Genomic DNA, 113024 nt, shown 5'->3' with positions numbered 1-113024 from the left:
TCGGATCTCAGCGACGCATTTCTTGAGATGCGCGACAAACGCATCGCCGTTACAATTCAGGGCACGAGAGGTGCCCTGCTTCACGCTGAGCTCGATTGGCAGCCAAGCGATGCGACGATAGTCAAGAAGCGCTACAGCGCGTTCTTCAAGACGGGACTTGACGAGCTACTGGCTGAATTTGGCGCCGGTGAACTGGTTTTATGCGGCGTCAATACACACGCCTGTATCCGTGTGACTGCGGTGGACGCCTATCAACGAGATTTCCGAGTGGTCTTGGCCGAGGAATGCATCGGCTCCTACGACGCAGAGCACGCGCGCGTCTCCCTGGATTACATGAACGGCAAGATCGCCAAAATAGCGACTGTTTCAGAGATCGTTGAAGCTCTCAGTGCGACCTAGTGAACGTCTGAAAGGCACCGCAACTTGCCACCAGACGGTCATGTCTCGAGTCACGGACGGTAGCTTCCCTGTTTCGGATGTAACCGAATTCCCCTCCCCGTGAAATTGTCCGGTAGTCCGCTGCTCCGATCATCGCGCTCCGGAAGTCAGGAGGATCGGATGGACAGTTACTTCGCTACCGAGCGCCACGATCAGATTCGGGATCGGGCACGGGCCTTTGCGGAGGCCGAGATCCGGCCCCGTATACCTGCCATGGAAGCCTCGCGGTCTGTAGACCATGACCTATCTAGGCTGATCGCCCGCCAGGGCTGGATCGGCATCACCATCGGCAAAGAATTTGGCGGCTTGGGTCTCGGGCATCTGGCCAAGACCATCGTCGTCGAGGAGATCTCGCGCGTCAGCGGTGCCATGGGAGCGATGGTGCGGGCCTCGCAGCTAGGCGTCGCGAAAATTCTCCATTTCGGCAACGAAGCCCAGAAGCGGAAATGGCTTCCGGCCATAGCCAAGGGGGAATGTCTGCCGACCATTGCCGTAACCGAACACGAGTCCGGCAGCCACGTGCTCGGCATGGCATCGAACGCCGAGCGCGACGGGGACGCCTATATCCTCAACGGCCACAAGACGTATGTCGGCAATAGCCATGTCGGCGATCTGCATGGGGTGATCGTCCGAACCGGAGGCGGCTCGAAGGGTCTGTCCGCGTTCCTCGTAGAGGCGGATCGCCCCGGCTTCTCACGCGCTGCACTGAAGCCAGCGATGGGCCTGCACGGCTTCGGTTTTGGGGAACTTGTCTTCGACAACTGCCGGGTCCCCGCTGAAAACCTGCTCGGCAAGGAGGGCGACGGCCTGGCTGTGGCCTATTCTTCTAGCATCCTCTACGGAAGGCCCAACCTGACCGCCGTCGCGCTCGGAATCCACCACGCGCTTGTCGAGGAGACCGTGGCATTTGCCGCGCAGCAGCACCGTTACGGCAGCCCTCTTTGCGAACTTCCCACCATCAAGCAGAAACTCGGCCAGATGCAGTCGCGGCTGATGACCGCCCGGCTCGCCGCCTATCACGCCGTGCATATGCTGGACCGTGCCCTGCCTTGTGACGCTGAACTGATAAATGCCAAGCTGATCAACGTGGAGCACGCCTTGGATTCGGCCCGCAACGCCATGGAGGTGCATGCCGCTTGTGGATTGTTCGCCGACCGGCCCATCGAAAGGTTGTTGCGGGATGCGCACCACATCTTCGCGCCGGCGGGCACTTCTGACGTGCAGCTCCTCAGGTTGGCAGAGTTCGCCCTGGGCACATCGAAGACACAGTGATCACAGCGGCTTGCTTCGTCGGCTGGATCGCAGGCCCACCATGAATGCCCAGTGTCCTACCAGCACTCTCCACCTTCGCGCGATGCAGCCACGAGCGATAGGCTCGTATCAGCCTGACCTTTTCTCGATTGCGATGCCTTCTACCCTCCCCGGCGCTTCCAACTGAGGTCGATGCGCGATCAGGTGATTGTCCCGCGTGAAAGAACCCGAACTCGTGCGATCGACCAAGCCGAGCAGCGTCATAGTTTCCCACAGAGCCGTCCATGAGACCGCCAGCAGGCGGCTGCCAACGGCCGACGAGCCATTGGCATATATCGTGTGGTCCGAGGCCGGACCCACCCGCACCGCGCATGGTCAGAATTCAATATCGCCGAAATCACCACCGCCATCGGAGCCGGCATCGTCTGCTTGGTCGGCTTGCTCTGGCTGTGGTGCCGGCGGTTCGGCTGCCTGCGCTTCGCCGCTTTCGCCAAACATGCCTGCGATCGCGTTGCCGAGAAGCACGCCGCCCGCCACACCCATCGCAGTCTGTGCGGCTCCGGCGAGGAAACCGCCGCCTGCCCCCTGCCGATCATTGCCAGAAAGCGGCTGCTCCGGTGCAGCGGCAGCGGTGCGCCCGACCCGCGGCACCGAACCCGAGCGCCTGGCGCCGCTGCCTCCGAAGAGGCCGCCAAGCAATCCGCCGCCGGCAGATTGCTGTGCCTGTTGTTCCAGTTCCTCGATGCGCGACTGTGCCGCGTTCAGGGCCTGCTCTTGCACGACGATTGTTTGCGCCATGTAGTATGGCGCGCCAGGCTGTCGGGCAATCTGATCGTTGATGAAGCGTTCCGCTTCGGCATCGCGCGGCGGCGTCTGTCGCTCGACATTCGCAAGTTTCTCAAAAAGATTGCCAATCGCCTGCTGGTCGTTCCTGTTCATGGGAAGCAACTCCGGTCATTTGCGCGCGCCGCGTCCAGGACATTCTCGCGGCGCGCTCTACGTCCCTATTTATGCATGTCGCTGCTTCAAAACCGCTGCCGCGACATGCATTTGATTTGACGCAGCTATTCGCGCTCGCCGGTGAAGTTCAGCAGCAACTGGAAGATGTTGATGAAGTTCAGATAGAGCGAGAATGCACCGAAGACGGCTAGCTTCTGCTGCGATTCCGCACCAAAATTCTCCGCAAACTGCTCCTTGATCGTCTGCGTATCCCAGGCGGTGAGACCGATGAAGACGGCGATGCCGATCACCGAAATGGCGAACTGGAGCGCAGTCGAGCCGAGAAAGACGTTGACGATGCTGGCAATCACCACGCCGATCAGGCCCATGATCAGGAAGGACGAGAACTGGGTCAGGTCACGTTTGGTCGTGTAGCCGTAAAGGCTGGTGGCGCCGAACATGGTGGCGGCGATGAAGAAGGTGCGCGCGATGCTCGTGCCGGTGAAGACTAGGAACACGGAGGCCAGAGACAGGCCCATGACCGCACAGAATGCCCAAAACATCGCCTGGGCGCCGGCCGCCGACATCGTCTGCATCTTGAACGAGAACAGCAGCACGAAGGCGAGCGGCGCCAACATCACCACCCACTTCAGCGGAGTGGAAAATATCGGGACGTAGAGGGCTGGCGTAGACGCCACCATGAAGGCGATCACGCCCGTAACGACGAGGCCGACTCCCATGTAGTTGTAGACGCGCAGCATGTGCTTGCGCAGGCCTTCGTCGAAGACGGCCCCGGTTTGGGCTCCGACGCCCGTGCGGTATCCTAGATTGGGGGTATTCATGCGAGTTCTCCTTGGTGAGGGTCAGTAAAGCGTTTTGGCGAGCGTCTCGGCGGTGCGATCGAGATCGCGGATACCGCTTCGGGCGACGACCGCGTAGGCGACTTCGCCGATCTGGAAATAGGCCGAGGAAATTTCGCCAGAGGGGGCGGCGGTCGGCTTGACCACGTCGAACGTTCCGGGCCTGATCGCGAAGAGCGAGACCAGTCCCAGGTCCCTTGTTTCGACAGCCATCTCGACGCTCGGGCCGAACCGCGACGGATAAATCTGGACGTCACGAACCTTCCAGTCCTTTGGCAGCGACGGCATGACGATCGCCGTGGCGGCGCGGATTTCGTCCGCATCGTAGTCAGGCGCTTCAGGCTGGGATGACATGGCCTCGCGCATGATTGTCGTCCCATGTGCCCGGATCGCCTCCTCCAGATAGGCGGGCGGCTGTGTCGAGGCGACGACCTTCGTCACCGATATCGGCCCGACGATGCCGTTCGCCAACCAGCCCGCGGTCAGCAGGACTGCGACTGCCGCAGCCCGGCGCAACGTGCCTAACACGCGACCCCGGGCCAGCCCGCGTTCCAGCCGCCGCGCCGCGTCGGCCGTTACCGGCCGCGCCATGCCCTTGGATCCGGCAAGTGCCACGCGCAGTTCGTCGCGCGTCCTGAGGTCGGACATCACGCGAGCGGCGGCCTCCGGACGGGCGGAAAGAAATGCCTCGACCTCGATGCGGCGGGCAACGTCCAGCTGGTCGTCGACATAGGCGTCGAGATCGGCATCGGTCACCGGGTCGCGCAGTTCGTTCATCGCAGACATCACGGGCCTCCCACGATCCTGAGGTGGCTTTTCACACGCGCCGGCAATTTGTCCTCCATCTCACGGAGCGCCGCCCGCGCCCGGCCGATGCGCGACATCAGCGTTCCCAACGGCACGCCGCTGGCCTCGGCCGCCTGGCTGTAGGTAAGTCCCTCGATGGCGACGAGATGCAGCGCCGAGCGCTGCTCTTCCGGCAATTTGAAAAAGGCTTCGCGCACCTGCGCCAAGCGGACGGAATGCTCCTGGGGAGCCTGCATACTGGCGTCGGCAAGATACCCGGCCTGCTCGACGCGCGCCGCTTCAGACTTGCGGGACCGCAAGCCGTCAATGAAAGCGTTGTGGACGATCGACAGCAGCCATGCGCGCAGGTTTCCGCCGGATCGGAAGGTGCCGCGCCGCTCATAGGCCCGCACCAGCGCGTCATGCACCAGGTCCTCTGCTTCGGCGCTGTCGCGCGTCAGCGAACGCGCGTAGCGCCGCAGCGAACCAAGCTGTCCTATGATATCGAAGCGTGGCATCGACCCTCTCATGTCCCGTTTACGGAGCATGGCAGGTTTTTAATCCCGCTCTTTGAATTTTTTGCGATCCGGGAAGGTCAGACATCACCGGTGCAACGCCTCACCATCACGCGTGCGGCTTCTTTGTCCGCGACCGAGCGGCCCGCCCCTCAGCCGCCACAATTCGCTGTGCGGTTAGCGCCGCCGGGGATTTCGATGTTTACGCGTGAATTAATTTGTGACGCGGAAAATCGCGAAGGTGTCATCTTTTTCGGGGCACTTGCGAGTTATAGGCAGGAAACATTCACCGCCGAATCTTCCCTTCGCCGACGGTCCTTTGGGCCGCTTTGTTCCACGAATTATCGACCCGATATGACAAGCCCCGACACGACAGGCAATGCGCCAACCCAGCGGGATACCCGCATCGATGTCTTCCGCGCGCTAGCGCTACTGACGATCTTCATCAACCATGTGCCCGGGACAGTCTTCGAGTATTTCACGCACAAGAATTTCGGCTTTTCCGATTCGGCCGAAGCCTTCGTGCTGATTTCTGGTATCGCTGTCGGGCTCGCCTACGGACTGAAGTTCCAGCCGGGAAACCGGTTGCTCATCACCCTGAAGGCCTTGCGGCGCGCGGGTGTCCTCTATGTCACCCACGTCATGACCACCGTGGCGACGCTGGCGATCTTCTCGGCAGCTGCACTGCATTTCTCGCGGCCCGATCTTTTGAAGCTGATCAACATCCAGATGATCATCGAGGACACGCCGGAAGCGCTGCTCGGCATCGCGGCGCTCGGGCATCAGATCGGCTACAACAACATTCTTTCCATGTATGCCGTGGTGCTTCTGATGATGCCGCTTTTCCTGTGGATCGGCACGTTCAGCCTGCGGCTGATGCTTGCTGCGTCCGCTGTCCTCTGGCTCATCGCCGGCATTTTCCAGATCGCGCCCTCGAATTTTCCCGGCGACGGCTTCTGGTTCCTGAACCCGCTCTCCTGGCAATTTCTGTTTGTCATCGGGATCGCCGGCATGCTGCATGTCAAGCGCGGCGGCGAAATCCGCTTCAACTGGATGATGACGAGCGCGGCCGTCGGGTATCTGGTCGGCGCGCTGATTTGGGTGCGGCTGCCGCTGTGGGGCATCGAGACGGCCTCCGGCCTGCCTACCGTGCTGACCGGTTTCGATAAGACATTCCTGTCGCTGTCGCGGCTCATGCACATTCTGGCGATCGCCTATCTGATCGTGACGCTCCCGGCGCTTTCCAACCTGGCGAGGACCAGGCCCGGACACCCGCTCGCGGTTCTCGGCAAGCATTCGCTGCCGGTCTTCATCGCCGGAACGATCCTCGCCATGATTGCGCAGGTCATGAAGGTCGTCAGCCCGGGCGGGCTGCTCTACGACACGATCCTGATCACGACAGGCATCGCGCTGCAGTTCGGCTTCGCCTACTACCTCGAATGGTTGCCGCGGATCGGTTGGGGTGCCAAGAAGCAGCAACCTGCCGCCGCCTTGCCGTCTGCTGCCCTCAAGCCAGCGTGATAGAACGGCGCGACGCGCCGTGCCATCAAGGCCTTTCGCCGGGTGCGAGCCTCTCCTCGAGGCACGCTATGGATTTCTATGTCCAGTCCCGGTTGGCGGTTTTCAACTTGGCGCAAATGAAAACCGCTGGCGCAGCACGGCCGATTTGCGTATCACTCCGCCGCCAACGGAACCGCGCCGATGTTTGAAGATCTTCAGCCTGCCCCAGCCGACAAGATCCTTGCTTTGATTGGCCTCTATCGCGCCGATCCCCGCCCCGACAAGGTCGACCTCGGCGTCGGCGTCTACAAGGATCGCGATGGCAAGACGCCGGTGATGCGCGCCGTGCGCGAAGCCGAGAAGCGATTGCTGCAGAGCCAGGATACCAAGACCTATCTCGGCCTTGCCGGCGATACCGGCTTCAACACGGCGATGGCGAGGCTGGTCTTTGGCCCTGCGGCCGAGCTTACACGCATCCGTGCGGCGCAGGCGCCCGGCGGCTCAGGCGCGCTGCGGCTGGTGGCTGAGCTGCTCAAGAGGACGCGATCGGACGCGACGATCTGGCTGTCGGACCCGACATGGCCGAACCACATGCCGGTGATGCGCGCCGCCGGCTTGCAGATACGCGAGTATCCCTATTTCGACGCTGCCTCAGGTGCTGTTCGCTTCGCCGACATGATGAGCGCGCTGGCGACCGCCAAGAGCGGCGACGTAGTGCTGCTGCATGGTTGCTGCCACAATCCGACAGGCGCCAATCTGGACATCGCGCAGTGGGCTGAAATAGCCGACCTTGTCGTCGAGCGCGGCCTGCTGCCGTTTGTCGACATTGCTTATCAGGGCTTTGGCGAAGGCCTGGACGCAGACGCCGCCGGCTTGCGCCTGCTGGCTGAAAAAGTTCCGGAGATGGTCGTTGCCTCGAGCTGCTCGAAAAACTTTGCCGTGTATCGCGACCGTGTCGGCGCGGCGATGATCCTGGCTAAAGACGGCGCGCAGGCGGATGTGGCAATGAGCCAGATGCTGTCGGCGGCGCGCGCCATGTACTCGATGCCGCCGGACCATGGCGCGGCCGCGGTGTGCACTGTGCTTGAAGACGCCACGCTGCGCGCCGACTGGGAAGCGGAGCTAGAGGAGATGCGCCTGCGCATGCTGCGGCTTCGGGTGCAGTTCGCCGAAGCGCTGCGGCGGCAGTCCAATTCCGATCGCTTCGATTTCGTCGCCAGCCATCGCGGCATGTTTTCCCGGCTTGGCCTGTCCGAAGCGCAGGTCGAGCGGCTGCGCGCCGAGCACGGCGTCTATATGGTCGGTGACAGCCGCATCAATGTCGCCGGTCTGCCGGAAGACGGTATGGACGCGCTCGCCAAGGCGATCGTCTCCGTGCTCGACTGAGGCGTTGAGCAGCGCTGTGGACAATCGCCCCTCGCCGTCCGACGGCGTTGGCTACGCGGTCGGACGCAGGCTAGCATCCGGCCGATGAAACCTTCGAAGGACATTTCCCGGCTGATTGAGATCATGGCGGCGCTGCGGGCCCCGGAAACCGGCTGTCCGTGGGACATCGAGCAGGATTTCTCGACCATCGCGCCTTACACGATCGAGGAAGCCTACGAGGTGGCGGACGCCATCGCGCGCGGCGACCTGGACGATCTGCGCGACGAGCTCGGCGACCTTCTGCTGCAGGTCGTCTACCACGCGCAGATGGCCGAGGAGGCTGGTGAATTCGCTTTTGGCGACGTGGTCCAGGCCATCACCACGAAAATGATCCGCCGCCACCCGCATGTCTTCGGCGATGAGAAGGCGCGCAGCGCCGGCATGGCCAAGGGTATGTGGGAAAAGATCAAGGCCGAGGAGAAGGCTGAGAAACGCAGCGCCCGCCTCGCCCGCGGGCACGATCCGGAGGATCACGGCAAGGGTTTTCTGGACAGCGTACCGGTCGCCCTGCCCGCTTTGACCCGGGCGCTCAAGCTGCAGGAGAAAGCTGCCCGCGTCGGCTTCGACTGGAGCGAGGCCACGCCGATCCTCGACAAGATAGAGGAAGAGATCGGCGAGTTGCGCGAGGCCTTGGCCAAGGGCGATACGGCTTCGATCAAGGACGAGTTCGGCGACATGCTGTTTGCCGTCGTCAATCTCGGGCGTCATCTCAAGGTCGATTCCGAAGCGGCGCTCAGCGGCACCAACGAGAAATTCCGGTCGCGGTTCCACTACGTCGAGCAAGCGCTGGAAGCGTCCGGAAACACGCTGGAAAAGGCCTCGCTCGACGAGATGGAGGCGTTTTGGCAGCAAGCCAAGAGCGCGAAGTAACAGCGACTATCCGTTGTTTTTACGGTGCAATCGGCTTTCTATCTCTTCATGCGCGCTTTGCGTCGCCTTGAGCGCGACGGTCACGCCGCCATCTTCATTGTCGGTGCGCGAGACGACGTCGCCATTGCGGTAGAGCCAGTCGACGAGCCCGAGCTGCTCAGGCTTGAGCGTGATGGTCAGCGTTTCCAGCTCGCCTGAAACTCTTGTCTCAATGATCGCCTTCAGCACATCGATGCCCTCGCCGGTGGCGGCCGATATGGCAATCGGCGGCGTCTTGTTGCCATCGGCGCCATCGGCAAGAAGCCGAGCCCTGTTGCCTTCGTCGAGCAGGTCAATCTTGTTCCACACTTCGATGACGCGCTTGCTGTCGCCGGCATCGACGCCGAGATCGGCAAGGATCCGCTCGACATCCTCGGCCTGGGCGGCCGTGTCGGGGTCCGAGATATCGCGCAGATGGATGACGAGATCGGCCTCGACCACCTCTTCCAGCGTGGCCCGGAAGGCCGCGATCAGATGCGTCGGCAGGTCCGAAATGAAACCGACCGTGTCCGAAAGGATGACCGGCGTGCCGTGCGGCAGCCGCACCCGACGCAGTGTCGGGTCGAGCGTGGCAAACAACATGTCCTCGGCCAGCACCCCTGCTCCGGTCAGTTTGTTGAACAGCGTCGACTTGCCGGCATTGGTGTAGCCGACGATCGCCACCACCGGGAAAGGCACCTTCTTGCGCTTGGCGCGGTGCAGGTCACGGGTGCGCCGCACTGTTTCCAGCTCGAGCTTCAGCTTCTTGATCTTGTCCTGCAGGGCGCGGCGATCCGATTCGATCTGCGTTTCGCCAGGGCCGCCGAGAAAGCCAGCGCCGCCGCGCTGGCGCTCGAGGTGAGTCCAGCTTCGCACGAGCCGGCCCTTCTGATAGTTGAGGTGCGCAAGATCAACCTGCAGCGTGCCTTCCTTGGTCCGCGCGCGCTCGCCGAAAATCTCCAGGATCAGCCCGGTGCGATCCAGCACTTTGGCGTTCAACTCTTTTTCCAGATTGCGCTGCTGCACCGGCGTCAGCGGATGGTCGACAATGACCAGTTCGGCATGGCCCTGTTTGACGATCTCGGCGAACTCCGCGACCTTGCCGCTGCCGAGCAAGGTCGCCGGGCGCGGATCGTTGACGGTCACCACCGCGGTATGGATCGGGTCGAGGTCAATGGCTTGGGCAAGGCCAACCGCCTCGTTGTGGCGGGCCTCGGCGGAACGCGTCAAGCGCGGACGATTCGTGTCTTCGTCGCTGCGCGGCTGGCGGGTAAGCACAGGCACGATAACCACAGCCCGGGTCGGGCCTTCGGCTTCCGTCCCCGGCTGATATGCTGATTTTTCGCGAACGCTGCGGTCCGCGTCTTTCCTACGTGCCAATCAGGCGCCCTGGCTTTCCTCACCATCGAACATCTGAACCGGCTGGCTCGGCATGATCGTGGAAATGGCGTGCTTGTAGACGAGCTGGGAATGGCCGTCTCGACGCAGCAGAACACAGAAATTGTCGAACGAAGTGACCACACCGGTCAGCTTCACGCCGTTGATGAGAAAGATGGTGAGTGGGTTCTTGCTTTTGCGAACTGAATTCAGGAACAGGTCCTGAAGATTTTGCGATCGTTCCGCCATTGTTCTTGTCTTTCGCCGATCCCCTTCGGTTTGCAACTCAATGCGCCAAATTACCCGGCACGTGTCAAGCACGCAAACACCATCTTGCCGTCAATAACGACAAGCAGAACGAGATATATTGATGTTCATTCCACCTGTGCGGTTATCAGGCTGGACTTTTTTCCGCAACGTCAAAAAAGGCTTGCCGCAAGGAAAGTGTTATCGAGCCCGGATGGCCGTTGGCGACGGGAGCGCCGTCGATCGCCACGATCGGCATGGCGATCGTGGTCGCGGAGCTGATGAAAACCTCGCGCGCGGCCTTGGCTTCGGCGACCGAAAAGCCCCGCTCCTCGATCTTCAGGCCGAGCTTGGCGGCCACATCGAACAGCGTGGTGCGGGTGATGCCGCGCAGGATGCCGTGCTCGGCCGGACGCGTCACCAGCACGCCATCCCTGGTGATGATCCAGGCATTCGACGATCCACCTTCCTTGACGGTGCCGTCGGCATCGACGAACCAGGCCTCCTGGGCGCCGGCTTCCTTGGCCTTCTGCTTGGCGAGCACATTTGGCAACAGGCCGACCGACTTGATATCGACCCGGTCCCAACGATTCTCCGGCACGGTGATAACCTTGATTCCGCTTTCGGCCCTCTTCGCGGCAGCAGCGGGGTCGGCTTTCCTGGCGGTCACCACCAGCGACGGCTTCGTGCCCGCCGCCGGGAAAATAAAGTCGCGGCTGGCGACGCCACGCGTCACCTGAAGATAGACCAAGCCATCGGTGACATGGTTGCGGCGGACCACCTCGCGCAAAATAATCGGCAACACGCCCCGCGTGACCGGCCAGTCGATCGACAATTCGGTCAGCGAGCGGTTCAGCCGTCCGAGATGGCGAGGCACATCGACGATGAAGCCGCGCGCCACCTCGCAAACCTCGTAGACTCCATCGGCGAACTGATAGCCGCGGTCCTCGATATGGACGAAAGCGTCGCCGTGAGCGACATAGCGCCCGTTCACATAGGCAATGCGCGGCATGAGGTCACCCCTGGAGAAGTCAGCGCATGACCCCGAAAATCGGAATCGATTTTCCGGGTCATGCGCAAAAATCAAAATGCTACAGCGTCCTTTGCGCGTGCCAAAAGACGCGCGGCGCTTTCTTATGCGATTCCGCCGGCGCCGTAACCGATAATTGCGTAGGCCACCATTGGATGGGCTATCAGACGCCCAGCGACTTCAGCTTGCGGTGAAGCGCCGAGCGCTCCATGCCGATGAACTCGGCCGTTTTCGAGATGTTGCCGCCAAAACGGTTGATCTGGGCGATCAGATAATCCTTTTCGAACTGCTCGCGCGCCTCACGCAACGGCAGCGCCATGATGTGCTGATCGGATTGGTTTGGCGTGCGCGGCATGACGTCGCCGATCTCGGCAGGCAAGAGGTCTGCGGTGATCGGCGCATCGACATCGTCGCCGCGCGCCAGGATCATCAGCCGCTCGACATTGTTGCGCAGCTGGCGGACGTTGCCCGGCCAGTTGTGCGCCTGCAGCACGGCCAGCGCGTCGTCGCCGATGCGCCGCGGCCGGATGCCGGCCTGGCGGGCGATCTGCTTCATGAAATTGTCGACAAGATAGGGGATGTCCTCGCGCCGCTCGGCCAGCCCCGGCACCATCACCGGAACCACCGCCAGGCGGTGATAGAGATCCTCCCGGAAACGGCCGTCGGCGATCATCGCCTCCAGGTTCTGCGAGGTCGACGATATGATTCGGACATCGACCTTGACCCGCTTGGTGCCCCCTACCCGCTCGAACTGCTGTTCGACCAGCACGCGCAGGATCTTGTTTTGCGTTTCGCGCGGCATGTCGGCCACTTCGTCAATGTAGAGAATGCCGCGATGGGCTTCCTCAAGCGCGCCGACCTTGCGTTCGACACCGTTTGATTCGGTGCCGAACAGCTCGACTTCCATGCGTTCGGGCGTGATGTTGGCAGCGCTCAGCGTGACGAACGGTGCCCCCTTGCGCGCCGACAGTGTGTGGATGGCGCGTGCCGCGAGTTCCTTGCCCGACCCGGACGGGCCGATGATCATGACGCGGCTGTTGGTCGGCGCGACGCGTTCGATGGTCTGACGCAACTGGCTCATCGCCGACGACATGCCGATCAGGTCGAAGGTTTCGCCGCTGCGCAGCTTGAGATCCGAAACCTCGCGTCTCAGCTTAGAGGTTTCAATCGCACGTTCGGCGATAAGGATCAGCCTGTCGGCCTTGAACGGCTTCTCGATGAAGTCATAGGCGCCGCGACGTATGGCCGAGACCGCCGTTTCGATGTTGCCGTGGCCCGAGATCATCACCACGGGCAGGCTCGGATGCATTGTCTTGATCCCGTCCAGCAGCGCCAGTCCGTCCAGACGTGAGCCTTGCAGCCAGATGTCGAGGAAAATCAGCCTCGGCGCCCGGTCGGCGATCGCAGCCAGGGCGCTGTCGGCATCGAATGCCGTGCGGGTTTCGTGACCTTCGTCGCTCAGGATACCGGCGACAAGTTCGCGGATGTCTTCCTCGTCATCGACGATGAGAATGTCAGACGCCATTACCGACCTTTTCAGTTTCTCTTTCGTGTTCCGTCCTGCCTTCGCCGCTCGACGGCACGGTGGCGGCAAGCGGCAGGATGATGCTGATCATCGCGCCTCGCCCGCCGTGGAAATCCACCGGCGCGTCATGCAGTTCGAGCCAGCCGCCATGGTCTTCCACTATCTTCTTGACGATAGCGAGGCCAAGCCCCGTGCCCTTCTCGCGTGTCGTCATGTAAGGCTCGAGCAATCGCTGACGATTCTCGCGCGGCAAGCCCTTGCCATTGTCGATGACGTCAATGCGAATCGCGCCATTCTGGCGCCCGGCTTGAATCCGGATTATGCCGTGCGAGCGGTCCTTTTGATCAAGTCCGTCGATCGCCTCGGCTGCGTTCTTGATAATATTGCCAAAAGCCTGCGCCATCAGGCGGCTGTCGAAAGTGCCCTTGAGCGGTTCGTTGCCGAATACGCGCTCGAAGGTGATATCGGCGCGGCTCACTTCGACGAGGAACGAGGCTTCGCGCAACGACTCGCGCAAGTCGAGGGCCTTCATTTCGGGCTTGGGCATGCGTGCGAAAGCGGAGAACTCGTCGACCATGCGGCCGATATCCTCCACCTGCCTGATGATCGTGTCGGTGCACTGATCGAAAACCTCGCGGTCTTCGGTGATGACTTTGCCGTAACGGCGCTTGATGCGCTCGGCGGAAAGCTGGATCGGTGTCAGCGGGTTCTTGATCTCGTGGGCGATGCGCCGCGCCACATCCGCCCATGCCGAGGAACGCTGCGCCTGGACCAGATCGGTGATGTCGTCGACCGTCACGACATAGGATTTCTCCTCCGAACCGTCGTCGCCGGCCTCGACCGTGATCTGCACGTTGAAGGTCCGCTCCGTGCCGGCGCGATAGAAGGTCACCTGCTCGCGGTGGACGGGCTTGCCCGACTTGCGGCCGATCTCGAAGACTCGGCCGACATGCGGCAGCACGGCGGAGAGGTTTTGCCCGAGTGCGGCGGTGGCGGATATGGCCAGCATCGTTTCGGCCGACCGGTTGACGATGGTGACGATGCCATACGGATCGACACCGATGACGCCGGCGGTGACGCCGGCAAGCACAGCTTCCGAAAAACGCCGCCGCTCGTCGATCAAGTCCTTGGCGGACAGAATCTCGTTACGCTGCGATTTCAGTTCCAGCAGCATCTTGTTGAAGGTGTCGCCGAGCGAGGCGACGTCGCCGTCGGAGGGCCGAACGGGCACGGCAACGTCGAGATTGCCGGTCGCGACCTCGTCGGCCGCGCCGATGAGCTGGCGGATGGGCCGCACCAGGCGATCAGCCACGGCAATGCCGGTCCAGATGGCGGACAGAATGATGATAAGCGTCAGCGACAGGTAGGGAAGTGCGAAGGCCACCTGCGACGTGCGGCGATTGGCTTCCAGACCGCGATATTCGTCGGTGTTGGACCTGACAATCTGCCGCGCCTTGATCACCTCGGGATCGACCAAGCGGATGGTGTAGAGATAGAGCCCTTCGATCTCGCGCAGCTTGACGATGGCGCCCATGATGTTGCGCGTCTTCGGTTCGATCAGCACCGGCCTGCCGTCGGCGGCACTGCTCATGGCGCCTTCCGGCGGCTCCGGCATGGCGAAATCGGCGTCGGTCTTGGCGCTCATGACGAATGAGCCGTCAGGCTTGACCAGCGCTGCATGGGCCAGCGAGCGTCCGACGGCTTCCTTGTTCATGAGATCGAGGAAACCGGTTCGATCGAGGCCGTAGAGCGTGCGGGAGGCGTCGAGATCGTAGGCCATCGACAGGGTCGTTCCCTGGAGATTGCGCGCGTTCTCCTGCACATAGGCATCGGCGATCGACAGCGACGAATTGACGATCGTCTTGGTGCGGATCTCGAACCAGCGATCAAGGCCGATGTCGAGTGTGATCGAGGCGATGATCGCCACCATGATGGCGGGAATCGCGGCGACCAGCGCGAACATTGCGACGATCCGCACATGCAGCCGCGACGCCGCCTTGCCACGCCGGCGCGCCATCACGATGCGATGCACTTCGCGGCCGACCAGCGCGATCAGGAACAGGATGAACGCCGCATTGAGGGCGATGAGCGCCAGCGTCGTCCTCTCGTCCGGCGTGATCGGCGTGGCGCCGACGAGAATGGCGAAGGAGATCGCCGCCGTAGCCAGCGCACCGGCAACTGCCACCACACCGGGCAGCGCAAGCAGCCGGCGCCCATCCCTTGTGCCGGGTTCGCTGAAAAGCGGTTCGCTCAGTGTCGGTGCCTGTGAAGCCATGTCGCCGTCTAGAGCCAGTGATTGCGTCGGATGTATGCAACGCATTGTGGCGATTATGCAACAAGTGTGACCTGGACGGAAATGTTTCGGCGATCGATCCCCCGGAAAAAGGCGTCGCTCTATTCGCATCCGCCCGAAAATCGGGATCGATTTTCGGAAGGCACGACGCGAAACTCAAAGCGTTATAGCGAACGTTTGTACGCCCGCGTGGAATGTACGTCGCTCTAAGCCTGCCTGGTCGATTTGTAGACGTTGACGCCGAGTTCGCGAATTTTCTTGCGCAGCGTGTTGCGGTTGAGGCCCAGGAGTTCCGCAGCCTTGATCTGATTGCCGCGGGTTGCCGTCATCGAGGCCAGCACCAGCGGATATTCGACCTCGGAGAGAATGCGCTGATAGAGGCCGGCAGGCGGCAAATCGCCGGCGAATGACGCAAAATACCGCTGCAGGAAATGTTCCACCGCCTGGCCGATGGACAGGTCGTCGGGAATGAGGTTGCCGCCACCGGGAACGACCGGCCTCTCGCCGGTCTTCAGTTCCGCCTCGATGATCTCGGCGGAAATCTCATCCTGCGAATAGAGCGCGGCCAGCCTGCGGACAAGGTTTTCGAGCTCGCGCACGTTGCCGGGCCACGGATAGCGCTTCATCAGCTCGATGCCGCCGGTGGAAATGCGCTTGGTCTGCAGGCCCTCGCTGGCGCCGAGCTTGAAGAAGTGCCGCACGAGATCCGGAACGTCCTCGGACCGCTCGCGCAGCGCCGGCAGCCTTAGCGGCACGACGTTCAGGCGATAGAAGAGATCCTCGCGGAAAAGCCCCTGATTGATCAGCGTGCGCAGATCCTTGTTGGTAGCGGCGACGATGCGCACGTCGGTCTTGATCGGCGTGCGGCCGCCGACCGTGGTGTATTCGCCCTGCTGCAGGACACGCAGCAGGCGCGTCTGCGCTTCCATCGGCATGTCGCCGATCTCGTCGAGGAAGAGCGTGCCGCCTTCGGCCTGCTCGAAACGGCCGGTGGAGCGGTTCTGCGCGCCGGTGAAGGCGCCCTTCTCGTGCCCGAACAGTTCCGATTCGATCAGGTCGCGCGGGATCGCCGCCATGTTGATCGCAACGAAGGGCCCGCCGCGGCGGCGGCCGTATTCGTGCAGCGCGCGTGCCACCAGTTCCTTGCCGGTGCCCGATTCGCCTGAAATCATCACCGTCAGGTCGGTCTGCATCATGCGCGCCAGCATGCGGTAGATATCCTGCATGGCGGCCGAACGGCCGACCAGCGGCATCGTTTCCGGCGGCTCGTCCGCCCGCGCATCTATCTTTGGCCGTCGGGGTTCGGAAAGCGCCCGGTTGACGATGTTGAGAAGCTCGGTCAGGTCGAACGGTTTCGGCAGATATTCGTAGGCGCCGGTCTCGGAGGCGCGAATCGCGGTCATGAACGTATTTTGGGCGCTCATGACGATGACGGGCAGTTCCGGTCGCGCCTTCTTGATGCGCGGCAGCATGTCGAAGGCGTTCTCGTCCGGCATGACCACGTCGGTGATGACGAGATCGCCCTCGCCCGCCGCCACCCAGCGCCACAGCGTCGAGGCGTTGGACGTCACGCGCACCTCATGGCCGACGCGCGAAAGCGCCTGGTTGAGGACGGTGCGGATGGCCGCATCGTCGTCGGCGACGAGAATATTGCCGCGAACCGTCATTTGCGGTCTCCTTCGCCATCATCGTCTGTGCCGAACGGCGTTTCTTTCCAGGCTGGCATCAGAATGCGGAAAGTGGTTCCGCGCGGCGTCGAATCGCATTCGATGATGCCGCCATGCTCGCCGACTATTTTCGCGACCAGCGCAAGACCAAGCCCCGACCCGTTCGGCTTGGTGGTGATGAAGGGATCGAACAGGATCGGCAGGATATCTTCGGAAACGCCGGAGCCGTTGTCGCGCACGCAGAATTCGAGCGGCAGCGACACGCGGCCTTGCGATCCCGGAACGGAGACACGTATGCCCGGCCGGAACGCGGTCGACAGGGTGATCTCGCCTTGCGGATCGCCGCCAATGGCCTCGGCAGCATTCTTGACCAGGTTGAGGAACACCTGGATGAGCTGATCACGATTGGCAAAAACCGGAGGCAATGATGGATCATAATCCTCCAATATCTTGATCCGCTTGGAAAAACCGTTCTTGGCAATCGCCTTCACATGGTCGAGCACGACATGAATATTGACCGGATAGCGGTCGATCGGCCGCTCGTCGGAAAACACCTCCATGCGATCGACCAGCGAGACGATGCGGTCGGTCTCGTCGGTGATCAGCCGGGTCAGCGCGCGATCTTCATCGGAAGCAGACAGTTCGAGCAGCTGGGCAGCACCCCGTATGCCGGATAGCGGGTTCTTGATCTCGTGGGCAAGCATCGCGGCCAAGCCGGTCACCGAGCGTGCCGCGCCGCGATGCGTCATCTGCCGATCGATCTTGTCGGCCATCGATCGCTCCTGGAACATCACCACGACGGAACCCGGAAATTCCGACACCGGGGCGACATAGAGATCGACAACTTTCTCAATGCCAAGGCGCGGCGACGACACATCGACCCGATATTCGTTGACGGGTGCCCGGCGCTCGCGCACCTGGTCGACAAGCGTCAGCAACGGGCTGCCGAAGGGAATGAGCTTGGGTAGTGTGTTACGGGCGAGCATGGTCGCGCTCGAGCGGAAGAAATCCTCGGCATCGGCGTTGGCGAAGGTGATGAACCCTTCCGCATCGACCATGATCACCGGGCGGCGGATGGTGTTGAGCACGATGTGGGCGGCGTCCGCCATATCCGTGCTCTGTGTAACGGTGGCATTCATGCCGCGCCCCGCAGGTTCATCGCCTCGGGAGCGTGTGAAAGCACCTCGCGCAACGCGGCAATGACGCGGACGGGCTCGAAGGAGGTGAGGATGGCCTTTCGCTGCTCATCAGCGACGCCAGCGGCGTGGCGGTCGAGATACCAGCCAAGATGCTTGCGCGCCTGGCGCACGCCGCTTTCGGTGCCGTAGAGCGTCAGCATGTCCTCGTAGTGGGCAACGACATAGTCGGCCAACACTTCAGGGCTTTCAGGCACGCCGGGCGTTGCCTTCTTTGCCGCGGCTGTCGCGATGCTGCCTGCCGTCCACGGCGCGCCATAATGCGCGCGGCCGATCATCACCGCGTCGGCGCCCGACTGGTCGAGGATCATTGCTGCCTCGGCCAGCGAGCCGACATCGCCATTGGCAACGACCGGTATCGACACAGCCTGCTTTACGCGTGCGATGGCGCGCCAGTCGGCCTTGCCCTGGTAGAACTGGCAGCGCGTGCGGCCATGCACTGTCACCATCTTGACGCCCGCCTGCTCAGCGCGGCGCGCTAGCATCGGCGCGTTGAGCGCGCTTTCGTCCCAGCCGAGCCGCATCTTGACCGTGACCGGCACCTCGACCGCGCCGACCACCGCCTCGATCAGCGACAAAGCGTGATCGAGATCGCGCATCAGCGCCGAACCGGCATAGCCGCCCGTCACCTTCTTGGCCGGGCAGCCCATGTTGATGTCGATGATGTCGGCGCCCTCGCCCGCGGCTATACGGGCGCCCTCGGCCATGTGCGCCGCCTCACGGCCGGCAAGCTGCACCATGTGAACAGGCAGCCCGGAATGACGGATGCGCAAGCCGCAACCGGCCCTGCCTTTGGCAAGCTCGCCGCTCGCCACCATCTCCGACACGACCAACCCGGCGCCGTGCGCATAGGCACGCTGCCGGAACGGCTCATCTGATATACCCGACATGGGCGCGAGGAAGGCGCGATTGCGGATTCTCACACTTCCCACGTCCAGCGGCGAAGCCAATTTGGTCAGGTCAAGCATGCACAAAAACCAAGCATTTTTAATTGCTGCACATTCTCTAGCCAGAATGATAGCGAAGTGCAACGCGCAATGACGTCGCATTAAGGCGCATTTAGGAAAAATGCCGGCCTTCAGCCCCTACCGCGCCCAAGCGCCGTGCTTCTTTGGGAAGGACGCCTTGGGCACTTTGCATCTGCGCATGATCTCTTCCGAAAAGCGATTCCACTTTTCGGGATCATGCGCTAAGCGTCTCGGCATGACAGATGCAAGCGAAAAGCAAGCCTCGGCGGCGGACAACAAAGTTGCAGTCGTTATTGTCGCTGCCGGCCGCGGCGCGCGCGCGGGTCAGGCCGACGGGCCAAAGCAATACCAAAGGATCGGTGGCCGTGCCGTCATCGCGCGCACACTGGACGTGTTTTTGGCGCATCCGAGAATCGGTCCCATCGTCGTCGCCATCCATGCCGACGACAGCGCGCTTTTTCGCAGCGCCGCCGGAGCCAACGCCGATCGGGTCGTCACGGTAACGGGTGGCGAGTCCAGGCAAGACTCCGTTCGGCTCGGGCTGCTTGCGCTGAGAGGCCATGCGCCGGGCCAGGTTCTGGTCCATGATGCCGTTCGCCCTTTCGTCGACGCGGAATTGATAGATCGTACGATCGCCGCCATCGGCGAGCGCCAGGCAGCGCTGCCTGCCCTACCAGTCGCCGACACGCTGAAACGTGAATCGGCCGCCGGCATGATCGGCGAGACGGTTTCCAGGAACGGGCTTCATGCAGCCCAGACGCCGCAAGGCTTTCCGTTCTGGCCAATCCTGGCCGCCCACGAAAAGGCCCATCATCTCGGCAAGGCGGACTTCACCGACGATGCCGCGATCGCCGAGTGGGCACATATTCCGGTGAAAATCGTTCCGGGCTCGCCGGATAATGTCAAACTCACCTGGGCAAGAGATATTTCGATGGCGGATCAGCGGCTTTCCGGCGAACGGCCGCGCTTTCCAGACATCCGCACCGGCAATGGCTACGACGTTCATGCGTTCGAGCCCGGTGACCATGTCATGCTGTGCGGCGTCTCCATCCCGCACGACAAGAAACTGTCCGGCCATTCGGACGCCGACGTCGGCCTGCACGCCTTGACCGACGCGCTGCTCGCCACCTGCGGCGCCGGCGACATCGGCACGCATTTCCCGCCATCGGATCCGCAGTGGAAGGGCGCGGCCTCGCGGATCTTCGTCGAACATGCGGCGAGACTGGTGCGCGCGCGCGGCGGGCGCATCGCAAATGCCGACATAACGCTGATCTGCGAGTCGCCACGGGTCGGCCCGCATCGCGAAGCAATGACAGAAACCCTTTCGGCAATGCTGGGAATTTCCCGGAACCGTGTCTCGATCAAGGCGACAACCAACGAAAAGCTCGGCTTTGTCGGCCGCGAGGAAGGGATAGCCGCCATCGCGACCGCCAGTGTCGTGTTTCCAGGGGATGTCCCCGAATGAGCAACAACGATCTCGCAGATGCCCTGCTTCAAGCCTGCCAGCAGCGCGACATCATGCTGGCGACGGCCGAGAGCTGCACCGGCGGCATGATCATCGCCGCTCTGACCGACATCGCCGGCTCCTCCACGGTGGTCGACCGGGGTTTCATCACCTATTCCAACGAGGCCAAGACGGAGATGCTCGGCGTTTCCGCCGCCACGCTTGAGGCGCATGGCGCGGTCTCGCGGGAAACGGCGATCGAGATGGCGCAGGGCGCCCTGACCCGTTCGCGCGCCGGACTGACCCTCGCCGTCACCGGCATTGCCGGTCCAGGCGGCGGCTCGACGGAAAAGCCCGTCGGCCTGGTCTGGTTCGGTGTCGCCTTGACTGGTCGGCCGGTCGTCAGCGAATGTCAGTTGTTCACCGACAAAGGCCGCAATTTCATCCGCCAGGCGACGGTCAAGCATGCGCTTGAACTGGGCTTGCGCGCACTCGCTGCGGATCAGGCTGCTGGCGCTGGCCCATAGATGACGTCGGCGCGCTTCTCGAACGCCTCGGAGAACATGCGGAAGGCGCGATCGAACATCGTTCCCATCACAGCGCCCAGAATACGGCTCTTGAATTCGTAGTCGATGAAGAAGCAGACGTTGCAACCGCCGTCGGCCGGCTCGAAACGCCAGGCATTGCTCAAATATTTGAACGGACCGTCGATGTATTTTACGTCGATGGCGTTCTCGTCAGGCTTTAGCAGCACCTGCGTGGTGAAAGTCTCGCGGATCGCCTTGTAGCCGATGCTCATGTCGGCGATGAGCAGTGTGCGGCCGTTGCGTTCCTTGCGCGAGCGAACCGTCAGCGCCTCGCAAAGCGGCAGGAATTGTGGATAGGATTCGACATCGGCAACCAGAGCAAACATCTGCTCCGGCGTATGGGAAACGCGACGATGGGCTTCGAATTGCGGCATGAAACCAGTGTGTTAGGCGGACTTTCTGAGAAACGCTTCGCGCGCCGCGCGCAGCGTGGCGAAATCGTCGCCGGCATGGTGCGACGAGCGCGTCAGCGGGCTTGACGCCACCAGCAGGAAGCCCTTGGTCTTGCCGATGGTCTCGAAGGACTTGAATTCCTCCGGCGTGACGAAGCGGATAACCGGATGGTGCTTCTTCGACGGCTGCAGGTACTGGCCGATGGTCATGAAGTCGACATTGGCCGAACGCAGATCGTCCATCAGCTGCAGGATCTCGTTCCGCTCCTCGCCAAGGCCAACCATGATGCCGGATTTGGTGAAGATCGACGGATCGAGCTCCTTGACCCGCTGCAACAGCCTGATCGAATGGAAATAGCGGGCGCCCGGCCGGACCGTCAGATAGTTCGACGGCACGGTCTCCAGATTATGGTTGAAAACGTCGGGCTTCGCCGCCACCACGATCTCCAGCGCGCCTTCCTTGCGCAGGAAGTCGGGCGTCAGGATTTCGATCGTCGTCGACGGCGTTGCCGCCCTGATGGCGCGGATGACCTCGGCAAAGTGCTGAGCTCCGCCATCGGCGAGATCGTCGCGGTCGACGGAGGTGATGACGACATGGGTCAGACCCATCTGCTTGACAGCGTGGGCGACGCGGGCCGGCTCATCGGGATCGAGCGCGATCGGTATACCGGTAGCCACGTTGCAGAAGGCGCAGGCGCGCGTGCAGATCTCGCCCATGATCATGAAGGTGGCGTGCTTCTTTTCCCAGCACTCGCCGATATTGGGGCAACCGGCCTCTTCGCACACCGTCACGAGCTTGTGCGACTTCACGATCTCGCGCGTCTCGGCATAGCCTTTCGACATCGGCGCCTTGACGCGGATCCAGTCGGGCTTGCGCAGCACGTCCTGGTCGGGCTTGTGCGCCTTTTCAGGATGCCGCAGGCGCGGCGCATTGGCGATCGTGTCGAGGACGGTGACCATCTGAAATCCGGTTCGTTGGCGATCGCCTGTCCGACGTTCGCTTTTCACAAATCATCTAGGACTTTTCGCTGCAAAGAAAAAGGCCGCGGCGGCGCATGCCGCCACAGCCGTTTTCGCATGGCAAGAGTTCAGCAACTAACGGCGCACCATGCGCCCTACCCAGATCAGCAGGCAGGCACCAATGAAGCCGGTGATCAGATAGGCGATCCAGCCGGCGCCGAAGGCGCCGATGTTGAGCGCCTGCAGGATGGCATTCAGCACGATCGCGCCGACGATTCCAAGAATGACGTTCATCAATATGCCGGTGTTGCTCTTCATGAACATCTCGGCAAGCCAGCCTGCCAAACCGCCGATGATGATGGCTGCTACCCAGCCCACGCCGTTCACGTCCATATGCCATCTCCTCTGGTGATGAATGCATCCGGAAACGAATTACCTTGCCGTCGAGTTCCTTGGCTCTCGCGTATTGCGTCTCAAGCGGCCGATTTATCACGCGTTCAGCGCGCGGCCATAGGCGTCCAGCACGCTTTCTTTCATCATTTCCGACAGGGTCGGATGCGGGAAGATCGTGTGCATCAGTTCTTCCTCGGTGGTCTCCAGGTTCATCGCCACGACAAAACCCTGGATCAGCTCGGTCACTTCGGCGCCGACCATATGCGCGCCAAGCAACTGCCCCGTCTTCTTGTCGAAGATGGTCTTCACGAAACCCTGGTCCTCGCCGAGCGCAATCGCCTTGCCGTTGGCGGCGAACTGGAAGCGGCCGACGCGGATGTCCTTGCCCTCGGTCTTCGCTTTCGCTTCGGTCAAGCCGACGGAGGCTACCTGCGGGTTGCAATAGGTGCAGCCCGGAATCTTCAGCTTGTCAGTGGCGTGAACGCCTGGAAAGTTGGCGATCTTTTCCACGCAGACCACGCCTTCATGTTCGGCCTTGTGGGCGAGCATGGGCGGGCCAGCGACATCGCCGATCGCATAGATGCCGGGCACATTGGTCTTGCCGTAGCCGTCGACGACAACGCAGCCGCGGTCGGTCTTCACACCGAGCGCTTCGAGGCCGAGATTCTCGATGTTGCCCTGCACCCCGACGGCCGAGATCATCCGGTCGGCGGTAATCTTCTCGACCTTGCCGTCCTTCATTTCGACATGCGCGGTAACCGAGTTCGCGCCCTTCTCGACCTTGGTCACCTTGGCTTCGAGAATGATCTTCATGCCTTGCTTCTCGAACTGCTTCTGCGCGAATTTCGAGACCTCGGCGTCCTCGACCGGCATTACCGCCGGCAGCAGCTCGACCACCGTCACCTCGGCGCCCATGGTGCGGTAGAACGAAGCGAATTCGATGCCGATCGCGCCCGAACCCATCACCAGCAGCGACTTCGGCATCTCCTTCGGCACCATCGCCTCGAAATAGGTCCAGATCAGTTTGCCGTCAGGCTCGATGCCGGGCAGCGCACGCGGCCTGGCGCCGGTGGCAAGAATGATGTGCTTTGCGGTGTAGGTGCCCTCGCCCTTGACGCCCTTGGGCGCCGGCGGCTGCGGCTCCATCGGCTTCTTGGAGGATTTCGAAACAACAACCTCACCGGGCCTGGAGAGCTTGGCTTCGCCCCAGATGACGTCGACCTTGTTCTTCTTCATCAGGAAGGCGACGCCACCGTTCAGCCGCAGCGAGACCTTCCGCGAGCGGTCGACAACGGCAGCGGTGTCGACGCTGACCTTGCCGTCGATCTTCAATCCATAGTCCTTCAGATGATCGGAATAATGCATGATCTCGGCCGAGCGCAGCAGCGCCTTGGTCGGGATGCAGCCCCAGTTAAGGCAGATGCCGCCGAGATGCTCGCGCTCGACGATCGCCGTCTTGAAGCCGAGCTGGGCTGAACGCACCGCCGTGACGTAGCCGCCGGGGCCGGAGCCGATGATGATGACGTCGTAATTCTCAGCCATTTTGTGGTCCTTATTGAAGCGAGGCTTCACCGAAAAAAAGGCTTCGGTATCGAAATTGGCTCGTACCTCAGTATTAAAGGCGCGAAAGCTGGCTCATGCATCAGTATCAAAAGGGCGTCGGAAACCCAGAGCCCCAGAAATGCGTAACCTGCGAGAAGCCGACTTCGGCGGCCCTGCCAATGCACAGCCAACCAAATGCCAATGATCAGAAATGCATTGACTATCATGTCGCTAACATCACGCGCACCAGCGGTGCCAGCGCCTTGCCGATGTTTCGCGTGTTTTCGGCATCGAGATGCACGCCGTCGAGCGGCGTAGTCGTCGCCACCGTGCCCGCATCGAAGAAGCCGCAGCCGGCCTCGTCGGCAAGGGCGGAATATTGTGGTGCCAGCCGCTTCGACGCTTCATCGCCGCCGGCGAACATTTCCTTGAATTCGGCGTTTTCCGTACGGCTGACCGCGGGCGGCGCGACGATCAGGATCTGCGGCGCCGGCCAGTCGAACGGGTAGTCGTGCCCGCGCACGATATCGATCAGGCGCTCGATGCCTTGCTTGGCGGCGACCGGATTGCCGTGGATCCACGGCTTCATGTCGTTGGCGCCGAGCATGATGATGATCAGGTCGATCGGCGCATGCGTCATCAGGATCGTCGGCAGCACTCTAGCGCCGTTACGGTCGGCGCCGGCCAGATGATCGTCGAAGGCCGTTGTGCGGCCGTTCAAGCCTTCGGCAATGACTTCGATACCGCCTCCCAACGCCGCCTGCAGCACGCTCGGCCAGCGGTCCTCGAGCGGGTGGCGATCCAGGCTTGCCGCATCATAGCCCCAGGTCAGCGAGTCGCCGTAGCAAAGGACTGTTTTCATGCGTTTGCCCCGCTCCTGCCAAATCCTGCTTGTGCGCGCTTTACCCGCCAGCCCACGAACAGCCACTGGACCAACACCGTGGCGAGGCCCGGCAGGACGAGGCCGGCGACAATGGGAAGATCGCTCGACCACTGGCTCTTTCCGGGTGGCTGGGAAAAAGTCCAGGTAATCAGGCCAACCCCGACGAGCACAAAAAACGCAACCGCGATAAGCGACGTCAGGTTTATCGCGTTTTGCGGGTTCGACATAAACTGCGCGATGAAGAGGGCGACCGTCACGAGGATGGTGACGAGAGCCGAGATCATGAACACAAGGATGTACTCTACGTCGGCATCAGTGGCGACGGCGAGCCCCTGCGCCACCAATCCGCCGGCCAAACCGGAAAGGATGAAGGCAAAAAGGCTGGTGAAGAATTTCCGCACCGCCTTCTTCCTTTCTAGACCAGCATGCCCATCGGGTTTTCGATCATGCGCTTGAAGGCGACGAGCAGTTCGGCGCCGAGCGCACCGTCGACGGCGCGGTGATCTGTCGACAGCGTCACCGACATGATGGTGGCGATCTTGATCTCGCCGCTCCTGACCACCGCGCGCTCCTCGCCGGCGCCGACCGCCAGGATCGTCGCATGCGGCGGGTTGATGACAGCGGCAAAGTCCTTGATGCCGAACATGCCGAGATTAGACACTGCCGTGGTGCCGCCCTGATATTCTTCCGGCTTCAGCTTGCGGCTGCGGGCACGGCTGGCAAGGTCCTTCATCTCATTGGAAATGACCGACAGGGTCTTTTCGTCGGCACGCCGGATGATCGGCGTGATCAGGCCGCCGGGGATCGAGACCGCGACACCGACATCGGCATGCTTGTGCTTGACCATGGCGCTCTCGGTCCATGAGGCATTGGCATCCGGCACCGCCATCAGCGCCATCGCCATCGCTTTGATGACCATGTCGTTGACCGACAGCTTGTAGGCCGGCGCCTCCCCCTTGTCGGTCTTCCTCACCGGGGCGGCCGCATTGATCTGCGTGCGCAGCGCCAGAAGCGCGTCAAGCTCGCAGTCGAGCGTCAGGTAGAAATGCGGGATGGTGGTCGTGGCCTCGACCAGCCGGCGCGCGATGGTCTTGCGCATGGTGTCGTGCGGGACAAGCTCGTAAGAGCCTTCGGCGAACAGTTTCAGCACCTGGTCGTCCGACATTGGCTTGGCTGTGGCAACTGGAGCCGGAGCGCCGGTGGGCGCCGCTTTTGCAGCGGGCGCCTTGGTGCTGCCGCTGGAAATAGCTGCATCGACATCGGCCTTGACCACGCGGCCATGCGGGCCGGAACCGGTCACCGCTGAGACGTCGACGCCGGCTTCCCGGGCGATGCGACGGGCCAGTGGCGAGGCGAAGGTGCGCTCACCGCTTGCATGGCCATTGGCGACCGGAGCCGCTTCCGCCTTGGGCGCAGGTGCAGCGGCAGGTTCCGGCTTCGGCGCTTCGGGCTTTGGTGTTTCAGCTTTAGGGGCATCCGCTTTCGGAGCCTCGGCCTTTGTCGGCGCAGCGCCATCACCGCTCTTCGCGGCGGCCGCCGCATCCTCGCCTTCGGCGGCGAGCACGGCGATCAGCGCGTTGACCTTGACGCCTTCGGTGCCGGCCGGAACGACCAGCTTGGCGACCGTGCCTTCATCGACGGCCTCGACTTCCATCGTCGCCTTGTCGGTCTCGATCTCGGCGATCACGTCGCCCGGCGAAACCTTGTCGCCCTCCTTGACGAGCCATTTGGACAGATTGCCCTCTTCCATCGTGGGCGAGAGGGCAGGCATGGTGATGTTGATCGGCATTTTGTCCTCCCGCCCTGCTCAGCGATATGTGACGGCTTTGACCGCCTCGACGACCTCGCCGACATTGGGCAGCGCCAGCTTTTCGAGGTTGGCCGCATAAGGCATTGGCACGTCCTTGCCGGCAATGGTGATGACAGGCGCGTCGAGGAAATCGAAGGCGCGCTGCGACACCTGGTTGGCGATGTGGTCGCCGACCGAGTTCTGCGGAAATCCTTCCTCCACCACCACCAGACGGTTGGTCTTCTTGACCGAAGCGATAATGGTGTCGAAATCTAGCGGACGGATGGTCCTGAGGTCGATGATCTCGGCATCGATGCCCATGCCGCGCAATTCGGCCTCGGCCTTGATCGCATAGGTCATGCCAATGCCGAAGGAGACGATGGTGACGTCCTTGCCTGATTTATGGATGCGCGCCTTGCCGATCGGCAACACGAAATCGTCCATCTTCGGCACGTCGAAGGAGTGGCCATAGAGGATTTCGTTTTCGAGGAAGATGATCGGGTTCGGGTCGCGGATCGCGGCCTTCAGCAACCCCTTGGCGTCGGCGGCGGTGTAGGGCATCACCACCTTCAGACCGGGAATGTGGCTGTACCAGGCGGCATAGCACTGCGAATGCTGGGCGGCGACGCGGGCAGCCGCGCCGTTCGGCCCGCGGAAGACGATGGGCGCGCCCATCTGGCCGCCGGACATATAGAGCGTCTTGGCGGCGGAGTTGATGATCTGGTCGATCGCCTGCATGGCGAAGTTGAAGGTCATGAACTCGACGATCGGTTTCAGGCCAGCCATCGCGGCCCCAACGCCAACGCCGGCGAAACCATGCTCGGTGATCGGCGTGTCGACGACGCGACGCGGCCCGAATTCCTGCAGCAACCCTTGCGTGATCTTGTACGCGCCCTGGTACTCGGCGACCTCCTCGCCCATGACGAAGACGTCGCCATCGCGGCGCATCTCCTCGGCCATCGCGTCACGCAACGCCTCGCGCACAGTGGTCGAGACCATTTCCGTGCCGGCCGGGATGTCCGGATCGGCGGCAATTTCGGTTCTCGGCGCGGCGGCGACAGGTGCTGCCGCCTCGCTCTTGGCCGCAGCAGGTGGTGGCGCTGCTGTTTCAGCCTTGGCAGGTTCTTCTTCGCCGACGCCTTCGCCGGCCTTGTCGATGTCTTCGCCATCAATGGCGAGCACAGCGATCAGCGCGTTGACCTTGACACCTTCGGTGCCGGCAGGAACCACGATCTTGGCAAGCGTGCCTTCGTCGACGGCCTCGATTTCCATCGTCGCCTTGTCGGTCTCGATCTCGGCGATGACGTCACCGGCGACGACCTTGTCGCCCTCGTTCTTCAACCATTTGGAAACATTGCCCTCTTCCATGGTCGGCGAGAGAGCGGGCATGAGAATTTCGATCGGCATGTCCTTGCCCTCTCGTTACAGTACGATGTCGGTCCAGAGCTCGGACGGATCCGGCTCTGCGTCATTCTGGGCAAATTCAGCGGCGTCGGCGACGATATCGCGAACCTCCTTGTCGACGGCCTTGAGCTCGTCCTCATCGGCCCACTTCTTTTCGATCAGGCGCGCCTTGACCTGCTCGATCGGGTCACGCTCGGAGCGCATCTTCTGCACTTCTTCCTTGGAGCGGTACTTTGCCGGATCGGACATCGAGTGACCGCGGTAGCGGTAGGTCTGCATTTCGAGGATCAGCGGCCCCTTGCCGGCGCGGCACCATTCGGTGGCGAGATCGCCGGCTGCCTTGACCGCGCGGACGTCCATGCCATCGACCTGGATGCCGGGGATCTTGAAGGAGGCGCCGCGGTGCGAAAAATCCGTCTCGGCCGATGAACGCGATACCGAGGTGCCCATTGCGTAGCGGTTGTTCTCGATGATGTAGATCACCGGCAGCTTCCACAGCGAGGCCATGTTGAAGCTTTCATAGACCTGGCCCTGATTGGCGGCGCCGTCGCCGAAATAGGTCAGCGTCACATTGTTGTTGCCGCGATAGCGGTTGGCGAAGGCGAGGCCGGTGCCGAGCGAAACCTGCGCGCCGACAATGCCGTGGCCGCCGTAAAAATGCTTCTCCTTGGAGAACATGTGCATGGAGCCGCCCTTGCCCCGGGACAAGCCGCCGCGGCGCCCTGTCAATTCGGCCATGACGCCGCGCGGCGACAGTTCCATCGCCAGCATGTGGCCGTGATCGCGGTAGGCGGTGATCATCTGGTCGCCATCGACCAGCGCCATCTTCATGCCGGTAACGACTGCTTCCTGGCCGATATAGAGATGGCAGAAGCCGCCGATGAAACCCATGCCGTAGAGCTGGCCGGCCTTTTCCTCGAAACGGCGGATAAGCAGCATGCGCCGGTAGGCGTCAAGCTCCTCTTGCTTGGTGAAGTCGACAGGCTTGGGGGCTGAAAGCCCCGCCGATTTGCCGTCGGATCTGGATTTGGATTTGGCAGGCGCTTTTCTGGCGGCGGTGGCCATGCATCACTCCCTGTTGGCGTCTCTTGCGGACACTGAGGGAGATCAGCTCTCCCCACCGATTTTGGGGAGGCTAACACGCGAGAAGGCGTTTCGCCATGCCGAAAATGCATGGCTGACATGCGTCTAAGCGATTAAAATCATTGAAAATATTGCCGATTAACTGAAATATGGTTATCTTGCCGTAGCCGGTAACATGATGGTGATTTCGTCGGCGTGGGACATATTGAGCGCCTTGCGCGCCTGCTCGTCAAGCATGTCCTTCTCCAGCGTGCCCTGATGCATGAGCTGAACGCGACGCTGCAGGTCGAGCCGGCGCGCCTTGACGGCATCGAGCTTGCCTTGCAGGTCGACGGTTTCGGCTTCCAACCGGTACTTGGAATAGATGCCGAATTCGCCGTGATAGGCGTGGAATCCGAAATAGGCCAGGAACACCACGCAGAGCGAGGGAATGATCAGCCGCCCGGTATTTCTCTGCTTGTGCTGACGTGTCCACATGATCCAAATCCCATAAAGCGCCGCGCGTCCTCTTGGACGAGCAAAGGACGCTCTAACACTCTGCGACCTAGCCTCCTTTCTCGCCCAATTGTGCTTAATGGACGGTTACGGACGGCCGGATTGGCGGTGTAAAGCAAAAAGGGCGGAGAATGCCCCGCCCTTTCATTCCGGATATTTTCGGCTGGCTCAGCCTTTGACGATCGACTTGCCGGCATAGAGCGCCTGCTTGCCGAGTTCTTCCTCGATGCGGATGAGCTGGTTGTACTTGGCCATGCGATCAGAGCGCGACAGCGAACCTGTCTTGATCTGCCCGCAATTGGTGGCAACCGCGAGATCGGCGATGGTCGAATCTTCGGTTTCGCCCGAGCGATGCGACATGACAGCGGTGTAGCCGGCCTTGTGCGCGGTCTCGACGGCGTCAAGCGTCTCGGTCAGTGAGCCGATCTGGTTGACCTTGACCAGGATCGAATTGGCGACGCCCATGCGAATGCCGTCGCGTAGCCGCGCCGTGTTGGTGACGAACAGATCGTCGCCGACCAGCTGGGTCTTCTTGCCGATGAGGTCGGTCAGCGTTTTCCAGCCGTCCCAGTCGTCCTCGGCCAGCCCGTCCTCGATGGTGATGATCGGATAGTCGGCGGCGAGCTTGGCCAGATATTTGGCCTGGGTCTTCGGATCGCGGGTCTTCTTCTCGCCTTCATAGACGTAGTTGCCGTCCTTGAAGAATTCGGTGGCGGCGCAATCGAGACCGAGCGCAACCTCTTCGCCCGGCTTGAAGCCAGCCTGCTCGATCGATTCCATGATGAAATCGAGCGCAGCGGGCGCGCTCTTCAGGTTAGGAGCGAAGCCGCCCTCGTCGCCGACATTGGTATTATGGCCGGCGTCCTTCAGCCGCTTCCTCAGCGTGTGGAAGATTTCCGAGCCCCAGCGCACGCCGTCACGCAGTGTCGGCGCACCGATCGGCAGGATCATGAATTCCTGGAAGTCGATCGGGTTGTCGGCGTGGGCGCCGCCGTTGATGATGTTCATCATCGGCACCGGAAGCACATGCGCCTTGGTGCCGCCGACATAGCGATAGAGCGGCAGGCCAGCCGCTTCCGCCGCAGCCTTCGCCACTGCCAGCGACACGCCGAGGATGGCGTTGGCGCCGAGCCGGCTCTTGTTGGGCGTGCCGTCGAGCTCGATCATGGTCTGGTCGATGTGGATCTGGTTCTCGGCTTCCATGCCGCCAATCGCCTCGAACAGCTCGCCATTGACGGCCTCTACCGCCCGCAGGACGCCCTTGCCGAGGTAGCGGGCGCCGCCGTCGCGCAGCTCGACCGCCTCATGCGCGCCGGTCGAAGCGCCGGAGGGCACCGCTGCGCGGCCCATCGAGCCGTCTTCGAGCACGACGTCGACCTCGACGGTCGGGTTTCCGCGGCTGTCCAGGATTTCACGCCCGACAATGTCGATGATGGCGGTCATACGATGTCCCCGATTTGATCTGACAAAGCGTCGCGCACGTCTTAGCCAAAGTGCTGCAAAACGCAATCGGGGTGTCCGCAAATATTGCCGCCACCTCCGCCATGCCGGTTCACGAAGCAAAAATTGCTGTCATCATAAGTCTTGGCGGCATGCGACTTTCTGGTTATGCTCGCACTTGCGCGGGGCGAAACAGGAGGAGTTTCGCCATGTCTCAGTTGAGCGGCATTGTGAGTTTGTTCCTGATCGCGGCGGCGTTTCTGACGTCGTGTGACACTCAGCAGCCTCAACAAGGCGCGGTAGAGTTGTCGACCCTTCAAGCGGCGGAGTAGATATCCTGCAGAAGAGGCCCTCGGTTCAACCGAGGGCCTTTTGATTCCGGCAGATCAAGGTCAGTGCCAATAAGGCTCGACCTTGTAGTAGCTGTATGAAGCATCACGCGCGGCCTCGCCGTCGGCGCCCGTCAGTTCGTTGATCGAATAGGCGGGAGCAGCCTTCAGTTGCTCCTTGGTGAACGGCACGACGTAGCCGCCCTTGTTCTCGTCATAGTCGAGGGTCGCCCACGGAATGGCGTGATACTTCTCGCCGATGCCGAGAAATCCGCCAAAGCCGATCACGGCAAACATGATTCCATTCGACAACTTGTCGAGCATGACATCCTCGATGTCGCCGATATGCGTGCCTTCCGTGTTGTAGACTGATGTGCCGATGACCCGCGAGGCAGCGATGGCTTCTGTGTGTCCTGTCTGGGTTGTCATTTATGTACTCCTCGTTGTCGTTGACGCTATGCTTGACAATGAGGGGCGCGAATGAAGGTTCCAGACTTTTCGACGCCAGTCGGTCACTCAGCCAAGATGAAGGTGACCTTCATGTTGACGCGGTAGGCGGAGATCTTACCGTCCTCGACGACGACCTTCTGGTCCTGGATCCAGGCGCCTTCGACGTTCTTTAAAGTCTTTGCAGCGCGCGCAATTCCCAGTTCGATAGCGTCCTGAAAGCTCTTCTTCGACGATGACGTGATTTCGGTGACACGGGCGACGGGCATGGCTTCCTCCTCCAAGGTACTCGGTTGCCTGGACAGCGTACAACCGGCACCTGTTGACCACAAGTTTAGAGGGAGGCGGGACTTAGGACCCTGGGCATGCTCAGCCCTTGGCGACGCGGTCGAATGCCATCAGCCTTTCAAGCAGGGCCGGGAGATCCTTCAGCGGCACCATATTGGGGCCATCGGAGGGGGCGTTGTCGGGATCCTGGTGCGTCTCGATGAACACGCCGGCGACGCCGACAGCAACCGCGGCGCGCGCCAGCGTCTCGACGAAGCGCCGATCGCCACCCGTGGAGCCGCCCTGCCCGCCCGGCTGCTGCACGGAATGCGTGGCGTCGAAAATCACCGGCGCGCCGATCTCGGCCATGATCGGCAGGGCGCGCATATCGGACACCAGCGTGTTGTAGCCGAAGGATGCGCCGCGCTCGGTAACCAGCACGTTGGCGTTGCCGGAACCGGTGATCTTGGCGACGACGTTCTTCATGTCCCAGGGCGCGAGGAACTGGCCCTTCTTCACATTGACGACCTTGCCGGTTCTTGCAGCCGCGATCAGCAGGTCGGTCTGGCGGCTGAGGAAAGCCGGAATCTGCAGGATGTCGACATGCGGCGCCACGACCGCGCACTGTTCCTCGGTGTGGATATCGGTCAGGATCGGCAGCGAAAACGCCTTGCGCAAATCGTCGAAGACCGGCAGCGCCGCATCGAGCCCGGCGCCGCGCGTGCCGCCAAGCGAGGTGCGGTTGGCCTTGTCGTAGCTGGTCTTGTAGACGAGGCCCAGTCCCAGCTTCTCAGTCAGTTCCTTCAGCGCGCCAGCCATGTCGAAGGCGTGCTGGCGTGATTCAAGCTGGCACGGGCCGGCAATCAGCGACAGCGGCGCGGTGTTGCCGAAGACGACATTGCCGACGGTTACGGACGAATTGGGCTTGCTCATGCGATCTCCCGGAAGATGAAGGCCGCACCCTGCCCGGGTGCCGGCCGCACGACAATATCATTGCCGCGCATGTCGTGTTCGACGGAACTGGCTGCAAGCAGCTTTGCGACCGTGTCTGCGCGGCGAACTGAAAAGACTACCCCCGCGAAGCGGAGTTCCGATGGCGCGCCGGCAGGTATGCCGAAGCGCGCTTCGAAAGCGGCGGGGTCAAGCAGGGTCAAGGTCGCGTTCGGCAGGCCAAACGCGGTGCTCCCCTGTCCGGCCGCGGGACTGCGCGCCGCGATCGAGATCAATCGGTGCTGTTCGGATGGCTGGTCGCTGACCGCCACGACTTCGATGATGCCGGTTGCGCCATTGGGGTGGATCTGCAACGCGGTGCGATCCACTTTCGGCGCATTGATCCGCTCGCAGGCGAACAGGAATGCGTCCTTCGCCCCGGCACCGGAGGCGAAGGCCAGTTTGAACGATGCCATGTCGCTCTTTCCAGCTGTGTCAGCGAAGGCGCGCGAAAAGCTCAGCATGTCTCCGGCCGACAGGCCGGCTTCGACATAGCGCATATGATCTGCGTTCGCATTTTCGGTGCCCAGGACAAGGGCGGAAAATCCCTCATTGCCGCGCTCGTCGCGATAGGCACGATCGCGCGCGACGAAGACGTTGCCGTCCGCGATCGCTTTCGCCGCAGCTTGCGCGTTCCCCACCGCCAGCGGCTCGAGATAGGTGCTGTCTTCAAGGAAGACGCAGCAGTTTTCCGTTCCGAAAGGATGGATGCCGGTCGGCGCCACGACAAATCCAAGCGAAACCAGCCGCGCCCGCGCCACGTCGAGGCTCGCGGTCGGCAGCACAAGATGGTCGAGCGAATGAGGGCCTGCTGGCATCGTTTCGGTCATGCCGGCGCGGTGTGCATCATTCCGGAAGTTGGTTCAAGAGCCTCGTCTCCGCAAGGAGCCAGGTGGCCGATCGCGCGGCGTCAGTACGCGAGCCCCTGGAACACTTGCCGCTGCCGGAAATCAACCTAGGTGATCCAAATGAGAAAGATGCTGTTCATAGCGGCAGCGGTCGTCGCGATGGCTGTTATTGCCATACTGGTCTGGAGTGCGCCGAAGCAGCCCGGCGCAGATCTGACCGAACCGACCGCCGCTCAGACGGAGTAAGCGAAGCACGTTGCTCTCGGTCGATTTCTTTTCAGGACGCCGCCACAACATCCGCCGAATATCGCAGTTCACGCAGCGGTTTGACCTGGCTGGTCGTCTCGCCATAGAGCGGATGCGCCTTGTAGGCGGCCAGAGCGGCCTCATCCTCGAATTCAGCATAAACGACCACGTCGATTTCGTCCGAAAGCGGGTCGACCTTGGTGTTGAGCGCCACCTCGAAAAGGCGGGAATGTGGGATATTGCCCAGCGCCAGCAAGCCCGTGCGTACGGCCTCGACATCCTCTTTGTGCCGCGCGCTGAAGAAAACGATATGCCGGATCAACCCAGCCTCCTCGATCGATGTGCAAGCGTGTTTTGTGTGGGCAAAACGGTCGCGTCAACCGGCAACGATGTCGCGGCGACAACGCGTTGAGCGGGAAAGAAACCTACACCAGGCTGGTGATGTAGCGCACGATGCGCGTTATCTCCCTGACCGTGGTGTCGAGATAGCGGCCCTGATTGTAGATTCCGTCCCAGATCAGGAAGAACGTGGCGGAGCAGATGACGATAACGTAACGCATGGCTACAACTACTGCATCTGGGTGGTTGCAACCATAGTGATTCCGGCGTTGATCAACGCCCTCCCCCAAAATCTGTCCATTGATCCGTGTTCGCTTGCCCCTTGCCTCTTGAAGTTCCCTTTGATGAGATGAAAGATTGCTGCGGGGATTCATCAGGAAGCGGCGTTCGCGCCCTGGCGAATGAACTGCGAGTGTGGAAACTGGCCATTGTTGCGCCGGCTCCGCAGAAGTTCGGGGGGCGTGATATGGCTCACAAGGAAGACACCGACGTTGCGTGGGGCGACGCGGTCAGGCTGGACGAATTCAATTTCGCCGATACCGTCAAGGGCCTGCCGGCCAAGGCGCGCATGGTATTGTCGGCGGCGATGAACCTGCCGCGTGGCTCGCTCAAGGTGAGGATGCCGGACGGCCGCGCCGTCCTCGTCGGCGGCAAGGCGCCGGGTCCGGACGCCGAACTGGTGCTCAAGAACTGGCGTTTGCCCGGCCGCGCCTTCACCGGTGGCACCATCGGCATCGCCGAATCCTACATCGACGGCGATTGGGACAGTCCCGATGTAACCAGTTTCCTGGAACTGTTCGTGGTCAATTCGGAAATCGGAGAGCGCATCGCCGGCGGCGCCAACTGGCTCATCAACGCCGTTCAGCGTGTCCGCCACTGGTTCAACCAAAACACCCGCACCGGCTCGAAGCGCAACATTTCGGCGCACTACGATCTCGGCAACGCCTTCTACAAGGAATGGCTGGATCCAAGCATGACCTATTCGTCGGCGCTCTATGCGGCTGGCGCCAACGATCTGGAAAGCGCGCAAGCCGCCAAGTATCGCGCGCTGGCCAAGGACACGGGCATCGGCGCGAAAGACAACGTGCTGGAAATCGGTTGCGGCTGGGGCGGCTTTGCCGAATTCGCCGCTCGCGAGATCGGCTGCCGCGTCACCGGGTTGACCATCAGCCGCGAGCAGCATGATTTCGCCAAAGCGCGCGTCCAGAAAGCTGGACTTGCCGACAAGGTCGACATCAAGCTGCAAGACTACCGCGACGAAACCGGATCCTACGACCGCATAGCCTCGATCGAGATGTTCGAGGCGGTCGGCGAAAAATACTGGCCCGTGTTTTTCGGCAAGATGAAGGATTGCCTGCGGCCTGGCGGTACCGCCGGCCTGCAGATCATCACCATCAACGAGAAGGCCTACGACACCTATCGCGCGCGGCCGGATTTCATCCAGCGTTACGTCTTCCCGGGCGGCATGCTGCCGACACCGTCGATCCTGAAAACGCTCGGCAACGACCATGGCCTTGCTCATCTGCGCGAGCGCATTTTCCCGGACGACTATGCCCGCACGCTCGCCGAATGGCGCCATCGCTTCTGGGCGTCATGGGAAAAGATCGTGCCGCTTGGTTTCGACGATCGCTTCAAGAAGCTCTGGGAGTTTTACCTGCACTATTGCGAAGCCGGCTTCCGCGCCAGCTACATCGATGTCCGCCAGGTGGTTTACAAGGCTTAGGTCAGTTCGGGACATCATCATCGCTGATTTTGCAGCCATGCAATAATCTGGCTGCCGTGAAAAAGTCCGATCCCGACGCATGATGCGGCTGCAAGAATCGGAATCACATCATGCGCAAACGGACGATCTTCCTCGTCGCTCTTCTTGTCGCTGCGGGCGGCATCTGGCTCAACAACAGCTCGCTGCTGTCGAACCGTCCGGCCGGCACCCCGACCGTGCTTGCCCATCGCGGCCTTGCCCAGGATTTCGACCGCAAGGACCTTGGTCCCGACACCTGCACGGCCGAACGCATGCTGCCGCCACGCCATCCTTTCCTTGAAAACACGATCCCCTCGATGGAAGCCGCCTTCGCGTTTGGCGCGGACGCGCTCGAACTCGACGTTCACCCGACCACGGACGGCAAGTTCGCCGTCTTCCACGACTGGACGCTGGATTGCCGCACTGAAGGCAAGGGAGAAACGCGCGCCCATGCCATGTCCGAGTTGAAGGCGCTCGATGTCGGCTATGGCTATACGGCTGATGGCGGCAAGACCTTTCCGTTTCGCGGCAAGGGGATCGGCATGATGCCGTCGCTGGACGAGGTGCTGCAGCACTTCCCGAACCGCCGTTTCAACATCAACATCAAAAGCAACGACCCCAAGGAAGGCGAGACGTTGGCCTCCTGGCTCGCCACGCTGAAGCCAACCGAGCGCGCCGGCTTGACTGTGTATGGCGGCGACAGGCCGATCGCGGCGGTCAAGACGGCACTGCCAGACATGCATACGCTGAGCCGTGCATCGCTGACCCGATGCATCCTGCGCTATGCGGCGCTCGGCTGGAGCGGCTACGTTCCGGAGGCGTGCCGGCAGGGGACCCTGCTCATCCCGATCAATGTCGCCCAATGGCTGTGGGGCTGGCCCGACCGTTTTCTGGATCGCATGGACAGCGTCGACACCCGCGTCTACCTGCTCGGCCCCTATGCCGGCGGCGGCTTTTCGCAAGGGCTCGACGAGCCCGAACTGATCGACCAGTTGCCGGACGGCTATTCCGGCGGCATTTCCACGGACGCGCTGGATCTGGTCATGCCCGTGATCAAGCGGCGTTTCGCACCGCCAGCTTGAAGCGCCAAACCCTACGCCGCTGTAGGCGTGGGTTTGAGTTAGCGCGCAAAAGCTTTGTCTTCAGAGAGTGATGCGGTACTTGGCAAACCCTGCTTCGCCTTCGCCTGCCGGTTCGATCTTCAGCGACTTCACCTGCGCAATAAAATCCTTCGCCTTGGCGCCGGTCTCGAACACCACGCTGGTTCCAGGCATTGGCGCAAACGACCAGTTGGCGTCCGCCGACGGGTTGATCGTGCCTTGGCTGATGAGGTAGCGCACGATCACGTCGCGGTTGGTATCCGGCGCCTCGTAGATGATCTTCGAGGCGTCGATCTCCGGGAAATTGCCGCCACCGCCGGCGCGGTAGTTGTTGGTGGCGACGACGAATTTTCGTTGGGGATCAATTGGTTTTCCGTCGAACATCAAGTTGACGATGCGGCTCGATCCGGCGTTCACCAGCCCGCCCTTGGAATCATATTTCGGCGGCCGCGACAGATCGATCCGGTAGGTGACGCCGTCGATCACGTCGAAATTGTAGGATGGGAAATCGGTGTTGATGAGCGGCTGGTCGGGCTTACCGGGCTCGATCTGGTTGAAGATGCCGGCCGACATTTCCAGCCAATCCTTCACTTCAGCCCCGGTGATTTCGACGGCGCGGACAGTGTTCGGATAGAGATAGAGATCAGCGACGTTCTTGATGGCGATGTCGCCCACGGGAACGTCGGTATAGTAGTCGGCGCCGTTGCGCCCGCCGGCCTTGAAGGGCGCCGCCGCCGACAGCAGCGGCACGTCCTTCCACTGCGTATTTTTGAGGATATCCCTGAGATACCAGGCCTGCGCCTGGCTGACGATCTGCACCGACGGATCGTCGGCGACCAGCGCGAAATAGGAATAGAGCGGCGCCGAGGTTTTCCCGACCGGCCGGCGCACATAGGCAAGCGTCGCCTCGTGATCTTCTTTCAGCGCATCGACGATGCGCTGGTCGTCAGCGACCGTCGGCTTGTTCGCCTTCTCGACCCGCTCGTAGATCGGCCGTGCCTCGGAGGTCGCCGAGACGACCCGCCATTTCGACCCGTCGCGCTCCAGCAACAAGTCGATCAGACCCATATGCGAGCCCCAGAAGCCGCCCATGACGGCAGGCTTGCCCTGCAGCGTGCCCTTTTCAGTATCGACGGCCTCGAGCGCCTGAAAGTCCTTCTTGCCGGGAAAGACGAGATGCTGGTGGCCGGTGAACACTGCGTCGATGCCCTCGACGCCAGCGACGAAGAACGAGGCGTTTTCCATCATGTCGCCCTGCTTCACGTCGATGCCGGAATGTGAGAGCGCAATAATGATGTCGGCGCCCTCCTCGTTCATCTGCGGCACCCACGCCTTGGCCGCCTCGACAATGTCGCGCGTCTTGACGTTGCCCTCGAGATTCTTCAGGTCCCAGACCATGATCTGCGGCGGCACGAAGCCGATGACGCCGATCCTGAGAGGCTGCTCGGCGCCGGACCCGTCCCTGATCTTCTTGTCGAGGATGACGTAAGGCTTGAGATAGAGCTTGTCGTCCCGCGGGTTCGCAGCGAGTTCGGTGCCGCGGATCAGGTTGGCGCAGACGAACGGAAAATTGGCGCCCGCCAGCACCTTGTCCATGAACGGCAGGCCGTAATTGAATTCGTGGTTGCCGAGCGTCGAGCATTCATAGCCGAGCAGGTTCATGCCCTTCATGACCGGATGCAGGTCGCCATCCTTCATCCCCCGCTCGTAGGCAATATAGTCGCCCATCGGGTTGCCCTGCAGAAGGTCGCCATTGTCGATCAGCATCGCATTGGTGGCTTCCTTGCGCACCGCATCGATCAGCGAAGCGGTGCGTGATAGTCCCATCGTGTCGTTCTCTTTGTCGGCGTAGTAATCGTAAGGCAGGACATTCACATGGATGTCGGTCGTCTCCATGATCCTGAGATGCGCCTGATTCCCCTGAGCGCGAGCGGAGAACGGGTGAAGCATGATCAGCGCTCCGGTGGCGGCGGCGCTGGCAAGGAACCCGCGACGGGAGACGGGTTGAAGCAGTTCGAGCATTGCTTTGTTTTCTCCTGTTCGACGGCATGTCAGGCTTCGGCAACATGCCTGCCTTCAACGGCGTGCCAAGCCCTGCCCGAAGCAAAGCTTCGCGCCGAAATCCGGTCGAGTCCATCAGGAACAGATGACGTGCCGATGAATGCGCGCGGGCGGAGACGTCAGTTCCTGTCGTCGTCGCCTTGGGTGATTAGCCGCGCGCTGCGCTGACCTGTCACGTAGATCCATAGCCAGCTCAGTGAAACCGCAAGCCGGTTACGGAAGCCGATCAGGAAGTAGATGTGCGCGAGGCCCCACAGCCACCAGGCCGGCCGGCCGGTGAGCTTGATCCAGCCGAAATCGATCGCGGCGGCGCGCTTGCCGATCGTGGCCAGATCGCCGTCATGCTTGTAGTGGAACGGCCGCGGGGTTGCGTCGCCGGCAAGCCGGGCCTTGATCGTCGCGGCGACATGCCGGCCTTGCTGTTTGGCGGCAGGTGCGACGCCGGGCACCATGCGGCCATCCGGCCGCAGGACATGTGCAGCGTCACCGACGATGAAAATCTCCGGGCTGCCCGGCACGGTCAGGTCGGGCTCAACGAGCACCCTGCCAGCCCGGTCCGCCGCCGCCCCCAGCCATTCGGCGGCCGGCGAAGCGGCGACCCCGGCTGCCCACAGGATCGTCCTGGCCGGCAGGTGCGTATCACCGAAAACCACGCCCTCGGCATCGCAGCGCGTGACGGGCCGGCCGAGTTCGACCGTCACGCCGAGCCGCTCGAGCGCCTTGCTGGCGTAATCGGAGAGTTCCGGGGCGAAATTGGGAAGGACGCGGTCGCCGGCCTCGATCAGCACCACGCGCGTCTGCCGCGTGTCGATGTTGCGGAACTCGCCGCGCAGCGTGTCGTGCGCCAGTTCGACAATAGTGCCGGCCAGTTCCACGCCGGTCGGCCCGCCACCGACGATCGCCAGCGTAAGCAGCGCCTGGCGCTTGGCGAGATCGGTTTCCCGCTCGGCCTGCTCGAAGGCGAGCAGAATGCGCCGTCGAATGGTGGTGGCGTCCTCCAGCGTCTTCAGCCCCGGTGCGAAAGGCTCCCATTCGTCATGGCCGAAATAGGCGTGGCGGGCGCCGGTGGCCAGCAGCAACGTGTCGTAGGCGACCGCATTGCCATCATCGAGCAGCACGCGTTTGCCGGCGCGGTCGACACCGCTGACGGTGGCGAGCAGCGTCGTCACGTCCTTGCGCTTGCGCAGGAGATGGCGGATCGGCCAGGCGACTTCCGAGGTCGCCAGCGCCGTGGTCGCCACCTGGTAGAGCAGCGGCTGGAAGAGATGGTGGTTGCGCTTGTCGATCATGGTGATGCGCACCGGCGCACCGTCAAGCGCGCGGGTGAATTCGAGCCCGCCAAAGCCTGCCCCGACGACAACGACGTGATGGCTGGATTCATTCATCTCATTCACTCCGGAGAGCAATTTCGCCAAGGCTGATGTAGATAGTTTTGTGCACTGCAACAACATCCAACTTTGCCGACTGCCCGCCCTAAGATGTCGCGAACGTACCTGCCCCCATCCTGCCGGCGGGTATAATTTCATCGAAACAGACGACGGGAGTGGAACTTGGATAGCGATCATGACGACGGTCCGGCGCACTATTCCTCGCCGCCTTGCTTCATGCACGAGCTCGACCCGGAATTCCGGGCGCCCCTATCCGACTGGACCGACGTGAAACGATGGCGCAAGGCCGAGCGCGAGCGGCTGATTGCAGCCCGCCTCTCTGTCTCGGCTGACGTGCGGACGGCAATGTCGCAGCGCATCGGCGAAAGCCTCGACGCGGTGATCGGTGCCATCGACGGCCGCATGGTCAGCCTCTATTGGCCGTTCCGCGGCGAGCCGGATCTGCGGCCATGGATGGCGTCCATCAATGAGCGCGGCGGCCGTACCGCACTGCCTGTTGTCATTGAGAAAGCCCGCCCGCTTATCTTTCGTGCCTACGTTCCGGGCGATCGGCTGGAAAAAGGTGTCTGGAATATCCCGATCCCGGCTGAAGGCGATCCGGTGCTGCCCGACATCGTCATTTCGCCGATCGTCGGCATCGATCCGGCCTGCTATCGCCTGGGCTATGGCGGCGGCTTCTTCGACCGCACCTTGGCGGCGATGCCATTCAAGCCGCTGGTCATCGGTGTCGGCTACGAGCTGCAGCGCATCCCCACCATCTACCCGCAGCCGCATGACGTACCGATGGACCGGGTGGTGACAGAGGCCTTCGAGGCCTAAGCCATCTCCGGCTTCATCCCCACGGCCGTCCGGTCGACGATCTCGCGCAAGGCGAAGGATGAATTGATCTTCGTCACATGCGGCATCGCCGACAGCCATTCCTTATGGATGCGCTCATAGTCGACGAGGTCCTTCGCCGCGATGCGCAGGATATAATCGTATTCGCCTGACATGAGGTGGCAGGACAGAACATTCGGGCAGCGCTTTATCGCCGCCTCGAAATCCGACAGTGTTTTCTCGAATTGCCCCGATAGCGATATATGCACAATCGCCGTCATCTGGTGGCCAAGAGCGGCATTGGAAAGCCGTGCGTGGTAGCCGCGGATGGTTCCGGATTTCTCCAGATTGTCCAGCCGCCGCGAGCAGGCCGACTGCGACAGGCCGACCTTCTCGGCAAGCGCCGCATTGGGTATCCGCCCATCCTTCTGCAACGTCTCGAGAATGGCGATATCGATCCTGTCGAGCGGCATTTTTCGGGATTCCTGCGACAATCCATCTATTTTGCGCAACGATTATCGAACCAAGCCCTGTTGCGCAAGCGCATTCGCAAACACTTACGGGACGATTCATGGTTCACTATCTCGAGACAGGGAACATGCCCCAAAGGGCTGGATCAGGAGAAGAAGAAGATGCGTGTCGGCTGCCCCCGGGAAATCAAGAACCACGAATACCGCGTCGGCCTGACGCCGGGCTCGGTCCGCGAGTATGTCGCGCATGGCCACGAGGTGCTGGTCGAGACCGGTGCCGGCGCCGGCATCGGCGCCGACGACAACGCCTATCGCGCCGCCGGCGCCACCATCGCCAAGACGGCCGCCGACGTGTTCGCCAAGTCCGACATGATCGTCAAGGTCAAAGAACCTCAGCCCAATGAATGGGCTCAGCTCCGTGACGGCCAGATCCTCTACACCTATCTCCATCTCGCTCCGGATCCGGAGCAGACTAAGGGCCTGCTGGCCTCGGGCGTGACGGCCATCGCCTACGAGACCGTCACCGACGACCGCGGCGGCCTGCCGCTGCTGGCGCCGATGTCGGAAGTTGCCGGCCGCCTGTCGATCCAGGCCGGCGCTACCGCGCTGCAGAAGGCCAATGGCGGCCGCGGCGTGCTGCTCGGCGGCGTGCCCGGGGTGCTGCCCGGCAAGGTCACTGTGCTCGGCGGCGGCGTCGTCGGCCTGCATGCCGCCCGGATGGCGGCAGGGCTTGGCGCCGACGTCACCATCATCGACCGCTCGATCCCGCGCCTGCGCCAGCTCGACGATATCTTCGGCGGCCGCGTCCACACCCGCTACTCGACCGTCGAGGCGCTGGAAGAGGAATGTTTTTCGGCCGACATCGTCGTCGGCGCCGTGCTGATTCCAGGTGCCGCCGCGCCGAAACTCGTTTCGCGCGAAATGCTGTCGGGCATGAAGAAAGGCTCGGTGCTTGTCGACGTCGCCATCGACCAGGGCGGCTGCTTCGAGAGCTCGCACGCCACCACCCATGCCGAGCCGACCTATGAGGTCGACGGCGTCATTCACTATTGCGTCGCCAACATGCCGGGCGCGGTGCCGGTCACCTCGGCCCATGCGCTCAACAACGCGACTCTGCATTACGGCCTGCAGCTCGCCGACAAGGGCCTGAAGGCGCTGGTCGACGATCATCATTTGCGCAACGGCCTGAATGTCCACAAGGGCAAGATCACCAACCGCGCGGTGGCCGAAGCACTCGGCTACGAGTTGGTCGAGCCGAAGGCCGTTCTCGCCGCCTGAACCCGCCCCTGATTCCTTCCCCACAGAGCCGCCGACGCCCGTCGGCGGCTCTGTTTTTCCACAAGCAGATTTCACGGTTTGCGATTAGCTGACCGGTTTTGCTCGGCTTGCTTGCAATCTGCTCCTCCTGTGACTTTTTTGCTACAGCGGCCAGTATGGGCTGCTGCTAGAGACGTGCTGGGTTTCAAAGGGGTTAGGGGCAATGATCAGCAAAAGATTCGCAAAATCTGTTCTTCTTGGCGCGGTTTCGGTGCTGGCGCTCGGATCGGTTTCTCATGCCGCCGACGCGGTTGTGCCGGTCGTCGAGACGTCCGGCTTCAACTGGAGTGGCATCTATGTCGGCTTTGGGGTTGGCGCAGGCGCCAATGTCCACGAGCTCAGCAGCGATTTCCTTCCTGGCTTCTCGTTGAACGGCATTGGCGGTGAAGGCGTGTACGGTGAACTGACCGTCGGCTACGACTACATGGTGTCGCCGCGCTTCCTGATCGGCGGGCTTTTGGACGCCCATGTCGGCAACATTGAAACCACGCTCGATGTTGCTGGATTGGACGCTTCGATCCGCGAGACCTATGGTTTCGACGCTGGTTTGCGGGTTGGCTACCTCTTCACGCCAAACACTTTGGGCTATGTGCTCGGCGGCTATTCCTGGCAGAAGTACAAGCTCGACACGAACGCAGGTTTTGAATTCGATTGGGACCAGAGCGGCTACTTTGTCGGAGCTGGCGTTGAAACGGCCATCAACAGCAACTGGACCATCAAGTCAGAATATCGCTATACCCGCTTCGGTACTCAGAACATTCTTTCCGAGTTCGATATACCGGACGGCGTTCTCGACACGGACACGTCGCGGCATACGTTCCAGGTTGCGGCCAACTATCGCTTTGGCGCCCAGAATGGCGGTGTCGCCTCTTTTGAGGCCCCTGCCTACAACTGGACTGGCTTCTACGTCGGCGGTGCCGCCGGCGCGGGTGCGTCGGTGCATCAGATCGAAGTTCCGCCGCTTGGTGGCCTGGAGTTCAACGGGCTCGGTGGCGAAGGTGTGTTCGGCGAATTGAACGTCGGCTACGACCATGACTTCGGCAGCTGGGTCGCAGGCGTCATGGTTGATGCCCGCTACTCCGGCATGACTTCAGAGCTGAAGCTCCCGGGCGGATCCATTAATCTGGATACTGATTACGGTTTCGATGTGCTTGGCCGCGTCGGTATGAAAGTCAACGAATCAACCCTGGCCTATGTGCTCGGCGGCTACAGCTGGCAGCACTTCGATCTGAATGCGTCCTCACCCATCGGTGATATCCTCGATTGGGACTCCAGCGGCTTCTCAGTTGGTGGCGGTCTGGAAACGGCTATGTCCAGCAACGTGACCGTCGGCCTCGAATACCGCTATTCGCAGTTCTCCAAGAAGGATTTTTCGTCGGATATTGGGGCGCCGGATGACAGCCTCACCTCCACGCCTTCGTTCCACACCGTCCGTATCGGTGCGAAGTACAAGTTCAACTAAAACCGTCCAGACAACAGTCAAAGCCCGTCGGTCGTTCCGGCGGGCTTTTTCTTTGGGCGAGAGAATGCGGGCAACAAAAAAGCGGAGCCAAAGCCCCGCTTCCTCGGATGTCGAGACTTCCCGCCGGTTCATCCGCGGTCGGCAAATCGATCGACAATGCTTTTCTAACGCGACATTGCGACAGGCGTACGACAGATGAATACCGCCCGGATCGTCACGCGCGCTCGATCCGGCACTGGTAGCAATTGTTGCGCGCCGAGCGGACATGCACATAGGCGATGTCGTCGCGCTCGAACAAAGTCTCTGCCCGCGCCGCGATAGCGCCCGTCGGGATGACGCCGCCACTGCCATAGACGATGCGGTCGTCCTTGCCGTAGCCGCGGACGATGTAGTCGGTGCTTTCGAGCATTTCGGGAAGCGCCTCGGCTTCGGCAGCGCGCTCGCATTCCTCGGCGTGTAGAAAGATCGGCCCTGTCTCGGCATAGGGCTGCAATTCCGGGAATGGCCGGTAGGCCAGAATGAGATAGGCGTCGCCGGCGGCCACGTTGTTCAGGCAGTGGCGGCAAGGCACGCCATCACCGTCGGACATTTTCCGCTCTGGTGTGAGGCCGTAGGCGTCCGGCCCGCCGCGCTGCAAGGCTCTGACATCTTCCGTGGGCAAGGCTTTGAACTGGATGGTCATGGCGAAATCTCCGGTGTCGTCGACCAGAAATTACGCCGCTTCGCCAGCGCTTCCCACCCGATTCCTGCCGAGTCTATCAGTCCATCAGGGCGTCGAGACCACGCACCAGCCCGGTGATCTCCTGTACACGCCGGATGGCGAGCAGCGTGCCGGCCACGTAAGGAGCGGCGGACGAGCCGGCGTCGTGACGAATAGTCAGCCGCTCGTCGGGCAGGCCGAACAACGCCTCGCAGGACAGGATGTAGGAAGGCAGGCGAAGCGCATGCACCTGCACCCCCTCGCCCGCACCGACCGCCGCGCCGCGCGTTCCAGGCACACCGGAGACCTCCGAGACCGGCCGCGCGGTCGAAGCCTTGCGGACATCGGCCAGCGCCTCCGCAAGCTCGCGCGCGGTGCCGGACGGCGCGTCGGGCTTCTTGGCGCTGGCATAGTCGATGACCTCGACATCCGGCACATATTTCGCCGCCATTAGAGCAAACCGCTTCATCAGCGTGGCGGTGATCGAAAAATTGCCGGCTGCAATAACGCCGACACGATTGGCGCGTGCTGCAGCATCGATCTCGGCAAAATCGGCCGCACCCAACCCCGACGTGCCGATCACAACGTGCCGTCCTTTCTCGATGGCCAGCAGCGCATGGTCCTTCACTACATGCGGCTTGGTGTAGTCGACCAGCACGTCGGACGGCACCTCCAGCGCCTCGGCCAGCGAGGCGGAAACGGTGATGCCGTTGGCCGGGATGCCAACCAGCAGGCCGGAATCCTGCCCCGCGCCGCTGCGTGACACGGCCCCGGCCAGCGCCATGTCGCCTTGCGCCCCGATCGCCGGAACCAGCGCCTTGCCGACCCAGCCGGTCGCACCGGCCATCACCACACGTATCGCCATCGTTTTGGTCCTTTCGCGCCATCACATTGGGCTTGAACGACCAGCGATATGGAAAGAACCCGGCTCATTCAAGCCGGGCTCTCTTTTGACTGTTTTGACTGTTGATCCAGACGGAGAATAGGTTCGGCAGGCGTCGAGTATCTGACTTACTACCTTATGAAGTCGTCGAAGCGGCGGAGCGTCACCCGGCGATTGCGCCAATTCTCGTTCTGCGTTTGCACGAGCAGGAATTCCTCGCCGTAACCGACGGTTTCGAGCGCATAACCCGGCACGTCGAATTCGCGCACCAGGGTGCGCTTCAGCGAGGCGGCGCGCTGTTCGGACAGGATTTGGTTCGACTGGAAGGAGCCGACCGCGTCGGTATGGCCCTCGATCAAAACACGGGCACCAGGGTCGCGCCGCAAGATGCGCTGAAGCGCATCGGCGATGTTTTCGATCTTGCCGTATTGCGAGCTGGAAATGGCCGCTGAGCCAAAGGCGAAATTGATCGACTGGATATCGATCGAGCGGGCCATGCGCCGCAGGTCCGGCCGCCTCTTGAATTCGCGGATGGTGACGCGCTGGTTCGGGCGCAGCTTAACTCGGGGCGCCGCCTCAAGCTGGCGCTCGATCGTCGCCGCCGAGGGCGTGGTCGCCTGGGCGGCGGCTACGGTCGGCACGGCGAGCGCGGCAATCAGCGCGGCGGCAAATGTGCGTCGGGTCAGCATGTCTTTTCTCCTTCGGCCTCGGCCGCATTGATGGTGCCGGCAAGATGGCAAAGACAAGCTGAAGCTTTGATGAACAATAAGTTCAGGTTGCGGAGAAAATCATGGTCGCATGACGCTGGCCGAGCGCTCGGCTAAGGACATTGGATGCACGATCTCCTTCTTTTGCGCCACCGGCGCAAAGCCGAGTTTCTGGTAGAGCGGCAGTGCCGCAGGATGATCGAGCGTGCAGGTCTGCACCGTCACCCGCTTCGGCCCATGCGACCAGGCGGCGGCGATCGCCGCACCCAGGAACCAGCGGCCTATGCCTTGGCCTGTCGCATGCTCCATCATGCCGAAATAGGCGAGTTCCACTTCCTCCGGCAAATGCGGCTTGAGGTCGAAAAAGCCGGCCGGTGCGCCGTCGAGATAGAGCACCCTGATGTCGCGGTCTTCGCGGTGGATGCCTGCAGACAGCTCCTCGTCGCTTAGCCTCAGCACGTTGACCCAGTGCCATTTGCGGCCCACCCGGTCCATCAGATAGCGGTAGAAATGCAGTGGAATGTCCTTGGTCTTCAGCAATGCGATCTGACGGTTGTACGGCACTGGCGGCGAATAGGCCGGCGGCACATGCATTTCGAGAAACGTCACCGTGACCTCGATGTCTTCCAGCGCTCCGTTCTTCATCACCGTCAGTCCTTGCCCGTCACCACGGGCGTATCGGAAAGCCCACCCCATTCCGTCCATGAACCGTCGTAGAGCCTGTTGTCGGTATGGCCAAGCGTCTCGAGCGCCAGCGTGATCGCCGCCGCCGTAATGCCAGAACCGCAAGAGGTGACGACCGGCTTCGACAGGTCGATGCCGGCGTCCTCGATCACCTTGCGCAAGCGGTCTTTCGGCAGCAGTTCGCCGTTTTCAGCAAGCGCCGAAAACGGCACATTGTGCGCGCCGGGCATATGGCCTGAGCGGATGCCGGCGCGAGGTTCAGGCTCGGTACCGGCAAACCGGCCGGCAGATCGGGCGTCGGCGATCTGGTTTTCCCCCGTCCCAACGATCCGGCGCATGTCGGCAAGGCTGGCGACGCGAGCGGCATCGAAATCGGCGTGAAAAACGCAAGGCGCGATCTTCGTCGGCTCCGCCGTGACCGGCCGTCCCGCCGCTTTCCAGCGGTCGAAGCCGCCGTCCAATATATAGACCTGGAACACACCCATGACGCGGAACATCCACCACGCGCGCGGCGCCGAGAAGAAGCCCGGACCATCATAGACGACGATGGTGTCGTCGGCCGAGATACCCATCGCACCGACATATTGGGCGAAATGCTGCGGCGACGGCAGCGTGTGCGGCAGTGGGGAATCGGGATCCGAGATCGCATCCTGATCGAGGAAACGGGCGCCCGGAATGTGCGCTGCATCATATTCGGCGCGCGCGTCGCGCTTTTGCGCCGGCAGATACCAGGACGCGTCGACGATGGTCAGGCCGGGCTCGCCGAGGCGCTTCTGCAACCAATCCGCGTCGACGGTGAAAGGGCTGTCTTCGGCCATTCTTCTTCTCCTGTCCCGCCTCTGGCAAACTATATATCAAGCCGCGGGCATCGGGCCAAAGCGTATGCGGAAGCGCCGGTTTTCGCGACCCTTCTTCTCGATTTTACCGATATGGACCTCGCCGACTTCTCCAGTGCTCCTCACATGGGTGCCGCCGCAAGGCTGGCTGTCGATCGAGGCGTTGTCGCCGATGCAGACCAGGCGGATCTTGCCGGTGCCGACGGGTGGCCGAACATTCTTGGATTTCACCAGTCCGGGATTAGCCGCCAGTTCCTCGTCGGTGATCAGCCTGACAAAGACCGGGTGGTCGGCCCGCACCAGTTCCATCAGCCTGGCCGTCACGTCCTCCTTGGTGAAGCCGGCATCGGGAATATCGAAGTCGACACGGCTGTCGTCCTCGGAAACCGAGGCACCGGTGATCGGGAACGGGCAGACGACGGTGAGCAAATGGCAGGCTGTGTGCATGCGCATCAGCAGATGCCGCCTCTCCCAATCGAGGGCGAGCTTTATCGACTCGCCGATCTCAAGCGCCACCCGCTCAGGCGGCGGCACGTGGATGATCTCGTCCTTGGTCTCGCCGGTGATGGTGGCGGCAACAGTTATCAGGCTGCCGTCGGCGCGTTCGAGAGTGCCCGTATCGCCCGGCTGCCCGCCCGACGTGGCATAGAAGATCGTCCGGTCCAGAATGATGCCGCCACGGTCGTTGACGGCGACAACCACGGCATCAGCCGTCCTGAGATAGGCGTCGCCACGAAACAGGGCATCCGTCCTGTAAGCCATCACGCAACCTTTTCGAACGGCACCGAAATTGTGCTTCGCTGTTCCATCCAGCCCGGCACCGGCAGTTTCTTTTGGCGCAGGAATTCCGGGTTGAACAATTTCGACTGATAGCGCGTGCCGTAGTCGCAAAGCACGGTCACGATGGTGTGGCCGGGACCCATTTCGCGCGCCAGCCGGATCGCGCCGGCAATGTTGATGCCTGTCGAGCCGCCGACGCACAGGCCCTCCTCCTGGATCAGGTCGAAGACGATCGGCAGCGCGTCCTCATCTGGAATCTGGAAGGAGAAATCCGGCGTGAACCCCTCCAGATTGGCGGTGATCCGCCCCTGCCCGATGCCTTCGGTGATCGAGCTGCCTTCGGATTTCAACTCACCGCTGGTGTAGAAACTGTAGAGCGCCGCACCCAGCGGATCGGCGAGCGCGATCTTGACGTCCTTGCTCCTGGCCTTCAACCCAAAGGCGACGCCGGCCAGCGTTCCGCCGGAGCCGACCGCCGAGACGAAACCGTCGACCTTGCCGCCGGTCTGGGCCCAGATTTCTTCCGCCGTGGTGCGGGTATGGCCGTCACGGTTGGCAACGTTGTCGAACTGATTGGCCCAGATCGCGCCGTTCGGCTCGGACCTGGCCATCTGCTCGGCCAGACGGCCCGACAGTTTCACGTAATTGTTGGGATTCTTGTAGGGAACGGCAGGCACCTCGATCAGCTCGGCGCCGAGCAATTTGATCGTGTCCTTCTTCTCCTGGCTTTGCGTCTCGGGGATGACGATCACGGTGCGGTAGCCAAGCGCCTTGGCGACCAGCGTCAATCCGATGCCGGTGTTGCCGGCCGTCCCCTCGACGATGACCCCGCCCGGCCTCAAGAGCCCGCGCTGCTCGGCGTCGCGGATGATGAACAGCGCGGCGCGGTCCTTGACCGACTGGCCCGGATTCATGAATTCGGCCTTGCCCAGGATCTCGCAGCCGGTTTCTTCCGAAGCTTTGTTGAGGCGGATCAGAGGCGTGTTACCGATCGCTTCGATCACAGAACGGGGCATGGAGATTCCTTTATGCTTGCGGCGGAACCCTAGAAACCCGAAGCTTCGGTTTCAAGGCAAGAATTTGCCTGGTCCAGCGGCATTTCTGGGCTGCAATTCCTAAAACAGATGTCGCGTTCCAGCATTCGTTCGAAGCTTTCGCTGAAAAGCGCTCTTTTCATTCGATTTCTTCATCGCTAGAGCACAGGCTAAGAAAAAGTCGCAGGGCATAGCATGACTCTCTATCGGGCCAACCCGAAGCACGGCGTCGCCTGGATCACGGGCGGCAGCAGCGGCATCGGCCGTTCACTGGCCAAGGACCTTGCGGCTCAGGGCTATACCGTCGCGGTGACGGCGCTCGACGACGAACCGATCGACACGCTTGTCGTCGAGACGGCGCAGATGCCGGGCCGTGTCACGGCCTATCCCTGCGACGTCACCGACGAGAAGCGCATGGCAAAGACAGTCGCGGCGATCGAGAAGGATCTCGGCCCGATCGTCTTGGCCGTCTTCAATGCCGGGAACTATATTGCGACCGCCGGCGAAGATCTCACCGTCCGCGGGTTTCGCCAATCCTTCGATGTCAATTACTTCGGCATCATCAATGGCCTGGTGCCGGTCATCGAACGCATGCGCGTCCGTGCGCGCGGCCATATCGTCCTGGTTGGTTCGGTCACCGCCTATTTCGGCTGGCCGACCACGGCCGCCTATGGCGGCACCAAGGCGGCGATCAATATCCTAGCGGAGTCGCTGAAATACGACTTTGATAAGATGAACGTGCGCATCCAGGTGATGAATCCGGGCTTTGTCGACACGCCGCTGACCGAGAAGAATTTGCTGCCGATGCCCGGGCTGATGCCCGTCAACCGCGCCTCGCGCCGCATGGCGCGCGGCATCAAATCCGGCGGCTTCGAAGTCACCTTCCCGCGCCGCTTGAGCTGGGGCCTGAAGCTGCTCAGCATCCTGCCGAGACCATTCTGCCGGTGGGTCATCAGCACCGCGACCCGCTGGAAGGCACGTCCGCTGAATTTCGACCGCAAGCCGCCGAGCGAATAAGCCGGCCATCAAAGTTGGCGGTCCAGCCGCCGGCAGGATGCCCGTTGCGTGTTTGCATTTTGCGGCCATAGGTTGAAAATTGTTACGTGGAGTCTGCAATGGGGCGACGGATCATGCTTGCGGTACTGGGTCTCGCCGTCATTCTTGTCCTGGCCTTCGTGCTTGGCCCACGCGTGCAAGCCGATACCACGATCCGCTTCGATCCTTCCGTGATCGGCGATGACCCGCAAGCCTATCTGGCACGCAACGAGGCTGCCGTACCGGGCATCTACGACGGGCTGGAGAAGGAAATCATCTGGGCCAACCCGATGGTTCATGCCAGGACGCCGCTCGCGATCGTGTACATCCACGGCTTTTCGGCATCGAAGGGCGAGGTTCGTCCACTGCCCGACGAGGTGGCCGACGAGTTGGACGCCAATCTTTACTACACCCGCCTCACCGGCCACGGACAGGGCGGTGCTGCGATGGCCGAAGGCAGCGTCAACGCCTGGATCAACGACTATGAGGAAGCGCTCGCCATCGGCCGGGCGATCGGCGACAAGGTGATCGTCATCGCTACCTCGACCGGCGGCTCGCTGGCGGCCTGGGCTGCGACCCAGCCGGGCGCATCGGGCGGGGTGGCGGCCATCGCGTTCATCTCGCCGAATTTCGGCGTCAAGGCTTCCGGCGCCGAACTCCTGACCATGCCGTGGGGCCGAGCGATCGCCGAGCTAGTCGCCGGCAAGGAACACAGCTTCGTGCCACGCAATGCGCTGCACGAAAAATTCTGGACCTACCGCTATCCGATCGCCGCGACCCTGCCGATGGTGGCGCTGACCGAGCTTGCCTATGGCGCGCCGGTGGAGAAGGCGACGATCCCTGCCCTGTTCATCTTTTCGGATTCGGACAGGATAGTGCGGCCCGACCGCACCCGCGAAATTGCCGGGCGCTGGGGCGCCGCGCACGAATTGGTGCCGGTCGACGATACCGGCGATCGGGACAACCACGTCATTGCAGGTGACGCGCTGTCGCCAGCAACGACGGCTTTCCTCGCGCAGCGCATTGTCGTGTGGGTAGAGGCGGTGGTGAAGTAGGTCTCAGGCGAAAAAGGCGACCGAAGCATCGCTCCGATCGCCTTTTTCAATTGTGAGCAGCCGAGCCCCGATAGGCTCGGCCGGATGCAACTATCTGATTACGCAGCCCGCGCCGCTGGCCGCTTGCCGCCGAAGCGGCGCTTGTTGTTGCCCTTGAAGGGCTTGGCGCCTTCCGGCTTGCGCTCGCCGGCAAAGGCCGGCTTGTCGCCGAAGCGCTTCTTGCCGTTGTTCTGGCCGCCTGGCCGCCTGCCGTCGCGACGACCATTGCGGTCGTTGGCCGGCTCGAAATGGCGCTCGTTCTTTTCGGCGGGATTGCGCTGCGGATCGGGGCTGCCGAGATGGTCGGCAACGATCGGCAGCTTGGTGCGGATGATGCGCTCGACCTGGCGCAGCTTGCTGTTCTCGGAGGGATCGCAAAGCGTGATGGCGATGCCGTCCATGCCGTTACGGCCGGTACGGCCGATGCGGTGGACATAGCTCTCCGCCTCGTCCGGCAGGTCGAAATTCACCACGTGGCTGATACCAGGCACGTCGATGCCGCGCGCCGCGATATCGGTCGCCACAAGAATGCGCACCGAACCCTCGCGGAAATCGTTCAGCGCCTTCTGGCGGGCGTTCTGCGACTTGTTGCCGTGGATGACGGCGGCCTTGAAGCCGTCGCGCTCAAGGTCCTTGGTCACCCTGTCGGCGCCATGCTTGGTGCGCGAAAAGATGATGACGGACTTCATTGCCTCGTCGGCGAGCATCGTCGACAGCACCTGGCGCTTCTGCTTGGTGCGGGCGAAGACAACACCCTGCACGATCTCGGCTGCTGCGGTGCTGTGAGGCGCCACCTCGACGCGGATCGGGTTCTTCAGCAGGCCTTTCGCCAGTTCGGCGATTTCGGCCGGCATGGTCGCCGAGAACAGCACCGTCTGACGGTCCGGCGCGGTCGCCCTGGCGATGCGCTTGACGTCGTTGATGAAGCCCATGTCGAGCATGCGGTCGCCTTCGTCCAGCACCAGCCATTTGGTGTCGGCAAGCACAAGATCGCCCTCACGCACCAGGTCGGTCAGCCGGCCGGGCGTGGCAATCAAAATGTCGACGCCGGGAGCAATCTTCTTCACCTGGCTGAAGCGCGAGACGCCGCCAAGCACGAGTGCTGTCGAGACATGCGCGCCCTTGGCGAGCAGCTTGATCATCTCTTCGATCTGCACGGCAAGCTCACGCGTCGGCGCCAGGATCAGCGCGCGAGCGGTCTTCGGCCGGCGCTTGGTGCCGAGCGCGATGATCTTCGACAGGATCGGCAGCGCGAACGCCGCGGTCTTGCCCGAACCGGTCTGGGCGATGCCAAAAATGTCACGGCCTTCCAGCTGCGGCGGGATCGCCTGGGCCTGGATCGGCTTCGGCTCGGTGAAGCCGGCGCCATGGGTGGCCTTGAGCAGCGCGCCGGTGATTCCAAGTGCTGCGAAACCCGAAAGTTCCCCAGTGTTCGTACCGGTCAAATTGTTTTCACCGGTCAAAGTGTTTTCGTTGGTCAAAATATTCTTCTTTCACGCGGCTCGTGGCCGCAAACATCGATGGCGGCAGGGCGCAACCTGCCGTCGAAAAAACTGTCATGAAACGACAAGGCGGCGGACACTATCGTCCGCACGGCTGCGCTGTCGTGCCCGCAGGCATCATGCCACGGGGCTTTTTCGCCGCCTTGCCGATATGTCGGAAAGAGGGAAAACAGACGCAACCAGTCTCATTCGTCGAGAAGGCCGGATACTCCCGGCCCAAGCGCCTATGTCGCCGCATATGGCCCAGTTCGCCGCGGAATGCAAGGGGTGCCATGTTGCGGCGCAGCAAATCGACGGCAAAAGCCGCGCTTGCGCTCCCCTGCCTGCATGATTACCACAAATCAGCTTCCGTATTGGGGATCGACCGATGAAGGACGTGCTGAAGGAACTCGAGCGCCGCCGCGACATGGCACGCATGGGCGGAGGTCAGGCCCGGATCGACGCACAGCACAAGAAGGGCAAGCTCACCGCGCGAGAACGCATCGACGTCTTTCTCGACGAGGGCTCGTTCGAGGAGTTCGACATGTATGTCGAGCATCGCTCGACCGATTTCGGCATGGAGAAGACCAAGATCGCCGGCGACGGCGTCGTCACCGGCTGGGGTACCGTCAACGGCCGCCCGGTCTATGTCTTCGCCAAGGATTTTACCGTGTTCGGCGGCTCGCTGTCCGAGGCGCACGCCGAAAAGGTGGTCAAGGTGCAGGAGATGGCGCTGCGCAACCGCGCACCGATCATCGGCCTCTACGACGCCGGCGGCGCCCGCATCCAGGAAGGCGTGGCAGCACTTGGCGGCTATGCCGAGATCTTCCAGCGCAATGTGCTCGCCTCCGGCGTCATCCCGCAGATTTCACTAATCATGGGCCCTTGCGCCGGCGGCGACGTTTATTCGCCGGCCATGACCGACTTCATCTTCATGGTGCGCGACACCTCTTACATGTTCGTCACCGGGCCGGACGTGGTGAAGACCGTCACCAACGAAACAGTGACCGCCGAGAGCCTCGGCGGCGCCTTCGTCCACACGACCAAGTCCTCGATCGCCGATGGCGCATATGACAATGACGTCGAGGCGTTGCTGCAGATGCGCCGGCTGGTCGATCTGCTGCCTGCCTCCAATACGGCTGATATCCCCGAGATCGAATGCTACCAGTCGGTCACCGATCACGATCTGTCGCTCGACCGGCTGATCCCCGACAACGCCAACAAACCCTACGACATCAAGGAGTTGATCCTTAAAGTTGCCGACGAGGGTGACTTCTTCGAGATCCAGCAGAATTTTGCGAAAAACATCGTCACCGGTTTTGGGCGCGTTGAAGGCCGCACGGTCGGCTTCGTCGCCAACCAGCCGATGGTGCTGGCGGGCGTGCTCGATTCGGACGCCAGCCGCAAGGCGGCGCGGTTCGTGCGCTTCTGCGACTGTTTCTCGATTCCGATCGTCACCTTAGTCGACGTTCCGGGCTTTCTGCCCGGCACCGCGCAGGAATATGGCGGGCTGATCAAGCATGGCGCCAAGCTTTTGTTCGCCTATGCCGAGGCGACCGTTCCGAAGATCACCGTCATCACCCGAAAGGCCTATGGCGGTGCGTATGACGTGATGGCGTCAAAGCATCTGCGCGGCGACATGAACTATGCCTGGCCGACGGCGCAGATCGCAGTGATGGGCGCCAGAGGCGCCGTTGAGATCATCTATCGCAAGGACATCGGCGATGCGGAGAAGATCGCAGCGCATACAAAGGCTTACGAGGATCGCTTCCTGTCGCCCTTCGTCGCCGCCGAGCGCGGCTACGTCGATGAGGTGATCATGCCACATTCGACCCGTCGTCGCATCGCGCGCGCGCTCCGCATGCTGCGCAACAAGGATATGCAGAACCCTTGGAAGAAGCACGACAACATTCCGCTGTGACGGCGCTGACAGCGCGAAAGCGACCACAGCAAAAGCTCACTCCGCTTCCGCCGCGCCAAATCCTGCTCCCATGGTGGCACGGACAGCGCCCGCCCAAGGTGTCGCGTGGTTGTCGATGCGCATCTGAAAAATGAAATAGGTCGGCGAGCAGAAGCCGATACCTTTCACCTTACCGATACCAGGCGTGTCTGGTGGCAGCGACTGGCACATATAGTCCTCGCGGCAGAAATGATCGGCCGAGCAAGCCGGCCGGTTGCCGCGATTGACCGCGCCGCCGAGGCACTGGTCGAAATTGTTGGTTGCCACGCAAGTGTCGAATTTCTTGCCGCCGACCAGCCCGCAGATCTCGTTCGGCATCGGCTTGCCCGGCTTGAAGCCAGCAAAGGCACGATCCTTGTTGTCGCAGCCGCGATAGGCGATGCCGGCCGGCACGCCGATCTTCGGCGGCCGGCACGTGTAGGCGGTGCGCGAAATGTCGGGCGCGAAGGCCGCAAACTGGCCTGATATGCTGTAGCGGTCGTTGAAAGGCTGCGTGCCGTTGCTGGCGATCGAGCCGGTCAGGCACGGGTGGCCAGCAAACATCTTGTCGCTGTCCTTAGGCAACAGGCATTGCGCCAAATTGGTCCGCACCCCCGACGCACTCGCCAGCGGCGTGCAGACAGTGCCGCCACCGCATTGCCAAGTCGCGCCGAAGCGGGCCGCATCCCCCGGCATCAGGCACGGCATCGCCATTGCGGCTGGCGCATAGGCGACCTCGCCGGCGTCCTTCCATGTGGCCGGCGGCGCGAAGGACAATGGGCGGAAGCGGTTCGGCTCCTTGCCCTCTGCCGTCGCGCGCAGCCAGGCCTCGCGCCGCGGCATCTCGGCATGAAGATGCGGTGAGATGCCGACCTCGATGCGGTTCAGCGGCGAGGTCGTCTTGTCGTCGAGACCGATGAAATGGAAACCGGCGGTCGAACCCGCCTGATGGCATCCCTGGCAGGCGCCATTATCCAGCCGTTCGACCAGCGCTTCCGGCGTGCGCACCAGTTTCAGCGCGGAATAGTCGTGCCCGACAAAATCCGCGGGCTGGAACAGCGGCGTGAACGGGTGGTTGGCCTGCCTCGCGCTGCCGAAAGTCGACCACGAGAGGATTTTCTTCGCCAGGAATTCATCCGGGATTTCATAGACGCCGAGATCGACCGCCGCGAGATTGGCGCTGATATAGTCGGCGAGTTTTGCTTTCAGCGCGGCGTCTTCCGAGAGCAGCGCCACATCCGGCGTGTTTTCCAGCGGCCTCTCGCTGACCGCCGCGCCGTCGATGCCGAAAATCCGCATGAGATAGGCGGCCTGCCCGCCGAATTCGGTCTCCTGGCCGGAGGGAAAGCGCACCACCTGGGCGTTGAGCTCGAGCTGCTTGAAACTCAGCCCGCCCTTCTCCAGCGGCCCGCCGATGAGCCAACCGGCATCGACGGTCTCATCGAGCTGTGGCGTCCAGCGCCCGGCAACGCCAACGCAGCCGCCATCGGCGTCCGGCGCGGCGCTGTAGATGGCATTGAAGTTGAACGGCAGGCGCGAAGCCAGAATCTTGCCGTTTTTCTTGAAGCTGTAGGCAAGGCGATAGATGAACCGCACCTCGCCGCAGCTGCCCTCGCCGCGCGCTTCAATGAAATCGCGCCGGTCGAGCCGGTTGACGACGCCGACCAGCCGGAAGCGCGCGGCGCCGGTCTTCAACCAGCGCATGTCCATGATGCGGCCGACATTGCCGTCGGTGACTTCGTAGAGCGGCCGCCCGCCAGCCTTCATCTCGGCCCGCAGCGCGGCGACATCGCTGGCAACCGTTTCGACGATCTGATGATAGGCAGCCGCCTTGTCATAGAGCGTCTTCAGGTCGCCCTTGCCATCGACGCCGAAAATGCCGGTGAACCCAAAACCCTTGGCGTCGAGGGCGGCGAGCACGGCCGGATCGTCGATGATTGTCACCGGACTTTCGGCACGCGCGGTGTGCGCCATGAAAACGGCGATGAAGATTGCGGCAAGCAGCGCGACCCAGCGGTTCATCGAGCAATCACCTCGTTGCGACGTTCGGCAAGCTCGCGCAGCACCGGCAGCAGCGCCAGCGGCAAGTCTTCGGCGATCAGCCCCGGTCCGAAACGGCTGCCGGCCTCGGCATGGATCCAGACCGCTGCGCAGGCGGCTTCGAAAGCCGGCATGCCTTGCGCCAGAAAGCCGGCGATGATGCCCGACAGCACGTCGCCCGAACCGGCGGTGGCCAGCCATGGCGCGCCATTGCCGTTGATCGCTGCTCTGCCATCGGGCGCCGCGATCACGGTGTCCGCGCCCTTGTAGACGACGATGGCGCCGGCGCGCTCGGCGGCAGTGCGCGCCTTGGCCAGCTTGGACAGGTTCGTGTCTCCGGCGATGTCCGGAAACAGCCTGGCGAATTCGCCCTCATGCGGCGTCAGCACCAGCGCCGGCGCGTTCGGACGACGGGCGGCTTCGAACAAAACGTTCGGCGCATCGCGAAACGAAGTGATGCCATCGGCATCGAGCACCAGCCCGTCGACCCTGCCGTCTGGCCGCTGCTCGGTAGCCAGCACGCCGAGGGCAAAATCACGTGTTTTTTCGCCGACGCCAAATCCGGGCCCGAGGACGAAAGCCGACGGCCGGCGGCGGCCGATGAATTCCTGTACGTCCGCAACGCTGTCACTCTTGTGCAGCATGATCGAGGTCAGATGCGCGGCATTTACCTGCAGCGCGTTCGCCGGCGACAGCACGGTCACCGCCCCTGCCCCGCTTCTGGCCGCGGCAAGCGCCGACAGCCGTGCGGCACCCGTCGCCGATGGCCCGCCGGAAAAAACGCCGACATGGCCGCGCCTGTATTTATGGGTGTCGACGGCTGGAACCGGGAAATCCCCGATCCAAAGCGGCGGGGTGTTCTCGAAGGTCCGCGGTTCAAGCTGCGCAATGATCCCGTCGCCGATGCCGATGTCGGCAAGCACCAGCTCGCCGCACATCTCGCGCCCAGGCAACAGCAGATGGCCGGGCTTTTTCCGCGCGAACGTCACCGTGATCCGGGCGCGGAATGCGTGGCCGAGACTCTGGCCGCTCTCGCCTGATACACCTGAAGGCAGATCGACCGCGACGACTGGCAGGTTCAGTTCTGTCGCAACCTCGACCGCCCTGGCGGCATCGCCGGACAACGGCTTGGACAGCCCTGCCCCATAGAGCGCGTCGACCACGATCGAACCTGCCTCGGCAACAAACTCCGATAGCGGCCGAAGCCTGACCGGGCACTCCGAAGCAGCGAGCGCCGCGTCGCTGCCGGCTTTCGGCGAGCCGGACGCCCACACGGTTACGTCGACGGCGCTGTCCCTCAGAATGCGGGCGACGACATATCCGTCGCCACCGTTGTTGCCGGGACCGCACAGGACGTGGGCCCGTCTGGCAACTGGAAAATGGGCGAGCACCACGGCAGAGACCGCGGCACCTGCGTTGCGCATAAGGTCGATGCCGGCCAATGGGCCGGTGGCGATCGCCAGCCGGTCGGCCTCGGTCATCTCGGCCGGAGACAAAAGTTCGCTACTCATGGAGTGCCGATACGCATTGGCTCAAGCCCGATCCTTGTGTTCAAAACCCCGGTCCTGTGTTCAAAGATCGTCCAGTTTTCGGTTCGAAGCAAACGGGTGCCGAGATGGCGCAATCTGTAAGCACATCGTTGGGGACAATGGCGTCGCCGAAACACAAATGCCTGCAAAGTGCGCTATATGCTCAATTATTGTGCGGACGGGAGCGCTGACAATGTGTAGGTTCCCAGTATCCATGACGCATCCAACGCAGCGAATGACGCGAAATCACATCCTGACGCGGCATGGCATCGAAATCGCGTGATACCGCTTCGAATCCCCTCAAATTGGCACAGTTCGTGCTTGAAGGAGGCGCAAGCGGGGCTCACAACCCGTCTTTTTGGCAGTGGAGGCCACTTTTTACATGAAAAAGATCGAAGCGATCATCAAGCCGTTCAAGCTAGACGAAGTGAAGGAAGCGCTTCAGGAGGCCGGGCTGCAAGGCATCACCGTTACGGAGGCCAAGGGTTTTGGCCGCCAGAAGGGCCATACCGAACTCTATCGCGGCGCCGAATATGTTGTCGATTTTCTGCCCAAGGTGAAAATCGAGGTCGTGCTCGGTGACGACGCAGTCGAAGGCGCGATCGAAGCCATCCGAAAGGCCGCCCAGACCGGCCGCATCGGCGACGGCAAGATCTTCGTCTCCAACATCGAGGAAGTCGTGCGCATCCGCACCGGCGAAACAGGGATGGACGCGGTCTGAGGTTTCTGATTTCAGATCATCTCCTCGAAACGTCATCAGACAGGGAAACATGACATGACGACAGCCAAAGACATCATGAAGCAGATCAAGGACAACGACGTGAAATTCGTTGACCTGCGCTTCACAGATCCGAAGGGCAAGCTGCAGCACGTGACGATGGATGTCGTTGAGGTCGAGGAAGACATGTTTGCCGACGGCGTCATGTTCGACGGATCCTCCATCGCCGGCTGGAAGGCGATCAACGAGTCCGACATGGTGCTGATGCCCGACACCGAGACGGTGCATATGGACCCGTTCTTCGCACAGTCGACCATGGTCATCCTGTGCGACATCCTCGATCCGATTTCCGGAGAGTCCTACAACCGCGACCCGCGCGGCACCGCCAAGAAGGCCGAAGCCTACATGAAGGCCGAAGGCATCGGCGATCAGATCTTCGTCGGCCCGGAAGCCGAGTTCTTCGTCTTTGACGATGTCAAGTACAAGGCCGACCCGTACAACACCGGCTTCAAGCTCGACTCGACCGAATTGCCGTCCAACGACGACACCGACTATGAGACCGGCAACCTCGGTCACCGTCCGCGTATCAAGGGCGGCTATTTCCCGGTGCCGCCGATCGATTCGGCACAGGACATGCGCTCGGAGATGCTGACCGTGCTCGCCGAAATGGGCGTGCGCGTCGAAAAGCATCACCACGAAGTCGCAGCTGCCCAGCACGAGCTCGGCATCAAGTTCGACACGCTGGTCCGCAACGCCGACAAGATGCTGATCTACAAGTATGTCGTGCACCAGGTCGCCAACGCCTACGGCAAGACGGCCACCTTCATGCCGAAGCCGGTCTTCGGCGACAACGGCTCGGGCATGCACGTCCACCAGTCGATCTGGAAGGGCGGCAAGCCGACCTTCGCGGGCAATGAATATGCCGGCCTCTCGGAGAGCTGCCTGTTTTACATCGGCGGCATCATCAAGCACGCCAAGGCCATCAATGCCTTCACCAACCCGCTTACCAACTCCTACAAGCGCTTGGTGCCCGGCTATGAAGCGCCGGTGCTGCTCGCCTATTCGGCCCGCAACCGCTCTGCCTCCTGCCGCATTCCATTCGGCTCATCGCCGAAGGCCAAGCGCGTCGAGGTCCGCTTCCCCGATCCGGGAGCGAACCCCTACCTCGCCTTTGCCGCCATGCTGATGGCCGGCCTCGACGGCATCAAGAACAAGATCCATCCCGGCCAGCCGATGGACAAGGATCTCTATGACCTGCCGCCGAAGGAACTGAAGAAGATCCCAACCGTCTGCGGCTCTCTGCGCGAAGCGCTGCAGAACCTCGACAAGGACCGCGGCTTCCTGAAGGCCGGCGGCGTGTTCGACGACGACCAGATCGACAGCTATATCGAGCTCAAGATGGCCGAAGTGATGCGCTTCGAAATGACCCCGCATCCGGTCGAGTATGACATGTATTATTCGGTCTGACCGACCGTTAAGAGACAAGAAAAAACCCCGGCGGAGACGCCGGGGTTTTTTCTTGTCATCTGTCGTAGGAGCCAATCGAGATATGGCCGTGCGGATAGAAGTCGGTAAGTCGGATAGGCAGAAAACAATGCGAGGTTTTCATAGTACGGCAACAGGAACGTTATATTAGTGCTCTTTAACGCGACCTATTTATTGTCGATCGCTAATGCATCATACTAAGGCGGTGGCTTATCAAGCGGAGGGGGCGATGCAAATCCATTTTCTCGATGTAGGTCAAAGCCAGTATGGCGACTGCATATTGATTCAGGCGAACAGCAGAACCATCCTTATCGACGGTGCTCACAAGGGCGACTTCACAGGATCCTCTGGGCACCTTTCCATCCCCGCGCAGCTCCGTGAATTGATGGACCAGCCGGAAGGACCGCTCGAACTTTCTCTGCTCATCCTGACGCACTGTCATTCCGATCACATCGGGTGCCTGCCGGAAATGGTTGAGCGGGAGGTCATCGCGCCCAAGGTCGCTCTGGTTGCCGATGAGTTTGCTGGATATGGACTCGCGCTCGGCAGCGATGCATCCGATCGCCTGCGGTTTCGTGTCCTGGCCAGCCTTCAGGAAGAGCCTCTGGCTCCCGGATTGAGCGATGCAACCGTACAGGCGTTCATATCCGACGCCGCTTCCCAGCGTGATCTGTACATCGAGATGATTGAAACATTGGAGCAGCGCGGCACGAGAGTCGTTCGCTACCGCGGTCTCGACGATCCGGAGATTTCTGATCTTGAAGAGCAGTTCCGCAATATCGGTCTGAAGGTTCTCGGACCGTCAGCGGAACAAATTGTCCTGTGCGCGGAAACCATCGCGCAATTCGATCGTGACGCTGTCGACGCGATTGCCAGCCTGCAGGCCGGCGATCTCGACGACGTGGCCATCTACCGGACACTTACCGACGGCAATCCGACACCGGACGTCATTCTTCCCGATGCCGTCCTCGACTTTCTCGACAGACCTGGCGCAGGCGCCGCCAAGAATAACCAGAGCATTGTCATCTCCGTGGGAAAAGGAGCCAATCGTTGCTTGCTCACCGGCGACATGCAGTTCGCCGAGGCCGAGGTCGAAGGCCTTGAAAATGAAATGGCGGCTCTTTTGGACCATGTGGTCGAAGCGGGACCGTATGCGTTCATCAAGCTGCCGCACCATGCCTCCTACAACGCTTTCGAGGAGCATGTGCTGTCGCGATTCCCCGACACCCGATTCTTTGGTATGTCGACCGGCCGCAACGGAGCGGCGCATCCAAATCCAAAGGTGCTGCGGCTGCTTCGCAATTCAAGCAATCCGCTCATCTGGGCCAGAACGGACAAGAACGGCCAGTTCACGGTCGACGTTTCCCGGGGACAGGTAAGGATCAGCATAACAGAGGGCGAATTGAGCGATCCACAGCCCAAACCGCGTGACGAATTGGTCCTCGAGCCCGCAACGGCCATCTCAACGGTGACAATGCCGGCTGGGCCGCCACCGGCCTCGCTTGGCGGAAATCCAATTTCCGGGATGGCCGCGTCTCAGCTTCCGGCCGATGCAATTTTGGAGATCACCGCGAAGATCCCGGCACTGCTGAAGCGGGTAACCATCACGGTAGACATCGAGCAAAACACAGTTGGTGCGGTTTCTGCCTCCGACGATATGACGAAGCGCTATCTGGGAAATCGCCGTGTCCTGCCCAGGCTGTTGTTCTTGACTGATCCTCAACGGCTGCGGCGCAAGATCGGCGATGCAGGTTATGACACGGCGAGGACCATGATCGAGGAAGGCGGCAGTACGCTTGTCGAAGCCACGGGCGAGGAAGCTACCTTCACCAAGATCAGGAATAGCGCGACGGGAGTGAAGGGTGTTGTAATCCTCGGCGACTACAATGTCGTGCCCGCGCTGATATACGACGTTCTGCCTCCAGACCTGAGGGACAGAGTCTCGGCGAATTCGGATCCTGACCGCTTTGTCGTCTGGAGCGACCAACGATATGGCGATGTCGACGGAGACGGTCTCGGGGAATTGCCAGTGTCGCGAATTCCCGACTGTTCGAGCGCGGCGTTCCTGCTGGGTTGCCTCACGGCCGAAGACAACCGCACCACACCGATCAAGTTCGCGTCGCGGAATGCCGAGCGACCGTTTGCGGATAACGTGTTCCGTAGGCTTGGCGGACGGGGTCAAATGTTGGTCAGCGGCCCGGACGACTTCGGAAACGTTCGGACCGGGCACTTCGATGCGCGGCAGCTCTATTTCATGCTACACGGTTCCGACACCGACGGAACCCGGTTTTGGGGCGAAGACGATGGAGGAGCGGTCGAGGCGGTGAACCTCACCAATCTTGCCGGCGCCATCAAGGCCCATGGAGCCACCGTGCTCACCGGCTGTTGCTGGGGCGCCCTGACGGTGCAGGAGATCGCGACACGGGCAAGCGATCACTGGGCGGTCACGCCGAGGACCGTCGCTTCGTCGTTGGCATTGCGTTTTTTGGAGCTCGGAGCGCTCGCCTATGTCGGTTGCACCGGTGCCCACTATTCGCCGTTGGACGGTCAGCTGAATTTTTTCGGGGAGCCCATCCACCGCAGCTTCTGGATGGCCTTCGCAGCTGGGGCTGCGCCGGCGCAGGCTTTGTTTCAAGCCAAGCAGGCCTATATAAGGGATATGCCTCACGGCCGTGTAACTGCCCCGGAATGGGCGATCGAGTATAAAATCCTGAGGCAATTCACTTGCTTGGGACTGGGATGGTAGTCCAAGCGGTGGTAGTGTGGGATTAGAAAGGTGGCTGTCATGGCGAAGAGTCCCAAGACAATTGCAGAACAAAATATGAAGGGTTGGACGGCGATCGATGAGATTCCGATCGACTCTACGTCGCTTCCCAAGGTCGACGGGGTTGGAGCGGACCTTGACCATCTGAAAGTAAAATACTTCGGCCAGGGAAAACCGCGCGGGTCGGATGCCGGGGCGGGCCGCGTCCGAGACCCCAATGAATCCGATGATGCGGCGTTGGTGGTTATGGAACGTCAGGGCGAGCACGATTTCGCCCCCGGCCGGAAGACTGTAATTGTGCGCGGTAACAAGGTAGTCGGCACGCAGGGCTGAAGCTTCAGACCCACTATCTTTAGCTTCAGCCCGCTATCGTTGCGAACAATCTCGATGCTCGACTGTCTTTAGTTGCGGCGAGTCAAAGACATCATCCGCCACATCACGGCGCAGACGCTGGCGTCTACGCCGTGCGGAATGCTCAGGCTGCGGCCTTCTTCTCTGCCGTGCTCACGGAGGCGATCGTCTTCAGGATCTGGGAAGCGATCTGGTAGGGGTCGCCCTGCGAGTTCGGGCGGCGATCCTCGAGATAACCCTTATAGCCGTTGTTGATGAAGGAATGCGGCACTCGGATCGAGGCGCCGCGGTCGGCGATGCCATAGCTGAACCTGTTCCACGGCGCGGTCTCATGCTTGCCGGTCAAACGCTTGTCGTTGTCCGGGCCATAGACTGCGATGTGATCCATCAAGTTTTTGTCGAAGGCGGCCATCAGCGCCTCGAAATAGGCCTTGCCACCGACTTCGCGCATATGGGCGGTCGAGAAATTGGCGTGCATGCCGGAACCATTCCAGTCGGTGTCGCCGAGCGGCTTGCAGTGATATTCGATGTCGATGCCGTATTTCTCGGTGAGGCGCTGCATCAGGTAGCGGGCCATCCACATCTGGTCGGCGGCCTTCTTGGAGCCCTTGCCGAAAATCTGGAATTCCCACTGGCCTTTGGCGACCTCGGCGTTGATGCCTTCATGGTTGATGCCGGCGGCAAGGCAGAGATCGAGATGCTCCTCGACGATCTGCCGGGCGACGCTGCCGACGTTGCTGTAGCCGACGCCGGTGTAATACGGGCCTTGCGGCGCCGGGTAACCGCTTTCGGGGAAGCCGAGCGGGCGGCCATCCTTGTAGAAGAAATACTCCTGCTCGAAGCCGAACCAGGCGCCCTCGTCATCGAGGATGGTGGCGCGCTTGTTGGATGCATGCGGCGTCACGCCGTCCGGCATCATGACTTCGCACATGACGAGCACGCCATTGGTGCGCGCGGGATCCGGATAGATGGCGACCGGCTTCAGCACGCAGTCGGACGAGTGGCCCTCGGCCTGCATGGTCGAAGAACCGTCGAAGCCCCACAGCGGAAGCTGGTCGAGCGTCGGGAACTCGGCATATTCCTTGATCTGCGTCTTTCCGCGAAGGTTGGGAACCGGGGTGTATCCATCGAGCCAAATGTACTCGAGCTTGTATTTCGTCATTCTAGCCTCTCGTTGCTTTGATCACCGAACCTTGGACGGCGCCGGCGTGCCAGCCACACTGCAGCCGACCTGCCGGATTATTAAAAAGCAATTCGTGTGCCATTTTCACCGGCAAAGGATGCGACAAAACTGACGCCGCATCCCGACAAATTCGTTGCGTCGTCATCGCAATGCGTCCGGATCAATCACAAGCATGTTTTGTATAAATAATAGGCAGTTTCTGATCTTTTTATAATCATATTGCCTAACTGGATTGCAGAACCTATCTTCGGGAAAGATTGAATCGGCAAGGCTCTGCAGAAGAAAGGAGACCGACAATGGAAATCACCCCTACCCGTCAGTCGGCCAAGATTCTGACGTTCCCGGTGGCAGCGCGCGCTTCTGCCTCAAATTTAAGCGGAAAGGCTAAGTTCGCGGCAGAACTTGCTTCATTGCGCAACCGTACGGATTTCGGAAGCGGCTGGTATCACGAAGCGGCCATCGAAGAAGAGAATCAGGAGCGGAAGAGCTGAAGGGCCTTCCTTCCGCCTCGCTTCCAACGAATTGAAAAGCCCGGCGCGATCACTCGCGCCGGGCTTGTCATTTTCGCCGTCAGGCCAGGATCAGGTCTTGGCGTGCAAGTTCGTTCCCAGCGTATCCTTGACGAAGATCATACCGATGATCAGCGACATCGCCGCGATCACCACCGGATACCAGAGGCCGTAATAGATGTCGCCCTTGTAGGCGCTGAGCGCGAACACCGTTGCTGGCAGCAGGCCACCGAACCAGCCATTGCCGATGTGATAGGGCAACGACATGCCGGTATAGCGGATGCGTGTCGGGAACATCTCGACCAGGATCGCGGCGATCGGTCCGTAGACCATGGTCACGTAAAGGACCAGGATGAACAGGATGCCGATGACCTTTGCCCAGTTGACCTGTGCAGGGTCGGCAAACATCGCAAAGGCGCCTGCTTCCGGGACGTTGTAGACGGTGATCTCGGGCGCTCCCGCCGCAGCCTCATCGGCCGTCAGCAGCTTGTCCTTGATCGCCTGGTCGACCGCAACCGTCGTCTTGTCGCCGGCACGGATTGCGGCGGCGTCGAGCTTCAGTTCCGGGTTGGCCGCGACGAAGGCGTCAAGCTTCTGGTCGGCGACCTTGGCTGCAGCACGCTTGAGCGGGTAGCCGCCGTCCTGCAACGCAATGTTGATTGCCTTCTTGAAGGCGGCGTCGCTTGACGTTGCCTTGTCTGCGGCTGCCACGGCATCATAGGACGCCACCGTTTCGGCGCCGATCTTGACACTGGCCGCGGTCCCCGGAGCCGCTGTCGTGACAATGTCATAGGGCACGGAGCTCTTGGCGAGGAAGTCCGTCGCAATATCGCACGACGTGAGAGGCTTGCGCGTTCCAGTCGGATTGAACTGGAACTTGCAGTCGCCAGGCGCAGCGGTAATCGTGGCACGGGTGTTTTGCTGCGCAGTGGCGAGCGCCGGATTGGCTGCCCAGGTCAGCGCCTTGAACAGCGGAAATGTGGTGACGATCGCCAGCGCCAGGCCCGCCATGATGATCGGCTTGCGGCCAATCTTGTCGGAGAGCCAGCCGAACACGACGAAGAAGATCGTGCCGAGCGCCAACGCGATGGCGATCATGATGTTGACCGACTGGCCGTCGACCTTGAGCACGTTCTGCAGGAAGAACAGTGCGTAGAACTGCCCGTTGTACCAAACCACGGCCTGGCCAGCAGTAAGGCCGAGAAGCGCCAAAATGGCGATCTTGGCATTTTTCCATTGGCCGAACGCTTCCGTCAGTGGCGCCTTGGAGCCCTTACCTTCATCCTTCATCCGCTGGAATGTCGGCGATTCGGCAAGCGACAGGCGTATCCAGACCGAAATGCCCAGCAGGACCGCAGAGACCAGGAACGGTATGCGCCAGCCCCAGGCCGCGAAGTCTTCCTTGCTCAGCGAATTCTGCACGATCAGGATGACGATCAGCGACAGGAACAGGCCGAGCGTGGCTGTCGTCTGGATCCACGACGTGTAGAAGCCACGACGATCGTCGGGAGCGTGCTCGGCGACGTAGGTCGCAGCACCGCCATACTCGCCACCCAGCGCCAGGCCTTGCAGCATGCGCAGTGCAACCAGGATGATCGGCGCCGCGATGCCCCAACTGGCTGCGCCAGGAAGTATGCCGACCAGGAAGGTCGACAGACCCATGATCAGGATGGTAACGAGAAAGGTGTATTTACGGCCGACGAGATCGCCGATGCGGCCAAACACCAGCGCCCCGAATGGGCGCACGAGGAAGCCCGCGGCGAAAGCCAGCAGCGTGAAGATGTTGCGCGTTGTTTCGGGATATTGCGTGAAGAACGCGGCGCCGATCGCGGCCGCCAAAGTGCCGTAGAGATAAAAATCATACCATTCGAAAACGGTGCCGAGTGAGGAAGCGAAGATGACTTTCTTCTCTTCCCGCGTCATGCCGCGGCTTGCTCTGCCGGCGGTCGCTGCCATTACCATGAATTCGTCCTCCCGTGATATCTCGCTGTGCTTGATGCTGCGCGGTGTCGTGCCTCAGGACACGGAACTCGCGCAGCTACCGCCGCAAGAAATGACAGAAAGCGCCGCCCAGAGGCAGGCCGTCTTTGGGATTATGACTTTGGTCCAATATGCAACGCGGGCGGCGATTGCGGTCAGGCTTTGAGTGCCTCGAGCAGGCCGACGGCGGCCATCATGTCGCGCTTGCGGGCCGAGCGGCTCGCGACAGCTTCCGCGTCATGGCCCCAGTGCTCGGCCTGCCAGTCCTCGTCGACATGGCCGGCAGTCCAGGCGGCGTCGCCGTCGATCTCGCCGAAATCGACGGCCAGAGCCAGCAGAGCCGATCCTGTCAGCGACGTCATGACGTGGATGGCCGCCAGCCGTAGCGGGTCGGCACGCTGGGCAAGATGAACCCCGAGCACCGCAATGCTCTCACGCGGCTGCTCGACATGGATCACCCCTTCGGCGAGGTGAAACCTGGCGCCAAGCGCGCGCCGCGCCCAGTCGATGATGGGATCCCAATGTTCGTTCTGCCGGTCGACCAGCCCTTGTGGAGCGTCGGCGCGATAGCAGAGCAGATCGGACGAGGCGAAACGCAGGATGTCCTCCAGCACCGCTTGCGGGTCGCTGGCGACGCCGTCGATGGCCGTATTGACCAGACGCATGACCGGCATCGTCACCGGGTCGATAGTCTCACCTTGCGCGGCGAACTCGTCGGCGACCAGAGCGGCCGCTTTTTCGGTCGGCAGGACCAGCAGCGCTTTGCCCGGCGTGCGGACCGGCTTGCCATCGAGATGAATGTTAAAACCATCTTCGGCCGGTGCGACCGAAACGGCTTTGTAGAAGCGTTTCGGCAAGTGCGTCTTCATCTGGATCTGGGCACGGCGCACCGGATCCGGATCGGAAAGCTGCTTTCCCGCTTCGAGGTCGTTGAGGATATCGCGCATGCCGGAGCCTTTCATCCGGGGATCTGTTTTCGGGCTGGCCGGTTCACGATGATCAGGCCGGCTGCGATGAGGCCGAGTGCCAGGAAAATACGAACGCTCAGCGGCTCGTTCAAGAAGATGGCGCCGCACAGAACGCCGAACACCGGCGACAGGAAGGTGAAGCTCGAGAGGCCCGATGCCGGATAGCGCCTGATCAGCCAGAACCACAGCACATAGGTGAACGCAACGATGTAGACCGCCTGGAAAAGCAGGGCCAAGGTCGGCAAGGCGGCGAAGTCGCGGACGGGCGGCCCGGCGAAAGGCAGCACCAAGGCGCCTACCACGGCAGCGCCGGCCAGTTGGTAGAGCAGCAATTTCTCGGCGCTCGTTTCCGCCAATTTCGTCCGCTTGATGACGATGTAGGTCAAGGCCCAGAGAATGCCGGCGCCGAGACTGAGCAGATCACCGGTCAGTGTCGAACCATTGTCGGCGCTCAGCTGGTCGGAGAACACCGCTACCAATCCGGTGAAAGCGAGCAGAAGGCCGACGAGCCGGCGCACGGTGATGCGTTCGCCCAGCAGGAAATGCCCGCCGACCAGCACCCAGAACGGCATGGTATTGACCAGCAAGGTGTTGCGCGCGACGGTCGTCTGTTCGAGCCCGACATAGAGAAACAGGAACTCGAGACCAAAAAGCGCGCCTGCCAGAATACCGGCGACAAGCGTTCCGTCGCGGGTAAAAAGCACAATGCCGCGCCAGCGGCACCAGATGAGAACGCATAGCCCGCCAATGACCGACCGTGCGATCGACAGGAAAACGGGATCGTAGCCGGCATAGGAGATCTTGGCGGCGACATAGTTCAGCCCCCAGGAAAAGGTCAGCCCGACCATGATGGCGGCGGCCGCCATGTCGACCGTGTCGCGGCGGTCGAGCGTATCGGTGGCGATACCCACAGGCCCTAGTCCTCTGCGCTTGCGTCGTCGAAGCCGATCAGGTTCCAGCTCTGGCGCATATGCGGCGGCATCGGTGCGGTGACGTCGATAAAACCCTTGTCGGGATGCGGGATGACGATGCGGCGCGCGTGCAGATGCAAGCGGTTCTGCATGCCGCCGGGAAAATCCCAATTGGTGTCGGCCTCGAAATATTTGGGGTCACCGATGATCGGGGAGCCGATGTGAGCGGCATGGACGCGAAGCTGATGGGTGCGGCCGGTATAGGGCTCCATCTCCAGCCAGGTCATCGTCTGCGCCGCCTGCTCGATAATACGGTAGTAAGACACCGCATGGTCGGCGCCCTTTTCGCCATGTTTGGCGACGCGCACGCGGTCGCCGTCCGGCGTCGGCTCCTTGATCAGCCAGGTCGAGATCTTGTCCTCGCGCTTCGGCGGCACGCCCTTGACCAGCGCCCAATAGGTCTTCTTGGTTTCACGCGCCCGGAACGCCTCGGCGAGCTTCATGGCGGCGAGCCTGGTGCGGGCGACGACCAGCACGCCTGACGTGTCGCGGTCGAGCCGATGCACCAGGCGTGGTTTCTCGCCCTTCTGGCTGCGCCAGGCTTCCAGCATGTCGTCGACATTGCGGGTGACGCCCGAGCCACCCTGAACGGCAAGGCCGGCCGGCTTGTTGAAGACGAAGACTTTCGGATCTTCATGGATCAGCATCTTGGCCAGGACGTCGGCGTCGCCCTGGTTGCGGATCGAGTGACCAGTGAGCGCGCTTTCACCCTTCTTGTCCACCTCGAGCGGCGGGATGCGGACCATCTGGCCGGGCTCGACGCGGGTATCGGCCTTCACCCTGCCGCCATCGACACGGATCTGGCCGGAACGCAGCAGTTTTTGCAGATGGCCGAAGCCAAGACCCGGAAAATGGGTCTTGAACCAGCGGTCGAGCCGCATGCCCGCCTCGCCGGCCTCCACCGTGATCTGTTCAACACCTGCCATTGTCTCGTTTTACCCGTTTCTAGCGCATGACCTGAAATCGATTTTCGGAAAGGGTCGTGCGCAAATCAAAATGCTACAGCGTCTTTGCGCGTCCTAAGGGACGCGAGGTGCTGCAAGCGGGGGCAATAGCATTAAGGCAGGCTTCTTGCGAGCCAAAGACCCAGAAACAGGGCAATGATCGCGCCAATGAGGCTGGCAAGGGCATATCCGAACGCCGGCAGCGTCGCGCCACGCTCCCACAGCGTCGCAAAATCGAGCGAAAAGGCGGAGAAAGTGGTGAAGCCGCCGAGGATGCCGGTGGCAACGAACAGCCGAAGCTCGTTCGATCCGCCGTAGCGCCGCGCCAGGGTCGTGATGAACAGGCCCATGGCAAAGGAGCCGACGATGTTGATCGCCATCGTGCCCCAGGGAAAACTCGGGCCGACAAGACGCAGCGCAACGAAATTGGCGACGTGGCGCAGCCCCGCACCAATAGCGCCGCCCGCGGCAACAAGCAGGAGATTAATCATCGCCGTCTACTGCCCCTACAGGACGGCCTCGGTCAATCCCTGCTGCTCAGCGTGCGGCGCCGTCCCGAGCGGAAAAACCGTACGAGGCTACTTTTTCCGCTCGCCGCGCAGCTTCGCCCAATAGTCGAGCCGTTTCCTGATATCGCGTTCAAAGCCGCGCTCGGGCGGATCATAGAATGTGTGGCGGCCCATCTTTTCCGGAAAATAATCCTGTCCGGAAAAAGCGTCCGGCTCGTCGTGGTCATAACGGTAGCCTGCGCCGTAATCTTCTTCCTTCATCAGCTTGGTCGGCGCGTTGAGGATGTGTTTGGGCGGCAGCAGCGAGCCGAACTCCTTCGCCGCCTGTGTGGCGGCCTTGAAGGCGGTGTAGACGGCGTTGGATTTGGGCGCGCTGGCGAGATAGACGGTGGCCTCGGCAAAAGCGAGCTCGCCTTCTGGCGAGCCCAGATAGTCGTAGGCATCCTTGGCGGCATTGGCGATGACCAGCGCCTGCGGGTCGGCCAGCCCGATATCCTCCATCGCCATGCGCACCAGCCGGCGGCCGAGATAGAGCGGATCCTCACCGGCGTCGAACATGCGGGCGAGATAATAGAGGGCGGCGTCCGGGTCGGAGCCGCGCACCGATTTGTGCAGCGCCGAAATCAGATTGTAGTGGCCGTCCTGGCCCTTGTCATAGATCGGCGCGCGGCGCTGGACGATGCGCTGCAGGCCCTCGGCGCCGAACACCTCGCCTGATTTGGCGGCGCGCCAAACCTCTTCGGCCAGCGTCAGCGCCGCGCGGCCATCGCCATCGCTCATGCGGATGAGCATCGCCCTCGCCTCGTCGTCGAGCGGCAGCCCCCTGCCCTCGGTCTCCTCCGCCCGCGCCAGCAGCTTGGCGATGCTGTCCTCACCGAGCGAATGGAAGACCAGCACGCGGGCGCGGGACAACAGCGCGGCATTCAGCTCGAAGGACGGGTTCTCGGTGGTGGCGCCAACCAGCACGACAGTGCCATCTTCCATCACAGGCAGAAAACTGTCCTGCTGGGCGCGGTTGAAGCGATGGATCTCGTCGACGAAAAGCAGCGTCTGACGGCCATTGGTGCGACGCAGCTTCGCCGTCTCGAACACTTTTTTCAAATCGGCGACGCCGGAAAACACCGCCGATATCTGCTCGAAGGCAAGACTGGTTTCGCCGGCAAGCAACCGCGCGACGGTAGTCTTGCCAGTCCCCGGCGGCCCCCAGAAGATCATCGAGCCGAGCGAGCCTGAGCCGATGAGCCGCGTCAGTGCGCCGTCAGGCCCGGTCAGATGCTCCTGGCCAACGACCTCGGCAAGGTTCTTCGGGCGCAGTCGGTCGGCCAGCGGCCTGCCGGGCGGCGCTTTTTCCGGTTCATCGACACTGAACAGATCGGCCATGCACTTCTTTTCGTTGGAGCGCGATCTCGTCCGAAGGATCGAGTTCGGGCTTAGTAACGCAACACCTGGCGCAGTATCTGCCCGCCGCGCTCGACGGTAAAGCGCCACCAGCGAGTCTCCTGCATGGATGCCTGTTCCAGGGTCGCTGCGGTATCGATGGTCAAGCCATTGACCTCGCGAACGATGTCGCCCGGCTGGAAGCCGAAGCCGGCTGCGGGCGAGCCACGATTGATGTCGATCACGGTAACGCCCTTGGCATCCGTGCGCATGCCTAGCCGCTGAGCGAGCCGAGGCGACAGTTCAGCAACCTTGGCACCGGAAAACGGGCTGCGGCCGCGCAGCGTCACTTCCGCAAGTTTTGCACCTTCCGGAGCGCGCTGCAGCGCGATGTCCATCGTCGCTTGCTGGCCTTTGCTCAGCACGGCGAAGCTGGCACTGGTGCCGATCGACAGCGTCGCCATCCGGTAATCCAGCGCCTCGATACTCTCGACCGGCGTGCCGTTGAGCGACAACACGACGTCACCGGCCTTGAGCCCCGCCGTGGCCGCCGGCCCTGCTGCTTCGACAGACGAGACCAGCGCGCCGGTCGAGGTCTCCATGCCGAGCGATTCGGCGATCTGCGGCGTCACGCGCTCGAATTCGGCGCCGATATAGGGCCGCTCGAAGAAGTCGCGCCCGGCCTTGGCCGCATCGGCAAAAGCGCGAACCATGTTGGAAGGAATAGCAAAGCCGATGCCGATCGAGCCGCCGCTACGGCTGTAGATCGCCGTGTTGATGCCGACGAGCTGGCCGCCCATGTTGATCAGCGCGCCGCCGGAGTTGCCGGGATTGATCGCGGCGTCGGTCTGGATGAAGAAACTGGAATCGGAAACGCCGATGTGGCTGCGGGCAAGCGCCGAAACAATGCCGCTGGTTGTGGTCTGGCCGACACCGAAGGGATTGCCGATGGCCAGCAACAGGTCGCCAACCTCGAGCGCATCGGAATCACCGATGGCGACGACCGGAAATGGCTTGTCGGCGGAGATCTTGAGCACAGCGAGGTCAAGCGTCTCGTCCTTGAGCAGCACCTTGCTGTCGAATTCACGCCCGTCCGCGGTAGCGACCTTGACCTGATCGGCATCCTTGATGACGTGGAAATTGGTGACCACTATGCCCGTCGGATCGACCAGCACGCCGGAGCCGAGCGAGGACTGCGCACGCGGCTGCGAACGGCCGAAGAACTCTTCGAAGAACGGATCGCCGTCGAAGGGCGATCTCATCTTGGCCGTTTGCGAGGCATAGACATTGACCACGGCCGGCGCCGTCTGCTTGACCAGCGGCGCGAAGGACAGTTGCACCTCCTCGCGGCCGAATGGCACGCGCTTGTCTGGACCGGAGGTGGCATTTTCGCCTTCGGCGCCGCGCAGCAGGTCGGTCAGCACATCGGACAGGCCGGGATCGGCTTTGGTGTCCTGCGCCAGCGCCTGCCTGGCCGCCGGCACGACTGCCAGCGCCATCAAGGCGCAGAGTAGAACAAGGGACAGCCGTTTTACGTGCATTCCGAATCCTCCGGGTCGGGCGCCATTGTCCCGACGATTGTGCAAAATGAAAGGCTAAGGCGCTGAAATCCGATTATTTTGGGCGGAAAGGCATGAGCTGAGCCAAGAAGTCGCAGCAAATGCTCCTTGCCGCTTCCGGAATGCGAAAAGGGGCCCGCAGGCCCCTTAAACTCACTCAGGAGAAACCGAAGCTTATGCAGCTGCGGCTTCCTCGTCGGTGCCTTCGGCCTCGATGCGGGCACGGTCGCCGGCGCCCTTGGCCGAGGTGTCGCGATCGACGAACTCGATGACCGCCATGGCGGCATTGTCACCGTGGCGGAAGCCCGCCTTCATGATGCGCAGATAACCGCCGTTGCGGGTGGCGTAGCGGGGCGCGATCGTGTCGAACAGACGCTTGACGACGCCTTCATTGCCGATCTGGGCAATCACCTGACGGCGGGCATGCAGATCACCGCGCTTGCCGAGCGTCACCAGCTTCTCGACGATCGGACGCAGATCCTTCGCCTTCGGCAATGTGGTGAGGATTTGCTCATGCTCGATGAGCGATACGGCAAGGTTGGCAAACATCGATTTGCGATGGCTTATGCTGCGGGCGAACCGGCGGCCTTTAAATCCGTGGCGCATGGCTCTTCTCCTTCATTCCGGGTTCAAGAGGCCACAGCCTCAGTTGGTTAGCCGCATGATCTTGCCCGAAAAGTCTGCAACTTTTCGGGATCATGCTCAATATTGATCTTCGTAACGCTTGGCGAGGTCTTCGATGTTTTCCGGCGGCCAATCCGGCACTTCCATGCCGAGGTGCAGGCCCATTGCCGCCAGGACTTCCTTTATCTCGTTCAGCGACTTGCGGCCGAAGTTCGGGGTGCGCAGCATCTCGGCTTCGGTCTTCTGGATCAGGTCGCCGATATAGACGATGTTGTCGTTCTTCAGGCAGTTGGCCGAACGCACCGAAAGCTCGAGTTCGTCGACCTTCTTGAGCAGCGCCGGGTTGAAGGCAAGCTCGGTCACCTGCTCGGCGGCGACTTCCTTCTGCGGCTCGTCGAAATTGACGAACAGGCCAAGCTGATCCTGCAGGATGCGAGCGGCGAAAGCCACCGCGTCCTCGCCCGAGATCGAACCGTCGGTGTCGATCGTCATGGTCAGCTTGTCATAGTCGAGAACCTGGCCCTCGCGGGTGTTCTCGACCTTGTAGGAAACCTTCTTGACCGGCGAGTAGAGGCTGTCGACCGGGATGAGGCCGATCGGCGCGTCTTCGGCGCGATTGCGGTCGGCCGGAACGTAGCCCTTGCCGGTATCGACGGTGAACTCCATGCGGATTTCAGCGCCTTCGTCCAGCGTGCAGATGACGTGGTCGGGGTTGAGGATCTCGACGTCGCCGACCGTCTGGATGTCGCCGGCGAGAACGGCGCCCGGTCCCTGCTTGCGCACGACCATGCGCTTGGGGCCGTCGCCTTCCATGCGGATGGCGATTTCCTTGATGTTCAAGACGATGTCGGTCACGTCCTCGCGCACGCCGGCGATGGACGAGAATTCATGCAGAACGCCGTCGATCTGCACGGCGGTCACAGCCGCGCCACGCAACGAAGACAGAAGCACGCGACGCAGCGCATTGCCGAGGGTAAGACCAAAGCCGCGCTCGAGCGGCTCGGCGACCAGCGTGGTCAGCGTCTTCTTCTTCGACGAAAACTCGATCTTGTTCGGCTTGATCAGTTCCTGCCAATTTTTCTGGATCATAATACTTTCCTTCCGTTGACCCGCCACCATCCAATCGTGGCGGGCGACCTGGAATGCCGTGGAGGAACGCAACTGGGCGTTCGCGCGGCGTTCGGTAATTTCCTAAAGCGCGTCGCGCTTTAGGTCTCTGTTTTTATGCATGTCGTTGCCCCAAAACCGCTGCGCACTTTTTGGCGACATGCTTTAGACGCGGCGCTTCTTGCGCGGGCGGCAGCCATTGTGCGGGATCGGCGTCACATCACGGATCGAGGTGATGGTGAAGCCGGCTGCCTGCAGCGCGCGCAGCGCCGATTCACGACCGGAGCCGGGTCCGCAGACCTCGACCTCGAGCATGCGCATGCCGTGTTCCTGGGCCTTCTTGGCGACGTCTTCGGCAGCCATCTGGGCAGCGAACGGCGTCGACTTGCGAGACCCCTTGAAGCCCTGGGCTCCCGCCGACGACCAGGCAATCGAATTGCCCTGCGCGTCGGTGATGGTGATCATCGTGTTGTTGAAGGTCGAGTTGACGTGGGCAACGCCCGACGAGATATTCTTGCGTTCGCGACGGCGAACACGTGTGGCTTCCTTGGCCATGATGGTCCTTTCAGTTGATCTCTACACCGCCGTAATGCCAGCGGCTCCACCTTGCTAAGGGAGTAGGGGAATAGGGCAGTAGGGAGTATGTCTGGCCGCAGACGAACCGCGCCGCATTACATACTGCCTTACTGCCCTACTCCCATATTCCCCTAAATTACTTCTTCTTGCCGGCGATCGACTTGGCCGGGCCCTTGCGGGTGCGCGCATTGGTGTGCGTGCGCTGGCCGCGAACCGGCAGCGAGCGGCGATGACGCAGGCCGCGATAGCAGCCGAGGTCCATGAGCCGCTTGATGTTCATCGACACTTCGCGGCGCAGATCGCCCTCGACCTGATAGTCGCGGTCGATCGTCTCGCGGATCTGCAGCACTTCCGCGTCGGTCAGCTGGTTGACGCGGCGCTCGGCCGGGATGCCGACCTTGTCGACGATCTCCTGGGCGAAGTTCTTGCCAATGCCGTGAATGTACTGAAGCGCAATGACGACGCGCTTGTTGGTCGGAATGTTAACGCCAGCTATACGAGCCATGTTCTTCTCTTCTCCATGTGGGCCGGACAAGCCGGCGCTATCAAAGTTGCCCCGCGTCCGGTGGAGGCCGGCCCATGCGGGAGTTTCCAGTTCAAAGCGGCTGCCTTGCCCTTGCGGGCAAGCAAGCCTCATGCCTGATAGGAAGACGGGCCGCCATACCCCAGCGAGCCGCTCCAGTCAAGCGTAATCGTTTATTTTCCGTTTGCCGCCCCTTGGGTCGCGGCCGCGAGCACCACTTCGATCTGTTGCGTCACCGCATCGATGTCGGCCATTCCGTCGACACCTCTCAGCTTGCCCTTGGCATAGTAGTAGCCGATCAGCGGCGACGTTTTCTTGTAGTACTCCCTCAGGCGCTCTTCGAACACCGCCGGATTGTCGTCTTTGCGTACCGGCAGACCCGCGGCCTTGGCCTGTTCGGCGCGCTTGCCGATTCGACCAACCAGTGCCTTGTCGTCGACGACGAGTTCGATGACAGCGTCGAGCGTGAGGCCGCGATCCGAGAGCATCGATTCAACCGCGTCCGCTTGCACCAAGGTTCGCGGGTATCCGTCAAGGATGAATCCCCCGGCGCAATCGGCCTGATCGATCCGCTCGGCCACGATGGCGTTGACGATGGCGTCGGAGACCAGTTCGCCCGCGTCCATCACCGCCTTGGCGCGTTTGCCGACATCGGTGCCGGCCTGGACAGCAGCGCGCAGCATATCGCCCGTGGAGAGTTGGGGTATGCCGTATTTTTCTACCAGTCTTTGTGCTTGCGTCCCCTTGCCCGCCCCTGGCGGTCCAAGCAATATCAACCTCATCTGGCCTTTTTCCCCCCGCGCAGCTTCGACTTCTTGATCAGGCCCTCATACTGATGCGCGATCAGGTGACCCTGAATCTGCGCCACCGTATCGAGCGTTACACTGACCACGATCAGAAGCGATGTGCCACCGAGGTAGAATGGTACGCCAGTCGCTGAAATCAGGAACTCGGGCAGCAGACACACCAGCACCAGATAGATGGCGCCGACGACGGTGATGCGGGTGAGAACATAGTCGATGTAATCGGCCGTGCGCTCGCCCGGACGGTAGCCCGGAATGAAACCCGAATGCTTCTTGAGCTGGTCGGCGGTGTCCTTCGGGTTGAAGACGATCGCCGTATAGAAGAAGGCGAAAAACACGATCATCGCCGCATAGAACGCCATGTAGAGCGGCTGGCCATGGCCGAGTGCCGCGAGCACGGTGCTGGCCCAGGCTGGCATGTTGGTGGTCTGCGAGAAGCCTGCGACCGTCGCCGGCAGCAACAGCAGCGAAGAGGCGAAGATCGGCGGAATGACGCCGGCCGTATTGAGCTTGAGCGGCAGGTGCGAAGTGTCGCCCTGGAACATGCGGTTGCCGACCTGGCGCTTCGGATACTGGATCAGCAAGCGCCGCTGGGCGCGCTCGAAGAACACGATCAGCGCGATGACGACGACGGCGAGAACGATGATCGCCAGGATCAGGCCGGTCGACAGCGCGCCGGTGCGGCCAAGTTCCAGCGTACCGGAGATGGCTTGCGGCAGGCCGGCGACGATGCCGGAAAAGATGATCAGCGAAATGCCGTTGCCGATGCCGCGGGCGGTGATCTGCTCGCCGAGCCACATCAGGAACATGGTGCCGCCGACCAGCGTGATGACCGTCGAGACGCGGAAGAACATGCCTGGATCGCTGACGATGCCGTTGCCGCCTTCCAGTCCGACCGAAATGCCATAGGCCTGGACCAGCGCTAAAAGCACGGTGCCGTAGCGCGTGTACTGGTTGATGACCTTGCGGCCCTGCTCGCCTTCCTTCTTCAGCGCTTCCAGCGACGGGATGACGGAGGTCATCAGCTGCATGATGATGGAAGCGGAGATATAGGGCATGATGCCGAGGGCAAAGATCGCCATGCGCTCCACGGCGCCGCCGGCGAACATGTTGAACATGCCGAGCACGCCCTTGCTCTGCGACGAGAAGGCCTGGGCGAAAGCGTCGGGATTGATGCCGGGCAGCGGGATATAGGTGCCGAGGCGGTAGACGAGCAGCGCACCGATGGTGAACCAGATGCGCTTCTTCAGATCCTCCGCCTTGGCGAAGGCCGAGAAATTCAGATTCGAGGCTAGTTGTTCAGCAGCCGAAGCCATGCCTGATTCTCCGCTTGGTCACGCTCGATGGCCCGCAACTCAGGCGGCGCGTGTCACCGAAGCTCACGAGATAAGCTCCGGACTGCAAACATGCAAGCGGCCGCGTTGACGCGGCCGCCATATTGGTCGGATCAAAGCGCAATCAAAAGCGAAACGTATCCCACTCTTGCCGATCGCGCTTCAAATCGACGTTACTCGGCGGCTGCCTTTTCCGGCAGCTTCACCGAACCGCCGGCCTTTTCGATCTTCTCGATGGCAGCCTTGGAGGCGCCGGCCACGTCGAAGGCGAGTTTCGACTTGATGTCGCCGTCGGAGAGGATGCGCACGCCGTCCTTGACGCGGCGAATGACGCCGGCAGCGACCAGCGCTTCGGCCGTCACAGTCGTCTTGGCGTCGAGCTTCTTGGCGTCGAGCGCGGCCTGGATGCGGGCCAGCGACACGACAGTGAAGCTCTTGGCGAAGATGTTGTTGAAGCCACGCTTCGGCAGACGCCGGTAGAGCGGCATCTGGCCGCCCTCGAAGCCGTTGATGGCGACGCCGGAGCGCGCCTTCTGACCCTTGACGCCGCGACCGGCGGTCTTGCCCGAGCCGGAACCGATGCCGCGGCCGAGACGCTTCTTGGAATGCGTCGCGCCGTCCTTGTCACGCAGATCGTTGAGTTTCATCTGAGTTCTCCTGCGCTCTGGCTCAGCCCTCGTCCACGACGCGGACGAGATGCTGGACGGCAGCGATCATGCCGCGCACGGAGGGGGTGTCCTCCAGCGTGCGCTGCTTGTGCATCTTGTTGAGGCCGAGGCCGACCAGCGTAGCGCGCTGCTCCTTCGGCCGGCGGATCGGCGAACCGATCTGCTCGACGGTGATGGTCTTGGTTGCTTTCTTGGCCATGGTCAAAATCCCTGGTCAGATCGACTATTCTTCGGCCGCAACGGCGGTGCCGCGGCGGGCCTGAAGGGTCGAATACTTGATGCCGCGCGCAGCGGCCACATCTTTGGGATGCATCTGGCTCTTCAGCGCGTCGAAGGTGGCGCGAACCATGTTGTACGGGTTCGACGAACCCATCGACTTGGCAACCACGTCATGCATGCCTAGCGTCTCGAAGACGGCGCGCATCGGCCCGCCGGCGATGATGCCGGTACCCTGCTTGGCAGCGCGCAGCAGAACGCGTCCGGCTCCCCAACGTCCCTCGACGTCGTGGTGCAGCGTACGGCCCGAGCGCAGCGGCACGAAGATCATGTCGCGCTTGGCCGATTCGGTCGCCTTGCGGATCGCCTCAGGCACTTCGCGCGCCTTGCCATGACCGAAGCCGACGCGGCCCTTCTGGTCGCCGACGACGACGAGTGCTGCAAAGCCGAAGCGCCGGCCGCCCTTGACGACCTTGGCGACGCGGTTGATGTGGACGAGCTTGTCCACCATGCCGTCGTCGCGCTCTTCGCGATCACGGCCGCGGCCGCCATCCCTACGTTCCTGTGCCATATCCTGTTCCTTGTTTTTTTCCGGAAGCACGGTTGATGATGATATCCGGTTCCCTCTGTGGGGTTGCCGGGGGCGAAACTTTTTAGAAGCTCAAGCCGCCTTCACGGGCAGCCTCGGCCAGTGCCTTGACGCGGCCGTGATAGATGTACGGTCCGCGGTCGAAGACAACTTCCTTGACGCCGGCCTTCGAAGCGCGCTCGGCAATCAACTTGCCGATTGCGACAGCGGCGGCAGTGTCGGCACCGGTCTTGAGCGAACCCTTGAGGTCCTTCTCCAGCGTCGAGGCGGCAGCGATGGTGTGGCCCTTGGCGTCGTCGATGACCTGCACGTAGATGTTCTTCGACGTGCGGTGGACCGACAGGCGCGGACGCTCGCCTGCGACCTTCTTGATCTGGCGGCGGACGCGCTGAGCGCGGCGTTGGGTGGATTCTTTCGAGCCCATGATATCAGTTCCTTGCCTTCAAAAAACGGGGGCAACCCTGTGCGGTAGGACAAGCCTCCCGCGACCGCTCCCCGCGGCGTTGAAATTACTTCTTCTTGCCTTCCTTGCGGACGATCTTCTCGCCAGCGTAACGAACGCCCTTGCCCTTGTACGGCTCGGGACCGCGATATTCGCGGATCTCGGCAGCAACCTGACCGACCTTCTGCTTGTCGATGCCGGTCACGGTGATTTCCGTCGGCTTCGGCACGGTGATCGTGATGTCCTGCGGCGTTTCGTAGACGACGTCATGGCTGAAGCCGAGCGCAAGCTGCAGGTTCTTGCCCTGCATGGCGGCGCGATAGCCGACGCCGGTGATCTCGAGCTTCTTTTCGAAACCGTCCTTGACGCCCTGCAGGATGTTGACGATCTGCGTGCGCGACATACCCCATTTGGAGCGGGCGGTCTTGGTCTGGTCGCGCGGCTGGACAGCGATCTCGCTGCCTTCCATCTTGACCAGCACTTCGTCGTTCACCACGAACTTCAGCTCACCCTTGGGGCCCTTCGCCGTGACGGTCTGGCCGTCAACGGTCGCGGTCACGCCCTGCGGCAGCGAAACGGGTTTCTTTCCAATACGAGACATTTTGTTGTCCTCGTCACTTCTCTTGTTTCAGGTCTCTATTTTCGAGCGAGATCTTGCCCGAAAACCGGTAACCACTTTTCGGGATCTCGCTGCCAGATCAGAAGATCTGGCAGAGGATTTCCCCGCCGACATTCTGTTCACGCGCTTCGTGGTCGGCCATCACGCCCTTCGGCGTCGAAAGGATGGCGATGCCGAGGCCGTTGGCGACGTGCGGGATCGACTTCGCCGAAACGTAGACGCGACGGCCCGGCTTCGAGACGCGGGCGATTTCGCGCACGACCGGCGCACCGTCGAAATACTTCAGCTCGATCTCGATTTCGGACTTGCCGTTGTCGAAGTCGGTCTGGCTGTAGTCGCGGATATAGCCTTCCGCCTTCAGCACGTCGAGGACGCGGGTACGCAGGCGCGAAGCCGGCGTCGAAACGCTCGACTTCTTGCGGCCATAGGCGTTGCGGATGCGGGTCAGCATATCGCCGAGAGGATCGCTCAATGACATGTTATGTCCTCCTTACCAGCTCGACTTGACCAGGCCCGGGATCTGGCCGTTATTGCCGAGATCCCGAAGCGCGATGCGCGATACTTTGAGCTTGCGATAGTAGGCACGCGGACGTCCGGTGACTTCGCAGCGGTTGCGGATGCGGATCTTGGCCGAGTTGCGCGGCAGTGCCGCAAGCTTCAGCTGAGCGCGGAAGCGCTCTTCCATCGGCTTGGACTGATCCATGATGATCGCCTTGAGGGCCTTACGCTTGGCAGCGTACTGGTCCACAAGCTTGCGGCGCCTGTTGTTCTTCTCGACTGAGCTGGTCTTTGCCATTTCAGATTTTTCCTTTTCTCGCTGCCGTTACTGGCGGAAGGGGAAGTTGAAGGCCTTGAGCAATGCCCTGGCTTCGTCGTCCGTCTTCGCAGTCGTACAAACGATGACGTCCATGCCCCAGATCTGATCAACCTTGTCGTAGTTGATCTCCGGGAACACGATGTGTTCCTTGATGCCCATGGCATAGTTGCCACGGCCATCGAAGCTCTTCGGATTGAGCCCGCGGAAGTCGCGGACGCGCGGCAGCGCGATGTTCACGAGGCGGTCGAGGAACTCGTACATGCGTTCCTTGCGCAGCGTGACCTTGGCGCCGATCGGCATCTTTTCGCGGACCTTGAAGCCGGCGATCGAATTGCGGGCGTGGGTGACGACGGCCTTCTGGCCGGCGATCATCGCAAGGTCTTCCGCAGCGATCGAAGGCTTCTTCGAATCGCCGGTGGCTTCGCCGACGCCCATGTTCAGCACGATCTTGTCGATGCGCGGAACCTGCATCTCGTTCTCGTAGCCGAACTGCTCCTGCAGCGCCTTGCGAATGGTCTCGTTGTAGACCTGCTTGAGGCGCGGCGTGTTCTGAGCAGTCGCCTGCTTGGTTTGAGACTTAGCCATTGATGACTTCTCCCGAGCGCTTGGCGACGCGCACCTTCTTGCCGTCCTTCTGGAAGATGAAACCGACGCGGGTCGGCTTGCCATCCTTGGGGTCGGCCAGCGCGATGTTCGACAGCTGGATCGGCGCTTCCTTGGTGATGATCCCGCCCTCTTGGGACTGGGACTGCTTCTGGTGACGACGGATCATGTTGACGCCGCGCACCAGCGCGGTGTCTTCCTTCGGCTGTACCGAGAGGACTTCGCCCGAACGGCCCTTGTCCTTGCCGGCCAGCACGACGACCTTGTCGCCTTTTCTAATCTTCTGCATTGGTCCGGCTCCTTACAGCACTTCAGGCGCGAGCGAGATGATCTTCATGTGGTTCTTGGCGCGGAGTTCGCGCGGAACCGGTCCGAAGATACGCGTGCCGATCGGCTCTTTCTTGTTGTCGACGAGAACGGCCGCGTTCTTGTCGAAACGGATCACGCTGCCGTCCGGGCGGCGGATGTCCTTGGCCGTGCGAACCACGACCGCCTTCATCACATCGCCCTTCTTGACGCGGCCGCGCGGGATGGCTTCCTTGATCGACACCACGATGATGTCGCCCACAGAAGCGTATTTCCGCTTCGAGCCGCCCAGCACCTTGATGCACATGACACGACGGGCGCCGGAATTATCCGCGACGTCGAGGTTTGTTTGCATCTGAATCATGACTGGCCGCCTTCTTCTCTTCTAACGGGACGGGCTCAAAGCCCCTCCCCGGTCTGTCCAAAATTCGTTGTTTACGCCTGGTCCGAAGACACTACGGTCCAGCGCTTGTCCTTGGAAATCGGCTTCGATTCCTGGATGAACACCTGATCGCCGACTTTGTGGGCGTTGTTCTCGTCGTGCGCCTTGTACTTCTTGGTCATGCGCACGGTCTTCTTCATCACGGGATGCGTGAAGCGCCGTTCGACCTTGACGACAACCGTCTTCTCGTTTTTGTCGCTGACGACGGTGCCCTGCAGAATGCGCTTTGGCATGGTTTTCGTCCTTAAGCCTTCTTAGCCGCGGACTTTTCCGCAGCGATGGTCTTGATACGCGCAATGTCCTTACGGACCTGCCTCACGCGCGCGGTCTTCTCGAGCTGGCCGGTGGCCTTCTGGAAGCGCAGGTTGAACTGCTCCTTCTTCAGGCTGGCCAGATCGTCGGTCAGCTGGTCCTGGGTCTTGGTCCGGATGTCTTCGGCTTTCATGATCAGCCCGTCCTTATTCTGCGATGCGCTGTACGAAGCGCGTCCTGACCGAGAGCTTGGCCGCGCCGAGACGCAGCGCCTCACGGGCGGTTTCCTCATTGACGCCGTCGATCTCGAACATGATGCGGCCTGGCTTGACGCGCGCCGCCCAGTAATCGACCGCGCCCTTGCCCTTGCCCATGCGGACTTCGGTCGGCTTCGACGTCACCGGCACGTCCGGGAAGATACGGATCCAGACGCGGCCGGCGCGCTTCATTTCGCGGGTGATCGCGCGGCGGGCCGCCTCGATCTCACGCGCGGTGACGCGGTTCGGCTCAAGCGCCTTCAGCCCGAAACCGCCGAAATCCAGATTGGTGCCACCCTTGGCGGCACCGTGGATACGACCCTTGAACTGCTTGCGGAACTTTGTGCGCTTTGGCTGCAGCATCGTTCTAACTCCAAATTCTCAACTGTCTCAGGCGTTTTCGCGACGGCGACCGCGTTCGCGCTCACCACCACCGCCATGCGCATGATCGCCCTCGGTCGCACGGCGCTCCGAAGCCATCGGGTCGTGCTCGAGGATTTCGCCCTTGAACACCCAGACCTTGACGCCGCAGATGCCGTAAGCGGTGTGCGCTTCGGCCGTGCCGTAGTCGACATCGGCGCGCAGCGTATGCAGCGGCACGCGACCTTCGCGGTACCATTCCATGCGCGCGATCTCGGCGCCGCCGAGACGGCCGGCGCAGTTGATGCGGATGCCTTCGGCACCGAGGCGCATCGCAGACTGCACGGCGCGCTTCATGGCGCGGCGGAACGCGATGCGGCGCTCGAGCTGCTGGGCGATCGACTGGGCGACCAGCGTCGCGTCAATCTCGGGCTTGCGCACTTCGACGATGTTCAAATGCGTCTCGGACTTCGTCATCTCCATCAGCTTCTTGCGAAGCTTCTCGATGTCGGCGCCCTTCTTGCCGATGATCAGGCCCGGGCGCGCCGCATGAATGGTGACGCGGCACTTCTTGTGCGGACGCTCGATCACGACCTTCGAAATCGCAGCCTGCTTGAGTTCCTTCTCAAGATATTTGCGGATCTTGATGTCCTCATGCAGCAGCTTGCCATACTCGCCGGTGTTCGCGAACCAGCGCGAATCCCAGGTGCGGTTGATGCCGAGACGCAGACCGATCGGATTGACTTTCTGGCCCATTATGCGGCCTCCCCTTTTTCTTCGACTTCACGAACGACGATCGTGAGGTGCGAGAACGGCTTCTCGATACGGCTGGCGCGACCACGGCCACGGGCATGGAACCGCTTCATGACGATCGACTTGCCGACATAGGCTTCCGCCACGATCAGCGCATCGACGTCGAGGTCGTGGTTGTTTTCCGCGTTGGCGATCGCCGATTCCAGCGTCTTCTTGACCGTGCCGGAAATCCGCTTGGCCGAGAATTCGAGATCGGAAAGCGCTGTCGCGACCTTCTTGCCGCGGATCAGCGCGGCAACCAGGTTCAGCTTCTGCGGGCTGATACGGATCGTGCGCAACACGGCGCGCGCTTCGTTATCAGCAAGCCTGCGCGGAGCTTTGGCCTTGCCCATGATTATTTCCTCTTCGCCTTCTTATCCGCGCCGTGACCGTAATAGGTCCGGGTCGGAGCGAATTCACCGAACTTGTGGCCGACCATGTCCTCGTTCACCGAAACGGGAACGTGCTTCTGGCCGTTGTAGACACCGAAGGTGAAGCCGACGAACTGCGGCAGGATGGTGGAGCGACGGCTCCACATCTTGATCACCTCATTGCGACCACCTTCACGAACCTTGTCCACCTTCTTGAGAAGGTAGCCGTCGATGAAGGGGCCTTTCCAAATCGAACGAGTCACTTGGCGTTACCTCTTCTTAGCTCTTGCGCTGATGGCGCGAGCGCAGGATGAACTTGTCGGTCGCCTTATTGGACCGCGTCTTCTTGCCCTTGGTCGGCTTGCCCCAAGGCGAAACCGGATGGCGGCCACCCGAGGTGCGGCCTTCGCCGCCGCCATGCGGATGGTCGACCGGGTTCATGGTCACGCCGCGATTGTGCGGACGTTTTCCCCGCCACACCGTGCGGCCTGCCTTGCCGTCATTGATGTTGCCGTGGTCCGGGTTGGACACGGCGCCGACAGTGGCCATGCACGAGCCGTGGACGACACGCTGCTCGCCTGAGTTCAGGCGCAGGATCGCCATGCCCTGGTCACGGCCGACGAGCTGAGCATAACCGCCAGCCGAACGGGCAACCTGGGCGCCCTTGCCCGGCTTCAGCTCGATGTTGTGGACGATCGTGCCGACCGGCATCGAGGCCAGCGGCATCGCATTGCCCGGCTTCACGTCGACCGCTTCGCCGGCCACGATCTTGTCGCCGGCAGCAAGGCGCTGCGGAGCGATGATGTAGGACAGCTCGCCATCGTCATACTTGATCAGCGCGATGAAGGCGCTGCGGTTCGGATCGTATTCGATACGCTCGACCGTGCCGACAACGTCGAACTTGCGGCGCTTGAAGTCGATGATGCGGTACGTACGCTTGTGACCGCCGCCGATGAAGCGAGCCGTGATGCGGCCGTAATTGTTGCGGCCGCCCGACTTGGTCAGGCCTTCGGTCAGGCCCTTGACGGGCTTACCCTTATAGAGGCCCGAGCGATCGACGATGACCAGCTGGCGGGTGCTCGGCGTTATCGGGTTGAATTTTTTCAGTGCCATGTTTCTGTCCTCGCGGTCTTGCTCAGAGACCCGTCGCGACGTCGATCGACTGGCCGTCGGCCAGCGTCACAATCGCCTTCTTGACGTCGCTCTGGCGGCCGATCGTGCCGCGGAAGCGCTTGATCTTGCCCTTGCGGACAAGCGTGTTCACGGCCATCACCTTGACGCCGAACAGCGCTTCGACGGCGGCCTTGATTTCCGGCTTCGACGCCTTCTTGGCGACGTTGAAGACGACCTGGTTCTGTTCGGAAGCCATGGTCGACTTTTCGGTGATCGCCGGCGAGACGATCACGTCGTAGTGACGAAGGTCGGTCATTTGAAGCGCTCCTCGAGAGCCTCGACGGCGGCCTTCGAGAGGACCAGCGTGCCGCGGCGCAGAATGTCGTAGACGTTGATGCCCTGGATGGGCAGCACGTCGATGTTCGGGATGTTCGTCGCCGCCAGCTTGAAGTTCTTATCGAGCTCGGCGCCGCCGATCAGCAGGGCGTTGGACAGGCCCAGCGTCGCGAAATTCGCGATCAGCGCCTTGGTCTTGGCCTCGGTCAACATCAACTCGTCGATGATGATGAGCGATGCGCTCTTGGCCTTGGCCGACAGAGCATGCTTGAGGCCCAGCGCACGCACCTTCTTCGGCAAATCGTGCTCGTGGCTGCGGACGACCGGACCGTGGGCCTTGCCGCCGCCGCGGAACTGCGGAGCGCGTGCCGAATGGTGGCGGGCGCGGCCCGTACCCTTCTGCTTGTACATCTTGGCGCCGGTCCGAGCGATCTCGGCGCGACCCTTGGTCTTGTGCGTGCCCTGCTGCTTCTTGGCAAGCTGCCAGCGCACGACGCGCTGCAGAATGTCCTCGCGCGGATCAAGGCCGAAAATCTCCTCGGAGAGTTTCACCTTGCCGGCGTCCTTGCCGCCAAGCGTTGTGATCTTGAGGTCCATTATTCCGCTCCCTCTGTGGCCGGGGCATCTACTGTGGCCGGGGCATCGTTCTTGGCGCCATCATTGGTCGCAATGGCGCGGATTGCGGCGGGCTTCGGCGCATTGGCCGGCAGCGCAACCTTGGCCGCGTCGCGGACCAGGATCCAGGCACCCTTCGAACCGGGAACCGCGCCGCGGATCAGGATCAGACCGCGATCGGCATCGGTCGAGACGACCTCGACATTCTGCGTTGTGACGCGGGTGTCACCCATGTGGCCAGCCATATGCTTGCCCTTGAACACCTTGCCCGGGTCCTGGCGCTGGCCGGTCGAGCCGTGCGTACGGTGCGAGACCGAGTTGCCGTGGGTCGCGCGGCCACCGCCCATGTGGTGCCGCTTGATAACGCCCTGGAAACCCTTGCCGATCGTGGTTCCCGTCACATCGACCTTCTGGCCGGCAACGAAATGATCGACGGTGATCTCGGCGCCGACATCGATCATGTTGTCGGCGGAGACACGGAATTCGGCAACCTTGGCCTTCGGCTCGACGGAAGCGGTCGCGAAATGGCCGCGCATAGCCTTCGACGTGTTCTTCACCTTGGCAAGGCCAACGCCGAGCTGGACGGCGGTATAGCCGTTCTTCTCCTGCGTGCGCTGCGCCACGACCTGGCAGTTCTCCATCTGGAGAACAGTGACGGGAACATGTTCCCCGGCATCGTTGTAGATGCGGGTCATTCCCACCTTCTTTGCAATCACACCTGAACGCATCGGTTCAATTCCTTTAGAGTTCCCTGTCGGGGCTGTCGCCCCTCCACGCCTCTTGTTCCTTCAGAGTTCCGGGTCGCCCCGCCCCTCTGGTTCCTTAGAGCTTGATCTCGACGTCGACACCGGCGGCAAGATCGAGCTTCATCAAAGCGTCGACCGTCTGCGGGGTCGGGTCAACGATATCGAGCAGACGCTTGTGCGTGCGCATCTCGAACTGCTCGCGGCTCTTCTTGTCGACGTGAGGCGACCGGTTGACCGTGAACTTTTCGATCCGCGTCGGCAGCGGAATGGGGCCGCGGACGTTGGCGCCGGTGCGCTTGGCCGTCGACACGATTTCCCGCGTCGAGGCGTCAAGCACCCGGTGATCAAACGCCTTCAGGCGGATGCGGATATTCTGTCCGTTCATGCGTCACTTCCTTGTTCTGGCGCGGCGCGGGCAGCGCCCGCGACAGATCGGTTTAAGTCCAAATTACTCTTTGATGGTGACGACGATGCCGGCACCGACGGTGCGGCCGCCTTCACGGATGGCGAAGCGCAGCTTCTCTTCCATTGCGATCGGCACGATCAGCTCGACATCGACCGTGATGTTGTCGCCCGGCATCACCATCTCGGTGCCTTCCGGCAGCGACACGATGCCGGTCACGTCGGTCGTGCGGAAATAGAACTGCGGACGGTAGTTGGTGAAGAACGGCGTGTGACGGCCACCCTCGTCCTTGGTCAGGATGTAGGCTTCGGCCACGAACTTCTTGTGCGGCTTGACCGTGCCCGGCTTGGCCAGAACCTGGCCGCGCTCGACACCTTCACGGTCGACACCGCGCAGCAGCGCGCCGATGTTGTCGCCGGCCTGGCCCTGGTCGAGCAGCTTGCGGAACATCTCGACGCCGGTGCAGGTCGTCTTGGTCGTCGGACGGATGCCGATGATCTCGAGCTCCTCGCCGACCTTGACCACGCCGCGCTCGACGCGACCGGTCACAACCGTGCCACGGCCCGAGATCGAGAACACGTCCTCGATCGGCATCAGGAACGGCTTGTCGAGCGGACGAACCGGCGTCGGGATGTAGTCGTCGACCGCAGCCATCAATTCGCGGATCGCGTCCTCGCCGATCTTCTTGTCGGAATCTTCCAGAGCCGCAAGCGCCGAGCCCTTGACGATCGGAATGTCGTCGCCGGGGAACTCGTTCTTGGTCAACAGCTCACGCACCTCGAGCTCGACCAGCTCGAGCAGCTCGGCGTCGTCGACTTGGTCGACCTTGTTCAAAAACACCACGATCGACGGCACGCCGACCTGACGGGCCAGCAGGATGTGCTCGCGGGTCTGCGGCATCGGGCCGTCAGCGGCCGACACAACCAGGATCGCGCCGTCCATCTGCGCAGCACCGGTGATCATGTTCTTCACATAGTCGGCGTGGCCGGGGCAGTCGACATGGGCGTAGTGGCGGGCAGCCGTCTCGTATTCGACATGCGCCGTCGAGATGGTGATGCCGCGCGCCTTCTCCTCAGGCGCCGCATCAATCTGGTCGTAGCGCTTGTATTCGCCAAAATACTTGGTGATCGCCGCCGTCAACGACGTCTTGCCATGATCGACGTGGCCAATCGTGCCAATGTTCACATGAGGCTTTGTACGCTCGAATTTACCTTTTGCCATGTGATGTCTCCATTCCTGCTCGCCCGTGCGGGCTTTGAATTAAGTTAGCGCTGCAACCCGCCCGGGTTACGCGTATTTCTTCTGGACTTCCTGAGCGACCGCGGTCGGCACCGGCTCGTAGTGATCGAACTGCATCGTGTAGGCCGCGCGGCCCTGGCTCATCGAGCGCAAATTGTCGACGTATTTGAACATGTTGGCGAGCGGCACCATCGCGTTGATAACCACCGCCACACCACGGGCTTCCTGGCCCTGGATCTGGCCGCGACGGCCGTTCAAATCGCCGATGACGCTGCCGACATAATCTTCCGGCGTCACCACTTCGACCTTCATGATCGGCTCGAGCAACTGCACGCCAAGCCTGGGCGCCGCTTCACGGAAGCAGGCACGGCCAGCGATTTCGAAGGCCAGAACGCTGGAGTCGACGTCGTGGTAAGCACCGTCGATCAGCGTCGCCTTGACGCCGATCATCGGGAAGCCCGCGAACGGACCCGAGGTCATGACGCTGTTGATGCCCTTTTCGACGCCGGGGATGTATTCCTTCGGCACAGCGCCGCCGACGATCTTGGTTTCGAACTGGAATTCGCTGCTTTCCGGATTCGGCTCGAAGAGGATCTTGACGCGGGCGAACTGACCGGTACCGCCGGTCTGCTTCTTGTGCGTGTAGTCCTGTTCTTGGCTGCGGGTAATCGTCTCGCGATAGGCCACCTGCGGCGCGCCGACATTGGCCTCGACCTTGAACTCGCGACGCATGCGGTCGACGATGATGTCGAGGTGAAGTTCGCCCATGCCGGAAATGATCGTCTGGCCGCTTTCCTCGTCGGTCTTGACGCGGAAGGACGGATCCTCGGCGGCCAGGCGGTGAAGGGCGAGGCCCATCTTTTCCTGGTCGTTCTTGGTCTTCGGCTCAATAGCGATCTGGATGACCGGATCGGGGAATTCCATGCGCTCGAGGATGACCGGATGCAGCGGATCACTGAGCGTGTCGCCCGTGGTCGTGTCCTTGAGACCAGCCAGTGCGACGATATCACCAGCAAAAGCCTCTTCGACGTCGGCGCGCGAGTTCGCATGCATCTGCAGCATGCGGCCGATGCGCTCTTTCTTGCCCTTGACCGTGTTGTCGACCGAGATGCCCTTGGTGAGCTTGCCCGAATAGATGCGGGCAAAGGTGAGCGAACCGACGAACGGGTCGTTCATGATCTTGAAGGCGAGCATCGACAACGGCTCGTTGTCGTCGGCATGACGCTCGATCTCGGCATCGGTCTTGGCGTCGACGCCCTTGATGGCCGGAACATCGGCCGGCGACGGCAGATATTCGACGACGGCATCGAGCAGCGGCTGCACGCCTTTGTTCTTGAAGGCCGAGCCACAGAACATCGGATAGAACTTCACCGCGATGGTGCCCTTGCGGATCAGCGCGCGGATCTCGTCATTGCTCGGCATCTTGCCTTCGAGGTAATTCTCAAGCGCCGTCTCGTCCATTTCGACGGCAGCCTCGATCATCTTCTCGCGGTATTCTTCCGCACGAGCCTTGAGGTCATCCGGGATCTCGACGACGTCCCAGGCAGCGCCCAGCGTTTCGTCACGCCAGACCAGCGCGTTCATCTCGACGAGGTCGACGACACCCTTGAACTCGGTCTCGGCACCGATCGGCAGCTGCATGACGACGGCATGCGCGCCGAGGCGCGAGCCGATCATCTCGACCGAACGGTAAAAATCGGCGCCGATCTTGTCCATCTTGTTGCAGAAGATCATGCGCGGCACGCGGTACTTGTCGGCCTGGCGCCAGACGGTCTCCGTCTGCGGCTCGACACCGGCATTGGCGTCGAGCAGCGCGATTGCGCCGTCGAGCACGCGCAGCGAACGCTCGACCTCGATGGTGAAGTCGACGTGGCCGGGGGTGTCGATGATATTGAAGCGATGCATCTTGCCGTCACGAGCCTTCCAGAAGGTCGTGGTCGCGGCAGACGTGATGGTGATGCCGCGCTCCTGCTCCTGCTCCATCCAATCCATGGTGGCAGCGCCGTCATGGACTTCGCCGATCTTGTGCGACTTGCCCGTGTAATAGAGGACGCGCTCGGTGGTCGTCGTCTTGCCGGCGTCGATATGCGCCATGATACCGAAATTGCGGTAGTCTTCGATTTTATATTCGCGGGCCATGGGAGGTGCCTCTTCAGTCTCGTTCGCGCTTTACCAGCGGTAGTGCGCGAAGGCGCGGTTGGCTTCTGCCATTTTGTGGGTGTCTTCACGCTTCTTGACGGCGGTGCCGCGGTTGTTGGCCGCGTCCATCAGCTCGCCGGAGAGGCGGTCGACCATAGTGGTCTCGTTGCGGTTGCGGGCCGCAGCGATCAGCCAGCGGATGGCCAGCGCCTGACGGCGCTCGGGGCGCACGTCGACCGGAACCTGGTAGGTGGCACCACCGACGCGGCGCGAACGCACTTCCACATGCGGCGCGACATTGTCGAGCGCCTGATGGAAGACGGTGACCGGCTCCTGCTTGGTCTTGGACTGGACCTGGTCGAGCGCACCGTAGACGATGGTCTCGGCAACCGACTTCTTGCCGTCATACATGACGGCATTCATGAACTTGGTGACGATCAGATCACCGAACTTCGGGTCCGGGTTGATCTCACGCTTTTCTGCACTGTGACGACGGGACATTTTTTCTCTGCCTCAATTCTGCGTGGTGGCCTGGATCCCGGATCGCCGCCTGGCGCCGTCCGGAATGACCTTGGCTACGCTTCGGTCACTTCGGACGCTTGGCGCCGTACTTCGAACGGCGCTGCTTGCGGTTCTTCACACCCTGCGTGTCGAGCACGCCGCGGATGATATGGTAGCGGACGCCCGGAAGATCCTTGACGCGGCCGCCGCGGATCATCACCACCGAGTGTTCCTGAAGGTTGTGGCCTTCGCCGGGGATGTAGCCGATCACTTCAAAACCATTGGTCAGGCGGATCTTGGCGACCTTGCGCAGCGCCGAGTTCGGCTTCTTCGGCGTCGTTGTGTAGACGCGCGTGCAGACGCCCCGCTTCTGCGGGTTCTGCTGCATGGCCGGGACCTTGTTGCGCTTCACCGGCGCAATGCGCGGCTTGCGGATCAGCTGGTTGACGGTAGGCATTAAACCCTCTTGTCTCTCAATTCCGTGTCTCGCCCGGTCAGGGCCGCTCAAAGCGTCATTTCCATACGCAAATTCGGGCCACAAACCGCGCCTCGCGGTCTTGCCCGAACAAATGGCAGAGGAAGCGGAAGCCGCTTCATGCACGCCGGAAATGTCTTTTCGCTCGTAAAACGAACCCTGTTTGAGGCAAACTCCAAAGCGTGTCGCTTCGGAAGGGAGAGCCTCACATCGGTTCTGACTGGCCGGCTTCTACTCGCAAGCCTGTTGCCCGTCAACCCCGGAGCGCCAAATATTACACTGAAACCAAGGCTTGGCAGCCATGCGAAAGGCGCATGTAATTTTCTTTCGTCATTTTGCAAGAGGAAGGAAGAAAGTGACCGGCTTTCGGCTGTTGCGCGGCCATGCTTCATGCGAAAAAGGCGGCATGAACAGCGCAAATCCCCCTCGCCCGGAGGAATCAGCCCGTGAACGACAATGATGAGCGCCCGGTCACCATCATCACCGGCCGGGCATGGAAAAGGAAGGGCGGCAAGCCGGAAGGCGTCCACCTCATGCTGGTCGCGCCCGACGACGATTCGGCGGTGCGCCGGGCGCTCGAATCGCTCTCGGCCGAAGGTTACGCCGAGGCGGAGCTCGACCAGATCGGCGACCTGGACGGCGTGCCCGACGAAGAGCCGCACCTGTCGGCCTATCAGGGCGCGCTCGAAGGCGAAGTGTCGATCGTCACCTTCGACGTTCCGGCCTGAAGCAGGGCCAGTCTGAAGCAGGGCCAGTCTGAACGAGAGGCAATGGCGCTGTACCTGCCCTCGCCTGGGACCGTCATGTCCGACTCTGCCGAGACTTGCCCGGCATCGGTTCTCTGCTAAGAACCATTCGCTGCTGACAGCCAAGCGCATCCAATCCGCGGAGTCTCCCATGTCCTCGAACAGCAACCCCATCAAGCTCGGCATCGTCGGGGTGGGAAAGATCGTCCGCGACCAGCACCTGCCGGCCTTGGCAAAGGACCAGGCCTATCGCCTTGCCGCCGCCGCCAGCCGGCACGGCAAGGTGGAAGACATCCCGAATTTTCCAACCATCGAGGCGATGCTCGACGCGGTGCCGGAGCTCGATGCCGTATCGCTCTGCATGCCGCCGCAGTTCCGCTATGATGCCGCACGGACGGCACTCGAAGCGAAAAAACATGTCTTCCTGGAAAAGCCGCCTGGCGCCACGGTCAGCGAGGTCGAGGATCTGAAGGCGCTAGCGGTCGCGAACGGCGTCTCGCTGTTCGCCAGCTGGCATTCGCGCTATGCGCCGGCGGTGGAAGCCGCGCGCGATTTCCTCGGCTCGACCCAGATCAGATCGGCTGCCATCAACTGGAAGGAAGACGTGCGCCGCTGGCACCCGAACCAGGACTGGATCTGGGCCCCAGGCGGCTTCGGTGTGTTCGATCCCGGCATCAACGCGCTGTCGATCGCGACCCACATATTGCCGGCAATGTTCATCACCTCGGCAATTCTCGATTTTCCTGAAAACCGCGCAGCCCCGATCGCCGCGCATATCGCCTTCCGCACCTCTGATGGATTGCCGGTGACGATGGAGCTCGACTGGCGCCAGACCGGTCCGCAAAGCTGGGACATCCTGGCCGAGACGGACAAGGGCGCGATGGTGCTTTCGGGCGGCGGGTCAAAACTCGCGGTCGACGGCCGCATCGTTCACGACGAGCCGGAAGCGGAATATCCGATGCTCTACAGGCGCTTCGCCGAGATCGTGCGCGCCGGCCTCTCCGATGTCGATCTCGCCCCGCTGCAGCATGTCGCCGACGCCTTCATGCTCGGCAAGCGCAATGTGGTCGAGGCGTTCTTCGACTGAAGCTGTAAGGAGCGACGATCGCTCCAGTCCTGACCATCTCGCAAACGTCGCGCTGCCCCTCATCTGGCTGCCGCCATCTTCTCCCCGTGAACGGGGAGAAGGACGCCGTCATCAAAGATTTCGCCAATCTCCGGCGTTGCAGAACGAGCTCGAAGGCTGCAGCCAGCTTCTTCTCCCCGTTTTACGGGGAGAAATGCCCGGCAGGGCAATGAGGGGCGGCGCCGGATGATCGAAATAAGTTGCACATTCGACGACGCTTACTGCCATTCCGTCACCACCGAGGTAAGTTTCCAACTTCAACGCATCAAACAAAAAAGCCGCCGGGTTGTCCCGACGGCTTTGTTGCCTGAGATCTGTGCCGCCGCGCTTACTGCGCGGCGTTGACCATGTCGGTCAACATCGGTTCGGCGACCTCGACGCCTGACGCCTTGCGGCGCTCGTCGATGATCAACTCGTCGCGCGAGGTGGCGATGCGCCGGATCTGGCTCATCGTGCCGCCGGTGCCGGCCGGGATCAGCCGGCCGACGATGACGTTTTCCTTCAGCCCCTGCAGCATGTCGGTCTTGCCGGCAACCGCCGCTTCGGTCAGCACCCTGGTCGTCTCCTGGAAGGAGGCGGCCGAGATGAAGGACGGCGTCTGCAGCGAGGCCTTGGTGATGCCCAAGAGCACCGGCTGGCCTTCGGCCGGCTTCTTGCCGTCCTCGACCAGGCGCTCGTTGACCTCTTCCAGCTCGATCACGTCGACGTGGTCGCCCGGAATGTAGGTCGAGTCGCCCTGGACGGTGATCTCGACCTTCTGCAGCATCTGGCGAACGATCACCTCGATGTGCTTGTCGTTGATCGACACGCCCTGCAGGCGGTAGACCTCCTGGATCTCGTTGACGAGGTAGGACGCAAGCGCCTCCACGCCCTTGATCGCCAGGATGTCGTGCGGCGCCGGATTGCCGTCGAGGATGTAGTCGCCCTTCTCGATGACGTCGCCGTCCTGGAGATGGAACGGCTTGCCCTTCGGGATCAGGTATTCGACCGGCTCAAGCGTCGAGTCATGTGGCTCGATGATGATGCGGCGCTTGTTCTTGTAGTCGCGGCCGAAGCGGATCGTGCCGTCGATCTCGGCGATGATGGCGTGATCCTTCGGACGGCGTGCCTCGAACAGTTCGGCAACACGCGGCAGACCGCCGGTGATGTCCTTGGTCTTGGCGCTTTCCATCGGGATACGCGCCAGCACGTCGCCGGGGCGAACCTGCGCACCCGGCTCGACCGAAAGAATGGCCTCGACCGAGAGCAGGAAGCGGGCGTCGCCGCCCTTCGACAGTTTGCCGACCTTGCCCTTGGCATCCTGGACGACGATCGCCGGCTTGAGGTCGTTGCCGCGTGGCGTCGAACGCCAGTCGATGACCTCGCGCTTGGTGATGCCGGTCGATTCGTCGGCCGTCTCCTGAACGGAAATGCCGTCGACCAGATCCTCGAACGCCACCTTGCCCTCGATCTCGGTGAGGATCGGGCGGGTATAGGGATCCCACTCGGCAACGCGCTGGCCGCGCTTCACCTTGTCGCCATCGTCCACGAAGATGCGCGAACCATAGGTGAGGCGGTGCGTGGCACGCTCCTTGCCGGCTTCGTCGAGGATCAGCACCGCCATGTTGCGGCCCATGACCATCTGCTGGCCGTCGGAGTTGCGCACCACGTTGCGGTTGCGGATCTCGACCTTGCCCTCATAGGAGGCTTCAAGGAACGAGCTATCCACCACCTGCGCAGTACCGCCCATGTGGAAGGTACGCATGGTGAGCTGGGTGCCCGGCTCGCCGATCGACTGCGCGGCGATGACGCCGACAGCCTCGCCCTGGTTGACCGGGGTGCCGCGGGCCAGATCGCGTCCGTAGCAGACCGCGCAGACACCGACCCTGACGTCGCAGGTCAGCGCCGAGCGGATGCGGACCGACTGGACGCCGGCCTTTTCGATCTCTTCGACGTCGCGTTCGTCCATCAGCGTTCCGGCCTTGACCAGAACCTCACCCGTGACCGGATGAGTGATGTCGTCGAGCGACGTGCGGCCGAGAACGCGCTGGCCGACGGAGGCGACGACCTGGCCGGCATCGACGATCGGCTGCATGGTGAGGCCCTTGTCGGTGCCGCAGTCGACGGAGTTGACGATGCAGTCCTGCGCCACGTCGACCAGACGACGGGTGAGGTAGCCCGAGTTCGCCGTCTTCAAGGCGGTGTCGGCCAGACCCTTGCGGGCGCCGTGGGTCGAGTTGAAGTACTCGAGCACGGTCAGGCCTTCCTTGAAGTTCGAGATGATCGGCGTCTCGATGATCTCACCGCTAGGCTTGGCCATCAGGCCGCGCATACCGGCAAGCTGGCGCATCTGGGTGGGCGAGCCGCGCGCACCGGAGTGCGACATCATGTAGATCGAGTTCATCGGCTTTTGACGGCCATTGTCCTCGAACTCGACCGCCTTGATGCGGGCCATCATCTCGTCGGCGACCTTTTCCGAGCACTTGGCCCAGGCGTCGACGACCTTGTTGTACTTCTCGCCCTGCGTGATCAGGCCGTCATTGTACTGCTGCTCGTATTCCTTGGCCAAAGCCTCGGTATCGGAGACCAGCTTGATCTTGGCATCCGGGATCAGCATGTCGTCCTTGCCGAACGAAATGCCGGCGCGGCAGGCGTGGCTGAAGCCGAGGGCCATGATGCGGTCGCAGAAAATGACCGTCTCCTTCTGACCGCAATGGCGGTAGACGGTGTCGATCATCTTGGAGATGTTCTTCTTGGTCATCTCCTGGTTGGCGGTCTCGTAAGGCACGTTGACATTCTTCGGCAGCAGTTCGCCGATGATCATGCGGCCAGGCGTGGTGTCATGGATCTTCGACACGACTTTGCCTTCGGCATCGACCGTGCGGAAACGACCCTTGATCTTGGAATGCAACGTCACCGCCTTGGTCTCGAGCGCATGCTGGAGTTCGCCCATGTCGGCAAACACCATGCCCTCGCCCGGCTCGTTCTGATTGACGATCGAGAGATAGTAGAGACCTAGAACCATGTCCTGCGACGGCACGATGATCGGCGCGCCGGAAGCCGGGTGCAGGATGTTGTTGGTCGACATCATCAGCACGCGGGCTTCAAGCTGTGCTTCCAGCGACAGCGGCACGTGAACCGCCATCTGGTCGCCGTCGAAGTCGGCGTTGAAGGCCGTGCAGACCAGCGGGTGAAGCTGGATCGCCTTGCCTTCGATCAGGATCGGCTCGAATGCCTGGATGCCGAGGCGGTGCAGCGTCGGCGCACGGTTCAAGAGCACCGGATGCTCGCGGATGACCTCGTCGAGGATATCCCAGACCTCCGGACGCTCCTTCTCGACCAGCTTCTTCGCCTGCTTGACAGTCGACGAGTAACCCTTGGCGTCGAGACGGGCATAGATGAAGGGCTTGAACAGTTCGAGCGCCATCTTCTTCGGCAGGCCGCACTGGTGCAGCTTGAGCTCCGGGCCGGTCACGATGACCGAGCGGCCGGAATAGTCGACGCGCTTGCCGAGCAAGTTCTGGCGGAACCGGCCCTGCTTGCCCTTGAGCATGTCGGACAGCGACTTCAGCGGGCGCTTGTTGGCGCCGGTGATAACGCGGCCGCGACGGCCGTTGTCGAACAGCGCGTCGACGGCTTCCTGCAGCATGCGCTTTTCATTGCGCACGATGATGCCGGGGGCGCGCAGCTCGATCAGCCGCTTCAGGCGGTTGTTGCGGTTGATGACGCGGCGATAGAGATCGTTGAGATCGGACGTGGCGAAACGGCCGCCGTCCAGCGGGACCAGCGGGCGCAGGTCCGGCGGGATCACCGGAACCACCTTCATGATCATCCATTCCGGACGGTTGCCGGACTCCATGAAGTTCTCGACGACCTTGAGCCGCTTCAGATACTTCTTCTGCTTCAGCTCGGACGTGGTCGAAGCCAGCTCCGAACGCAGGTCGCCGGCGATCTTCTCCAGGTCCATGCCGGCCAGAAGGTCGTGGATGGCCTCGGCGCCGATCATGGCGGTGAAGCTATCCTCGCCATATTCGTCGACGGCCATCATGTACTCTTCCTCGCTGAGGAGCTGGTGCTCCTTCAACGCGGTGAGGCCGGGCTCGGTGACGATGTAGTTCTCGAAGTAGAGAACGCGCTCAATATCCTTCAGCGTCATGTCGAGCAGCGTGCCGATACGCGACGGCAGCGACTTCAGGAACCAGATATGGGCGACGGGCGCGGCCAGCTCGATATGGCCCATGCGCTCGCGACGGACGCGCGACAGCGTGACTTCGACGCCGCACTTCTCGCAGATAACGCCCTTGTACTTCATGCGCTTGTACTTGCCGCACAGGCATTCGTAGTCCTTGATCGGACCAAAAATGCGCGCGCAGAACAGGCCGTCGCGCTCCGGCTTGAAGGTGCGGTAGTTGATGGTCTCCGGCTTCTTGATCTCGCCGAACGACCAGGACAGAATCTTCTCAGGGCTGGCGAGCGAGATCCGGATGGAATCGAACACCTGCGCAGGCGCCTGGGGATTGAAGAGATTCATGACCTCTTGGTTCATGCCGTTCTCCTTTTCGGGGTCCTCGAAAACCCCTTGCATCTAGCGCGGGCCAAACGCCCGCCGACTTGTCGGCCACCGGCCGAAGAAACTTCTTGTTTGAGCATGATCTTGGCCGAAAACCGGTAACCACTTTTCGGGATCATGCTCGGCGTCCGGTCGCGGGAGCCGCGACCGGACGTCTTGCTCACTCGGCCGCGTCGGGCAGCCGAACCGGGTTGTCGTCCAGCTTGGTGTTCTCCAGCTCGACATTGAGGCCCAGAGACCGCATTTCCTTGACGAGAACGTTGAAGCTCTCGGGAATGCCGGCCTCGAACGTGTCGTCGCCTCTGACGATCGCCTCGTAGACCTTGGTGCGGCCGGCGACGTCATCCGACTTCACCGTCAGCATCTCCTGCAGCGTGTAGGCGGCGCCGTACGCTTCGAGCGCCCAGACCTCCATCTCGCCGAAGCGCTGGCCACCGAACTGCGCCTTGCCGCCCAGCGGCTGCTGGGTAACGAGCGAGTACGGCCCGATCGAACGCGCGTGGATCTTGTCGTCCACAAGATGGTGAAGCTTGAGCATATATATGTAGCCCATCGTCACCTTGCGATCGAACGGCTCGCCGGTGCGTCCGTCATAGAGCTGCGACTGACCGCTGGTGTGCAGGCCCGCCTGCTCCAGCATGATGTTGATGTCGGCCTCGTGCGCACCGTCGAACACCGGTGTCGCGATGGAGACGCCGCGACGCATCTGCTCGCTGAGGCGAACGATGCTCTCGTCGTCGTATTCGCGGATCGGCTCATTGCGGTCGTTGGCCGGCATGAAGCTCTCGAGCGTCTTGCGCAGCGGCTTGATGTCGCCGGCTGTCTTATAGGCGTCGATCAGATCGCCGATCTTCCTGCCCATTCCGGCGCAAGCCCAGCCCAGATGCGTCTCCAGGATCTGGCCGACATTCATGCGGCTCGGCACACCTAGCGGGTTGAGCACGATATCGGCATGCGTGCCGTCCTCGAGGAACGGCATGTCCTCGACCGGAACGATCCGCGACACGACACCCTTGTTGCCGTGTCGGCCGGCCATCTTGTCGCCGGGCTGCATCTTGCGCTTCACGGCCACGAAGACCTTGACCATCTTCATGACGCCGGGAGGCATCTCGTCGCCGCGCTGTACCTTCTCGACCTTGTCCATGAAGCGCTGCTCGAGCGCCTTCTTGGAATCGTCGTACTGGCCACGCAGGGCTTCCAGTTCGCTCTGGAGCTTTTCGTTCTCCACCGCAAACTGCCACCACTGCGAACGCGGATACTCGTCGAGCGTGTCCTTCGACAGTTTCGAGCCCTTCTTGAAGCCCTTCGGCCCGGCTATCGCTTCCTTGCCAACGAGAACGTCGGAAAGGCGCGAATAGACGTTGCGGTCGAGGATCGCCTGCTCGTCGTCGCGGTCCTTGGCGAGGCGTTCGATCTCCTCGCGTTCGATCGCCATGGCGCGCTCGTCCTTCTCCACACCGTGGCGGTTGAAGACACGCACTTCGACGACGGTGCCGAAGGTTCCGGGCGGCATGCGCATGGAAGTGTCACGCACGTCCGATGCCTTTTCACCGAAGATGGCGCGCAGAAGCTTTTCTTCCGGCGTCATCGGGCTTTCGCCCTTCGGCGTGATCTTGCCGACCAGGATGTCGCCCGGCTGCACTTCCGCACCGATATAGACGATGCCGGCCTCATCGAGGTTCTTCAGCGCTTCTTCCGAGACGTTGGGAATGTCGCGCGTGATTTCCTCCGGCCCGAGCTTGGTGTCGCGCGCCATGACCTCGAACTCCTCGATGTGGATCGAGGTGAAGACGTCGTCGGCGACGATGCGCTCGGACAAGAGGATCGAGTCCTCATAGTTGTAGCCATTCCACGGCATGAACGCGACCAGCACGTTGCGGCCGAGCGCCAGATCGCCGAGCTCGGTCGACGGACCGTCGGCGATGATGTCGCCCTTGTTGACCCGGTCACCCATACGCACCAGCGGGCGCTGGTTGATGCAGGTGTTCTGGTTCGAACGCTGGAACTTCATCAGCCGGTAGATGTCGACGCCCGACTTGCCGGGATCGAGATCTTCCGTAGCGCGGATGACGATACGCGTCGCGTCCACCTGGTCGACGATGCCGCCGCGGCGGGCGCCGATGGCGGCGCCCGAGTCACGGGCGACGATCGGCTCCATGCCGGTGCCGACAAACGGCGCTTCGGCGCGCACCAGCGGCACGGCCTGACGCTGCATGTTCGAGCCCATCAGTGCGCGGTTGGCGTCGTCGTTCTCGAGGAACGGGATCAGGGCCGCGGCCACCGACACCATCTGCTTCGGCGACACGTCCATCAGATCGACGTTTTCGCGCGGCGCCATCATCACTTCGCCGGCGTTGCGGCAAATGACGAATTCGTCGACGAAACCACCATTCTTGTCGAGCTCGGCGTTGGCCTGCGCAACGTGGTGCTTGGCCTCTTCCATTGCCGACAGGTAGACGACCTCATTGGTCAGCTTTCCGTTGACGATCTTGCGGTAAGGGCTCTCGATGAAGCCGTACTTGTTGACGCGCGCAAAGGTAGCCAGCGAGTTGATCAGACCGATATTCGGGCCTTCCGGCGTCTCGATCGGGCAGATGCGGCCGTAATGCGTCGGGTGCACGTCGCGCACCTCGAAGCCGGCGCGCTCGCGGGTCAGACCACCGGGTCCAAGCGCCGAGAGACGGCGCTTGTGGGTGATCTCCGACAGCGGGTTGGTCTGGTCCATGAACTGCGACAGCTGCGAGGAGCCGAAGAACTCGCGCACGGCGGCAGCCGCCGGCTTGGCGTTGATCAGGTCCTGCGGCATCACCGTGTCGATCTCGATCGAGGACATGCGTTCCTTGATCGCGCGCTCCATGCGCAGCAGCCCGACGCGGTACTGGTTCTCCATCAGCTCGCCGACCGAGCGCACGCGGCGATTGCCGAGATTGTCGATGTCGTCGATCTCGCCCTTGCCGTCGCGCAGTTCGACCAGCGTCCTGACCACGGCCAGGATGTCGTCCTTGCGCAGCACGCGCACGGTATCCTCGGCCTTGAGCTCGAGGCGCATGTTCATCTTGACGCGGCCGACGGCCGACAAATCATAGCGCTCGCTGTCAAAGAACAGCGAGTTGAACATGGCTTCGGCGGTCTCGAGCGTCGGCGGCTCGCCGGGGCGCATGACACGGTAGATGTCGAACAGCGCGTCCTGGCGGCTCTCATTCTTGTCGACGTTGAGCGTGTTGCGGATGTAGGCGCCGACATTGACGTGGTCGATGTCGAGAACCTTGATCTCATCATCGCCGGCGCTGAGAAGCACTTTCAGCGTCTTTTCATCGATCTCGTCGCCGGCTTCGAGGAAAATCTCGCCGGTCGCATAGTTGACGATGTCCTCGGCAAGGTAGTTGCCGAGCAGATCCTCGTCGGTTGCCTTGATCGCCTTGAGACCCTTTTCGCCGAGCGCCCTGGCCTGGCGGGCAGTGATCTTCTTGCCGGCCTCGACGACGACCTCGTTGGTGTCTGCATCGACCAGGTCGCCAACGGCCTTGAGGCCGCGGAAACGCTCGACGTTGAACGGGATCCGCCAGTGGTCGCCGGCACGCTTGTAGGTGATCTTGTTGTAGAAGGTCGACAGGATCTCCTCGCCGTCCATGCCGAGCGCCATCAACAGCGATGTCACCGGTATCTTGCGGCGGCGATCGATGCGGGCGTGCACGACGTCCTTCGAGTCGAATTCGATGTCGAGCCACGAGCCGCGATAGGGGATGACGCGCGCGGCAAACAACAGCTTGCCGGACGAGTGCGACTTGCCCTTGTCATGGTCGAAGAAGACGCCCGGCGAACGGTGCATCTGCGAGACGATGACGCGCTCGGTGCCGTTGACGATGAAGGTGCCGTTCAAGGTCATGAGCGGCATGTCGCCCATGTAGACGTCCTGCTCCTTGATGTCCTTGATCGACTTGGCGCCGGTATCCTCATCGATATCGAACACGATGAGGCGCAGCGTCACCTTGAGTGGCGCGGCATAAGTGAGGTCGCGCTGACGGCATTCGTCAACGTCGAATTTCGGCCCTTCGAACTCGTACTTCACGAATTCCAGCATCGAGGAGCCGGAAAAGTCGGAGATCGGGAAGACCGACCTGAAAACCGCCTGCAGTCCCTCGTCAGGACGCCCGCCCTTGGGCTCCTCCACCATCAGGAACTGATCATAGGATGCCTTCTGAACCTCGATCAGGTTCGGCATCTCCGCAACTTCCGGGATCTTTCCGAAGAATTTGCGTACGCGTCTGCGGCCATTGAAAGTTTGTGTCTGGGCCATCGTCGCTCCTTAGCTCGATTCTCGGGGCGAGCCTCGCCGCGGCTCGCCTTGCATTCTCGGCCACCTCGGCGGCGGCCTTTAATTTGTTCACCCGCCACCTGTCGGTGGCCGGCCAAAACGGGAGAAAACCCGTTTCCTGAAGGCCGGTTTACGGCCCTCAGGAAAGAGGTTTTCGTACTCTTCGCGTTACGCAGCCTCCCTTCGCGCCAAGGGAGTGGCGGACGGCGCGAAGCCGCCCGCCGATATCAAACGCTTACTTCAGTTCGACCTTGGCGCCGGCTGCTTCCAGCTGGGCCTTGAACTTGTCCGCGTCGGCCTTGGAAACAGCTTCCTTGACCGGCTTCGGAGCCGCCTCGACCAGGTCCTTGGCTTCCTTGAGGCCAAGACCGGTGATGGCGCGAACTTCCTTGATGACGTTGATCTTCTGAGCGCCCGCCTCGGTGAGGACGACGTCGAATTCCGTCTTTTCCTCGACCGGAGCAGCTGCGGCCGCAGCACCGCCAGCGGCGGCAACCGCCACCGGAGCAGCTGCGGAAACGCCCCACTTTTCTTCCAGAAGCTTCGACAGCTCGGCCGCCTCAAGGACGGTCAGCTTCGAAAGGTCGTCTACGATCTTTGCCAGATCAGCCATTGCAATATTCCTTCATAAGGTTCGAACGTGTGTTTGTGATAGCGAGGAACGGCCTCATGCCGCCTCGTCCTTCCGGGCGTAAGCGCCGATGACACGCGCGACCGAAGCCGCAGGCGCATTGACGATCTGGGCGATCCGGGTTGCCGGCGTGGCGATCATGCCAACCAGCCTGCCGCGCAGCTCATCGAGCGACGGAAGTGTGGCGAGTGCCTTCACACCGTCGGCGTTGAGCGAGGTGGTGCCCATTGCGCCACCGAGAATGACGAGCTTGTCATTTCCCTTGGCGAAATCGGACGCGACCTTCGGCGCCGCAATCGGATCCTCCGAATAGGCGATCAGCGTCTGTCCCTTGAACAGGTCGATGATCGATGCGGAGTCCGTGCCCTGAAGAGCGATTTTGGCGAGACGGTTCTTCGCGACTTTGACGGTGCCACCGGCGACACGCATTTTCGACCGAAGGTCGTTCATTTGCGCGACGGTGATACCGGCGTAGTGGGCCACGACGACTGAACCTGCGCCCGAAAACGCTTCATTCAGGCCCGTGACGAGTTCGCGTTTTTCCGCTCTGTCCACTGCCTATCTCCAGTTGACCCCTGCCCTTTTCACGAGGACAGGCGTCGGGTTGCCTTTTGCCGGCCGGGCCATCCAGTAACGGATCTCCCGAACGACGCTCGAGGATCCTGCCCCCTTTCGCCACACCAGCCGGCAAGCCGAATGGTGCGCAGACAAAAGGCAAACACGGTTCGAACCTTTCATTGGAGCAGTCGCTCCGTTGTCCGGTCTTCACCCGTCTCATGCAGGCCCACATGAATTAAGGCCCCCCTTGAACTAAGGCTTGGGGCCGCCCGCAATCTCGGACAGGATGTCCGGAAGCCTTTCGACTTCCGGTACCGGGCCGCCAAGATAATCGGAGGCCCGGAATTCTGCTTGCGGATCGGCCCTTTAGCGGCCGATCCAAATAGGTCGTATCAGGACGCTGCCAGCGTCGAGACGTCGAGCTTGAGGCCCGGGCCCATCGTCGAGGTGACCGACACCTTCTTGACGTAGTTGCCCTTGGCGCCAGCCGGCTTCGCCTTGTTCACTGCGTCGGCGAACGCGCGGACGTTCTCTTCCAGCGCCTTGACGTCGAACGAGATCTTGCCGACGCCGCCATGCACGATGCCGGCCTTCTCGACGCGGAACTCGACGGCGCCGCCCTTCGACGCCTTGACGGCGGCGGTGACGTCAGTGGTGACGGTGCCGACCTTCGGGTTCGGCATCATGCCGCGCGGGCCGAGCACCTTGCCCAGACGGCCGACCAGCGGCATCATGTCCGGCGTGGCGATGCAGCGATCGAAGTCGATCGTGCCCTTCTGGACGATATCGACCAGATCCTCGGCGCCAACGATATCGGCGCCGGCCGCCTTGGCTTCCTCGGCCTTGTCACCACGCGCGAAAACGGCGACGCGGACGGTACGGCCGGTGCCGTTCGGCAAATTGACCACGCCACGGACCATCTGGTCGGCATGGCGCGGGTCGACACCCAGGTTCATCGCGACTTCAACGGTCTCGTCGAACTTCACCGAGGACCGGTCCTTGAGCAGCTTCAGCGCATCACCCAAGGCATAGGCCTTGTTGGGATCGATGCCTTCGCGGGTCTTCGATACACGCTTTGCAATCTTTGCCATGATCTCAGCCCACCACTTCCAGACCCATCGAGCGGGCGGAGCCCTCGACCATGCGCATGGCCCCCTCGATATCGGTTGCGTTCAGATCCTTCATCTTCTGCTCGGCGATGGCGCGCACCTTGTCGCGGCCGATCGTGCCGGCCTTGACCTTGCCCGGCTCCTTCGAGCCCGACTTCAGGTTTGCGGCCTTCTTCAGGAAGTAGCTCACCGGCGGCGTCTTCATGACGAAGGTGAACGACTTGTCCTGGTAATAGGTGATCACGACCGGAACCGGCGATCCCTTTTCCATTTCCTGGGTCTGCGCGTTGAACGCCTTGCAGAACTCCATGATGTTGATGCCGCGCTGACCAAGCGCCGGTCCGATCGGGGGCGACGGCGTAGCCGAACCCGCGGAAACCTGGAGCTTGAGCTGGCCTGCAATTTTCTTAGCCATCTCTTTCCTGCCTTCATCTCATGCCGGCCCCACTATGTGGGCAACACCGGCGGTTGCAGTCTGGTGGTGCGGTTCCCGTGGCCGGCTAAAGCCGCATTCGCCTCCCACCTGTGTTGGCCGCGATTTCCACGCCGCCTCCCCTCACCGCCGAATGGGCGACAAGGATTTCGGATCAGCCCTTTTCGACCTGTCCGAATTCGAGATCGACCGGCACGGCGCGCCCGAAGATCGAAACTTCCACCTTGAGCCGCGCCCGCTCCTCGTCCACTTCCTGGACGAAACCGTTGAACGACGCGAACGGACCGTCCGAGACGCGGATCGCCTCGCCGATCTCGAAAGTGACCGACGGCTTCGGCCGCTCGACGCCTTCCTGCACCTGGTTCAGGATGCGCTGGGCCTCGGCCTCGGTGATCGGCACCGGCTTCGAGTCACCCAGGAAGCCGGTGACCTTCGGCGTGTTCTTCACGAGCGAGAACACCGCGTCGGTCAGATTGGCCTTCAAGAGCACGTAGCCCGGGAAGAACTTGCGCTCGGCATCGACCTTGCGGCCGCGCCGGATCTCGACGACCTTCTCGGTCGGCACGACGATCTGCTCGATGTCAGCGGACAGGCCTTTCTGCTTGGCCTTGTTCTCGATGTCCTCGGCGACCTTTTTTTCAAAGTTCGAATAGGCGTGGACGATGTACCACCGCGCAGTCATCTCAAGACTTCTCCGTAATCGCCGGACTTAGCGTCCAATGCCCAGAATCTGCTCGACCGCGAGGCCCATGAGCTGATCGGCGGTAAAGAAAAAGATCATCGCGATCACAGCGAACGCCAGGACCATCACCGTCGAAATCATCGTTTCGCGCCGCGACGGCCAAGTCACCTTGGCGGTCTCCGAGCGAACCTGCTGGAGAAAGACGAAAGGATTTGTGGTTTTCGAAGCCATGTGCCGCCTGTCTTCGAGACCCGTAGACCGGATCTCCTGGATGATCCCGCTGGCCGGGATGTGCCGCCTGAGTCCTGTGTTCGCGCCGAATCAGCGCAATCATTTCGCCCATGCAAATCGGACGCGTAAAGCCGGCTTCCCAGCTCCACGCGTCGCGTGTCTGTTTCGTCTACATAAAACCGATTCTTGATCCACGCAAGTGGCAAGTGTCCGCTTTATGACCAAACGCCGCCTCGGAACCATCCAGTCGTCCCGTCCCGGCTATGGCCTCTTATGCCTCAAGACAGCCTATATGGCAAGTCACCCCGCGATTTTCAAAGGGCCGATGCGTGGAAGACCAGACAATTTTCATGAATTGGCCATTTCGAAAAATGGCACGGGCAGCAGGGCTCGAACCTACGACCTGCGGTTTTGGAGACCGCCGCTCTACCAACTGAGCTATGCCCGTATCGTGCGCGTGTCGGCGCAGCAGGCGCTTCCTAAAAGCTTCCGCGCGCGCTGTAAAGAGCGGTCTGATCTGATCGTCTCATTCCTGCCTGCTTTCAGCATCAGGTCGGAAATCTTCGTGCCAAATCGGGATCATCCGCTCGAAGGCGGCTTGTACGGCCCGCCGGGCACGCCCCAGCCCCAGGCCGGCATCGGCTCGGTCTCGGGATCGCAGGTCTCGCCAAGGTTGGAGTTCATCTTCGCCAGCCGCGATCCCCATTCGACATAGGCCATGAAAGCCGAGCGGAATTCCGGATCGTCGGGCAGCCCGATCTCGTCGGCAGCGTCAGCGAGAAGATTGATCCAGCGGCGGCGCTGTTCCTCACTCAGATGCTTGCCCAGATGGTGCACCACCATCTCGCGGTGGCCGCCATGATTTTCGCTGTAGGTCTTCGGTCCCCCAAAGACCTCGCCGATGAAGGCGGCGACATGGGCAGGATGGTCCGGTGTCATGTTTTTGAACACCGGGCCGACGATGGAATCCCTAGACACCTTGCCGTAGAAGGTTTGGGTCAGGCGATTCAGCGCTTCGCTGCCGCCGGCCCATTCGAACAATGTCGGAGTATCCTGGCTCATTCTCGATCCTCGACTGGCCGGACTGTCACTGCTTCGGACGATAGCGGAACTGTCGAACGTCGCTCAACCTGCCTCGATGGCCAGTTGGGCCGGCTGCCGTGCCTGCGCCTACAATTTGACCGGCACTTCGGCCTGAACCTCGGACGTCGGAACCACGCGACAATTCTCCGGCATTGGCGCCGATTTGCAGATGGTCGGACCGGTAAATTCGTCAACCGATTCAAGCCCGGTCGTCAGCCCGACTTTCAACATCATGTCGGGTTCGAGCTGCCGATCACGCGAAGCCGGCACCGACCGGATCGCCACCAGCAGACCGGGTCCGACCGCCATGTCCTTGAGATAGGTTTTGACCTGCTGCTCCGACCCCGTGGAATCCACGGTCAATTGCGCACGAGGGCCGACAAGGCGCCTGACACCACCGGCAAGCATGATCGGACAGGCCGCCCCACACTCCCCGCTGGCATCGATCGTGAGCCCGACATAGACGCCATCTTCGGCGGTGCAATCCGCCTTGTCCGGCTCGCATCCAATGAAGTCCGTCCGCGCAACCGCCACGTCGAGCTTGCGTTCTCGGATCAGCCTTCCGGCGGCCAGAGCGCCAAGCACGTCACCTCCCGGCGAGTTGATCACCACGGGCAATCGCCGATCACCGATCTTGTCCAGCAGTTGGCGCAGCCGTTCCGGCGTCTGAGCGCTAATCGTGCCTTCCGCGGAGATCCATTCGGGACAATTGGGATCGCAGAGAAAACTTCTGCCTCGAACCAGAACGAAGCGCATATCGCCAACATCGGCCCGCTGCACGGTTTCGCGTTCGACCGACGCGGCGGGAGCGGGCTTGGCGTATGCCACCACATCGCCGGCCGGCGCAGGTACTTCCCTACAGTTCGGGGCCACCGGATCGGTGTTGCACAGGGTTGCCGCGGTCAGCAGGTCGACGGCATCCAGGCTGGTAACGAGCTTCGTCTGCAGCATGTCGTAGGGAGCCAGTTGCTGGATGGTGCTGGCCGGCGTGTTCTTCATCGTCTCGAGCACGCCTTGGCCGACGCCCATTTCCTTCAGATAGGCCGCCAGTCTTTTCTCCACCGACTTGCTCATCTCGTAGGTCTTGTAGCTGCCGGCATTCTTGCGGCCGACGATCTTCTTGCTGAGGACCTTCTTCTTGCCCCTCACCACGCGATAGGTGGTCCGGTACTGCAATTTCGTCCGGATGTAGGTCGTGGTGATCTGATGGACGCCGAGATAGGCCCATTGCCCGACCACGCGCCTGATGCCGCCGGCAAACATCAGCGGGCAAGCGGAATTGCAGATGGCGCCGCTGGCATAGGCATTGCCGAAATAGCGAGCGCCCTTGGCATCGTTCTCGTTGCAGCCCTTGGCTTCGGGCTGGCAACCGGTGAACCGGGTTTTGCCGACCGCGATATCGAGTTTGTTCTTGCGGAGAAGCCGGCCAAGCGCCAGCGCCGCTTCGACGTTGCCGCCGGGAGAGTCCACGACAACAGGCAGTTTTCGGCGGCCGACTGCTTTGAGCGTGCGTTTGAACAGGGCCGGTGTGCCGGCTTCTATCGAGCCTTCAGCCGATATCCATTCCGGGCAGGTCGGCTCGCAACCAGGCGCGCTGCTGCGGACGACGACAAACCGCATCGCCGGACCAAGATCCGGCACGGATTTTTTTGTATTCGCCGCGAAGGCAGCGTGTTCCATGACAAGGAACGACGCCAAGCAGATCACCCCCAGCGTCCACCATGTCTGGCCATTCAAACGGTGCCATGGAACCATTTGGGCAAGCCCCCGCGATGCAACCTATACTAGTTAAGGTTTGGACGCTTGCAACAGGTTTTGGAACGACTGCGCAGGCGCATGTCGGCAGTGCCCCAAAAGCAGAAAGGGCAGCCCGAGGACTGCCCTTTTCGCATTCGATCTGACCGGCAGTGCCGGTGTCGATTACTCTTTGATGGTGACGACGATGCCGGCACCGACGGTGCGGCCGCCTTCACGGATGGCGAAGCGCAGCTTCTCTTCCATTGCGATCGGCACGATCAGCTCGACATCGACCGTGATGTTGTCGCCCGGCATCACCATCTCGGTGCCTTCCGGCAGCGACACGATGCCGGTCACGTCGGTCGTGCGGAAATAGAACTGCGGACGGTAGTTGGTGAAGAACGGCGTGTGACGGCCACCCTCGTCCTTGGTCAGGATGTAGGCTTCGGCCACGAACTTCTTGTGCGGCTTGACCGTGCCCGGCTTGGCCAGAACCTGGCCGCGCTCGACACCTTCACGGTCGACACCGCGCAGCAGCGCGCCGATGTTGTCGCCGGCCTGGCCCTGGTCGAGCAGCTTGCGGAACATCTCGACGCCGGTGCAGGTCGTCTTGGTCGTCGGACGGATGCCGATGATCTCGAGCTCCTCGCCGACCTTGACCACGCCGCGCTCGACGCGACCGGTCACAACCGTGCCACGGCCCGAGATCGAGAACACGTCCTCGATCGGCATCAGGAACGGCTTGTCGAGCGGACGAACCGGCGTCGGGATGTAGTCGTCGACCGCAGCCATCAATTCGCGGATCGCGTCCTCGCCGATCTTCTTGTCGGAATCTTCCAGAGCCGCAAGCGCCGAGCCCTTGACGATCGGAATGTCGTCGCCGGGGAACTCGTTCTTGGTCAACAGCTCACGCACCTCGAGCTCGACCAGCTCGAGCAGCTCGGCGTCGTCGACTTGGTCGACCTTGTTCAAAAACACCACGATCGACGGCACGCCGACCTGACGGGCCAGCAGGATGTGCTCGCGGGTCTGCGGCATCGGGCCGTCAGCGGCCGACACAACCAGGATCGCGCCGTCCATCTGCGCAGCACCGGTGATCATGTTCTTCACATAGTCGGCGTGGCCGGGGCAGTCGACATGGGCGTAGTGGCGGGCAGCCGTCTCGTATTCGACATGCGCCGTCGAGATGGTGATGCCGCGCGCCTTCTCCTCAGGCGCCGCATCAATCTGGTCGTAGCGCTTGTATTCGCCAAAATACTTGGTGATCGCCGCCGTCAACGACGTCTTGCCATGATCGACGTGGCCAATCGTGCCAATGTTCACATGAGGCTTTGTACGCTCGAATTTACCTTTTGCCAT

General features: G+C 61.9%; 115 protein-coding genes and 1 tRNA gene (1 of these 116 only partly in view). 23 read left to right on the top strand and 93 right to left on the bottom strand.

Going from position 1 to position 113024, the window contains the following annotated elements:
* Both EN885_RS03535 and EN885_RS03530 read left to right on the top strand, forming a co-directional pair.
* A protein-coding gene (locus EN885_RS03535) for an isochorismatase family cysteine hydrolase (protein ID WP_128241043.1) crosses the window boundary here: on the top strand, positions 1–399 show its 3' portion. 159 nt of this gene lie to the left of the window's left edge; 399 of the gene's 558 nt are visible here — the last part of the coding sequence; its start codon lies beyond the left edge, outside the window; the stop codon is at positions 397–399.
* 159 nt (positions 400–558) lie between these two features.
* A complete protein-coding gene (locus EN885_RS03530; RefSeq protein ID WP_128241044.1) occupies positions 559–1710 on the top strand; it encodes an acyl-CoA dehydrogenase family protein in 1152 nt (383 codons plus the stop codon).
* Between the two features lie 354 nt (positions 1711–2064).
* Here the strand turns inward: EN885_RS03530 and EN885_RS03525 are convergent, their stop codons facing one another.
* From EN885_RS03525 to EN885_RS03510, 4 genes are all read right to left on the bottom strand, one after another.
* Complete coding sequence (locus EN885_RS03525; protein WP_095488632.1) at positions 2065–2628, bottom strand: DUF2076 family protein; 564 nt, start codon at positions 2626–2628, stop codon at positions 2065–2067.
* A 125-nt stretch (positions 2629–2753) separates the two neighbouring features.
* Positions 2754–3470, bottom strand: a complete 717-nt coding sequence (locus tag EN885_RS03520) for a Bax inhibitor-1/YccA family protein (protein ID WP_128241045.1) — start codon at positions 3468–3470, stop codon at positions 2754–2756.
* Positions 3471–3491: 21 nt separating this feature from the next.
* Complete coding sequence (locus tag EN885_RS03515; RefSeq protein ID WP_128241192.1) at positions 3492–4265, bottom strand: anti-sigma factor; 774 nt, start codon at positions 4263–4265, stop codon at positions 3492–3494.
* 8 nt (positions 4266–4273) lie between these two features.
* Positions 4274–4792: a sigma-70 family RNA polymerase sigma factor gene (locus EN885_RS03510; protein ID WP_245330029.1), complete on the bottom strand. Its 519-nt coding sequence runs from the start codon at positions 4790–4792 to the stop codon at positions 4274–4276.
* A 351-nt stretch (positions 4793–5143) separates the two neighbouring features.
* Between EN885_RS03510 and opgC the strand changes: the two genes are divergently transcribed.
* The 3 genes from opgC to mazG all read left to right on the top strand — a co-directional run bounded on the left by opgC (position 5144) and on the right by mazG (position 8584).
* The gene (gene opgC, locus EN885_RS03505) at positions 5144–6310 is read left to right on the top strand and encodes an OpgC domain-containing protein (protein WP_128241046.1); all 1167 of its coding nucleotides are present in this window, start codon (positions 5144–5146) and stop codon (positions 6308–6310) included.
* Between the two features lie 180 nt (positions 6311–6490).
* A complete protein-coding gene (locus EN885_RS03500; protein ID WP_128241047.1) occupies positions 6491–7675 on the top strand; it encodes an amino acid aminotransferase in 1185 nt (394 codons plus the stop codon).
* Between the two features lie 84 nt (positions 7676–7759).
* On the top strand, positions 7760–8584 hold the full coding sequence (mazG, locus tag EN885_RS03495) for a nucleoside triphosphate pyrophosphohydrolase (protein ID WP_095488627.1): 825 nt from the start codon (positions 7760–7762) through the stop codon (positions 8582–8584).
* A 6-nt stretch (positions 8585–8590) separates the two neighbouring features.
* Here mazG and hflX read toward each other — a convergent pair whose 3' ends face one another.
* From hflX to dusB, 8 genes are all read right to left on the bottom strand, one after another.
* Complete coding sequence (gene hflX, locus EN885_RS03490) at positions 8591–9982, bottom strand: GTPase HflX (protein ID WP_095488626.1); 1392 nt, start codon at positions 9980–9982, stop codon at positions 8591–8593.
* Positions 9983–10228 carry an RNA chaperone Hfq gene (hfq, locus tag EN885_RS03485; protein WP_006202172.1) on the bottom strand — a complete coding sequence of 82 codons (246 nt, stop codon included), beginning with the start codon at positions 10226–10228 and terminating at the stop codon, positions 9983–9985.
* Between the two features lie 145 nt (positions 10229–10373).
* Positions 10374–11237 (bottom strand): D-amino-acid transaminase, encoded by an 864-nt coding sequence (locus tag EN885_RS03480; RefSeq protein ID WP_128241048.1) that lies wholly within the window; start codon positions 11235–11237, stop codon positions 10374–10376.
* A 181-nt stretch (positions 11238–11418) separates the two neighbouring features.
* The gene (locus EN885_RS03475; RefSeq protein WP_095488624.1) at positions 11419–12780 is read right to left on the bottom strand and encodes a sigma-54 dependent transcriptional regulator; all 1362 of its coding nucleotides are present in this window, start codon (positions 12778–12780) and stop codon (positions 11419–11421) included.
* Complete coding sequence (locus tag EN885_RS03470) at positions 12770–15055, bottom strand: PAS domain-containing sensor histidine kinase (protein WP_164897776.1); 2286 nt, start codon at positions 15053–15055, stop codon at positions 12770–12772. The genes EN885_RS03475 and EN885_RS03470 overlap by 11 nt, the downstream gene beginning before the upstream one ends.
* A gap of 224 nt (positions 15056–15279) precedes the next feature.
* Positions 15280–16740: a nitrogen regulation protein NR(I) gene (ntrC, locus tag EN885_RS03465; RefSeq protein ID WP_095488622.1), complete on the bottom strand. Its 1461-nt coding sequence runs from the start codon at positions 16738–16740 to the stop codon at positions 15280–15282.
* On the bottom strand, positions 16737–17879 hold the full coding sequence (locus EN885_RS03460) for a nitrogen regulation protein NR(II) (RefSeq protein WP_128241049.1): 1143 nt from the start codon (positions 17877–17879) through the stop codon (positions 16737–16739). Before EN885_RS03460 ends, ntrC begins: the two co-directional genes overlap by 4 nt.
* Positions 17876–18904, bottom strand: a complete 1029-nt coding sequence (gene dusB / locus EN885_RS03455) for a tRNA dihydrouridine synthase DusB (RefSeq protein ID WP_095488620.1) — start codon at positions 18902–18904, stop codon at positions 17876–17878. Before dusB ends, EN885_RS03460 begins: the two co-directional genes overlap by 4 nt.
* 235 nt (positions 18905–19139) lie before the next feature.
* Between dusB and EN885_RS03450 the strand changes: the two genes are divergently transcribed.
* On the top strand, positions 19140–20369 hold the full coding sequence (locus EN885_RS03450) for a bifunctional 2-C-methyl-D-erythritol 4-phosphate cytidylyltransferase/2-C-methyl-D-erythritol 2,4-cyclodiphosphate synthase (protein ID WP_128241050.1): 1230 nt from the start codon (positions 19140–19142) through the stop codon (positions 20367–20369).
* Positions 20366–20875: a CinA family protein gene (locus EN885_RS03445; protein ID WP_126106660.1), complete on the top strand. Its 510-nt coding sequence runs from the start codon at positions 20366–20368 to the stop codon at positions 20873–20875. The genes EN885_RS03450 and EN885_RS03445 overlap by 4 nt, the downstream gene beginning before the upstream one ends.
* On the opposite strand, the gene EN885_RS03440 is transcribed toward EN885_RS03445, so the two are convergent.
* From EN885_RS03440 to EN885_RS03370, 15 genes are all read right to left on the bottom strand, one after another.
* On the bottom strand, positions 20851–21309 hold the full coding sequence (locus EN885_RS03440) for a type II toxin-antitoxin system RatA family toxin (RefSeq protein WP_126106661.1): 459 nt from the start codon (positions 21307–21309) through the stop codon (positions 20851–20853). The genes EN885_RS03445 and EN885_RS03440 overlap by 25 nt on opposite strands.
* A gap of 12 nt (positions 21310–21321) precedes the next feature.
* Complete coding sequence (lipA, locus tag EN885_RS03435) at positions 21322–22287, bottom strand: lipoyl synthase (RefSeq protein WP_128241051.1); 966 nt, start codon at positions 22285–22287, stop codon at positions 21322–21324.
* Between the two features lie 135 nt (positions 22288–22422).
* A complete protein-coding gene (locus tag EN885_RS03430) occupies positions 22423–22680 on the bottom strand; it encodes a GlsB/YeaQ/YmgE family stress response membrane protein (RefSeq protein WP_128241052.1) in 258 nt (85 codons plus the stop codon).
* A gap of 96 nt (positions 22681–22776) precedes the next feature.
* The gene (gene lpdA, locus EN885_RS03425; RefSeq protein WP_128241053.1) at positions 22777–24222 is read right to left on the bottom strand and encodes a dihydrolipoyl dehydrogenase; all 1446 of its coding nucleotides are present in this window, start codon (positions 24220–24222) and stop codon (positions 22777–22779) included.
* A gap of 223 nt (positions 24223–24445) precedes the next feature.
* Entirely contained in the window at positions 24446–25084 is a 639-nt protein-coding gene (locus EN885_RS03420) for an SGNH/GDSL hydrolase family protein (protein ID WP_095488613.1), read from the bottom strand.
* Positions 25081–25506 (bottom strand): hypothetical protein, encoded by a 426-nt coding sequence (locus tag EN885_RS03415; RefSeq protein WP_095488612.1) that lies wholly within the window; start codon positions 25504–25506, stop codon positions 25081–25083. The genes EN885_RS03420 and EN885_RS03415 overlap by 4 nt, the downstream gene beginning before the upstream one ends.
* A 14-nt stretch (positions 25507–25520) precedes the next feature.
* Positions 25521–26894 carry a pyruvate dehydrogenase complex dihydrolipoamide acetyltransferase gene (locus EN885_RS03410; protein ID WP_128241054.1) on the bottom strand — a complete coding sequence of 458 codons (1374 nt, stop codon included), beginning with the start codon at positions 26892–26894 and terminating at the stop codon, positions 25521–25523.
* An 18-nt stretch (positions 26895–26912) separates the two neighbouring features.
* The gene (locus tag EN885_RS03405; protein ID WP_095488610.1) at positions 26913–28301 is read right to left on the bottom strand and encodes a pyruvate dehydrogenase complex E1 component subunit beta; all 1389 of its coding nucleotides are present in this window, start codon (positions 28299–28301) and stop codon (positions 26913–26915) included.
* A 15-nt stretch (positions 28302–28316) separates the two neighbouring features.
* Entirely contained in the window at positions 28317–29363 is a 1047-nt protein-coding gene (gene pdhA / locus EN885_RS03400) for a pyruvate dehydrogenase (acetyl-transferring) E1 component subunit alpha (protein WP_095488609.1), read from the bottom strand.
* A 171-nt stretch (positions 29364–29534) separates the two neighbouring features.
* The gene (locus tag EN885_RS03395; protein ID WP_095488608.1) at positions 29535–29858 is read right to left on the bottom strand and encodes a septum formation initiator family protein; all 324 of its coding nucleotides are present in this window, start codon (positions 29856–29858) and stop codon (positions 29535–29537) included.
* Between the two features lie 186 nt (positions 29859–30044).
* Entirely contained in the window at positions 30045–31319 is a 1275-nt protein-coding gene (gene eno / locus EN885_RS03390; RefSeq protein WP_095488607.1) for a phosphopyruvate hydratase, read from the bottom strand.
* A gap of 389 nt (positions 31320–31708) precedes the next feature.
* Positions 31709–32074 (bottom strand): PRC-barrel domain-containing protein, encoded by a 366-nt coding sequence (locus EN885_RS03385; RefSeq protein WP_095488605.1) that lies wholly within the window; start codon positions 32072–32074, stop codon positions 31709–31711.
* 83 nt (positions 32075–32157) lie between these two features.
* A complete protein-coding gene (locus tag EN885_RS03380; protein ID WP_095488666.1) occupies positions 32158–32361 on the bottom strand; it encodes a dodecin family protein in 204 nt (67 codons plus the stop codon).
* 100 nt (positions 32362–32461) lie between these two features.
* A complete protein-coding gene (kdsA, locus tag EN885_RS03375; RefSeq protein WP_127205573.1) occupies positions 32462–33292 on the bottom strand; it encodes a 3-deoxy-8-phosphooctulonate synthase in 831 nt (276 codons plus the stop codon).
* On the bottom strand, positions 33289–34179 hold the full coding sequence (locus tag EN885_RS03370; protein ID WP_128241055.1) for a VOC family protein: 891 nt from the start codon (positions 34177–34179) through the stop codon (positions 33289–33291). The genes kdsA and EN885_RS03370 overlap by 4 nt, the downstream gene beginning before the upstream one ends.
* A gap of 138 nt (positions 34180–34317) precedes the next feature.
* Between EN885_RS03370 and EN885_RS34640 the strand changes: the two genes are divergently transcribed.
* Positions 34318–34443 (top strand): hypothetical protein, encoded by a 126-nt coding sequence (locus EN885_RS34640; protein ID WP_281032979.1) that lies wholly within the window; start codon positions 34318–34320, stop codon positions 34441–34443.
* 31 nt (positions 34444–34474) lie between these two features.
* Here the strand turns inward: EN885_RS34640 and EN885_RS03365 are convergent, their stop codons facing one another.
* Both EN885_RS03365 and EN885_RS34635 read right to left on the bottom strand, forming a co-directional pair.
* A complete protein-coding gene (locus EN885_RS03365; protein ID WP_127205575.1) occupies positions 34475–34765 on the bottom strand; it encodes a Dabb family protein in 291 nt (96 codons plus the stop codon).
* Positions 34766–34868: 103 nt separating this feature from the next.
* On the bottom strand, positions 34869–35003 hold the full coding sequence (locus EN885_RS34635; protein ID WP_280953394.1) for a hypothetical protein: 135 nt from the start codon (positions 35001–35003) through the stop codon (positions 34869–34871).
* 245 nt (positions 35004–35248) lie between these two features.
* On the opposite strand from EN885_RS34635, the gene EN885_RS03360 reads away from it, so the two are divergent.
* Complete coding sequence (locus tag EN885_RS03360) at positions 35249–36505, top strand: cyclopropane-fatty-acyl-phospholipid synthase family protein (protein ID WP_128241056.1); 1257 nt, start codon at positions 35249–35251, stop codon at positions 36503–36505.
* A gap of 110 nt (positions 36506–36615) precedes the next feature.
* Positions 36616–37605, top strand: a complete 990-nt coding sequence (locus EN885_RS03355) for a glycerophosphodiester phosphodiesterase family protein (protein ID WP_128241057.1) — start codon at positions 36616–36618, stop codon at positions 37603–37605.
* Positions 37606–37665: 60 nt separating this feature from the next.
* On the opposite strand, the gene EN885_RS03350 is transcribed toward EN885_RS03355, so the two are convergent.
* Both EN885_RS03350 and EN885_RS03345 read right to left on the bottom strand, forming a co-directional pair.
* Positions 37666–39645 carry a bifunctional 2',3'-cyclic-nucleotide 2'-phosphodiesterase/3'-nucleotidase gene (locus tag EN885_RS03350; RefSeq protein ID WP_128241058.1) on the bottom strand — a complete coding sequence of 660 codons (1980 nt, stop codon included), beginning with the start codon at positions 39643–39645 and terminating at the stop codon, positions 37666–37668.
* A 158-nt stretch (positions 39646–39803) separates the two neighbouring features.
* Entirely contained in the window at positions 39804–41069 is a 1266-nt protein-coding gene (locus EN885_RS03345; RefSeq protein WP_128241059.1) for an NAD(P)/FAD-dependent oxidoreductase, read from the bottom strand.
* A gap of 165 nt (positions 41070–41234) precedes the next feature.
* Here EN885_RS03345 and EN885_RS03340 point away from each other — a divergent pair, with 165 nt between their 5' ends.
* Positions 41235–41891, top strand: coding sequence for a 5-formyltetrahydrofolate cyclo-ligase (locus EN885_RS03340; protein WP_128241060.1), 657 nt, complete (start codon positions 41235–41237; stop codon positions 41889–41891).
* On the opposite strand, the gene EN885_RS03335 is transcribed toward EN885_RS03340, so the two are convergent.
* Entirely contained in the window at positions 41888–42361 is a 474-nt protein-coding gene (locus EN885_RS03335) for an Lrp/AsnC family transcriptional regulator (protein WP_095488596.1), read from the bottom strand. The two genes, EN885_RS03340 and EN885_RS03335, sit on opposite strands and share 4 nt — an antisense overlap.
* 159 nt (positions 42362–42520) lie before the next feature.
* On the opposite strand from EN885_RS03335, the gene ald reads away from it, so the two are divergent.
* Positions 42521–43636, top strand: coding sequence for an alanine dehydrogenase (gene ald, locus EN885_RS03330; protein ID WP_128241061.1), 1116 nt, complete (start codon positions 42521–42523; stop codon positions 43634–43636).
* Between the two features lie 202 nt (positions 43637–43838).
* On the top strand, positions 43839–45137 hold the full coding sequence (locus EN885_RS03325; RefSeq protein ID WP_128241062.1) for an outer membrane beta-barrel protein: 1299 nt from the start codon (positions 43839–43841) through the stop codon (positions 45135–45137).
* Positions 45138–45351: 214 nt separating this feature from the next.
* On the opposite strand, the gene EN885_RS03320 is transcribed toward EN885_RS03325, so the two are convergent.
* From EN885_RS03320 to EN885_RS03290, 7 genes are all read right to left on the bottom strand, one after another.
* Positions 45352–45819 carry a DUF1203 domain-containing protein gene (locus EN885_RS03320; RefSeq protein ID WP_095488593.1) on the bottom strand — a complete coding sequence of 156 codons (468 nt, stop codon included), beginning with the start codon at positions 45817–45819 and terminating at the stop codon, positions 45352–45354.
* Positions 45820–45895: 76 nt separating this feature from the next.
* The gene (dapB, locus tag EN885_RS03315; protein WP_128241063.1) at positions 45896–46702 is read right to left on the bottom strand and encodes a 4-hydroxy-tetrahydrodipicolinate reductase; all 807 of its coding nucleotides are present in this window, start codon (positions 46700–46702) and stop codon (positions 45896–45898) included.
* A 149-nt stretch (positions 46703–46851) separates the two neighbouring features.
* Complete coding sequence (locus EN885_RS03310) at positions 46852–47409, bottom strand: OmpA family protein (protein WP_127206119.1); 558 nt, start codon at positions 47407–47409, stop codon at positions 46852–46854.
* Between the two features lie 99 nt (positions 47410–47508).
* Positions 47509–48072: a GNAT family N-acetyltransferase gene (locus EN885_RS03305; RefSeq protein WP_095488665.1), complete on the bottom strand. Its 564-nt coding sequence runs from the start codon at positions 48070–48072 to the stop codon at positions 47509–47511.
* 5 nt (positions 48073–48077) lie between these two features.
* A complete protein-coding gene (gene sseA / locus EN885_RS03300) occupies positions 48078–48929 on the bottom strand; it encodes a 3-mercaptopyruvate sulfurtransferase (protein ID WP_095488590.1) in 852 nt (283 codons plus the stop codon).
* 36 nt (positions 48930–48965) lie between these two features.
* Entirely contained in the window at positions 48966–49709 is a 744-nt protein-coding gene (locus tag EN885_RS03295; RefSeq protein WP_128241064.1) for an alanyl-tRNA editing protein, read from the bottom strand.
* Positions 49709–50743, bottom strand: coding sequence for a cysteine synthase A (locus EN885_RS03290; protein ID WP_095488588.1), 1035 nt, complete (start codon positions 50741–50743; stop codon positions 49709–49711). Before EN885_RS03290 ends, EN885_RS03295 begins: the two co-directional genes overlap by 1 nt.
* 213 nt (positions 50744–50956) lie before the next feature.
* Between EN885_RS03290 and EN885_RS03285 the strand changes: the two genes are divergently transcribed.
* Together EN885_RS03285 and EN885_RS03280 are read left to right on the top strand one after the other, a co-directional pair.
* Complete coding sequence (locus EN885_RS03285; protein WP_095488587.1) at positions 50957–51778, top strand: SDR family oxidoreductase; 822 nt, start codon at positions 50957–50959, stop codon at positions 51776–51778.
* Between the two features lie 98 nt (positions 51779–51876).
* Positions 51877–52851 carry an alpha/beta fold hydrolase gene (locus EN885_RS03280; RefSeq protein WP_128241065.1) on the top strand — a complete coding sequence of 325 codons (975 nt, stop codon included), beginning with the start codon at positions 51877–51879 and terminating at the stop codon, positions 52849–52851.
* A gap of 98 nt (positions 52852–52949) precedes the next feature.
* Here EN885_RS03280 and EN885_RS03275 read toward each other — a convergent pair whose 3' ends face one another.
* On the bottom strand, positions 52950–54353 hold the full coding sequence (locus EN885_RS03275; protein ID WP_127206124.1) for a DEAD/DEAH box helicase: 1404 nt from the start codon (positions 54351–54353) through the stop codon (positions 52950–52952).
* 406 nt (positions 54354–54759) lie between these two features.
* On the opposite strand from EN885_RS03275, the gene EN885_RS03270 reads away from it, so the two are divergent.
* Entirely contained in the window at positions 54760–56292 is a 1533-nt protein-coding gene (locus EN885_RS03270) for an acyl-CoA carboxylase subunit beta (protein WP_128241066.1), read from the top strand.
* 36 nt (positions 56293–56328) lie between these two features.
* Here EN885_RS03270 and EN885_RS03265 read toward each other — a convergent pair whose 3' ends face one another.
* Entirely contained in the window at positions 56329–58332 is a 2004-nt protein-coding gene (locus EN885_RS03265) for a hypothetical protein (RefSeq protein WP_128241067.1), read from the bottom strand.
* A complete protein-coding gene (locus EN885_RS03260; protein ID WP_128241068.1) occupies positions 58329–59861 on the bottom strand; it encodes an NAD(P)H-hydrate dehydratase in 1533 nt (510 codons plus the stop codon). Before EN885_RS03260 ends, EN885_RS03265 begins: the two co-directional genes overlap by 4 nt.
* A 400-nt stretch (positions 59862–60261) precedes the next feature.
* Between EN885_RS03260 and EN885_RS03255 the strand changes: the two genes are divergently transcribed.
* From EN885_RS03255 to EN885_RS03240, 4 genes are all read left to right on the top strand, one after another.
* Complete coding sequence (locus EN885_RS03255; RefSeq protein ID WP_006205430.1) at positions 60262–60600, top strand: P-II family nitrogen regulator; 339 nt, start codon at positions 60262–60264, stop codon at positions 60598–60600.
* A 54-nt stretch (positions 60601–60654) separates the two neighbouring features.
* The gene (gene glnA, locus EN885_RS03250; RefSeq protein ID WP_095488582.1) at positions 60655–62064 is read left to right on the top strand and encodes a type I glutamate--ammonia ligase; all 1410 of its coding nucleotides are present in this window, start codon (positions 60655–60657) and stop codon (positions 62062–62064) included.
* A 247-nt stretch (positions 62065–62311) separates the two neighbouring features.
* Complete coding sequence (locus EN885_RS03245; protein ID WP_164897775.1) at positions 62312–64828, top strand: MBL fold metallo-hydrolase; 2517 nt, start codon at positions 62312–62314, stop codon at positions 64826–64828.
* 39 nt (positions 64829–64867) lie between these two features.
* Positions 64868–65179 carry a hypothetical protein gene (locus EN885_RS03240; protein ID WP_128241070.1) on the top strand — a complete coding sequence of 104 codons (312 nt, stop codon included), beginning with the start codon at positions 64868–64870 and terminating at the stop codon, positions 65177–65179.
* A 142-nt stretch (positions 65180–65321) separates the two neighbouring features.
* Here EN885_RS03240 and EN885_RS03235 read toward each other — a convergent pair whose 3' ends face one another.
* Positions 65322–66359 (bottom strand): glutamine synthetase beta-grasp domain-containing protein, encoded by a 1038-nt coding sequence (locus EN885_RS03235; RefSeq protein WP_095488579.1) that lies wholly within the window; start codon positions 66357–66359, stop codon positions 65322–65324.
* Positions 66360–66676: 317 nt separating this feature from the next.
* Here EN885_RS03235 and EN885_RS03230 point away from each other — a divergent pair, with 317 nt between their 5' ends.
* A complete protein-coding gene (locus EN885_RS03230) occupies positions 66677–66871 on the top strand; it encodes a DUF2735 domain-containing protein (RefSeq protein ID WP_128241071.1) in 195 nt (64 codons plus the stop codon).
* A gap of 90 nt (positions 66872–66961) precedes the next feature.
* Here EN885_RS03230 and EN885_RS03225 read toward each other — a convergent pair whose 3' ends face one another.
* The 38 genes from EN885_RS03225 to rpsL form a co-directional block, all read right to left on the bottom strand.
* Positions 66962–68851: an MFS transporter gene (locus EN885_RS03225; RefSeq protein WP_095488577.1), complete on the bottom strand. Its 1890-nt coding sequence runs from the start codon at positions 68849–68851 to the stop codon at positions 66962–66964.
* A gap of 173 nt (positions 68852–69024) precedes the next feature.
* Complete coding sequence (locus EN885_RS03220; RefSeq protein WP_128241072.1) at positions 69025–69816, bottom strand: ATP12 family chaperone protein; 792 nt, start codon at positions 69814–69816, stop codon at positions 69025–69027.
* Positions 69817–69827: 11 nt separating this feature from the next.
* Positions 69828–70703, bottom strand: coding sequence for a DMT family transporter (locus EN885_RS03215; protein ID WP_164897781.1), 876 nt, complete (start codon positions 70701–70703; stop codon positions 69828–69830).
* A gap of 50 nt (positions 70704–70753) precedes the next feature.
* A complete protein-coding gene (locus tag EN885_RS03210) occupies positions 70754–71734 on the bottom strand; it encodes an RluA family pseudouridine synthase (protein ID WP_128241074.1) in 981 nt (326 codons plus the stop codon).
* A 131-nt stretch (positions 71735–71865) separates the two neighbouring features.
* On the bottom strand, positions 71866–72243 hold the full coding sequence (gene crcB, locus EN885_RS03205) for a fluoride efflux transporter CrcB (RefSeq protein ID WP_029352249.1): 378 nt from the start codon (positions 72241–72243) through the stop codon (positions 71866–71868).
* Between the two features lie 87 nt (positions 72244–72330).
* Positions 72331–73641 (bottom strand): replication-associated recombination protein A, encoded by a 1311-nt coding sequence (locus EN885_RS03200; RefSeq protein WP_128241075.1) that lies wholly within the window; start codon positions 73639–73641, stop codon positions 72331–72333.
* 50 nt (positions 73642–73691) lie between these two features.
* On the bottom strand, positions 73692–75179 hold the full coding sequence (locus tag EN885_RS03195; RefSeq protein ID WP_127205467.1) for a DegQ family serine endoprotease: 1488 nt from the start codon (positions 75177–75179) through the stop codon (positions 73692–73694).
* A gap of 192 nt (positions 75180–75371) precedes the next feature.
* Positions 75372–75803 (bottom strand): 50S ribosomal protein L17, encoded by a 432-nt coding sequence (gene rplQ, locus EN885_RS03190; RefSeq protein WP_023799277.1) that lies wholly within the window; start codon positions 75801–75803, stop codon positions 75372–75374.
* A 96-nt stretch (positions 75804–75899) separates the two neighbouring features.
* Positions 75900–76910, bottom strand: coding sequence for a DNA-directed RNA polymerase subunit alpha (locus tag EN885_RS03185; RefSeq protein ID WP_023799278.1), 1011 nt, complete (start codon positions 76908–76910; stop codon positions 75900–75902).
* A gap of 183 nt (positions 76911–77093) precedes the next feature.
* Positions 77094–77483 (bottom strand): 30S ribosomal protein S11, encoded by a 390-nt coding sequence (gene rpsK, locus EN885_RS03180; RefSeq protein ID WP_023799279.1) that lies wholly within the window; start codon positions 77481–77483, stop codon positions 77094–77096.
* A gap of 157 nt (positions 77484–77640) precedes the next feature.
* Positions 77641–78009 (bottom strand): 30S ribosomal protein S13, encoded by a 369-nt coding sequence (gene rpsM / locus EN885_RS03175; protein ID WP_029352234.1) that lies wholly within the window; start codon positions 78007–78009, stop codon positions 77641–77643.
* 191 nt (positions 78010–78200) lie between these two features.
* Positions 78201–78809 (bottom strand): adenylate kinase, encoded by a 609-nt coding sequence (locus EN885_RS03170; protein ID WP_127205468.1) that lies wholly within the window; start codon positions 78807–78809, stop codon positions 78201–78203.
* Positions 78806–80146, bottom strand: a complete 1341-nt coding sequence (gene secY / locus EN885_RS03165; protein WP_095488570.1) for a preprotein translocase subunit SecY — start codon at positions 80144–80146, stop codon at positions 78806–78808. The genes EN885_RS03170 and secY overlap by 4 nt, the downstream gene beginning before the upstream one ends.
* Before the next feature lie 191 nt (positions 80147–80337).
* A complete protein-coding gene (gene rplO / locus EN885_RS03160) occupies positions 80338–80811 on the bottom strand; it encodes a 50S ribosomal protein L15 (protein WP_095488569.1) in 474 nt (157 codons plus the stop codon).
* 22 nt (positions 80812–80833) lie between these two features.
* Positions 80834–81031: a 50S ribosomal protein L30 gene (gene rpmD, locus EN885_RS03155; RefSeq protein WP_006205449.1), complete on the bottom strand. Its 198-nt coding sequence runs from the start codon at positions 81029–81031 to the stop codon at positions 80834–80836.
* A 24-nt stretch (positions 81032–81055) separates the two neighbouring features.
* A complete protein-coding gene (gene rpsE / locus EN885_RS03150) occupies positions 81056–81619 on the bottom strand; it encodes a 30S ribosomal protein S5 (RefSeq protein ID WP_006333394.1) in 564 nt (187 codons plus the stop codon).
* A gap of 82 nt (positions 81620–81701) precedes the next feature.
* Entirely contained in the window at positions 81702–82061 is a 360-nt protein-coding gene (gene rplR / locus EN885_RS03145) for a 50S ribosomal protein L18 (protein WP_029352225.1), read from the bottom strand.
* A gap of 85 nt (positions 82062–82146) precedes the next feature.
* A complete protein-coding gene (gene rplF, locus EN885_RS03140; RefSeq protein WP_023799285.1) occupies positions 82147–82680 on the bottom strand; it encodes a 50S ribosomal protein L6 in 534 nt (177 codons plus the stop codon).
* Positions 82681–82777: 97 nt separating this feature from the next.
* Complete coding sequence (rpsH, locus tag EN885_RS03135) at positions 82778–83176, bottom strand: 30S ribosomal protein S8 (protein ID WP_006205453.1); 399 nt, start codon at positions 83174–83176, stop codon at positions 82778–82780.
* A 12-nt stretch (positions 83177–83188) separates the two neighbouring features.
* Positions 83189–83494 carry a 30S ribosomal protein S14 gene (gene rpsN, locus EN885_RS03130; RefSeq protein WP_029352223.1) on the bottom strand — a complete coding sequence of 102 codons (306 nt, stop codon included), beginning with the start codon at positions 83492–83494 and terminating at the stop codon, positions 83189–83191.
* A gap of 27 nt (positions 83495–83521) precedes the next feature.
* Positions 83522–84100 (bottom strand): 50S ribosomal protein L5, encoded by a 579-nt coding sequence (gene rplE / locus EN885_RS03125; RefSeq protein WP_095488568.1) that lies wholly within the window; start codon positions 84098–84100, stop codon positions 83522–83524.
* A complete protein-coding gene (rplX, locus tag EN885_RS03120) occupies positions 84093–84407 on the bottom strand; it encodes a 50S ribosomal protein L24 (protein WP_013531428.1) in 315 nt (104 codons plus the stop codon). Before rplX ends, rplE begins: the two co-directional genes overlap by 8 nt.
* A gap of 12 nt (positions 84408–84419) precedes the next feature.
* Positions 84420–84788 (bottom strand): 50S ribosomal protein L14, encoded by a 369-nt coding sequence (gene rplN / locus EN885_RS03115; RefSeq protein ID WP_006205457.1) that lies wholly within the window; start codon positions 84786–84788, stop codon positions 84420–84422.
* Between the two features lie 71 nt (positions 84789–84859).
* The gene (gene rpsQ, locus EN885_RS03110; RefSeq protein ID WP_023799288.1) at positions 84860–85099 is read right to left on the bottom strand and encodes a 30S ribosomal protein S17; all 240 of its coding nucleotides are present in this window, start codon (positions 85097–85099) and stop codon (positions 84860–84862) included.
* Positions 85100–85110: 11 nt separating this feature from the next.
* The gene (rpmC, locus tag EN885_RS03105) at positions 85111–85311 is read right to left on the bottom strand and encodes a 50S ribosomal protein L29 (protein ID WP_006205459.1); all 201 of its coding nucleotides are present in this window, start codon (positions 85309–85311) and stop codon (positions 85111–85113) included.
* A 13-nt stretch (positions 85312–85324) separates the two neighbouring features.
* Positions 85325–85738 carry a 50S ribosomal protein L16 gene (gene rplP, locus EN885_RS03100; RefSeq protein WP_023799290.1) on the bottom strand — a complete coding sequence of 138 codons (414 nt, stop codon included), beginning with the start codon at positions 85736–85738 and terminating at the stop codon, positions 85325–85327.
* A gap of 27 nt (positions 85739–85765) precedes the next feature.
* The gene (rpsC, locus tag EN885_RS03095) at positions 85766–86491 is read right to left on the bottom strand and encodes a 30S ribosomal protein S3 (protein WP_095488567.1); all 726 of its coding nucleotides are present in this window, start codon (positions 86489–86491) and stop codon (positions 85766–85768) included.
* Positions 86491–86880, bottom strand: a complete 390-nt coding sequence (rplV, locus tag EN885_RS03090; protein ID WP_006205462.1) for a 50S ribosomal protein L22 — start codon at positions 86878–86880, stop codon at positions 86491–86493. The genes rpsC and rplV overlap by 1 nt, the downstream gene beginning before the upstream one ends.
* Before the next feature lie 2 nt (positions 86881–86882).
* Positions 86883–87161, bottom strand: coding sequence for a 30S ribosomal protein S19 (gene rpsS / locus EN885_RS03085; RefSeq protein ID WP_006205463.1), 279 nt, complete (start codon positions 87159–87161; stop codon positions 86883–86885).
* Between the two features lie 16 nt (positions 87162–87177).
* On the bottom strand, positions 87178–88011 hold the full coding sequence (gene rplB / locus EN885_RS03080; protein ID WP_095488566.1) for a 50S ribosomal protein L2: 834 nt from the start codon (positions 88009–88011) through the stop codon (positions 87178–87180).
* Positions 88012–88033: 22 nt separating this feature from the next.
* Positions 88034–88327, bottom strand: coding sequence for a 50S ribosomal protein L23 (locus EN885_RS03075; RefSeq protein ID WP_010909275.1), 294 nt, complete (start codon positions 88325–88327; stop codon positions 88034–88036).
* Positions 88324–88944 carry a 50S ribosomal protein L4 gene (gene rplD / locus EN885_RS03070; protein ID WP_027154042.1) on the bottom strand — a complete coding sequence of 207 codons (621 nt, stop codon included), beginning with the start codon at positions 88942–88944 and terminating at the stop codon, positions 88324–88326. The genes EN885_RS03075 and rplD overlap by 4 nt, the downstream gene beginning before the upstream one ends.
* A complete protein-coding gene (gene rplC / locus EN885_RS03065) occupies positions 88944–89690 on the bottom strand; it encodes a 50S ribosomal protein L3 (RefSeq protein ID WP_095488565.1) in 747 nt (248 codons plus the stop codon). The genes rplD and rplC overlap by 1 nt, the downstream gene beginning before the upstream one ends.
* A gap of 94 nt (positions 89691–89784) precedes the next feature.
* Positions 89785–90093, bottom strand: coding sequence for a 30S ribosomal protein S10 (rpsJ, locus tag EN885_RS03060; RefSeq protein WP_006205468.1), 309 nt, complete (start codon positions 90091–90093; stop codon positions 89785–89787).
* A gap of 63 nt (positions 90094–90156) precedes the next feature.
* The gene (tuf, locus tag EN885_RS03055; protein WP_126106702.1) at positions 90157–91332 is read right to left on the bottom strand and encodes an elongation factor Tu; all 1176 of its coding nucleotides are present in this window, start codon (positions 91330–91332) and stop codon (positions 90157–90159) included.
* Between the two features lie 66 nt (positions 91333–91398).
* Positions 91399–93489: an elongation factor G gene (gene fusA / locus EN885_RS03050; RefSeq protein ID WP_095488822.1), complete on the bottom strand. Its 2091-nt coding sequence runs from the start codon at positions 93487–93489 to the stop codon at positions 91399–91401.
* 30 nt (positions 93490–93519) lie between these two features.
* A complete protein-coding gene (gene rpsG / locus EN885_RS03045) occupies positions 93520–93990 on the bottom strand; it encodes a 30S ribosomal protein S7 (RefSeq protein ID WP_008875664.1) in 471 nt (156 codons plus the stop codon).
* A gap of 85 nt (positions 93991–94075) precedes the next feature.
* A complete protein-coding gene (rpsL, locus tag EN885_RS03040) occupies positions 94076–94447 on the bottom strand; it encodes a 30S ribosomal protein S12 (RefSeq protein ID WP_006333356.1) in 372 nt (123 codons plus the stop codon).
* 464 nt (positions 94448–94911) lie between these two features.
* Between rpsL and EN885_RS03035 the strand changes: the two genes are divergently transcribed.
* Together EN885_RS03035 and EN885_RS03030 are read left to right on the top strand one after the other, a co-directional pair.
* On the top strand, positions 94912–95193 hold the full coding sequence (locus EN885_RS03035) for a transcriptional regulator (protein ID WP_095488828.1): 282 nt from the start codon (positions 94912–94914) through the stop codon (positions 95191–95193).
* A 169-nt stretch (positions 95194–95362) separates the two neighbouring features.
* Positions 95363–96298 (top strand): Gfo/Idh/MocA family oxidoreductase, encoded by a 936-nt coding sequence (locus EN885_RS03030; protein WP_095488823.1) that lies wholly within the window; start codon positions 95363–95365, stop codon positions 96296–96298.
* Positions 96299–96665: 367 nt separating this feature from the next.
* On the opposite strand, the gene rpoC is transcribed toward EN885_RS03030, so the two are convergent.
* The 12 genes from rpoC to tuf (EN885_RS02970) all read right to left on the bottom strand — a co-directional run.
* Positions 96666–100862, bottom strand: a complete 4197-nt coding sequence (rpoC, locus tag EN885_RS03025; protein ID WP_095488829.1) for a DNA-directed RNA polymerase subunit beta' — start codon at positions 100860–100862, stop codon at positions 96666–96668.
* Positions 100863–101046: 184 nt separating this feature from the next.
* A complete protein-coding gene (gene rpoB, locus EN885_RS03020; RefSeq protein ID WP_095488824.1) occupies positions 101047–105183 on the bottom strand; it encodes a DNA-directed RNA polymerase subunit beta in 4137 nt (1378 codons plus the stop codon).
* Positions 105184–105436: 253 nt separating this feature from the next.
* Positions 105437–105814, bottom strand: a complete 378-nt coding sequence (gene rplL / locus EN885_RS03015) for a 50S ribosomal protein L7/L12 (RefSeq protein WP_023680442.1) — start codon at positions 105812–105814, stop codon at positions 105437–105439.
* Between the two features lie 54 nt (positions 105815–105868).
* Positions 105869–106387 (bottom strand): 50S ribosomal protein L10, encoded by a 519-nt coding sequence (rplJ, locus tag EN885_RS03010; RefSeq protein WP_065011395.1) that lies wholly within the window; start codon positions 106385–106387, stop codon positions 105869–105871.
* A 395-nt stretch (positions 106388–106782) separates the two neighbouring features.
* Positions 106783–107481: a 50S ribosomal protein L1 gene (gene rplA / locus EN885_RS03005; RefSeq protein ID WP_095488825.1), complete on the bottom strand. Its 699-nt coding sequence runs from the start codon at positions 107479–107481 to the stop codon at positions 106783–106785.
* Positions 107482–107485: 4 nt separating this feature from the next.
* Entirely contained in the window at positions 107486–107914 is a 429-nt protein-coding gene (gene rplK / locus EN885_RS03000) for a 50S ribosomal protein L11 (protein WP_023798121.1), read from the bottom strand.
* 172 nt (positions 107915–108086) lie between these two features.
* Entirely contained in the window at positions 108087–108614 is a 528-nt protein-coding gene (gene nusG / locus EN885_RS02995) for a transcription termination/antitermination protein NusG (protein ID WP_006333333.1), read from the bottom strand.
* Between the two features lie 27 nt (positions 108615–108641).
* A complete protein-coding gene (gene secE, locus EN885_RS02990; protein ID WP_029352158.1) occupies positions 108642–108845 on the bottom strand; it encodes a preprotein translocase subunit SecE in 204 nt (67 codons plus the stop codon).
* A 372-nt stretch (positions 108846–109217) separates the two neighbouring features.
* Positions 109218–109293: transfer RNA gene (locus EN885_RS02985), tRNA-Trp, on the bottom strand.
* A 131-nt stretch (positions 109294–109424) separates the two neighbouring features.
* On the bottom strand, positions 109425–109907 hold the full coding sequence (locus tag EN885_RS02980) for a group II truncated hemoglobin (protein ID WP_128241076.1): 483 nt from the start codon (positions 109905–109907) through the stop codon (positions 109425–109427).
* Between the two features lie 108 nt (positions 109908–110015).
* Positions 110016–111683, bottom strand: a complete 1668-nt coding sequence (locus tag EN885_RS02975) for a hypothetical protein (protein WP_128241077.1) — start codon at positions 111681–111683, stop codon at positions 110016–110018.
* A 165-nt stretch (positions 111684–111848) separates the two neighbouring features.
* A partial coding sequence (tuf, locus tag EN885_RS02970; RefSeq protein WP_126106702.1) for an elongation factor Tu occupies positions 111849–113024 on the bottom strand: 1176 nt, incomplete at its 5' end.

Origin of the sequence: Mesorhizobium sp. M6A.T.Cr.TU.014.01.1.1, from assembly GCF_004022765.1 — a bacterium.
Taxonomy (GTDB): Bacteria; Pseudomonadota; Alphaproteobacteria; order Rhizobiales; family Rhizobiaceae; genus Mesorhizobium; species Mesorhizobium mediterraneum.
Note: the sequence above shows the minus strand (reverse complement) of the source record. Positions and strands in the feature narration are given on the sequence as shown.

Coding starts and splice junctions, on each gene's coding strand:
- EN885_RS03530 (WP_128241044.1), top strand. CDS start 559: ATGGACAGTTACTTCGCTACCGAGCGCCACGATCAGATTCGGGATCGG.
- EN885_RS03525 (WP_095488632.1), bottom strand. CDS start 2,628: ATGAACAGGAACGACCAGCAGGCGATTGGCAATCTTTTTGAGAAACTT.
- EN885_RS03520 (WP_128241045.1), bottom strand. CDS start 3,470: ATGAATACCCCCAATCTAGGATACCGCACGGGCGTCGGAGCCCAAACC.
- EN885_RS03515 (WP_128241192.1), bottom strand. CDS start 4,265: ATGAACGAACTGCGCGACCCGGTGACCGATGCCGATCTCGACGCCTAT.
- EN885_RS03510 (WP_245330029.1), bottom strand. CDS start 4,792: ATGCCACGCTTCGATATCATAGGACAGCTTGGTTCGCTGCGGCGCTAC.
- opgC (WP_128241046.1), top strand. CDS start 5,144: ATGACAAGCCCCGACACGACAGGCAATGCGCCAACCCAGCGGGATACC.
- EN885_RS03500 (WP_128241047.1), top strand. CDS start 6,491: ATGTTTGAAGATCTTCAGCCTGCCCCAGCCGACAAGATCCTTGCTTTG.
- mazG (WP_095488627.1), top strand. CDS start 7,760: ATGAAACCTTCGAAGGACATTTCCCGGCTGATTGAGATCATGGCGGCG.
- hfq (WP_006202172.1), bottom strand. CDS start 10,228: ATGGCGGAACGATCGCAAAATCTTCAGGACCTGTTCCTGAATTCAGTT.
- EN885_RS03480 (WP_128241048.1), bottom strand. CDS start 11,237: ATGCCGCGCATTGCCTATGTGAACGGGCGCTATGTCGCTCACGGCGAC.
- EN885_RS03475 (WP_095488624.1), bottom strand. CDS start 12,780: ATGGCGTCTGACATTCTCATCGTCGATGACGAGGAAGACATCCGCGAA.
- EN885_RS03470 (WP_164897776.1), bottom strand. CDS start 15,055: ATGGCTTCACAGGCACCGACACTGAGCGAACCGCTTTTCAGCGAACCC.
- ntrC (WP_095488622.1), bottom strand. CDS start 16,740: ATGACGGTTCGCGGCAATATTCTCGTCGCCGACGACGATGCGGCCATC.
- EN885_RS03460 (WP_128241049.1), bottom strand. CDS start 17,879: ATGAATGCCACCGTTACACAGAGCACGGATATGGCGGACGCCGCCCAC.
- dusB (WP_095488620.1), bottom strand. CDS start 18,904: ATGCTTGACCTGACCAAATTGGCTTCGCCGCTGGACGTGGGAAGTGTG.
- EN885_RS03450 (WP_128241050.1), top strand. CDS start 19,140: ATGACAGATGCAAGCGAAAAGCAAGCCTCGGCGGCGGACAACAAAGTT.
- EN885_RS03445 (WP_126106660.1), top strand. CDS start 20,366: ATGAGCAACAACGATCTCGCAGATGCCCTGCTTCAAGCCTGCCAGCAG.
- EN885_RS03440 (WP_126106661.1), bottom strand. CDS start 21,309: ATGCCGCAATTCGAAGCCCATCGTCGCGTTTCCCATACGCCGGAGCAG.
- lipA (WP_128241051.1), bottom strand. CDS start 22,287: ATGGTCACCGTCCTCGACACGATCGCCAATGCGCCGCGCCTGCGGCAT.
- EN885_RS03430 (WP_128241052.1), bottom strand. CDS start 22,680: ATGGACGTGAACGGCGTGGGCTGGGTAGCAGCCATCATCATCGGCGGT.
- lpdA (WP_128241053.1), bottom strand. CDS start 24,222: ATGGCTGAGAATTACGACGTCATCATCATCGGCTCCGGCCCCGGCGGC.
- EN885_RS03420 (WP_095488613.1), bottom strand. CDS start 25,084: ATGAAAACAGTCCTTTGCTACGGCGACTCGCTGACCTGGGGCTATGAT.
- EN885_RS03410 (WP_128241054.1), bottom strand. CDS start 26,894: ATGCCGATCAACATCACCATGCCTGCCCTCTCGCCCACGATGGAAGAG.
- EN885_RS03405 (WP_095488610.1), bottom strand. CDS start 28,301: ATGCCGATCGAAATTCTCATGCCCGCTCTCTCGCCGACCATGGAAGAG.
- pdhA (WP_095488609.1), bottom strand. CDS start 29,363: ATGGCCACCGCCGCCAGAAAAGCGCCTGCCAAATCCAAATCCAGATCC.
- EN885_RS03395 (WP_095488608.1), bottom strand. CDS start 29,858: ATGTGGACACGTCAGCACAAGCAGAGAAATACCGGGCGGCTGATCATT.
- eno (WP_095488607.1), bottom strand. CDS start 31,319: ATGACCGCCATCATCGACATTGTCGGGCGTGAAATCCTGGACAGCCGC.
- EN885_RS03385 (WP_095488605.1), bottom strand. CDS start 32,074: ATGACAACCCAGACAGGACACACAGAAGCCATCGCTGCCTCGCGGGTC.
- EN885_RS03380 (WP_095488666.1), bottom strand. CDS start 32,361: ATGCCCGTCGCCCGTGTCACCGAAATCACGTCATCGTCGAAGAAGAGC.
- kdsA (WP_127205573.1), bottom strand. CDS start 33,292: ATGAGCAAGCCCAATTCGTCCGTAACCGTCGGCAATGTCGTCTTCGGC.
- EN885_RS03370 (WP_128241055.1), bottom strand. CDS start 34,179: ATGACCGAAACGATGCCAGCAGGCCCTCATTCGCTCGACCATCTTGTG.
- EN885_RS34640 (WP_281032979.1), top strand. CDS start 34,318: ATGAGAAAGATGCTGTTCATAGCGGCAGCGGTCGTCGCGATGGCTGTT.
- EN885_RS34635 (WP_280953394.1), bottom strand. CDS start 35,003: ATGCGTTACGTTATCGTCATCTGCTCCGCCACGTTCTTCCTGATCTGG.
- EN885_RS03360 (WP_128241056.1), top strand. CDS start 35,249: ATGGCTCACAAGGAAGACACCGACGTTGCGTGGGGCGACGCGGTCAGG.
- EN885_RS03355 (WP_128241057.1), top strand. CDS start 36,616: ATGCGCAAACGGACGATCTTCCTCGTCGCTCTTCTTGTCGCTGCGGGC.
- EN885_RS03350 (WP_128241058.1), bottom strand. CDS start 39,645: ATGCTCGAACTGCTTCAACCCGTCTCCCGTCGCGGGTTCCTTGCCAGC.
- EN885_RS03345 (WP_128241059.1), bottom strand. CDS start 41,069: ATGAATGAATCCAGCCATCACGTCGTTGTCGTCGGGGCAGGCTTTGGC.
- EN885_RS03335 (WP_095488596.1), bottom strand. CDS start 42,361: ATGCCGCTCGACAGGATCGATATCGCCATTCTCGAGACGTTGCAGAAG.
- ald (WP_128241061.1), top strand. CDS start 42,521: ATGCGTGTCGGCTGCCCCCGGGAAATCAAGAACCACGAATACCGCGTC.
- EN885_RS03325 (WP_128241062.1), top strand. CDS start 43,839: ATGATCAGCAAAAGATTCGCAAAATCTGTTCTTCTTGGCGCGGTTTCG.
- EN885_RS03320 (WP_095488593.1), bottom strand. CDS start 45,819: ATGACCATCCAGTTCAAAGCCTTGCCCACGGAAGATGTCAGAGCCTTG.
- dapB (WP_128241063.1), bottom strand. CDS start 46,702: ATGGCGATACGTGTGGTGATGGCCGGTGCGACCGGCTGGGTCGGCAAG.
- EN885_RS03310 (WP_127206119.1), bottom strand. CDS start 47,409: ATGCTGACCCGACGCACATTTGCCGCCGCGCTGATTGCCGCGCTCGCC.
- EN885_RS03305 (WP_095488665.1), bottom strand. CDS start 48,072: ATGAAGAACGGAGCGCTGGAAGACATCGAGGTCACGGTGACGTTTCTC.
- sseA (WP_095488590.1), bottom strand. CDS start 48,929: ATGGCCGAAGACAGCCCTTTCACCGTCGACGCGGATTGGTTGCAGAAG.
- EN885_RS03295 (WP_128241064.1), bottom strand. CDS start 49,709: ATGGCTTACAGGACGGATGCCCTGTTTCGTGGCGACGCCTATCTCAGG.
- EN885_RS03290 (WP_095488588.1), bottom strand. CDS start 50,743: ATGCCCCGTTCTGTGATCGAAGCGATCGGTAACACGCCTCTGATCCGC.
- EN885_RS03285 (WP_095488587.1), top strand. CDS start 50,957: ATGACTCTCTATCGGGCCAACCCGAAGCACGGCGTCGCCTGGATCACG.
- EN885_RS03280 (WP_128241065.1), top strand. CDS start 51,877: ATGGGGCGACGGATCATGCTTGCGGTACTGGGTCTCGCCGTCATTCTT.
- EN885_RS03270 (WP_128241066.1), top strand. CDS start 54,760: ATGAAGGACGTGCTGAAGGAACTCGAGCGCCGCCGCGACATGGCACGC.
- EN885_RS03265 (WP_128241067.1), bottom strand. CDS start 58,332: ATGAACCGCTGGGTCGCGCTGCTTGCCGCAATCTTCATCGCCGTTTTC.
- EN885_RS03260 (WP_128241068.1), bottom strand. CDS start 59,861: ATGAGTAGCGAACTTTTGTCTCCGGCCGAGATGACCGAGGCCGACCGG.
- EN885_RS03255 (WP_006205430.1), top strand. CDS start 60,262: ATGAAAAAGATCGAAGCGATCATCAAGCCGTTCAAGCTAGACGAAGTG.
- glnA (WP_095488582.1), top strand. CDS start 60,655: ATGACGACAGCCAAAGACATCATGAAGCAGATCAAGGACAACGACGTG.
- EN885_RS03245 (WP_164897775.1), top strand. CDS start 62,312: ATGCAAATCCATTTTCTCGATGTAGGTCAAAGCCAGTATGGCGACTGC.
- EN885_RS03240 (WP_128241070.1), top strand. CDS start 64,868: ATGGCGAAGAGTCCCAAGACAATTGCAGAACAAAATATGAAGGGTTGG.
- EN885_RS03235 (WP_095488579.1), bottom strand. CDS start 66,359: ATGACGAAATACAAGCTCGAGTACATTTGGCTCGATGGATACACCCCG.
- EN885_RS03230 (WP_128241071.1), top strand. CDS start 66,677: ATGGAAATCACCCCTACCCGTCAGTCGGCCAAGATTCTGACGTTCCCG.
- EN885_RS03225 (WP_095488577.1), bottom strand. CDS start 68,851: ATGGTAATGGCAGCGACCGCCGGCAGAGCAAGCCGCGGCATGACGCGG.
- EN885_RS03220 (WP_128241072.1), bottom strand. CDS start 69,816: ATGCGCGATATCCTCAACGACCTCGAAGCGGGAAAGCAGCTTTCCGAT.
- EN885_RS03215 (WP_164897781.1), bottom strand. CDS start 70,703: ATGGCGGCCGCCGCCATCATGGTCGGGCTGACCTTTTCCTGGGGGCTG.
- EN885_RS03210 (WP_128241074.1), bottom strand. CDS start 71,734: ATGGCAGGTGTTGAACAGATCACGGTGGAGGCCGGCGAGGCGGGCATG.
- crcB (WP_029352249.1), bottom strand. CDS start 72,243: ATGATTAATCTCCTGCTTGTTGCCGCGGGCGGCGCTATTGGTGCGGGG.
- EN885_RS03200 (WP_128241075.1), bottom strand. CDS start 73,641: ATGGCCGATCTGTTCAGTGTCGATGAACCGGAAAAAGCGCCGCCCGGC.
- EN885_RS03195 (WP_127205467.1), bottom strand. CDS start 75,179: ATGCACGTAAAACGGCTGTCCCTTGTTCTACTCTGCGCCTTGATGGCG.
- rplQ (WP_023799277.1), bottom strand. CDS start 75,803: ATGCGCCACGGATTTAAAGGCCGCCGGTTCGCCCGCAGCATAAGCCAT.
- EN885_RS03185 (WP_023799278.1), bottom strand. CDS start 76,910: ATGATCCAGAAAAATTGGCAGGAACTGATCAAGCCGAACAAGATCGAG.
- rpsK (WP_023799279.1), bottom strand. CDS start 77,483: ATGGCCAAGGAAGCCACACGTGTTCGCCGTCGCGAACGCAAGAATATC.
- rpsM (WP_029352234.1), bottom strand. CDS start 78,009: ATGGCTCGTATAGCTGGCGTTAACATTCCGACCAACAAGCGCGTCGTC.
- EN885_RS03170 (WP_127205468.1), bottom strand. CDS start 78,809: ATGAGGTTGATATTGCTTGGACCGCCAGGGGCGGGCAAGGGGACGCAA.
- secY (WP_095488570.1), bottom strand. CDS start 80,146: ATGGCTTCGGCTGCTGAACAACTAGCCTCGAATCTGAATTTCTCGGCC.
- rplO (WP_095488569.1), bottom strand. CDS start 80,811: ATGAAACTCAACGATCTGCGTGACAAGGACGGCGCGACGCATTCCAAG.
- rpmD (WP_006205449.1), bottom strand. CDS start 81,031: ATGGCCAAGAAAGCAACCAAGACCATCACCGTCGAGCAGATCGGTTCG.
- rpsE (WP_006333394.1), bottom strand. CDS start 81,619: ATGGCACAGGAACGTAGGGATGGCGGCCGCGGCCGTGATCGCGAAGAG.
- rplR (WP_029352225.1), bottom strand. CDS start 82,061: ATGGGCTCGAAAGAATCCACCCAACGCCGCGCTCAGCGCGTCCGCCGC.
- rplF (WP_023799285.1), bottom strand. CDS start 82,680: ATGTCTCGTATTGGAAAGAAACCCGTTTCGCTGCCGCAGGGCGTGACC.
- rpsH (WP_006205453.1), bottom strand. CDS start 83,176: ATGTCATTGAGCGATCCTCTCGGCGATATGCTGACCCGCATCCGCAAC.
- rpsN (WP_029352223.1), bottom strand. CDS start 83,494: ATGGCAAAGACCAGCTCAGTCGAGAAGAACAACAGGCGCCGCAAGCTT.
- rplE (WP_095488568.1), bottom strand. CDS start 84,100: ATGGCTAAGTCTCAAACCAAGCAGGCGACTGCTCAGAACACGCCGCGC.
- rplX (WP_013531428.1), bottom strand. CDS start 84,407: ATGCAGAAGATTAGAAAAGGCGACAAGGTCGTCGTGCTGGCCGGCAAG.
- rplN (WP_006205457.1), bottom strand. CDS start 84,788: ATGATTCAGATGCAAACAAACCTCGACGTCGCGGATAATTCCGGCGCC.
- rpsQ (WP_023799288.1), bottom strand. CDS start 85,099: ATGCCAAAGCGCATTCTGCAGGGCACCGTCGTCAGCGACAAAAACGAG.
- rpmC (WP_006205459.1), bottom strand. CDS start 85,311: ATGAAAGCCGAAGACATCCGGACCAAGACCCAGGACCAGCTGACCGAC.
- rplP (WP_023799290.1), bottom strand. CDS start 85,738: ATGCTGCAGCCAAAGCGCACAAAGTTCCGCAAGCAGTTCAAGGGTCGT.
- rpsC (WP_095488567.1), bottom strand. CDS start 86,491: ATGGGCCAGAAAGTCAATCCGATCGGTCTGCGTCTCGGCATCAACCGC.
- rplV (WP_006205462.1), bottom strand. CDS start 86,880: ATGGGCAAGGCCAAAGCTCCGCGCAGGCTTGCTGATAACGAAGCGCGC.
- rplB (WP_095488566.1), bottom strand. CDS start 88,011: ATGGCACTGAAAAAATTCAACCCGATAACGCCGAGCACCCGCCAGCTG.
- EN885_RS03075 (WP_010909275.1), bottom strand. CDS start 88,327: ATGACCGACCTTCGTCACTACGACGTGATCGTCTCGCCGGCGATCACC.
- rplD (WP_027154042.1), bottom strand. CDS start 88,944: ATGGACCTCAAGATCACAACGCTTGGCGGCAAGGACGCCGGCAAGGTG.
- rplC (WP_095488565.1), bottom strand. CDS start 89,690: ATGCGTTCAGGTGTGATTGCAAAGAAGGTGGGAATGACCCGCATCTAC.
- rpsJ (WP_006205468.1), bottom strand. CDS start 90,093: ATGAACGGACAGAATATCCGCATCCGCCTGAAGGCGTTTGATCACCGG.
- tuf (WP_126106702.1), bottom strand. CDS start 91,332: ATGGCAAAAGGTAAATTCGAGCGTACAAAGCCTCATGTGAACATTGGC.
- fusA (WP_095488822.1), bottom strand. CDS start 93,489: ATGGCCCGCGAATATAAAATCGAAGACTACCGCAATTTCGGTATCATG.
- rpsG (WP_008875664.1), bottom strand. CDS start 93,990: ATGTCCCGTCGTCACAGTGCAGAAAAGCGTGAGATCAACCCGGACCCG.
- rpsL (WP_006333356.1), bottom strand. CDS start 94,447: ATGCCTACCGTCAACCAGCTGATCCGCAAGCCGCGCATTGCGCCGGTG.
- EN885_RS03030 (WP_095488823.1), top strand. CDS start 95,363: ATGTCCTCGAACAGCAACCCCATCAAGCTCGGCATCGTCGGGGTGGGA.
- rpoC (WP_095488829.1), bottom strand. CDS start 100,862: ATGAACCAAGAGGTCATGAATCTCTTCAATCCCCAGGCGCCTGCGCAG.
- rpoB (WP_095488824.1), bottom strand. CDS start 105,183: ATGGCCCAGACACAAACTTTCAATGGCCGCAGACGCGTACGCAAATTC.
- rplL (WP_023680442.1), bottom strand. CDS start 105,814: ATGGCTGATCTGGCAAAGATCGTAGACGACCTTTCGAAGCTGACCGTC.
- rplA (WP_095488825.1), bottom strand. CDS start 107,481: ATGGCAAAGATTGCAAAGCGTGTATCGAAGACCCGCGAAGGCATCGAT.
- rplK (WP_023798121.1), bottom strand. CDS start 107,914: ATGGCTAAGAAAATTGCAGGCCAGCTCAAGCTCCAGGTTTCCGCGGGT.
- nusG (WP_006333333.1), bottom strand. CDS start 108,614: ATGACTGCGCGGTGGTACATCGTCCACGCCTATTCGAACTTTGAAAAA.
- secE (WP_029352158.1), bottom strand. CDS start 108,845: ATGGCTTCGAAAACCACAAATCCTTTCGTCTTTCTCCAGCAGGTTCGC.
- EN885_RS02980 (WP_128241076.1), bottom strand. CDS start 109,907: ATGAGCCAGGATACTCCGACATTGTTCGAATGGGCCGGCGGCAGCGAA.
- EN885_RS02975 (WP_128241077.1), bottom strand. CDS start 111,683: ATGGTTCCATGGCACCGTTTGAATGGCCAGACATGGTGGACGCTGGGG.